We start from the raw sequence: 111,525 nt of genomic DNA on the forward strand, positions 1-111,525 counted from the left end.
TAGCATGGGACATTGAAGACCTCCTTGTGGATCGGACTCTTAGACAAGCCCCACTCCACTTGGAGGTCTTCTTTTTGTCACCTAACCACGCCGCATGTTCCTAACCTCCGTGGTCAATACACCTAGCCCATCCCGGCCCTCAGGACCGTCGTTGACTCGGAGTGTGACCTGCGCCATACTCGTGCCCGGCCGGAGTGTTGAGGTGTGGCTACTGGGGGAGCATGTGGCCACCGGGGTGGTGGACCAGGCCGCGGAGGACGGATCGGTCCTCTGGATAGCCGCCGAAGGCATCAGCACGCGGCGCATTTTCGACAAGTCATCGGGCTATCAGATCTGGGCGTAATCGCCCTGCCGCCCGCAGCGCTGCCAGTTTTTAGCGCAGCCCGCAGCTGTGCCTGGACGTAACCCGCAGTTCCGGCCCCCTGGCTGGTCTGCCCAGTCGTAAACAACGATGGCCCCGACGCGGGCGCCGGGGCCATCGCAGTGCCGGAGCTCCTACAAGCGGTGGGCTGCCTTCTGCGTGTCCGTACTTGCCCCTGGGCACGGACTGCCCTTTGCACATGCTTCTGAGCACTCGTGCTTGGTCACAAGTTCAAATTGGAGACCGCGGTGCTGCTCGACCCCCGTGCGGATGGCCCGCTCCACCACCGAGTCCGCCAGCCGGCGGTGCAGGGAGAGCGGGTCCCGCCGCAGATCCTTGGTGATGGCAAAGCAGAGCAGCAGCATAACGATGATGAAGGGCAGGGCCGCCACGATGGTGATCCGCTGAAGGCCGGACAGTGCTTCCGAGGGCTGGTCGCCGCCGGCCAGGAGCATGACGGCTGCCACGGCACCGGTCAGGGCGCCCCAGAAGATGACCAGGGCACGCTTAGGTTCAGAGCTGCCGTTGGAGCTCAGTGAAGCCATGATCAGGGATGCGGAATCCGCGCCGGTGATGAAGAAGATTGCCACCAGAACCATGGCGAGGACGATCACGGCCGCGGTCAGCCAGGCGGGCAGCGGGAGGTTCTTGACCAGGTTGAACAGGGCGCCATCGAAATCGATGGTGGCCTTGCCGTCGACCATGGTCATGAGCCCCGGCGAACCGGCTTTGTCCGCTTCCTGCTGGATACGGAAAGCGGTGCCGCCGAAGATGCCAAACCAGACCACGCTCACAATGCTGGGGACGAGCAGGACGCCGGTGACAAACTGCCGGATGGTGCGGCCACGGCTGATGCGGGCGATGAACATTCCCACAAAGGGCGTCCAGGAAATCCACCAGGCCCAGTAGAAGATGGTCCAGCCCGACATCCAGGTGCGCAATGCTTCGTCGCCGACGGCCTCAGTGCGGGAAGACATTGCGGCCAGGTCCCGGATGTAGTCACCCAGAGCGGAGGGAATGAGGTTGAGGATGAAAAGGGTCGGCCCTGCCACAAAGACGATCATGGCCAGCACGACGGCGAGGACCATGTTGATATTGGACAGCCACTGGATGCCCCGGCTGATGCCGGAAACTGCGGAGGCAACGAAGCATGCCGTCAGGATGGCGACGATCCCGACCAGCACGGGGGTTCCGATTTCGCCGGCCCAGCCGTTGGAAGTGAAGCCGCTGCCGATCTGCAGGGCGCCCAAGCCCAGGGAAGCTGCGGTGCCGAAGAGCGTGGCGAAGATGGCCAGGATGTTGATGACCTTGCCCACCGGTCCTTCAACGGTCCTGATCCCGAACAGGGAGGTGAAGGCGGCGGAGATCAACTGCTTGCGGCCCAGTCGGTACGTGCCGTAGGCCATTGCTATTCCCACGACGGCGTACATGGCCCAGGGGTGAAGCGTCCAGTGGAAGATCGAGGTGGCCATGGCCGTTTGGATGGCGGCCGGAGTGCGGCCATCGACGGTTCCCGGCGGCGGAGAGATGAAGTGGTACAGCGGCTCGGCGACGCCGTAGAACATCAGGCCGATGCCCATGCCGGCGGCGAACATCATCGCGATCCAGGAGACCGTGCGGAATTCAGGCTTTTCACCGTCCTTGCCCAGTGGAATGTTGCCGAACTTGCTCATTGCCAGCCACAGCACGAAGACGACGAAGAGTGAGGCGAGGACCATGAACAGCCAGCCCGTGTACTCCATTACCCAGTCAAGGGCGTCTTTTGACGTGGTGGCGAGACTGTCCTTGTCGAGGAATCCCCAGGCAATGAAGGCCAAGGCTATGGCGCCCGTGATCCCGAACGTCGCCTTGTCCAGCGTCAACTTCCGGTTGCGGCGCTGGGAGACTTCCTGCTCCCGCCTGCCCAGCCGCAGCTCTTCGAGGATCTGTTCATGATCGTTAGGGGCAGCCGGGGCCGCTTCTTCCCGTGGATCGTCAAGGCTTGCAGGGGCGGCGTCCCCTGACGGAGGCACTTTGGGCTTGGGGGTAGTCAAATCACTATTGATGGCCATGAAAGCGGGTCCTTTGGCTAGTCCATGGGCTTGCGAGTGTGCTTGGCCTGTAGTTGCAGGAGCCCTAACGGCAACCGGAAACCGCGGCCATGCGGGGGAAGGGTCATTAGCCCTGTGGGGGAGGTGTTCCGCAAAGATCAACAGAGTTCGCGCTAAGCAACAAGAGTGCTGTACGTCACTTTGAAAGTCAAGGGAGGCTGCACAGGCCGTGTCCCCGCTTAAAGCAAATGACCCCCGGCCAGCCGGGGGTCATTTTGTTGTTATCGGACCGTGTAGCCCATGTTGGCGCTGACCTTGAGTCCGGCTTCCTTGAGTGTTTCCAGCAGCCCCGGGATCTGCTCAGGGTCGAAACGGAATGCGGGTCCCGAGATGCTGAGGGCGCCAATCACGGTGCCCTGGTGGTTGTAGACGGGCACCGCCACCGCGTTCAGGCCGATTTCGAACTCCTCGCGGACCACGGCGTACCCCTTGGCGGCCACCTCGAGCAGCTCCGCGTCCAGTTTCTTCCGGTTTGTGACGGTCCGGGCCGTTCGGGCTTCCAATCCCGTCTCCTTGAGGATCCGGTCCCGTTCATCGGCCCCCAGTGCTGCCAGGAGCACCTTTCCGCTGGAGGTCGCATGCAAGGGCGTGAGGCTTCCCACCCAGTCGTAGGTGGCCAGCGTGGAAGGGCCCATGGCTTGGTCCACGTTGACTGCATAGTTGGAACGCAGGACGGCGAGGTTGACGGTTTCCTTGAACTCCTCCGCCAGGCTTTCCAGCACAGGCCGTGCCTCGTGCACCAGGCTCAGCCTGCCGGGAATGGAACTGGCCAGGCGCAGGATGCCGAAGCCGAGCTGGTACTTTCCGCGCTCGCTGTTTTGGTGGACCATTTCGCGGGTTACCAGGGAACCCATCAGCCGGGAGACGGTGGACTTGTGGATCCCCATCTCCTCGGCGATCTCGCTCACGCCGGCGTGCCCTTCCCTGGCCAGGATCTCCAGGACGGTCAGAGCACGCTCCACGGACTGCACTCCGCCTGACTGGCCGCCTTCGGTGTCGGTATCTGATTCCGGTTCATTTTTAGGAGCCATACTTCCTGATCCTATGCGGGAACCGTGACGGCCGTGACATTGGATCAACCTGGGCGGCGTCCGGCCGCCCTGGATGTCCGCTAGCTCCCGCGGTAGGTGGAGTATGCGAACGGGCTCAGGAGCAGCGGCACGTGGTAGTGCTCGGGGCCGGTGACCTCGAACACCAGGTCCACTTCCGGGAAGAAGGTCTGTGTCTGCAGGCCTGCGTAGTACTTGCCCGTGGCGAAGTTCAGCTTGTAGTGTCCCGGTTCCAGCTGCTCCGGCCCCAGGTCCTTCGCCCGGCCGTCCGCGTCGGTGCTGGACGCTGCCAGCTCGCGCCAGGTGCCGCCGTCGTTCTTTGAAAGGACGACGGCGACCCCCGCCGCCGGGCGCCCCGCGCCGGTGTCGAGGATGTGGGTAGTGACGTGGGAAACGCTCATTCGCTGATCAGTCCTTCGAGCCGCAGTACGGCGATTTCGCGCAGCTGCTGCGCCACGATGCTGTCTTCTTCTTCCGGAGAGTTGGAGAGCCGCTGGTTCAGGGCCGCCAGGATTTCCGGGGCGGTGCGTCCGGCTGCCCGGATCAGGAAGACCCGGCCGAACTTCTCCTCGTACTCACGGTTCCCGCGCGCCAGGGACCCGGCGGCTTCAGCGTCCGCAGGGTCCACCCCGGCTTGCTCGGAACGGGACATTGACGCCTCGGTGCTGGCCGCCGTCGGGCGTTCCCCGATCCTGGGATGGTGGGCCATGGCGGCTTCAACCTCGGCGGGAGTGAACGGGTTGGCAGCCTGGGCGGCGAACTCCAGGAGCTCGTTACGGGCGGGGAACGGGCGTGCCCCGGCCACCGCCTCCACCCAGCGGCTGATGTCGATGCAGGGCCGGAGGATGGCCTGGGCCGCGGCAGGATCCGCGCTGTTGAATTCGGCAAGCTTCATGCTGGTCGTATTCCTTGGTGTCATGCTGGCATCCACGGTGACGGCTATGCGGACGCCGGAGTGCCCGGCACCTACGCACAATGGCAGGCTTCCGCATCATGGAACTGTTATTTCAGCATACGCAATATTCAAGAGCAGGCGAGGGTCACTGTCAAGCGGCGCGCCAGATCCCTAGTCCCGTGAGGACGTCCTGGAAAGCACCCACGTGTTGGTTCCGTCCTGGCGCTCGAATGTCACCGTGGTGACCAGCGCCTCGATCAAGGCCAGGCCGCGCCCCGACTCGGCGTCGTCGTCCGGGGTGGAGGCCTCCATGGGACCGAACGGCGCCTTGGCGTAATAGGCGCTGACCCGCGCCTGCAGCAGCGCGGGCTGCACCGTGGTCTCCACGCCCAGCTCCACCTCGCGGTCCCCGGCCGGCTGCGCATGCTGGACGATGTTGGACGCGGATTCGATGACGGCGGTGGTGAACGTCATCTGGTCCATGTCGTTCACGAACGGGACGTCCAGCCACAGGCTGTCGAGGTCGTTGTGGATCTCTTCTATGGCCTCTTCGGCGGCCGGTCCGCGGAAGCTGCGCGATGCCAGTACCTCAGTCATTGCTGAACGCCTCCTCGGCCGTGGGGTAGGCGGTGAGGACCTTGTCCATGCTGGTCAACTTCAGGACCATGTTCACCTGCGGCTGCACGGCAGCGATGCGCAGGTCGCCGCCGGCCTGGCGGGCGGCCTTGAGGCAGCCGATCAGCGCGCCAAGGCCGGAGGAATCCATGAACGCGGTGTTTTCCAGGTTGACCACGATCCGGTTCGATCCGCCGGCGATGACGTCCGTGACGAACTCGCGCAGTTTGGGCGCGGAGACCATGTTGAGCCGGCCGTCCGCCTTGACCTCCGCGTACGAATCTTTGACCTCGTAACTGAACTCCATCAGGATTCCTCTCTGTTTGCAGGTTCTGCGGCCGGTTCGTACCCCTTGTAGAGCACGGCGCGGACCAGGATGCTCATGACCACCAGGTCAAAGACCACCCAGACAACGTTGACCAGGGTGCCCAGCGGCTCGGCCAGGCCGGTGGCCAGGCGGATGATGCCGACGACAGCGGCGACGGCCAGCAGGATGGACACCACGATCTGGGGCCGGATGAGGCTCCAGCTGGGTCCGCCGCTTTGGCGCGCCTTCGGGGTGACGGCAAACCCAAGGGGACGGCCGAACCAGACGTTGCGGGCCGCCGTCGTGCATGCCCTGATCCAGGTGGGGAACAGCGCAAGGCTGTACTGCTGGCCGCGCCAGGTGGGAATGCCCCGGCCTGCCACGGCGAACAGCAGCTGGTTGACCACCATGAACGGGATGAACCGGATGAAGAAGTCCCAGCTCAGGCTGCTGACCGGCAGGATGCCCAGCAGCAGGTAGATGATGGGGGCGGCGAAGTAGATGACCGCGGCGAACCCGCTCAGGTACGTCCACATGGTGGCGAAATACATCAGGCGCTGGCCGAGCTTGAGGCCCTTCTGCACCAAAGGGTTCTCGCGGAGCAACACCTGGATGGTGCCCTGGGCCCACCGGAGGCGCTGGGTGAGCATGGTCTTGAGGTCTTCCGGCGCCAGGCCGTAGGCCAGGATCTCGTGGTGGTAGACGCTCTCCCAGCCCATGGCGTGCATGCGCATGGCGGTGGCCATGTCCTCGGTCACCGAGATGGTGGCCAGAGGCATCACCGGCTGGGCCTCGTTGCTGCGCTCCACGGTGAGGGCATCCAGGACGGCCTGGACGGACTCCAGAGCGCCCAGCGGGGACCAGTCGCGGGCGGACATGCGCTGGACGGCGTCATCAGCCACCACTGGGACACCGGACTCGCCCACGTGGGCCAGCTCCATGGCGGCGATTTCCTCGAGGTCTGCCTGCAGTGCTGCGACGTCGGCCTGGACCAGGGTCTGGACGGCGGCGTCCACGCGGCGGCGGACCCGGTAGGTCACTTCGCTGAGGGGGCGGCCGGTGTCCACTTCCGCCTGGGCTTCGCGGGTGGCGGCCTCCACCTCGTCCAGGACCTCCGACACCAGGGGTGACTCGACATCGGCAGATTTCCGGGCCTGCTTGATGGCTGCCCGGGACGCGGCCAGGGCGCGGCGGATGCTCTTCTCGGTTTCCTTGACGTAGCCCACCAGGCCCAGCTGCATCAGGGCCTCCCGGCGCAGGATGGCGTTGGAGCCGCAGAAGAAGGCCGCGTTCCAGCCGTCCTTGCCCTGCTGGATGGGGCCGTAGAACAGCGGTGCCTGGCTGCCGAGCGGATCGTCAGCGGGAACGTTGCTGAAGTACTGGGGCGTCTGGACCAGGGCCACGCGCCGGTTGTTGAAGTAGCCCAGGGTCTTTTCCAGGATGTCCGGCTCGGGGATCTGGTCCGCGTCCAGGATCAGCAGGAACTCGCCATGGGTGACCATGAGGGCGTTGTTGAGGTTGCCGGCCTTGGCGTGCCGCGGCAGGTCCTTGGTCCAGTCCCCGCTGCGGGTGACGTAGCCCAGGCCATGCTCTTCCGCCAAGGCCTTGAGCTCGGGGCGGGCACCGTCGTCCAGGATCCAAGTGCTGTGCGGGTGCCGGATCTTCTGCGCCGCCAGCGCGGTGGTGAGGACCATGTCCAGGTCCTCGTTGTAGGTGGTGATGAAGACGTCCACGGTGGCGTCTTGCGGCGGCGGCGGGGCGCCTTTGCGGATCTTCAGCTTCCACACGGTCATGCCGAAGAGCATGACGTCGATCAGGCTGTAGGTTTCGGCGACCACCAGGGGGAGGGCAATCCACCAGGCATCCCAGTTGAGGGACGCCGCCCAGCGCCAGGCGATGTAGTTCAGGCCGGTCAGGACGGTGAGCACCACCACCAGCCGGGTCCAGAAACGGGTCATGCGGCCACCTCCCCGGGGAGCCGGCGGACCACAACCACCGTGACGTCGTCTTCGGCGGTCTCTGCCGGGGCGAGGGCCATGATGGAGCTGCTGGCTTCATGGGCCGAACCTGCAGCCTGCGTTGCCTGCTGCACGGCGTCCGTGAAATCCTCCACGGACTCGAACACGTCCAGCACACCATCGCTGACCACAACCAGGGAATCGCCCGGGGCCAGCTCCAGCTCTGCCTGCGGCCACTGCGTCCCGGGCCAGGCCCCCACTGGAGGCCCTCCCGTGGGGAGGCGGTCCGCCGGACCTGCAGGCTGGACGTGCAGCGCAAGTCCGTGGCCGGCGTCGACGTAGCTGACCTTGCCGGACGCCGCGTCCAGCCGGGCATGGAAGAGGGTGACGAAGGAGTTGGAGGAGTCAAGGTCGCTGGCGATCGCCTTGCTGGCAGAGGCGAACCCCGCGTCCAGGTCCTGCCGCAGGCCGGTGGAGCGCATCACTGCACGGACCGTTGCCGCGATCAGCGCCGCGCCCATGCCCTTGCCCATGGCATCGGCGAAGGTCAGGTGGAGCCCGTCGGGCGTCTGGTACCAGTCGTAGAAGTCGCCGCCCACGCTGCGGGAGGGGCGGAAAAGGCCCGAAACGTCGTAGCCGTCCACCCGGATGTCCTCCTTGGGCAGCAGGCTTTGCTGCACCTCCGTGGCGCGTTCCAGTTCACTCCGGGCCGCGGACGCCGCCGCTTGGGAGGGGCGGCGGCGGAACAAGGCGTTGATCCGTGACTGGAGTTCCCGGGGGCTGAACGGCTTGCTGATGTATTCATCGGCGCCGTTGTCCAGCCCGGTGAGCTTGTCCAGTTCGTCCGCGCGGGCAGTGAGCATCACGATGAACGCGTCCGAGAATTCGCGCAGGAGCTTGCATACCTCCAGCCCGTCAAGGTCCGGCAGGTTCAGGTCCAGCGTCACCAGGTCCGGTTTGGTCCGCCGGACTTCCTCCACTCCGGGGAGGCCGGCGCCCGCGTGGGTGACGTCAAAGCCCTGCTTCACCAGGACGCGGACCAGCAGGCCGCGGATGTCCGGGTCATCTTCGATGACTACCGCACGGCGGGTTTCGGAGGGAGAGACCATTCTCTACTTCTACCGTATTAAGCCGCACACGGCATGTCTTAGGCTTCACAGTTTCCGGTGACTTGCCTGACAGGAGGCGATACCCACCCTTTTCGGTCCTGCGCAGGGGCACCGCTCAGCAGATCTTGTGGAAATTTTGGCATCTGCTTGCCGGGACGTTGAGGTGCGGCGCTCACACTCGAAGGAACGCAGCAGCTTCCAGGAAACAGCGTACGACGACGACACCGCGCGGAGGCTGTACGGCTTGCGGAAGGCGGGGAAGCCATATGGAACAAGTTAAGAGGAAGGGCGCGGACAAGGCCAAAGCATGGCTTCGCGTCTACTTCCACTCACGCAAAGTACGGGCGGCATCGCGGGAACTGGAGCACGCGCTCGCCGAATCGCGGGAAGTGTCCAGCTGGCCGGGGGACCGGCTTCCGGTGGGGGAGGAGATGTCCCGGCACGTAGAGAAGCTGACCCGGCGGCTGAAGCTGGAGACCGAGGCGCACCGCAGGCTAGAAGTCCTTTTCAAGACTGCGGGTGGAGGGCATTCCGTAGCGGCGCTTTAGGTGCCACACTTAGCAGCAATCGATTGGCTGGGGGATAGTCAGGAGATTGCTGTGAGTTTGTTGCTTGGCTGGTCGTACCTGATGGCAGGACTCATGACCATGGACGCGCTGCTCCTGGCGCTATGGGCCATGGAGGTTGACTGGGGCAGATACTGGCGCCGGAAGTAGCTCTGGGGGAGCCGCCGAAGCCCGTGCTTATGTGAGTTCCAGCCGCATCAGCACGCGCGGAAAACCGTTCAGGACCGACGTCGTGTCCGCCGCCTTGGTGAAGCCTGCGTCCTCGAACAGCTTGCGGGTTCCCACATAGGCCATGGTGAGGTCCACTTTGCTGCCGCCGTTGTCCACCGGATAGCCCTCCACGACGGGCGCTCCATAGGACCGTGCCATCCCGACGGCACCTGCCAGCAGGTGGTGCGAGATCCCCTTTCCGCGGTGCCCGGGGCGTACCCGGAGGCACCAGACCGACCAGGCGTCCCGGTCGTCAACGTGCGGGATCTTCCTGTTGCGGGCGAAGCTGGTGTCCGCGCGCGGGTGGACCGCTGCCCACCCAACGGGTTCGCCGCCGTCGTACGCTATGACTCCGGGTGGCGGATCCTGGGTGACCAGCTGCCTGACCAGTTCCCCCCGTTCCTCGCCCCGCAGCGAAACGTTTTGCTTGGAGGGGATCCGGTAGCTCAGGCACCAGCAGACCGTGGCGTCCGGCCGCTTGGGCCCTACCAGTGCTTTGACGTCCTCGAAGTTTGTTGCCGGACGCACCTCGATCACCATGCGATGATCCTAGCCACCGGGAATCCGGCCAATACTCCACGCCGCCACCCTGCGGACGTCAACCCGGGTTGCCTGCAGCGGCACCCTGGCTCCTCCATGGTGGCGTCCTGACTTGACCCGAAGACCGAGGCGAGCACCAGTGCCAGGCGCGGGTCCTTCCCGTTCGCAGGCGCTTCCTTATCCGTCCCGTTGTGCATGGCGTCCCCTTCCTGAATTTGGGGTAGAGCTGAATCCCCTTCAGGCCAGTTTCCACCCTGTTGGCGGTCCTTGCGCGTCACTACACTGGGACGCATGACCCAGCAGGAACCGGGCAACGCCGCTGCGGATCCAGAAACAATCCACCGCTCCCTGCGTACCCCGGCCCAGCGCTCCCGAACCTTTGCCGGCATCCTGGTCAACACCGCCCTGGCGAATATCACCACCAGCTACCTGTGGTTCGCGCTGACTTTCTGGCTGTACCTGGAGACGCGCAACGTGATTGCCACCGGCGTGGTGGGCGGCGCCTACATGCTGCTGATCGCCCTGTCCAGCATCAGCTTTGGCACTTTCGTGGACCGTTACCGCAAGCTGGCCGTCATGCGCTTCGCCGCCGGCTTCAGCCTGGTCATGTTCGTGCTGTCCGGGTTGATGTTCCTGCTGACGCCCGCGGCATCGCTGCTGGACCTGGGGCAGCCGTGGTTCTGGATCTTCACTGTCATCATCCTGGTCGGCGCCGTGGTGGAGAACCTGCGGAACATCGCCCTGTCCACAACCGTCACCATCCTCATCGAGCCTGAACGCCGCGCCAATGCCAACGGGCTGGTGGGTATGGTGCAGGGGCTAATGTTCATCGTCACCTCCCTGCTGTCCGGACTCTCCGTCGGGTTGCTCGGCATGGGCTGGACCATCGCGGTCGCACTGGTGCTTACGGCGCTCGCCGCCGCGCACCTGCTGACCCTGCGGATGCCCGAGGAAGTGCGCGCGGCGGCAACGGACGCCCAAGGCGGCTTTGATCTTCGGGGTTCTTTGGCCGCGGTGCTGGCCATCTCCGGGCTGTTTGCGCTGGTCCTGTTTTCCACGTTCAACAACTTCATCGGGGGCGTCTACATGGCGCTGATGGACCCCTACGGGCTGGAGATGTTCTCGGTGGAGATGTGGGGCGCCGTGTTCGCAGTTGGATCCACGGGGTTCATTATCGGCGGTGCCCTGATCGGCAAATTCGGGCTGGGAGCCAACCCGTTGCGCACCCTGCTGATGGCAGTGGCAGTCATGGGGGTTCTCGGCGCGGTCTTCACCCTGCGGGAGTGGGCGTGGCTCTACATCCTGGGAATCTGGCTCTACCTGCTGCTGGTCCCGTTCGTGGAGGCGGCCGAACAAACCGTCATCCAGCGGGTGGTGCCGTTGGAGCGGCAAGGCCGCGTCTTCGGCTTCGCCATGGCGTTTGAGTCCGCCGCGGCCCCTGTCACCGCTTTCCTCATCGCACCCATCGCCCAGTTCTGGATCATCCCCTATGCGCGGTCGGCGGACGGCGCCACCGCCCTGGCGCCGCTGCTGGGTGAGGGCACGTCCCGCGGGATCGCCTTGGTGTTCCTGGTGGCCGGCATCATCATGATCGCGGCGGCGCTGCTGGCTTTCCTCACGCCGGTCTACCGCAGGGTTTCGGCGTCCTATGCGCAGGTTGCAGCAGAGGTGAAGGCAGAAGGTTAAACGCCGGACGCCCCAGCAGCATGTGCTGGGGCGTCCGGAGATGCAGAGAGAGCTTAGACTCCCAGGGCTTCCTTGAGGCGGGTGACGTGGCCGTCGGCCTGGACCTGGTACTGGGCCAGGGTGACGTTTCCTTGGGGATCCACTACAACCGTGGAGCGGACGATCCCTTCGTGGATTTCGCCGTTGACCAGCTTTTCGCCCCAGGCGCCGTAGGCCAGGGCAACCGCGTGGTCGGGGTCGGAGAGCAGCGGGAAGGTCAGGGAGAAGTCGCCGCTGAAACCGGCAAGCGCTTCCGGGGCGTCGGGGGAGACACCGACAACTTCATAGCCCTTGCCCTGGAGGGAGGCAAGGCTGTCGCGGAAGTCGCAGGCCTCGGTGGTGCAGCCGGGGGTTGCGGCCTTGGGGTAGAAGTACACGATGACGTTCTTGCCACGGTAATCGGCCAAGGAGGTTTCCCGGCCCTGGGCGTCCCGGAGGGTGAAATTAGGAGCCGGGGTGCCGGGCTGAAGCTTGGTGGTCAGGGTGGGGCTCATGGCGTTCCTTTGTAAGACTCGGTCAGTGATGGCCAAACATCCAGTGAAGCGGGTTGCCGCTTACTGATACAAACCCGCGCGTCATATGCAGTATTCCGCAGGACCCCGAACCGCGGCGTGCGGGCCGGGAACAAACTGGTAGCCGCCGCCGCGCACCGTGGCCACGGCGTGGCGGGCGTTGCCCAGTTTCTTGCGGATCCTGCCCACGTATACGTCGATGGAGCGGGCGGTGGCGCCGGGGAAATCCAGCGATTCCAGGAACTCCTGCAGCTCCTCGCGGCCCACTGTGCGGGACAGGTGGGTTACCAGATACCGGAGCACCTTGTACTCGACGCCGGTCAGCGCCACCGGACGGCCGTCCAGCAGGACGGTGTCGGCGGCAAGGTCCACGGCGACGCGGCTGACGGGGCCGGCCGACGGCGGCAGGCGGGTGCCGCCGTCGGCCCTTGAAAGTGCCGGGCTGGGTGCCTCCGCCGCGGAGGAAGCGCGGGAGGAGTCATCTTTTGCTTCCTCCGCGGCGGACGTGGGGGCTCCGGCGGCAGGCCAATGGACTTCCGCCTCCGGAGCAGTTTCGAGGGCCCTCGCGAGGACCATTTGGGCGGCGTGGCGCAGGAGTTCCGGGCTGGTTCCTTCAGCGGGGACAACCCACACGGCCAGTCCGTGGGCCGTGGCCCGCCGGGCTGGAACCGGATACGGCACCTGTCGCGGGGCCGCCGTCCGTGGATGATGGGCTTCCACTGCCATGGCGCGCCCCTATACGCCGCCGCGGCGGATCAGCTTGCCCGTAGGGGTCTGGCCGTCCACTACGGCGCCGCGGAGGTAGGTTTTGCGTACGACGCCGGACAGGGCTTTGCCGTCGTACGGGGTGATGGGGTTCTTGTGCTTGAGCTTGGAGACGTCCACAACGAAGGCTTCGTCCGGGGCGAAGACGGAGAAGTCGGCGTCGTAGCCCAGGGCCAGCTGTCCCTTGTTGGTCAGCCGGGCCAGGTTGGCGGGCTTCTCTGCCATCCAGGACACCACCTGCTCCAGCGGGATGCCGCGGTGCCGCGCTTCGGTCCAGATCAGGGACAGGCCCAGCTGCAGCGACGAGACGCCGCCCCAGGCCACGGCGAAGTCGCCATTTTCCAGGTCCTTGAGGTCCAGGGTGGAAGGGGAGTGGTCCGAGACGATGCAGTCGATGGTGCCGTCCTGCAGGCCCTGCCACAGCAGCTCCCGGTTGGAGGCCTCGCGGATGGGCGGGCAGCACTTGTAGGCGGTGGCGCCGTCCGGGATTTCCTCCGCCATCAGCGTGAGGTAGTGCGGGCAGGTCTCCACGGTGAGCCTGACGCCGTCGCGCTTGGCGCTGGCGATCATGGGCAGCGCGTCCGACGACGACAGGTGCAGGATGTGCGCACGCGCACCGGTCCAGCGGGCCCGTTCGATGACCTCGGCGATGGCCTTGTTCTCGGCGCCGCGGGGTCGGGAAGCCAGGAAGGTTTGGTAGTGGTCGCCGCCCGGGTGGGGTGCGCGGTCGATGGCGTGCGAGTCTTCGGCGTGGACGATCATGAGCGAGTCAAAGGACTTCAGCTCGGCCATGTCCTCTTCCATCTCGTCCGCGTCCAGGTGCGGGAACTCGTCCACACCGGAGTGCAGGAGGAAGCACTTGAAGCCGAAGACGCCCTCGTCGTGCAGGGGGCGCAGGTCCGCCTTGTTGCCGGGGATGGCCCCGCCCCAGAACCCGACGTCGATGAACGCCTGGTCCTCGGCCACCTCGCGCTTGAGCTTGAGGTTCTCCACCGTGGTGGTGGGCGGGACGGAGTTCAGCGGCATGTCGATAATGGTGGTGACGCCGCCCGCTGCCGCAGCGCGGGTGGCGGAGGCGAAGCCCTCCCACTCGGTGCGGCCAGGCTCGTTGACGTGGACGTGGGTGTCCACCAGGCCGGGGAGCAGGGTTTCGTCGTCGGCCAGTTCGATGACTTCGGCGCCCGCCAGGCCGTTGCCCAGCGGTTCGATGGCCACGATCTTGCCGTTGCGGACACCTACCTCGCGCGGCGCGATGCCGGCGGTGGTCAGGATGCGCTGGCCCCGGATGACGAGGTCAAAACGTTCTTCAGACACGGAGGTCCTCCTTGGTACTTGCGGCGGCGGGCCTGTTGGCCGCCAGCCCCGCACTGATTTGGGTGCCCAGCTGCTCCAGCAGCGGCCCAGCCTCTGCTATGCACCTGTTTACATCGGTTTCGAGCGCCGTCAAAGCGTAGACGTCCTCGAATCCGGCCGCTGCCGCCTGGCCCTGGTCCAGGGTGGTCCGGCCGCAGACGGCGATGACCGGAACGCCCTGGGCCGCGGCGGCCCGCGCAACGCCCATGGGGGTTTTGCCCAGCAGGCTTTGCTCGTCCAGGCTGCCTTCGCCGGTGATCACCAGGTCTGCACCCGCCAGGCGGTCCGCCAGCCCGGTGAATTCCAGGACGACGTCGATGCCCGGCCGCCGCGACGCGGCCAGGACGGCGATGGCGGCGTAGCCCACGCCGCCGGCTGCCCCGGCTCCGGGAGCCTCAGCAGCCTTGACGGCGCGGAATCCGATTTCCCTGGCCAGGACTTCGACAAACCTGGCCAGGGCGGCGTCGAGCATGCCGACGTCTTGGGGCGTGGCGCCCTTCTGCGGACCGAACACCGCTGCGGCGCCTTGGGCGCCCAGCAGCGGGTTGTCCACATCGGAGGCCAGCACAAACCGTGTGTCCACCAGTCGGGGCTCGAAATCGGTGAAGTCGATGCTGTGCAGGTTTGCCAGCGCAGCCCCGCCCGGTGGAAGTTCGTTGTTCCTGTTGTCCAGGAACCTGGCGCCGAGCCCCTGCAGGAGCCCCGCGCCGCCGTCGGTGTTGGCACTGCCGCCCACGCCGAGCACGATCCGCCGGCAGCCGGCGTCGAGCGCTGCCCGGATGAGCTGGCCGGTGCCCAGGCTGCTGGCCGTGGCGGCCTCAACCGGGGTGGGCCGTCCGCCCTTCTGGACGCTTGGCACCAGGGCGAGCCCCGAAGCCGCCGCCATCTCAATGACGGCCTCGTGCCCGCGGACCGCGTAGTCCGCCTCCACCGGCTGCCCCGTGGGACCGCTGACCGTGGCCGTGCGACGGGTGAAACCGGAGCCGACGGCGGCGTCGAGGGTGCCCTCGCCGCCGTCGGCTACCGGAATCCGGACCACGTCAAGGTTCCCGCCGGCACCGCGCTGCAGGCCCTTTTCCAGGTGGCTGCACACCTCCGGGGCGGACAGCGATCCCTTGAACTTGTCCGGGGCAATAACCACGCGCATGGTTATGCCTGCAGGGCCAGGATGGCGGTGGGGGCGTCGGCGGCGGTCTCGGCCAGTTCCTCGAACTCGTTCACGGCGTTGATTTCCACGCCCATGGAGATGTTGGTGACCTTTTCCAGGATTACTTCCACCACCACGGGTACCCGGAACTCGCCTATCAGGGCCTTGGCCTTGTCGAACGCGGCGGCGAGGTCGCTGGGGTCCTCTACGCGGACGGCCTTGCAGCCCAGGCCTTCGGCCACCTTCAGGTGGTCAACGCCGTAGCCGCGGGTGTCCTCGGACAGGTGGGAGCTGTTGATGTTCTCGAACGCCAGGGACACGTTCTGCTCCATGTTGAAGCCGCGCTGGGACTGGCGGATCAGGCCCAGGTAGGAGTTGTTCACCACCACGTGGATGTACGGCAGGTTGAACTGCGCACCCACTGCCAGTTCCTCGATCATGAACTGGAAGTCGTAGTCGCCGGAGAGGGCAACCACGGTCTGGTCCGGGTTGGAACGTGCGACGCCGAGCGCGGCCGGGGCGGTCCAGCCCAGCGGGCCTGCCTGGCCGGCGTTGATCCACTTGCGCGGGCCGAAGACGTGCAGCATCTGCGCGCCGGCGATCTGGGACAGGCCGATGGTGGACACGTAGGTGGTGTCGCGGCCGAAGGACTTGTTCATCTCCTCGTACACGCGCTGCGGCTTGATGGGGATGTTTTCGAAGTGCGTCTTGCGGTGCAGTGAGGCCTTGCGGTCCTGGCATTCGGCCACCCAAGCGCTGTAGTCCGGCAGGGACCCGGCAGCAGCCCGTTCCCTGGCGAGTTCAACCAGCCCTTCCAGCGCCGCTCCGGCGTCGGACGCGATGCCCAGGTCCGGGGAGAACACGCGGCCGATCTGCGTGGGCTCGATGTCGATGTGCACGAACTTGCGGCCGGCCGTGTAGGTCTCCAGGCCGCCGGTGTGGCGGTTGGCCCAGCGGTTGCCGATGCCGATGACGAAGTCGCTCTGCAGGTAGTTCTCGTTGCCGTAGCGGTGCGAGGTCTGCAGGCCCACCATGCCGGCCATCAGCTGGTGGTCGTCCGGGATGGTGCCCCAGCCCATGAGGGTGGGGATGACCGGAACGTTCAGGGTCTCTGCCAGTTCCACCAGCTGTGCGGAGGCGCCGGCGTTGATGATGCCGCCGCCGGCCACGATCAGCGGGTGCTTGGCCGCCAGGAGCATGTCCAGGGCCTTCTCCAGTTGCTTGCGGGAGGCCTTGGGCTTCTCGACGGGCAGGGGCTCATAGGTGTCGATGTCGAATTCGATCTCGGCCATCTGCACGTCGATCGGCAGGTCCAGCAGCACGGGGCCGGGGCGGCCGGAGCGCATCAGCTGGAAGGCCTTCTGGAAGGCGCCGGGAACCTGGCCCGGTTCCAGGATGGTCATGGCCATCTTGGTGACGGGCTTGGCGATGGACTCGATGTCCACGGCCTGGAAGTCTTCCTTGTGCAGCTTGGCCACGGGGGCCTGGCCGGTGATGCAGAGCATGGGGATGGAGTCTGCCCAGGCAGCGTAGAGGCCGGTGATCATGTCGGTGCCGGCGGGGCCGGAGGTGCCGATGCAGATGCCGATGTTGCCGTCCTTGGCGCGGCTGAAGCCGTCGGCCATGTGGCTGGCGCCTTCAACGTGGCGGGCCAGGGTGTGGCGGATGCCGCCGTGGGCGCGCATGGCGGAATAGAAGGGGTTGATGGCGGCGCCTGGCAGGCCGAACGCCTCGATGGCGCCTTCCTTTTCCAGGATGGCCACCGCTGCATCAACGGTACGCATCTTGCTCATGGGGTGCTCCTTGTTGTGCCCCTTTGGGGCGAAGTCTGGGTGTTTTTGGGTGTGGTGAGGGAACCGCCGTCGTTTTATGTCCGACGGCGGGTGCCCTGCTGGTGTTTCTTAGGCGCCTGTAGCGCTGGTGCTTATTTCCTGCCGCTGAGCTGGAGGACCTGCTTGAAGAGTCCGGAGTGGTCCAGTGCGCCGTCGCCCTGGTTGACGGTGGCGGCGACGAGCTGGGCGACGATAGCGCCGAGCGGGATGGTGACGTTGGCTTCGCGGGCGGCCGAGGTGACGATGCCCAAATCCTTGTGGTGGAGGGCCAGGCGGAAGCCGGGGTCGAAGTTGCGGTCCAGCATCTTCTGGCCCTTCTGGTCCAGGACCTTGGAGCCGGCCAAGCCGCCGCCGAGGACCTTGAGGGCGGCGTCCGTGTCCACGTTGTAGGCCTCAAGGAAAGCGATGGCCTCGCCGAGGACCTCGATGTTGACGGCGACGATCAGCTGGTTTGCAGCCTTGACGGTCTGGCCTGAGCCGGAGGGGCCCACATGGACGATGGTCTTGCCGACGGCGTTCAGGACATCCTGGGCGTCCTCGAAGTCGGCCTTCTCGCCGCCGACCATGATGGAGAGGACGGCGTCGATGGCGCCCTGTTCGCCGCCGGAGACCGGGGCGTCGAGGGGGCGGATGCCTGCTTCGCGGGCCTCGTCGGACAGGCGCTTGGCGACGTCGGGGCGGATGCTGGAGGCGTCGATCCACAGGGTGCCCTGCTTGGCGTTGGCGAAGACGCCATCCTTGCCGCTGACTACGCCCTTAACGTCGGGGGAGTCCGGCACCATGGTGATGACGACGTCGGCATCCTTGACGGCCTCAGCGATGCTCGAGGCACCCTTGCCGCCTTCGGAGACCAGCTTGTCGATCTTGTCCTGGCTGCGGTTGAAGCCGGTGACGGTGTGGCCGGCCTTGACCAGGTTGATTGCCATGGGCAGGCCCATGATTCCGAGTCCGATGACTGCAACGTTGCTCATGATGGTTCTCTTTCTGAAGTCTGTATGTGTTCCCAACTGACTCGCATTTGTTGTCGTTTTGAGGGCTCATAACGACAACTACTGCGAGTCAGTTGGGCGGGAGGGGTCAGCGGGAGACGTGCTCGCGGATGGCCCAGCTGAAGGCCGTTTCCTGCGGTTCCTTGTACTCGAGGCCGATGTAGCCTTCGTAGCCGAGTTCGCGGCTGCGGGCGATCCACTCGCCGAGCGGGAGTGTTCCGGTACCGGGTGCGCCGCGTCCCGGGTTGTCGGCGATCTGGATGTGGCCGAAGTCCTTGGCGTAGTTTTCGATGACGGCCGGGACGTCATCGCCATTGACTGCCAGGTGGTAGAAGTCAGCGAGGAGCTTGATGTTGTCGACGCCGGCCTCCTCCTTCACGCGGGCGATGACCTTGAGTGCGTCGTCGGCGGTGAGGAGCGGGTACTTGGGTGCGCCGCTGACGGGTTCCAGGAGGACGGTGCCGCCGATGCGGGCCACGCCCTGGGCTGCTGCCGCCAGGTTCTTGACGGCGAGTTCGTCCTGCTCTTCGGCGGTGAATTCGTCCTGCCGGTTGCCGTAGAGGGCGTTGAAAGCCTTGCAGCCCAGGCGCTCACCGATGCCGGCCACCACGTCGATGTTGTCCTTGAACTCGGAGCAGCGTCCCTTCCAGGAGACCAGGCCGCGGTCGCCGCCGGGCATGTTGCCGGCGTTGAAGTTCAGGCCCGTGAGCTGGACGCCGGCGTCCGTGATGGCGTTCTCGAACTTGGTGACCTCGCTGTCCGCCGGGACGGAGGTTTCGAAGGGCCACCAGAATTCGACGGCGTCGAAGCCTGCTGCCTTGGCGGCGGCGGGGCGCTCGAGCAGGGGCAGCTCCGTGAGGAGGATGGAGCAGTTCACTGTGTACGTCATCGTAGGTCCTTCCAAGGAGGGCTTTGATCTATTTTCCCTTGCGTCCGGCTCCCTTACCGTTTCCGCTTTGTGGAATTTAGATTCTGCTTTATGAAAAGTGTAGGGAAGGTGGGGTGGGGTAGTCAAGACCGGCCCCGGGCAGCAGACTGGGATGACGTAAGTCCGTTCTGCGGAAACGAATTGGAGCGATCATGACCGGCGCCCGCCTCCGTCTTCTGGCCTGGCTCGTTGCCGTGGCCGGATTCCTTTCCGGCTGCACGACGGTGGCGGATCTCCGGGAGGCGTCCAGTGCTCCCGCCTCACCGGCTGCTGCATCTGCGGATGCTACTACGGAGTCCTCTGCCGGTCCCGATGCATCCGCAGCCAGTACCGCCCTGGCACCTCCGCCGGCCCCCATCCCGGCAGCGCCTGCAGAACCGGCTCCGAGTCCGGCAGCCCCTCCAGCTCCAGCTCCAGCCCCGGCCCCAGCTCCAGCCCCGGCCCCAGCTCCAGCCGCGGCGCCGCAGCCGTTCGCCCTCAACCTGTACCGGGAGGGGGATTTCGTGCCGCAGTACACCTTCGACTGGTGTGTGGCCGCGAGCATCCAGATGGCGCACAACCTCATCGACGACACTGGCGGCGGAACCTGGGCTGACCGGGCACAGCAGAACGAGCTGTGGGAAATGGCGCGTGCCCGCTCGTCCGATTCGTTCAACGGTGCCAACCCGTTCGGCTGGGCGCAGGTGCTGACGTTGTCAGGAATGGGGCCGTATGGCGTCGTAAGCATTCCCGACTACCAGGAAGCACTGCGGACAGCGGCTCGTGCCATCACCGAAACGGGGCGGCCTGTTGGGCTGGTGATGTGGAGCGGCCGGCATGCCTGGGTAATGAGCGGTTTCGAGTCGGTGGGAGATCCCCGGCAGTTCGCGGACTTCTCGGTAACCGGCGTCCACGTCCTTGATCCGCTGTACCCCTACGGGAGCGGTCAGTGGGGACCGTCGCCCGCGCCCAATGCACTGCTGAGCCCCGAACAACTTGCTACCCAGTTTGTGGTCCGTGAGCCCCGGCGGTGGAGCAGCGCCCTGCCCGCCGGCTACCTGCTGGTGCTGCCGCAGGCCTGACCTTTGTGCTTGCCTTCCCGGGCATCAGGGACGTCAGGGCCGATAACCTAGAGCCCAAAAGGTGGGTGGGACACAGGTGAGCAGCAGGACAATCGGCATCAGGGACGTGGCAGTGGCCGCAGGCGTGTCCGTCACCACGGTTTCCCATGTCCTGAACGATGTGCCGTACGCCAGGGTCAGTCCGGAAACCCGCAAGAAGGTGCGGTCCGCGGCGGAGCAGTTGGGGTATGGGCCAAACCGGCTGGCCCAGGCCCTGCGTACCCAGTGGACCGGCATGCTGGGACTGGTCTGCGAGGACATGGCCAGCACGCCCCACGCAGGCAGGATCATCGTGGGGGCGGAGGAGGCCGCCAAGGCCCGGGGGTACAACCTTCTGATCATCAACGCGTCCGGTGCGGCCAACCTTGAATCCCGACAGGCCGACGTCGGGGCGCTCCTGAACCGCCGCGTGGATGGCATCCTTTACGCCACTGCTGATTACCGAAAGGTGGAGTTCCCGGCGAACTTGGGCAGCGTGCCCGCCGTCCTGGTCGGCTGCGAGACGGGGGAACCAAAAGTCCCCGCGGTGGTGCCGGATGCGGAAGGTGGTGTACGCCGCGCCCTGCACGCTCTTGCTGGCGCGGGTCACACGCGCGTGGCCTTCATCCACAACGCCGGTGATGTTCCCTCAACCCGCCGACTGGTGCAGTCCTTCCGGGCCGCGCTTGACGAAGCAGGGCTCGACGGCGGCACGGCACCTGTGGAGTCAGGGGTCCCCAACGTGCAGGGCGGCTACTTCGCGGCCCGGCGCATCCTGTCAGGTGAAGACCGCGCCGATATGCCAACGGCACTGTTTTGCCACAACGACCTGATGGCGATGGGCGCCTACCGTGCGGCCGCCGAGTTGGGACTTTCCATTCCCGGTGACCTTTCCGTCATTGGCTTCGCTGACCAGGGGTTGGTCGCGGACAGTCTCTATCCGGCCCTGACCACTGTGGAAACGCCACATTACGGAATGGCTGCCTTGGCAGCCAGGCTCCTGATTGACGCCGTTGAGGCGAAGAGCGACCTTTCCTTGCTTGCAGCGCAACCGGCCATGGTGGACTGCACACTGATGGCCCGGGATTCCGTCGCAGCCCCTCCAGGTCAAACAACCTAGCTCCTCCCGTCCAGGACCGCGAAGGCGTCCCGGACTACTCCGGCACCGGTTCCCATGCCCTCGCAGCGTTAGGTGGACTGTTCCTGGGTACTTTCCTTCCATGCTTATCCCCAACGTCGCAGACGGTGTCCACCTGATAACCCACGCCAACGTCAACTGCTATGTGATTGAGGACGACCACGGCGTGACCCTGGTGGATGCCGGGCTGCCCAGCATGTGGCCCATGCTCACCCAGCTCCTGGAGGAACGGAACCGACGCCCGCAGGACGTCAAGGCGCTGGTCCTCACCCACGGGCACTTCGACCACGTTGGCTTTGCTCTGCGGGCACACAAGCAATGGGGGATCCCGGTCCTGGTCCACACGGAGGACGCCCGCCTGGCGGCGCACCCCTACCGCTATAAGCCGCAGCGCAACCGCTTCCTCTACCCCTTCACCCATCCCAAGTCGCTGCCGGCACTTAGCCGGATGGCGGCAGCCGGAGCCCTGGCCGTCAGAGGCATCTCCGATACCAAGCCGCTGGGCACCGGGGTGGCTGACGCTGTCACCGGCCGTCCTGACGTCGTCCATACTCCCGGGCACACCGACGGACACTGCATCCTGCACCTGCCGGACCGGGGCGTCCTGCTGACCGGCGACGCCCTGGTGACGCTGGACCCGTACACCGGCCAGGCCGGCCCGCAGATTGTGGCATCGGCCGCCACCAAGGACACGGGGCAGGCGCTGGCATCGTTGGCGGCCATTGCGGCAACGGGAGCAACCACGCTGCTGCCCGGCCACGGTATGCCCTGGAAAGAGGGAGCGGAAGCGGCGGTCCGTGAGGCACGGCGGATCGGCGCGCACTGACCGGAGCCGGGTCCCAGGCGGGAACGAAAAGGTCCCCGGTGCAGCCGCACGCGCCGGGGACCGTTAAACTGGCCAAACCTAGTGCGTCAGGTCCTTGCCCTTGGTCTCGGGGATGGTGAAGACGAACGCCGCGCTGACCACGAGCAGCAGCACTGCGTACACGTTGAACACCTGCGGCGCGCCCAGCGAGGAGCCGAGCCACTGCTGCAGGTACGGGGCCGTCCCGCCGAACAGCGCCACGCAGATGGAGTAGGGAACGCCCACACCCACGGTACGGATCGACGTCGGGAACAGCTCGGCGTAAACGGCCGGGACGATGGCTGCGCACGCGGCGATGAACACCAGCATCACGGACATGCTCACGGCCAGCTGCCAGGCTGAGTCCTTCAGCAGCCAGGTCATGGGGAAGTGCAGTACCGCCGAGCCGATGGCGCCGGCCCAGAGGACTTTCTTGCGGCCGATCCGGTCAGACAGCTTGCCCCAGACCGGCAGGGCGGCGATGAACACGATGTTGGCCACGACGCCGGCCCACAATGCTTCGCCCCGGTCGATCTTCAGTGCGGTGGTGGCGTAGCTCGGTGCCACCACGCCCCAGATGTAGTAGATCACCGTGAGGCCCACCGTCAGCCCGATCACCTGCAGGGCCTGCTTGCGGTAGCGGACAACCTGCGGCCAGATCGCGGCGCGCTTCTCGGTGGCAGCCTCACCCTGGAAGGCCTCGGTTTCGTGCAGCCGCGACCGCATGATCAGCGCGTACAAGCCCATCGCGGCGCCGATCAGGAACGGAATGCGCCAGCCCCAGGCGTTCATCGCCTCGGTGCTCAGTGCCATGTTGAGCACGGCCCCCAGCAGCGTGCCGAACAGGATGCCCACCGTCCCTGAGGTGTAAATAAGGGTGGCCCAAAAGCCGCGGTGCTCCCTGGGTGCCATCTCCGACAGGTACGTCTGCGACGACGGCAGCTCACCACCGTGCGCCAGGCCCTGGACCAGCCGGGCTGCCAGCAGCATCAGGGAGGCGAACGCGCCGACGCTGGCGAAGGTGGGTGCGATGCCGATCATCAGGCTGCCCAGCGAGGCGAGGCCCACGGCGAGGGTCATTGAGGACTTGCGGCCGATCCGGTCGCCGATCCAGCCAAAGAGGAAGCCGCCAAACGGCCGGGCCACAAAGCCGACGGCGAAGATCGCCAAGGTGGACAGCACCGCCGACGCCGGGTCTTCCTTGCTGAAGAGTTGGCTGGCGATGAACGGGGTGAAGGTGGCGTAGATGGCCCAGTCGTACCACTCGACGGCGTTGCCGATGCCGGTGCCGACGACGGTCTTGGCGGTGGACATGCGGCCGGTCCTGGACTTGGTTGCTGCAACTGACATGGTGTTCTTCCTGGTCGGTTGGTCTGGAGGGGCAGCGGCGCTGCTGCCGATTTCTTGGGGTGCTGGGTTCTTTAGGGGGCGCTGAGCTCTTTAAGAGGCGTTGGCGAGGGCGGCCAGGCGTGAGATGGCGAGTTCCGCATAGAGTGCGGCCCCGTCAGCCAGCACGCCGTCGTCGAACGTTGCGTACGGTGAGTGGTTGAACGGCGAGGCGTCGTGGTCATCGCCGGGTGCGACGGCGCTGAGCCCCACGAAGGTGCCGGGCACCTCGGCCAGTACCCGGGAGAAGTCCTCCGAGCCGCTGAGCGGGGTGGCCCAGCGGGAGAGGCGGCGCTCGCCGAAGAGTTCGGTGATCACCTTCTCTGCGGTGTGGGTTTCGTCCTCGCTGGTGATGGTGAGGGGGTACTCCTGCAGGTAGTCGACGGCGACCTCCACCCCGTGCGCGGCGGCGATCCCCTTGAGCAGGCGCGGGACCGCGTCCATCATCTTCAAGCGCGAGGCCTCTGAGAACGTCCGGATAGTGGCCTCGATGCGGGCCGACTCCGGGATGACGTTCCGCTTGGTGCCGGCGTGCAGTACGCCCACGGACAGGACCACGGGATCGAACATGTTGAACTGCCGGGTGACCATCACCTGCAGGGCCGTCACCATCTCCGCGGCAACGGTGACCGGGTCCTTCGCGGAGTGCGGGGCGGAGCCGTGGCCGCCGGCGCCGAGCACCGTGACTTCCAGGCCGTCGGAGGCGCTGAGCATGACGCCGGGCTTTGTGCAGAACGTGCCGTGCGGCTCGAGTGAGGAGAACACGTGCATGCCGTAGGCCGCGCTGACCCGGGTGCCGGCGGCATCCAAAACGCCTTCGCGGAGCATGTAGCTGGCGCCGTCGAAGCCTTCCTCGCCGGGCTGGAACATCAGGACGACGTCGCCGTTGAGTTGGTGCCTCTTCTCGGCCAGGAGGGTGGCGGCCCCGGCGAGCATTGAGGTGTGCAGGTCGTGGCCGCAGGCATGCATGGCGCCGTCAGCCTGTGAAGTGAAGTCCACTCCGCTTTTCTCCTGGACGGGCAACCCGTCCATGTCGGCGCGGAGGAGGACGGCAGGGCGGGGCTTTGCGTCCTCGCCCGAAGTGGAACCGGCGCCTCCGCGCAGCACTGCCGTGACCGACGTCGTCTCCTTGCCCAGGGTGATCTCGAAGGGCAGGCCATCCAGGGCCTGCAGGACGCGTTCCTGCGTCCGGGGAAGGTGCAAGCCGATTTCCGGCTGCCGGTGGAGTTCATGGCGCAGGCGGACCAGGTCTTCCTGGAGGTCAAGGGCATCGGCGGTAATCGTCATGAACACTCCTGTGCGTCGGCGGTGGGCTTGTCCACTATTCTGAAGTGGTCTGGTTCACATTTTTCGAAAGCGCAGGAAATCTACTTTCAGTCCTGCTCCTGCGCAGAAAGCGTGCAAGAGAGGAGCGGGGCGCGTGGAACTTAGTGAGGAAGACCTGGCCCTGATCCAGGTCCTGCAGAGCTCGCCGAGGCTTGGCTGGGCGGACGCCGCCAAGGTGCTCGGTGTGCACGCAACCACTCTGGCCGCCCGCTGGGAACGACTGAAGTCCAGCGGGGCAGCGTGGGTGACTGCGCACCTGGCCGGAGACCCGAAGCAGATGCTCCTGGCGTTTGTCGCCGTGGATTGCGACATGAACCTCAGGGGCAGTGTTACCGAGCAGATTGCCGGCATTCCGGAGATTGTCACCGTGGAGGAAGCTGCGAGCAACCGGGACCTGATGCTCACAGTCATCACCGGTTCTTTGGCTGATTACAGCAGCCGTGTGGCGTCCCGCCTCAAGACCATCGAGGGGTTGACGAAGTACCAGACCTCCCTGTGCACCAGGCTTCATGCCAGTGCGGATGAGTGGCGGCTGAACATCCTCGATAAGACCCAACTGGCCACACTGCGGACACTCGCCCAGCAACGCGCCAACGAGGCAAAACAAGCGGCCGCTGCGGCCGCCCGGCTACCTGAAAGCCACCTGGACCTGCTGCCGTTCCTGGCCCGTGACGGCCGGGCAACCGCGGCTGATATAGCCCGTGAACTGGGGCGGCATCCGGCCACGGTGCAACGGCAGCTCAACCGGGTACTGGCCAGCGGAATTCTCCTGTTCCGGTGCGAAATCGCGCAGGGCTACTCGGCCTACCCGGTCACCTGCCAGTGGTTCGCGAAGGTCCCGGCCGGCCAGCACGAGGAGGCGGCGGCCGCGATCCGCACCATCAGCAATGTCAGGCTCAGCGCTTCCACCACAGGTCCCACCAACTTTGTGATCATCATGTGGCTGCAGTCCCTGGCGGATGTGATGACGGCGGAGCTCGCCCTGCAGCAGAAGGTGCCGGGCCTTGACCTGGTGGAGAGCGTGGTCATGCTCCGGACCGTGAAGCGCGTGGGCTGGATGCTGAAGGAAGACACGACGGCGAGTGGCGCCGTCGTGCATGCCGGAAACCTGGGTGCCGCGGACTGAAACGGGGCGACAAAGTGGGGAACCAGGCGCCTAACCCCTGGTTCCCCACTGTGGACCTGGAAGGTCTATTTGCCGCCGTGCACTTCCACTACGGCGCTCTTCTCCCATGGGGTCCAGTCCGACCAATGGCCGCCGTGGTTTTCCACCCGGAATGAGACGAGTTGGTAGACCTTTTCGCCCTTGCGGTCATGGTTGCGAACATCGACAAAGTAGTGAACGGTCCTCGCGTCGTCATGGCGGCCAAATTCCTCTGTGAACTGTCGTTTGACGAGGAGGTCATCGTGGTGGCGCTCGTCTTCATAGATCCGCTGGCGGATCTCGACGGTCTTTTGGCCGTTGCAATCCACTGTGATCCTGAAGTCGACGTCGTCCCCGCGGAGATCCTTTGGATCCAGGGGGTTGACGGTACAGCCGTTACGGCTTGTCTCCGCGTTGGCGGGGGCGGCCATTGCCAGGGAAACCCCGAGCAGGCCCAGTGAAACCAACGGAACCAGGGCCGTCCGTGCCTTGGTTGGGCGGTTTGTTCCAGTGTTGGACATTTTTCGTTGCTCCTCAAAGGGGTGTGATTCACCTTTGCGGGCAGCCTTCAGAACCGTCGCGACTGATGAGTATGTTGTAAAACCGGTGTGGCGGCCCCGTGCCTGCCCGTCCCATTTCAGACAGCTCGCCCGCCGAAGCGGGTGGCTTCGACTCCGGATCCTTCCGCTTGATGTTTCACGCGGTTATCCGGTCGTTTAATCTTCCGCCCGCGCTTTGGGGGCGTACTAGGGGAGCACCTACCCTGCTTGTGCGGGGTTTTCCCGTGGATAGGCGGAACGGGCCGCCGCTTGTCGCGGCCGTGCCGCACACTGTTTCCATGACATTTGCGAATGTGGGAACCCTTGGTACCAAGCCGGGGCAGCGCGATGCCCTCGTTGCCATCCTGCTTCGGCCCAAGCCGGAGATGCGGGAAGCCGGTTGCTTGCTCTATGAAGTGGGCATCAACGATGACGTGCCGGACACGGTGTTCGTTTCCGAACTCTGGGAGTCCGCAGAGGCGCACCAGGCCTCACTGCAACTCGACAGCACCCGCGCGGCGATAGCGGAGGCCATGCCGCTTCTGTCCGGGGAGATGGGCGGCCATCGGTTCACTGTCCTGGGATCGCCACTGCGGTGAGTTTTGCCTCGAGCAGCGACCCTTCGGCTTTGCCAAAACAGGATGTTCCGTGATGAGTGGACGGGCCTGATCGGGGTAAGGGACGTCACATGAAACCGTTGCCTGCACTTGAGCTTGTCACCCGCCTTGAGGACGCCGAATGGCTTGACCCGCTGGCCAAGAGCGTCAGGAAGGCCGTCAAAAAGGTCATCAAACCCCAGTGGGCCCGCGACATCCTGCATGGCGTTCCCATCGGACACCCCGTGCATCCCCTTGCCGTCCAGGTCCCGCTCGGCGCCTGGGTGTCAGCCGGTGTCCTCGACGCGGTTCCAGGGGCTGAAAAAGCGGCAAGCCTGTTGATCGGAGTGGGAACTGTCAGCGTGCTTCCGTCTGCGCTCGCCGGGTTCACGGACTGGTCCCAGCTGCACCCGCAACAGCAACGGGTTGGCCTGGTGCATGCAGCGGCCAATGTGACGGCAACGAGCCTTTACATGGCATCACTCATCCAACGGGCCAGAGGCAGCCAGGGCAGCGGCAAGGTTCTTGCCTATCTTGGGCTTGCCACTGTGGGCGCTGGCGGTTTCCTTGGCGGCCACCTTTCCTACCGCCAGGCCGCCGGCGTGAACCACAGTGAGGACGTCCCGCACCGTTTCCCCTCCGGCTGGCACCCGTTGGCGCCGTTGGCGGAGCTGCCTGAGGGTGGCCTGCACAAGCGCGAGGTGGCCGGCATCCCGCTGTTGGTACACCGCGAGGGCGACACCGTCAACGTATTGTCCGACGTCTGCAGCCATCTTTCCGGACCGCTTCACGAAGGAAAGATCAAGGACGACGACGGCGACCCGTGCGTCGTCTGCCCATGGCACCGGAGCACTTTCTCGCTGCGCACCGGAGAGGTGAAGGCGGGGCCGGCAACTTCCCGGCAGCCTCTTTTCGAGACGCGCGTCAGTGGAGAGCTTGTGGAGGTGTGCCTGCCCGGGGCGGACGGCTAGAAAGGCCGTTCGGCCCTACTGGGCAAGATAGGGCGGCGGAAAACTGGGTGCATGCGAGGTCCAGTGGTGCAACTGTCCGACCGGTCACCGCTGCGGTGCAAGGGCGAACCTTGTGCATGTCGATCTTTCGCACGCCTGTGCTCCACCCGTCCCCTTATTTCCAGCGGTGTGATGCCACGGTGATGCGGGTTTCGGAACCGCGGGAGATTGCCTCCGGCGTGGTGCTCATGACCGCCGGTACGGGGCCTAGGGCCGCAAACCTCTACCTTGTCCGTTCGGGTTCCGGCTGGGTAATGGTTGACTGCGGGTGGGCCGGCAGTGCAAGAGCCGTTCTCGGTGCTGTGGAGAAGATGCTCGGAGCCGGGAACGCGCCGGCTGCCATTTTCCTGACGCATATCCACCCGGACCACTCAGGTGCCGCCGGTGCACTGGCGCGCTCTTGGAACATCCCTGTGTACGTCCATCAGGCTGAGCTGCCAATGGCTGCCGGACGCTACATTCCCGAATTCTCGATGCCGCTGGACCGCTGGCTGGTTGCCCCGTTCCTGTGGTCATTGCCGACTCGTGCCCGCCGACGCATGGAAGCGGCAAACGACATCTCCGACGTGGTGCAAGGACTTCCGCGCAGTGGGAAAGTTCCCGGTCTGCCAGATTGGGCTGCCGTTCCGACCCCTGGTCACACACCCGGACATGTCGCCTACTGGCGCTCCAGGGACGGCCTCCTGATGACTGGAGATGCGGTGGTGACGGTGAATTTGAACTCGCTGCGCGGAGTCCTGCTGGCATCACCTGATTTGTCCGGCCCGCCCTGGTACACCACCTGGAACTGGAAGATGTCCTTGGAATCAGTCTCGCGATTGGCGGAGTTGGGCCCCCGCTTGCTGGCGCCCGGTCACGGGCAGCCCCTTGCCATGGGGGTCGTTCCCCGGCTCCGCGCCATGGCCACGAAGGAGCAGGCACAACGGCTGGTACGCCGACGCCGCACCGGCGGAGCGCCCAAAGCTGCATGAACCGGAGCTCAAAGCTGACTAAACCGTAGCGCCCCAAAGCTGCCTAGACCGGAGCGCCCCAAGGCTGCCTAATGGGAAGTCCCGTGGGGATTGCCGCGGTTCAATTTGGCTTGGAGGCATTAGGACTTCCGCTGAGGGGTATGCCGGCTTCATGCTGTGCAGGGCAGCATCATTTGAGCAGGGCTGCATCACGTGGACAGAGCGAAGGGCGATGCAAGGAGTTCGGCCCACAGCGGATCATCCGGTGCGAGATCATCGGGGTCTATGAGTGAGTCGTCGTCGGGTTCCCACGGGGGGAGGTCTTCCGGGCTGGCATCCACACACCTGGCATTTGCACACCCGGCATCGAGACGCTGGTATTCGGTGGGCATTAGCCATTGCGGCCAGTACGGGGGTTCTGGGTGGGGGTGTTCGGGTTTGTAGTGGTGGCCGGTGGGTGAGGTCCAGCCGGGTGATTCGTTGTTGGTGGCCGGGTCCGGTGTCCACTGGCTGCGGTGTTTGAGCCGGTGGTGTTTCGGGCAGAGCTGTGCCAGGTTGCTGGTGCCGGTGGTTCCGCCACATTCACAGGCCTGAAGGTGGTCGGTGTCGTTGTCCGGGGTGCCGTTGGTGCAGCCGGGGAAGGTGCATTTGCCGTCGCGCATCCTGATCCAGCGTTTGATGGTTTCGGTGAGCCGGTAGTTCCTCCGGCCGATCTCCAAGGGTGCCCCGTCCCTCGGGTCGACCAGGACGCGGTAGAAGGAGTCCGCGCCGTCGGCGACGAGTTTGCGGGCCATGGATGCCGGGATCGGTCCCAGCCCGTCCAGTACCGCTGGCTCGTCCGTGAGTCCGAGCAGGGAGAACACCGGCACCGTGACCAGGACGTCGGCCCGCGGGGTGGGGACCTTGTCGATCTCCGTGCCGGGCCGGGAACCCGCGCTCGTGGAGGCGCCGTTGCTGAGGAGCAGGGATGCTGCGATGTCGGGGCGGAGTTGGGTGATGGTGCGTGGTTCGTTGGGGCCTTGGAGGCCGCGGGCGGTGGCGGTGGTGCGGTTCCAGATGGCGCAGGCGGTGTCGCCGGGGAGGTAGAGCGAGACCCAGGCCATCCCGTCCCGGTCCGGGGTGTATTCCATCCGCCGGTCCGCCACCCCTTTGGCGTGGCGTTTCTGAAGTGTCTCGGGGTGGTGGCGTTCGCGCCAGGCACGGACTTTGGCCCGGAAGCGGGAGGGGACGAGTTCGCCAGGGGTTGCGCCGCGGGCGGGGTGGGGTGCGTCGGGGTCGAAGAAGTGCGCCACCAGCGCGGCAGCGCCGGCCGGATCGAGGCCCTCGGTTTCGTCCGCGACGATGCGGGCGTGCTGCCAGGACATGGCCCCGGTGGACAGGGCCTGGAAGACGGGCGGGAGGGAGCAGATTTTCCGGGACTGTTCCACCAGAGCACCGGCGGCGGCGGAGCTGACGGTCAGGACCCCTGCGATCTCTTCCACCACGGACATCTCGGCGTAGGTGCGGTCCTGGATGGACGCGTCGGGCGGGGTCATGGCCTGCTGGAACCCGATCGCCTCGGCTGCATCCCGCGCCTTCATGGCGGCAAGCTGCGCTTCCAGGCGGGCTGCGAGTTCGAGCCGTTCCAGCCGGATCTCGTACCGCCGCCGCAACACATCAACACCGGAACCAACACCAACGCCGGAACCGAGAGCAGCGCCCGAACCAACAGCAACCCCGGAAGCCAGGAACGCATCCTCCCGGTCCAGCACACTTATGGCGTCCAGCGCATCAAGGGCAGCCACAGAGGCATGAACACCCTGCACACCTGCTCCGACACCGCTGCTGCTTGCCATAGAAGAATCATCCAACAGGGGTCCGACAATTTGGGTTGCGAGGCAATGAGGGAGGACAGCTACGAGGAAGCTCACTCAGTTCACCCGATCGGATGCACCCACTCACCCCCACGCAGCACCCCGGCCACCTGCAGATCCTGGCCAAGCATCACGATGTCCGCGGGCATCCCGGGGCGGAGGTCCCCTGCTTTTGCCGAAAGGCCCAGCACGGATGCCGGGACAGCGGAAGCGGACGTCACGGCATCCTGAAGGGGGACACCTGCGGCGACGGTAGCCCGGACTACGTCCATTAGGGTGGCGGTACCGCCGGCGATGGCACCCGTACCATCCACGCGCGCCACCCCGCCGCTCACGGTTACTTGGAGCGACCCCAACCGATACTGCCCATCCTCCAAGCCGGTTGCGGCCATGGCATCGGTCACCAGGGCAATATTGCCCGCTCCAACAAGGTCGAACACCAGCTTCACCGTCTCTGGTGCCAGGTGCACGCCGTCGGCGATAAGCTCCAAAACTGCTTTGCCGGCCCGTGCCAAGCTGAGGCTGGCCGAGACGGGGCCGGGGGCGCGGTGGTGCAGCGGGGGCATCGCATTGAAAAGGTGTGTCACGGTGGGCCGGATCCTGCCGTGACTGTCAGCCGCAGAACGCAACCCGGCGCCCGCGCGCTCAAGGAAAGCAGCCGCCGTCGTATGGTCAGCAGCGGTGTGGCCCAGGGACGGGACAACGCCGCGGGCACTGAGCTGGTCGACCAAGCCGGAGGCACCCGGGAGTTCTGCTGCCAGCGTCATGGATGTGAGTGAGGACCCTGCCGCTGCCAGCAGTTGGATCAGCAAAGCAGGATCCGGGTCCGTCAACAGGTCAGGGTCGTGGGCGCCGCACTGCTGGGTAGAGAGGAAAGGACCTTCCAGATGGGAGCCTGCAACCAGGCCCTGCTCGCTCAGCTCCCTCAGAACGCGCAGGTTGCGGATCAGGTCCTGGGGTTTCCCGGTAACAAGACTGGCGAGCAGGGTGGTGGTGCCGCGGCTGTGCAGGTAGCGGGCTGCCCGGGATGCACCGTCCAGGTCGCCCTCTGAGAAGTCCGAACCATAGGCCCCGTGGCAGTGCAGGTCCACCAGGCCCGGCACGAGAACCCGGCCGCCAGGCCCGTTTTCTGGAAGAACCCCGGAAAATTCCGATGCTGGCCCCGCGAAGGCAACCAGGCCGCCGTCGACCGCTACAACCCCGTCCGGTATGTCCAAGGTGGCGGTGACAATCCGCCCGCGGAGGGTCAATTCGCTGCTCATGGTGCACCCGCCTCCCGCCACGGATTATGTCACAGGGCCCGAACGTGCACTCGGGCAAGAATCGCGCCCCGTTATTTCGCCCTCCCAATGGGAACATCTACAGTGGAAGTACTAAGCATGCTGTCTATTTCGGAGGTTGAACCTAATGCGAAAAGTTTCTGCACTTGGAGTGGTTGCTGCTGCGATGCTGGCGTTGGCCGGCTGCTCGGGAGGAGGCGGCGGTACCGCCAGCCCCTCGGGCACGGCAAGCACGTCGGCTTCGGCGTCGGCGTCTGCCAGCAAGACGGCCGAGGCCAAGGTCTATTCGGAAGATCAGCTCCGTGACCTCATCTCCGGCATGAAGGACGCGGACGGCAACGAGCTCAAGCTGTACTCCAAGGAACAGGTGAACCAGGGTGGCAATATCGCCAATCTGCTCATGAGCGCGGCGACCATTGATCCCAAGGAGTGCAAGGATATTGCCACCGCGGGCCTGCTGGACAAGGTGGAAAACGGTGACGTAGCCGTGGCGCTTTCCGAAGGCAACCAGCCGCGAACGCTGTCCGCCCAGTCCGGCAGCAACGGCCCGGATGCTGTCAAGACACTGACTGACATCAGAGACAAGATGGACCAGTGCGCCAAGTTCTCGGTCTCCGCGTTGGGACAGAAGTACGACGTTTCCAGCGAGAAACTGCAGGCGGATACGGACGCGGAGAAGACCTTCGCCACTGTCAGCACCCGCAGCGGTGACAACCAGCAGAAGCTGATGCAGGTGTCCGCTGCCCAGGGCCGGCTGTTGGTGGTTGCCACCAAGAGCGGCTCTGACCTGGGTGACAAGGACCAGAAGGAACTTGAGGGCCTCATCAACGACGTGCTGAAGAAGGCCGAGAGCGGCGGCGCAACATCCAGCGCCACCTCCACCTCCACCAGCTCGTCCGGTTCGGGAAGCATGTCCTCGCCGAGCAGCTCAGCCTCGTCGACGGCCTCGCCGACCTCTTCGTCGACGATGTCATCCGGCAGCGGCGCCTCGTCGTCGGCCTCCCCGACTGCTTCGCGGTAGTAGCACCTTCTCAGTACCAGCGTGTGCGGGTCGGGCCCTTGGTCCCGGCCCGCACGTTCTGTATCCGCATTTTTTCTAGGCTGGCCAACGGCCAAACAGCCGTAAGAAGACCAGCCGCGCGTCCAAGTCGGCCGCAACCTCGTCCGCCGTACGTGACGCGTCGATCTGCACAAAGCCCGCGAACTCCGGCAGTTCGCGGTACCCGCTGCGGAAAGCTGCGAGGTCATCAAGGGTCTCGGAATCCGTTCCGCGGGCAGTGATCCGGCGGTGTGCTTCGGCATGGTCAAGATCCAAGTGAAGAATGGCGTTTGGCTGCGGCAGCCGGGCCAACAGCCAGGGAAGGAACCGTCCCCGGGGCAACCCTTTCGCGCGGCGCAGTGCCAGTTGGCAGTGAAGGTGGCGGTCCATGACCACCAATCCATCGAACCGGCTGGCGCGCAGGTGCGAGAGCAGCACGTTGCCCACCCGGAGTACGGTTTCGACGGCGTCAACCAGCTGATCGGGCAGCCGCACTCCCAGCTTGGCCGCGGCCAAAGACATGACGCGGCGTCCAGCATGGTTGCTCACCAGCATGGCCCGGCCGCCACCGGCGCGCACGGCTGCAACCAAGGCGCGTGCCGCCGTCGACTTCCCCGACCCGTCGATGCCCGTCAGCACAATGATCATCCGGCCTCCTCCCGCTGTTCCGTTCAACGCTGGAGGCGGCCGGAGAGTCCCCCACGGGATGCATCTCACAGCCGGGGGACGCGGGCGCTCAATAGGACTGGGGCGGACGAAGGAATACCTTCAGCCCGTAGGCTGGAGTCCGGACAGGGGTCCTCCCCGGTCCGGAACAGCAGTTCCACAACAGGCAGTTCCACAGCAGGCAGTTCCCAGGTGAAAGGCAGGACCATGACCGTTTCCAGCGACGATCCCCAGAACACCGCAGACCTCCGCGGCCCAGGCGACCCGGACGAGGCCAAGGACCAGGCCACAAAGGCACCCGTGTCGGGCCAGCACCTGGAACAGGCGGGTGCGGAAAACATCCGGGAGGAACAGCAGACCCATGCCGCCGGAACCGTTCCGGCATCCTATGTTGGCGGCGAAGAAGCGGCGCGGGAACCCGAGCCGGAGGACGCCCTCAAGGACCAGGGAACCTGGGACGACGAAGTCTAGGCATGATCAGCCACGCCGATATAGAGCAGGCGGCACGCCGGACAGCGGGCCTGATCCGCAGGACACCCGTGCTGCAGGCAGACCCCGGAGTGTTCAAGGGCGAGGTCTGGTTCAAGTGCGAGTTCATGCAGCACACCGGCACGTTCAAGGCCCGCGGTGCGATCAACCGCATCCTGGCCAGCAAGGAGCGCGGGGAACTGCGCGCGGATGTGGGAATTGTGGTGGCCTCCGGCGGAAACGCCGGACTGGCCAACGCCTATGCGGCGAAACAACTCGGGGTGCCGGCCACCGTGTTCGTTCCCGAAGCCGCGCCGGCCGTCAAGGTGGCCAAGCTGAGGGCCATCGGAGCCAGCGTGGTCCAGGGCGGCGCCGAGTACGCCGCCGCCTACCAGGCCGCCGTGGCCCATGCAGAGGAAACCGGCGCCGTCTACTGCCACGCGTATGACCAGCCCGAAATAGCTGCCGGCGCCGGAACCGTCGGCTCCGAGCTGCTGGAACAGTTGCCGGACATCGATACAGTCCTGGTGGCCGCGGGCGGCGGCGGGCTGATGGCGGGAGTGGCGGCCGCCGTCGAAGGGTCCGCCAAAGTGGTGGCGGTGGAACCGGAAAGTGCGCCCACCCTGCACGCCGCCCTCGCGGCCGGCCAACCGGTGGACGTGGCTGTTTCGGGCATTGCCGCGGACTCTCTGGGAGCCCGGCGGGTAGGCGACATCGGATTCTCCGTCGCGGTCCGCTGCGGCGTCGTAAGCGTCCTGGTAACGGACGAACAAATTGTCGCCGCACGTTCAGCGCTGTGGAACGACTACCGTATTGTGGTGGAACATGGAGCGGCGGCCGCCTTCGCGGCGCTGGCCTCCGGAGCGTACGTGCCGGCGGAGGATGAACGCGTCGCCGTCATCCTGTGCGGCGCCAACACGGACCCCGCCACGCTCTAGGGCCATCAACAAAAAGGGCCGGCCACCTGGACAGGTGGCCGGCCCTTTCGTCCAAGCTCTTAGCCGCCCGCCTGGCCGCAGAACTTGCTGTAGGTTGCGCCGGCTTCCTGGTAGCCGGACTGGAGATCGGCCAGCTTGTCCTTGTCCGGGTTCTCCTTGGCCTGTTCGTCCGTGTACGCCAGGATCGAGGCGAGGGCGGGCTTGAGGTCGTCAGAGGCCACCGCGTGGATGGGGCGGATCTGGTTGGCGAGGTTGTTCATGCCCGTCTTGCCTGCGTTGTTGGCGGGGTTCGACACAACGGCCTGGATCCGCTCGCAGGTTTCAGCGGTGGTCAGTTGGTGGGTGGCGGTGCAGGCCGTGGCAGAAGCAACGAGGCCGGCGGCAAACAGGGCTGTGGCGAATTTCTTCATGGGTCCCTCGGTAGTGGTCAGAGGGTTCGATTGTAAGCAGATTGGGTACCCCGATGCCTTCGCGGGCCCAATACCCGAGCTTAAAATAGCAGCACCAATCGTGCGGAGCTCGCCGCAGATGGGCCCCGTGCGCATCAGCCGAGACTAAGGAACCAGCATGCGCCGAACAGTACGCCGACGCGCCGCAGCCGGCCTCATTGCAACTGTTTCATTGCTCCTTCCCACGGCCCTTCCGGGCTTGGCGGCGCCGCCTTCAGGGGAGATAGTGCTCGACGGCGCCACCTCCGCCGAGGGTATCGCGGCAGGGGAGGGCAAGACTTTTTACGCGGGGGAACTCACTACCGGTGACATTTTCCGCGGCGATATCCGCGACAGCACCGCCACCCGCTTCATCGACGCACCCGCGGGGCGCGCCGCAGCCGGGATGAAGGCTGATCCCTGCCACAACCTGCTGTTCGTGGCGGGCGCCGATACCGGGAAGGCCTTCGTCTACAACACCGACACCGGGAGGTCCGTTGCCGATATCGACCTGGCCAAGGGATTCATCAACGACGTCACGCTGACCGATGAAGGCGCCTGGTTTACCAACTCGGCCGCAGCGGAACTCTACTTCCTGCCCGTCGGAGAGGACGGCAAACTGGGCAAGGTTAAGACCCTCAAGCTGAGCGGCCCGGCCGCGGACCTCAAGCAGGGGTTCAACCTTAACGGCATTGCCGCAGCCCGGGAGGGCCGAGTGCTGATCGTGGCGCACACTGTTGACGGCGCCCTTTACACAGTCAACCCAAAGACGGGCGCGAGTGCGGCCATCAAAGGGGTCAACGTTCCGTTCGTGGACGGCATCCTGGTACGAGGCCATACCCTCTGGGCGGTCCAGAACCAGCTCAACCAGATAGTGCGCGTGGACCTTTCCGGTGACCTGTCATCCGGCGTTGTTGAGGACACCATCAAGAGCGATGCGTTCAATGTCCCCACCACCGTGGCGCTGTTCGGAAGCACGCTTGCCGCTGTCAACGCGCAGTTCAATAAGCCGCCCAGCCCGTTCGAGGTGGTGCTGGTTCCGGCCCGGAGGTAGCAGGTGAAAGAAAAACTGGCTGGCAGTGGGAACTGTCAGCCAGTTTTTGTATGCGACAAATCAGATGGTTCGAGGGGCCTTGGCCAGGTTGTCCTTCAGTTGCGTGGCGTTCTGCCGTGCCACATAGGCCGGGCGGTCGCGCTCCACGCGCCAGCTCTCGGAAAGCGGGCCGACGTTGACGGTGTCGAAACCGAATTCGTCGTAGAGGCGGGTCACCAGTTCAGCGGCTTCCGGGTAATCGCTGGCGGTGGCAAGGGCGCGGCGGTTCTCCGTGCCGGCCGGAGTCCCGTCGGTGGTGATGTCCTTGGCCATGATGTGGTTGAAGCCCTTGGCCACCTTGGACTGGGGGAGGTGTTCCTGCAGCATCCCGGAGGTGGTGGCCTCGCCGTTGTCCAGGGCGGGAATGCGGCCGTCCCGCTCCCAGTAGTAGTTGTTCGTGTCGATCACAATCTTGCCGGCCAGCGGTTCCACCGGGACGTCCTTGTAGTTCTTCAGCGGCACCGTGACCACGGCGAAGTCGCCGGCCGCTGCCGCTTCAGCTGAGGTGGCTGCCCGGGCCTTCGGGCCAAGCTCAGCCACCAGGTCCTGGAGGGTTTCCGGCCCCCGTGAGTTGCTGATGACCACGTCGTAGCCCAGTTCTACGGCCTTCCGTGCAACCTGGCTTCCAATATGTCCTGCACCGATGATTCCGATTGTTGTCATATGGGCGGCAACACCGCCCCCGGCCAAGATATTTCAGCTAGTCCAGGGGAATAAAAGGGCTGATTTGTGCCTACTTTCCCAGGTAGCGCCCCGGCCGGTGGTTCAGCGCGAGAATGAGGTTCAGGAGGGTGGCGCCTGCAGCGGACAGCAGCACCATCAGCGGTGGAACGAGCACGAGCGACGCAACCACGATGGCCACGTCCAGCACCATCTGCACATACCCGGCCCGCCATTTCAGCTTCTCCTGCAGCAGCAGGGCCAGGATGTTGAAGCCGCCCAGGCTTGACTGGTGCCGGAACAGGATCAGCAGACCTACTCCGGCCAGCAGGTTTCCGCCCAGCACGCCATACAGGGGGTCGATGTGCAGCGACCCCAGGGCCGCCGGGTGCAGGCTGGCCATCAGGGACACCAAGGCAATTGCCGCGCCGGTGCGGAGGGCGAAGTTCCAGCCTTTCTTCCACACCGCCAGCACGAAGAACGGCAGGTTGACCGAGAAGAAGATGACGCCGAACGGCAGCGCCACCGAGTAGCTCAGCAGCAGCGCCAGCCCGGCGGTGCCGCCGGTGACGGCACCGCTGGACTTGAGCAGGAACAGCCCCAGCGATGCGGCGAACGTGCCCGTCAGGATGCCCAGGACATCCTCAACCACGGAGTGGCGGGCGGCCGACGGCGGCGCGGAACCTGCCGTCGTCGGCTCTTCCACCTGCCGGACCGGGGCAGCGACGGTTGCGTCAGCGGGAAGTCTGGTGGAGGTGCTCACCGGGACACGAACCTCTCGCGGTCGGCCAGGACCGCCAGCACGCGGTCATTGGTGGCCGCGTCGGCCAGAGTGATCCGCACGCCGTCGACGGTATAACCGCGGGCAAGGATGTCGGCCCCGGACAGTGCATCCAGGAGCCGTTCCCGCAGTTCGTCGGAGGCGCGGATCCAGTAGAAGTTGGCCTGGCTGTCCGGCACGTCCCAGCCGTAGCCGCGGAGGGCCTGGATGACCCGGGTTCGTTCCTGCGCCACGGCCTCGGTCCGCTCCAGGATCTGGTCCGCGGCGGCGAGTGAGGCAACCGCGGCGGCCTGCGCCATCCGGTTCACGCCGAACGGAACGGCCGTGCGGCGGAGGCCTTCGGCGATATCGGGACGGGCAATGGCGTAGCCGATCCGCAGCCCCGCCAGCCCATACGCTTTGGAGAAGGTCCGCAGGATGCAGAGGTTTGGGTAGCGGCGGTAGAAGTCCAGTGAGTCCACGCCGGGGCCGCGCTGAAACTCGACGTACGCCTCGTCCAGCACCACCAGCACCCGCGGGGGCACGGATTGCAGGAACTCTTCCAGTGCCTCCGGACTGATGGACACGCCGGTGGGATTGTTCGGCGAGCACAGGATCACCAGGCGGGTGCGATCGGTGATGGCAGCCGCCATGGCCGGAAGGTCGTGGTGTTCGCTTGCCAGCAGCGGTACGGGCACCGAAACGGCTCCGGCCACCGCCACCAGGATGGGATACGCCTCGAAGGACCGCCAGGCGTAGACCACCTCGTCACCGTGCCCGCAGACGGCCGAGATGATCTGCTGCAGCACACCTGAGCTTCCCGGGCCGGCCGCAATTTCCTCAGGGCTGACGCCAAAGTGCCCGGCAATGGCTTCACGTGCCTCCACCGCACCCATGCTGGGGTACCGGTGGATACGGTCTGCCTCGGCGGAAATCGCAGTGACGACGGACGGCAGGGGAGGAAAGTGGCTTTCATTCGAGGCAAGGGCGGCGGTCAGGTCGGACTGCGCGCTCTTGCCGGCCACGTAGGCGGGGAGTTGGGCGACGGCGGCGCGGACCTCGGGTGCCGCGGCTTCGGAAAGGGTGCTGGTCATGGACAGCATGGTGCGGGAGTTCGGGACGTTTGCGCAACAGGGGTGGATTGGGCAGGACAGATCCAGTAGTTGAGCTGCGCTTGAGTGGCAAAATGCTCAGTATGCACCTCATTGACGCGCTGGACGCAGAGATCCTCCTCACACTGGACAGTGACCCGCACGCGACGGTCCTGTCCCTCTCCAGAACACTGGGCGTGGCACGCAATACTGTCCACGCCAGGCTCCGCCGCCTGGCCAGCGACGGCAGCTTGGCCCCCTTCAGCCAACGGGTCCGGACAGCAGCGTTGGGCCTGCCGCTCATCGCGTTCATCTCCATTTCCATCAGCCAGTCCTCAAGTGACATCGCCGTCGCGGCGCTGCAGACCATCCCGGAAATCATCGAGATGCATGCCACCACCGGGGATGCAGACCTGCTCGCCAAGGTGGCCGCGAGGGACCCGGCCGACCTGCATCGGATCACCAACGCGATGCTGGCGATTGACGGCGTCGTACGCACCAGTACCGCCATGTCCCTGGTCGAAGTAATGCCCACCCGGACTGTGCCGCTGCTGCAGGCTGCCGCGGAGAAGGGGCATGTGCAGAAGCAACCGTAAAAGAACATATTCTCCCAATCACTTTCGGTCAAACCCTTGACCGCGTTTGTCGGACGCTGATAGACCTAGAGGGCAGAAAGCGCTTCCTCGTAGTCCGCACCCCTCGAAACCACTCGCGATGGGTCAATAACGCTCTACGAATGAAACGTTCCAAAAAGACGGTGGCGGACTCAGCCGCCGCTGCATCAAAGGAGATGTTCTTTTGGCAAACCCCTCAATTCATTCCCCAAAAACTCTGGCGGGCGGGGCTTGGAAGGCGGCGCCGGCAGCAGCGGCTACCCTTACCGCGGCTGTTCTGGCCTTCACCGGTGTCCCCCTTGCCGCCGCTGATCCAGGCGCAGGAAACCCTGCCTCTCCCGCTGCCCCCGCAGGTCCAGGCCTCACCCGGCAGGTGGAAAACCTCGACCGTGCCCCGGTTGCCGTCCTGACCGGTGAGGGTGTTTCGCTGGGCTGGCGCATGCTGGGCCTGGACAAGGACAGCGTTGGCTTCCAAGTGATCCGTGACGGTGCCATCATTACCGACGAGCCGATCCGGGACACCACCACGTACCTGGACCCGGACGGCAAGGCCGACTCCAAGTACGTCATCAAGACCGTGGGCAACGGCAACGGGCAGGACAAACTCAGCGCCGAATTCACCCCGCTGGCCCAGAACTACCTGCCCATCAAGCTGGATAAGCCGGCCGATGGCGTCAGCAAGGATGGAAAGCCGTACACCTACAGCGCTAACGACTCCAGCGTGGCGGATCTGGACGGCGACGGTGCCTACGAAATCATCCAGCTCTGGAACCCTTCCAACGCGCAGGACAACTCCAAGTCCGGCTACACGGGCAACGTCTACGTGGACGCGTACAAGATGGACGGCACCAGGCTGTGGCGGATCGACCTGGGCCGCAACATCCGCGCCGGCGCGCACTACACCCAGATGCTCGCCTACGACTTTGACGGGGACGGCAAGGCCGAAGTCGCCTTCAAGACTGCGGACGGCACCACTGACAACGACGGTACGGTCATCGGCGACCCCGCGGCCGATTACCGCAACAGCGCCGGCTACGTCCTGTCCGGGCCCGAGTTCCTCACGGTATTCAACGGCGCCGCCGGCACCATCATGGACACCGTTCCGTACGACCCGCCGCGCGGCAGCGTTGCGGCCTGGGGGGACAACTACGGCAACCGCGTGGACCGTTTCCTCGCTGGAGTGGCATACCTGGACGGCGAACACCCGTCCATGATGTTCAGCCGCGGCTACTACACCCGCACCGTGCTGGTTACCTATGACCTGGTGAACGGCAAGCTGGTCAAGCGCTGGAAGTTCGACTCCGACGTGGCGGGTGCCGAGTACAAGGGCCAGGGCAACCACAACCTGTCCGTGGCGGACGTGGACCAGGACGGCAAGGACGAGTTCGTCTTCGGCTCCATGACCATCGACGACGACGGGTCGCCGCTGTACAACACCAAGCTCGGGCATGGCGACGCCATCCATACCGGCGACCTGGACCCCTCGCGGCCCGGCCTGGAAACCTTTGCTGTGCACGAGAGCATGAGCGCCAGCGGCAACCGGGGCGCCACTTTCCGCGACGCCGCCACTGGTGAAGTCCTCTGGAGCATCCCCGCTGTCAAGGACACGGGCCGCGGCGCCACCGGAGATATTGACCCCCGGTTCCCCGGCTCTGAAAGCTGGGCAGTGGGCGGCGACGCCGCCTGGAACTCACCCGTCGGATTCCTGATGTCGGCCAAGGGGGAGCGGATTTCGGACAAGATCCCCGCCGCCAACTTCATGGCGTGGTGGGACGGCGACCTGCTGCGCGAGATCGTTGACCATGACTTCGACGCCAACGCGGGCATGGGCGTACCCACCATCTCCAAGTGGAACTGGGAAACTGAAACCAGCGAACGGCTGCTGACCGCCGCCGGCGCCCGCACCAACAACCACACCAAGGGCAACCCGTCGCTGCAGGCGGACCTGCTGGGGGATTGGCGCGAGGAGCTGGTGTACCCATCGGAGGACAGCAGCGAACTGCGGATTTACACCACAACTTCGCTTACCGAGGTCCGGCTCCGCACCCTGATGCATGACCCCATGTACCGCACCGGCGTGGCGCGCGAAACGGTCGGCTACAACCAGCCGCCGCACCCGAGCTTCTTCATCGGCGAGGGAATGCAGGCCCCGGCCGCACCGGCTGTCTTCCACGCAGGCAAGACGAAGTAAACCTTCCCGGACGCAAGAGCGCCGCCCGCCTTGGGGGAAGGCGGGCGGCGCTTGCTTTTGGGCTGGATCAGCGACCGGGCGGGTCGGAGATCCGGCGGGGTCAGTGACCGCCGAGGTTGCCGCCGACAGGCGGCAAGCCGCCTTCGGTGCCGCGATCACCCTCGCGCCGTTCGCCGGCGCTCAGGTTCTCGCCTTCGAGTGTCTCGTCCGACTCGCCGGTAGTATCCACCAGGCCGTTGGTCTGGTCGAACGTATGCCCGATCCGGCTGTCATCCAGATCGGCGACGGAACCGGAGGAACCGGCAGCCGCCGTCGTGCCCGCCGCGGGAACTCCGGTGCCCGCGTCCGCTGCGCCGGCCGTGGCGCCGGTGGTGAGCGGCTCAGCCGGAACAACCGGTTCCGCCGGAACCACGGGGGTGGTCTCGGTAACGGTCACGTCGGCAGTCTCGGTCTTGTCCTTGTTGCCGCTGGCCGCCATGGCTGCCGCTGCTCCCGCGGCCGCCGCCAGGCCTACGCCGGCCGCAACCTTGCCGGAGACGCCCGCCTTGCCGGAATCACCGCGGGAGGCGCCGGCGTGTTCAACACCGGGGGTGCCCACAGCGGAACCGGCGTTGACGGATCCACGCCAGGCACCGCTCGCGTAGCCCTCGTCCTCGATGAATTCCTTGAACTTCTGCAGGTCCGATTCGGCCTGGCGGTCGACGACGTTGAGCTTGTCGCCCACCTTCTCGATCACGCCTTCGGGCTCGTATTCGAGGGTCAGCTGGATGGAGGTCTGGCCGCCTCCCACGTCCTCGAAGTCCACTGCGCCGGCGTTCGTGGCGCCTTCGGTGGCGGCCCAGGCAACCCTGCGGTCCGGGACCTGCTCAAGGATCCTGGCTTCCCACTGCCGGCGGACGCCGCCGATCTCGGCCACCCACTCCAGCCTCTCGTCGCTGAGCTGCGTAACGCTCTTGACGCCGCCCATGAAGTGGGGGAACTCCTCGAACTGGGTCCACTGGTTATAAGCCGTGCTCACCGGTACGTTCACCAGAATGCGTTTTTCCACCTTCGTGCTCATAACGTCTCCTTCGCTTTGTTACCGGGAACCGATGATTTGGTAAAAATCATCAGCATGCTTACCAACATACCTTTTGGTTGCTTCGGTTTCCAGAGCGGGTGCTGCAAAAGGTGAAACCCCGGCGGGGCTTGCCCTACCTAGGGCGCCACCACGACGCCATACGAGCCCTCGTTGAGGTTGCTGGGTGTGGAGGAAGGGGCCACCACGCCGAAGTCGTAGCCCTTGGCCCGGATTGCGTCAATGGTTCTGGCCAGGTAGTCCCATTGCGAGGCGGGGCAGGACAGGACGTCGTTGCCGTCGTGGAGCAGGATGATCGCACCGGGGGCAACCTCATCCATCACGTACTTCTGGACTCCGGCTGCGCCGGGGCACTCGTAATCGCCCGGTTCGCCGACCTCCCAGTGCCATTGGATTCCGCCGCTCATGCCAATGCTCCTGATGTAGTTCAGGGAATATGGGGTGCTGTTGCCGAACGGGAAGCGCATGAGTTTGGGTGTCGTACCGGTGATGGACTTGATGGCGGCGTTGGTGCGGTCAACCTCCTGCTTTTGGCTGGGTTGGTTCAGGTCGGGGAAGTTTGGGTGGTTCCACGAGTGGTTGCCGATCACATGTCCCTCGGCTTTGATCCGCCGGACGAGGTCGGGATACTGCTGGACGTGGGAGCCCTGGAGGAAAAATGTTGCCTTGACGCCCTTTTGTTTGAGGACATCGAGGACAAAGGCGGTGCGTTGGGGCGAAGGACCGTCGTCAAAGGTCAGGCCAATCAGTGGCTTGTCGGCGGCTTGGGCTGATGCGGCTGGACCCCCGGCCAGCAAGGCCAGGATCAAGCTCAGGGCGGCCAAGGCCATGACCGCAATCTTGCTCTTCATGGTGCTCTTTCCCTTCCCAAGGTCGCTTTCAACCTTGTTTAGGTGCAGCACCCTATGGCGGGCTTAAAGCGGGTGTAAACAGGTGGCAGGCGTCGAGTGCGTAACTTCTGTGGGCGCCCCAAAAGGGCGTTATGCGGCCGTTATCTTCCTCCGCGCGAGGCGGGTAAAACGGACGACGGCGGCACCTGGCCTTCCTTGGAATCAAAGCCGGGTGCCGCCGTCGTTGGTTTCTGGCTGGGAACGTTGCGTCAGTCCAGGTGGTCGCCCACCAGGGCCAGGTTCTGGATGACCGCAAGCCCGAACTGCGCGGTGTCATTGGTGGAAACGGTGGCCGCCTCATCCGCAGGCAACAGCACGTGCGGCGGCTCGATCTTCCGCAGCGTGAACGCGGATTCGTGGTTCAGGTGCTCCCCGCCCTCGGCGAAGCTCTCCCAGGCCCTGGCCGCAAGGTCACGGTCCTGCAACCGCGCGGCGGCATAAGCCGTGAGCCGGCTGTGCGCCTGCGTGAGGTAGATGCCCTCAAGCGGCTGGCCCACGGCTTCCACCTGCTCCTCCTTGGTGGCCAGGAACAGGCGGCAGTACTGCAGCCAGGCCCGCTCGAACTCCGGATCGTCCACCAGGTCCACCAGTTCGCTGCAGATCTCCACCAGCCCGAACACGGCACTGAGGTGCGACACTGACATCTGCTCGCGGCCGGTATCGAACCGGCCCTTGTCCAGGTCGTACAGTGCTTCGCCTGTGAGGAAGCCGTACTTGAGCGCGCCGATGTCCGCCATGGTGCCCAGCAACCGGTCGCGGGAGCGCGGATTGCCGGTGCGTTCCCAGTCCGTCAGCCAGGTGGCCGCAAGTGAGCCCCAGTCCGTGCCGAGCCCCACGCCCAATGCCCCGCGGTCGGGCCGGTAGGTGGCGGCGTCCGGGCGGACCTTGCGGACCGGGTCCAGGCCCAGGAAGTTCTGGTCGCTGTCCACCAGTTCCGTCAGCAGGTCCCCGGTGCGCTCGTCGGCAGTCAGGTAGTAGTAGAAACGGCGGTAGGCGGGGGTGCTGATCCGCAGCTGCTTGGCGCTGCAGCCCCAGTGCTGGACGTTGTGCCGCGACCCCAGGCCCTTCCAGGGGCCGAGATGGTAGACGTCCACCTCGCCCGTATGCCGGGTCATGGCCTCGGCGAAGCGGAAGATGTCCGCCCGGCCCGAGCGCAGGTAGGAGTACCAGAGCCAGAGATCGGGGGAGAGTTCGGAATTGTCCCAGGCGTAGCCGCCGATGTCGTAGCGCCATACGTGACGGTCGAAGTCGTAGGTGTGCATCACGTCGCCGTAGTTCCAGAAGCCGTACCACCGCCGCTGCTCTACCTGACCGGCGTAGAAGTTGAACAGGAAGTCCAGGCGGTCCTCCAGGCGGGCCCGGGCCGGGGTGCTCCGGTCCACTGGCATCCAGTCGCCGAACACCCCCACCGAGTGCAGGTATTCCGGGGTGGCCTGCAGGAGAGCGGGGGTGGAAGCGGAGGCAGCATCTGCAGCCAGGCCTTCGGTGGACGGGGTGGCTTCATAGGCGAACAGGGTTAACTCATGCGTGCGGGCAATGCCCCTGGGGTTGCCGAAGCCCGGTTCGTAGTCCTCATACGTAATCTCGAGGCCCTCCAGCTGTTCGGCGAACGTGTCCTGGCCCAGGCCGTCGTGGTAGAACCGCAGGTCCATCGGCTGCGCTTCGGGCGAGTAGAGCCAGGCCGTAAGCGTTGCTTCGCCGGTGGCGGCGCCGCGGATGTCCAGCTGCCCTGGATGGGACTGCCAGAAGTCCTTGATCCCCACGCCCAGGCCACCCTGGGAGTCGCTCAGGGAGCAGAATCCCGCCGAGCGGGTTCCGCCGGAGATGCCCACCCAGCCGTGGCCGGCGGCAGTGCGCTTGCGCAGTTCGAAGCCGTCCGCACTGAGTTGGCTGAGGGTGTAGTCGCCCCAGGTGGGGATCAGGTGCAGGCGGGCCGAGACTTCCGGGTTCCAGGTGTCCAACGGGGGAGTGGGGCGGCCGGCGACCTGCGCCTCCCGCACCTCCGTGCCGGGGTCACGGCGGAGTCCGGTGAGGCCGCGGACCGCTTCGGTGAGGAACCCGCCGTCGGCGCCCGCAATGCGGATATGGCGGTTGTGCGGGTCGTCCTCCAGCGGCACCGTAAAGCGCACGCCGAGTCCGGCCAGGAAGTCCCGATCCGCGTCCCCGTCCCAAACAAAGGAGTGCACCATCCGAACGCTGCGGGCGCCGGCATAGAAGTAGAACCGCACCACGAACGGCAGCCACTCCCGTCGGCCGCTTTCCGGTTCGTCCGGGCGATGGGTGCCTTCCAGCCGGACCACGGCGCGGACGGGGCCGCTTTGTTCGAGGACGACGGCGGTGACCTCACCGGTGAAGGCATGGCGGCCCAACGTACCCGCACCTTCCGGAACGCCGTCCTGCAGGAGGCTGACGAGCTTGGCGTCCCCGGCAACTTCCCGGCCGTCCCGGACCAGGCTGCTGAAGAGAGTGGAGCCGCTGCGGTTGAGCACCATCGTCAGGAGGCCTGTGTGCACGGTCAAAGTGCCGGCACCTTCGGTGACCGTGACTGAAGCGGCGTCCGACGGCGGCTGGCCGGCCGCGGTGGTTGTGCCGCCGTCGGCCGTCACGTGGTAAGTCTTCGACGGCGCGTCTGTTGCCGCCAATGCGATGCCTGCCCACTTCAAGGATCCGTCCGGCCAGGTGGCCAGCGGCCACGCCTGGCTGGGAATGGGCGTGCCGGTGGCGTCGGATACTGTCAGCGCCTCCGTGCCCGGCACGAGGCCACGTACGAACGGCATGCCCCATGTGGTTCCGCCGCTGATTTCTGTTGGGCCCTGCCCGTCGATCCACCTGATGAGGGTGCTGTCCGTCATGTCATCCAATTCCGCTGCTGATTGCCGCGCGTCTACGTCCCAACCAAGTGGGAAAGCGCTTTCTGGGGGTGGATTACAACGTAGTAGACAAGTGCCAGGCAGGCAAGGGGTTTTTGCCAGGCGGGACAGTCCCGCGGAGTTGAAGCGGGCAGCCCTGGGGCTGGTAGACCGGAGAGGTACTACTTCTTGGCCGCGTCCCCTTCGTCGTCTGCGCCTTCGGCGGGATCCTGGGGGTGGACGCGCAGGTCGCTGGGGTCGGCGTTTGGGTCGCCTTCGGAGGGGGCCTGGTTGTGGACCCGGTCGTCGTCATCCTTGGCTCGGTTCTCAGTCATGGCTGCTCCTGTCATGGGTAGAGCTGGGGATCGTGGATTGGGCCATCCCTCATTCAGCGCTTCGCTTCCGGACCTGTCAAGGACCATCCACGCACTCTGGCCGGGCCTTGCCTTGCGTGCTGGACTGGGGGAGCAGTTGGCACCACCGCCGTCCCCTTGGTCTTCCCCGGGGAGAACGGCACCATTTCCAGCCAAACTCAGCCAGCCGGCGTGGACCGGCTGTTGGAAAGGATCACTCATGGCGACATACAAGATCGGATATTTCGTGGGCAGCCTGGCGAGCGGCTCCATCAACCGGACCCTGGCAAAGGCCTTGATCAAACTGGCCCCCGAAGAACTCGAATTCACCGAGATCCCCATCAAGGACCTCCCGCTGTACAGCTACGACTACGATGCCGATTTCCCGCCCGAAGGCCGCGCCCTCAAGGAAGCCATCGAGGCTGCCGACGGCATCCTGTTCGTGTCTCCCGAATACAACCGGTCCATCCCCGGCGCGCTCAAGAACGCCATTGACTGGGGCTCGCGTCCTTGGGGGACCAACTCATTTGCCCGCAAGCCCACGGGCATCATCGGCGCCTCTCCCGGCAGCATCGGCACCGCCGTGATGCAGTCGTCCATGCGCAGCGTCCTGAGCTTCCTTGATGCGCCCCAGCTGAACGCACCGGAAGCGTACATCACGTACAAGGCAGAAGTTTTTGGCGACGACGGGGAGGTCAAGGACGAGTCCACAGCCAAGTTCCTGGGGCACTACATGGACGAGTACGCCGCTTTCGTTGCGCGGGTCCTGGCAGCCAACGCGCCCGGCCACATCGGCGACCTGGAGCCTGACTCCGCCAAGCTCTCCCGGTAGTTCCGGTAGTTCCGGTAGTTCATGGGCCGGGGCATTCCTGGGACGTACGGATGCCCGCCGTCCCAGCGACGGCGGCCACCCGTTTCTGCGAGTCCTTGACGGTCCGCGAGTCCGGTTAGTCCAGCGGCAGCGTGACCGTGACGCTGGTGCCCCGGCCGGGGCTGGAGGTAATTTCCACCGTTCCGCCCGCTTCCTGGACGGCCACCGACATGAGCCGGAGCCCGTAGCCGTGGTGCCGCCCGGTGGTGGCGAGGTTGCTGTCAAAGCCTGTGCCGTCGTCGGACACTGCCAGGCGGATGCCGTGGTCAACCGCGGCAAGCTGGATGGCGAGCGTGTGCGCCGAGGAGTATTTGAAAGCGTTGCTCAGTAACTCGCGGGCGGACTGGTACAGCAGGGATGCGGAGTCCGCAGGGATCTCGAGGCCCCAGTGGGGAGTGTCCCATTGGACCACCGTCCCCTGCTGCCGCAGGGGTGCCGTGAGCCGGTCGATGCACCCGGCCACCCCCAGGGTGTGGAAGTCCAGCGGCTGCCGGTCTGTTAGTACGCCGCCCACGGTTGTGACTTTGTTGTCCAACGTTGTTTTGCTTCCCATGACTTCCTGCTCCCCAAAAAGCTGGCTTTGCCTATGCCTCCAGCGTGGACCCGCAATGTCTAGGGATGGCAAGCTTTGCCTCAAGATCCCATCAATTTTGCGCGCCGGGGGAGGATGGCAGCCGCCTTTTTGCAGTGGCTGTGACATGGCGCGCTGCCAGCCCCATTGTTTTATCCCCGTTGGACTGGGGACGGAGGGCATATGCCTACTTGGTTGACTTCGATCGTATGGGGCACCGGCGCCGGAGCTGCGCTGGTCCTGGGAGCCGCTGTGTCCTGGCGGTGGGCGATACCACCGAAAGTTGTCTCCACGGTCATGGCCTTCGGCGCGGGGGTGCTGATCTCCGCCCTTGCCTTTGACCTGGTGGACGAGGCCGTCCAAGGCGGCGGTCTGTGGCCGACAGCGGGCGGCTTCCTGGCTGGTGCGGTAGTGTACGTCGGCGCGAACATGCTCCTGGCCCGGGTTGGCGCCAAGCACCGCAAGAGGTCCGGCGGCCAGCAACCCTCAGAGCAGGACGCGCCCGGCAGCGGCACAGCCATTGCTGTCGGAGCGTTGCTGGACGGGCTGCCGGAATCGGTGGTCCTGGGCGTCGGCCTGCTGGCTGGGGGAGGGATGAGCCCTGCCATGCTGGTGGCGGTCTTCATCTCCAATTTTCCTGAAGGGCTATCGGGTACCGCGGGCATGAAGAAGGCCGGCCGGAGCAAGGCTTACGTCTTTGGGCTCTGGGGCGGCATCGCAATCCTGAGTGGGCTGGCCGCACTGCTGGGATACGTGGCCCTGGAGGATGCCACCGAGGAACTGGTGGCGTTCATAACGGCTGTAGCGGCCGGCGGCATCCTGGCCATGCTGGCCGACACAATGATCCCGGAGGCGTTCGAGGAGCACCACAACCTGACCGGGCTGACCGCCTCCGTCGGTTTCGTGACTGCCTTCACAGTGCACCAGTTGGGGTGACAGGGCCTGGCGTGCCACCCAACTGCTGCCTCTGACCCAATAATTAGGACTTACGCCCTAGTGCTGGCAGGTTTGCCCCTGCTGGACAATGAGTCAGGGATTGGCGTAACCGCCAGAACCCGACTCGCAGCCAGACCCTGGAGGTGGTTCCAGTGAAACCATCCAGCAGTCAATTCCCTGTCCAGTCCACGGCAGTGGTGTCGGCCTGTCCCAGAGTTCCGGGCTTCCGCATACCGCCCCCAGGGTGTGAAGCCTGCTAGGGGCCTCCCACCATGGCAATACATCGGGACGCCGGCGACGATGGCGCGGCAACGAGCGCCCAGGTTCCGACGAAGAATGGGATGCGGCGGTCCCGCACCGAAGCCACGCAACACCCGTCTGGTCACGAGGATGAGCGGCAGGCAGGACTCGAGGCCGGAAACCGTGGGACGGGACGAACGCGCAGCATCGCCGCATTTGTCCTGGGAATCTTGACGGCGGCCTTGTCCTTCGCCGCGGTGCCGGGCCTCTACCTGCACAATGACGTTCTCGACACGAACCGCTATTCCGCCATCGTTGGACCACTCGCTTCTGACCCTGCCGTCCAAGCGGCGATCTCCGACAGGGTGACCGTCCAGATAACCGAGGCCATGGACATCGGGGGCATCACCCGTGACGCCTTGACGGAGCTGGGCCGGTCAGCACCCCGCGTCGCTTCGGTGATCGCAGGCTTTGCGCCCGCCATCGCCGAGGAGATGAAGTCCCTGGTCCACACCACCGTGTCCAATTTTGTCGCCAGCCCGCAGTTCCAGGACCTGTGGGTGCAGGCCAACAGGGTGGCTCACGAGGCGATCGTCAGCTCGGCCAACGGAAACACCAGTGGTGCCGTAAGCATAGACAAAAGCGGCGCTGTCACGATCTCCACCAAGGAAATTATCGTGCGGGTCAAGACCCTTCTCACAGAGGAAGGGATAACGGTAGCGGCCAGGATCCCCGAAATTGACGGTCAGATTACCCTGTTCCAGTCCCCCGCACTGGCCGGAGCCACGGAGGCCGTCCGGGCTGTGGATCGGGTTGCCCCGATTCTGGGGTGGTTGACGGTGATCAGCGCCATCGGGGCCGTCACGGTGGCACCGCGGGGTGGGCGGCTCCGCGCGATTAACCGCGTCGGGCTGGCAGCCGCGGTAGCCATGGCAGGGCTCGCCCTCACACTTGCCGTCGGACTGGACATGGTCCTTGGATCCATCCCAACGTCCACGGTTTCCCTGGCGGCAGCTCAGAGTACTGCCGATGTGTTCCTGGCACCGTTGCGCACCGACATGCGGTTTGTTGCCGTCGCGGGTCTGATGGTCGCCGCTGCCGCCTTCCTGGCCGGCCACTTCCAGCCGGGCGAATCCGTTCGGCGGGAAGTGGGAGGGGATTCGGGCGATTGGGCTGGAAAGCCGGTTCCTGGGCAGCCCAGGCGGTGGCAGCACGAATTGGCCCAGGTCCGCCGGCCCCTGGAAGCCGCCATCACAGGGGCGGCCGCCCTCGTCCTCGTCCTGTGGCAGGACCCCGGCCCAGCCGCCGCCATTTGGACCGCAGTCCTCGCCGGACTCTCGGTCCTCCTGATCGAGTTCTTGTCCATCCGTGCCATTGCTTCCGGGCACAAGGGGGATCCGAATTGGCCCATGCTGCAGAAGAACCTGCCAAGGGACGACCCCCGAGGCGGGCACCCTTCCACCGAACCACCCGCCCAAACGAGGCGTACCGCGGATCGGCGCGTCCTCATTCCTTCCCTGCTAACCGTCCAGGCCATTACCCACTGAAAGGGGCCTTCCATGTCGCAGACCAATCGACTCAGCGCACAGTTGCTGGCACTTGGCGCAGCGCTGATGCTGCTGGCAGGCTGCAGCAGCACCTCGAATCCGCCCACGAGCGCATCCAGCGGTACGGCGGCAACCACGTCCAGCGCTTCGGCGACCGTCACGTCCACCGCTACGGGGACAGCCACGTCCAGCCCCAAGACGAGCGCGACCACTACGCAGACCAGTTCCAGCAAGCCCAGCGGGACAACGTCCGGTCCCACCACCTCGAGCACGGCTACTGCGGTTGACGCGGCCGTCTGCACTGCTGCGTCCTCCCTCGGCCGCGCGCTGACAAGCCTCAAGGACAGCCTGCGGAACGGGGCGACGGTGGACCAGGTCCGCGCAGCGCGGGACCAGGTGTTGAACAGCTATAACGACCTGGCCGCCGCCATCGGCAATGTGGCCAAGGCCCGTCTGGAAGCCGTTAAGTCTGCTGCGGACCGTTTTGCTGCAGCTGTTAACGATATTCCCGACGACGCAACCCTGAACCAAGCCCTTGACTCCCTAAGCCAGGAGGCCAAAGACGTTCAGGCTGCGCTGGCTGACCTTCTCACAGAGATCCGGTGCTAGCCGATGAGTGCCGGCCAGATCACAACGGCCAAGGCAGGCTCCGGCCTGGTCCTGTCCGTACTTGCATCCGGCCAGTTCCTGATGACCCTGGACAGCTCGGTGATGAACGTTTCGATGGCCGCGGTCGCATCGGACGTGCACACGACGATCACTGGCATCCAGACGGCCATCACACTTTATACGCTCGTCATGGCGTCGCTCATGCTCAGCGGCGGCAAGATTGGCACCATCATTGGCCGACGGAGGGCCTTCGGTATCGGCCTGGCCATCTACGGGGCCGGTTCGCTGACCACGGCACTGGCCCCCAGCCTGGGGGTCCTGCTCCTGGGCTGGTCCCTTTTCGAGGGAATCGGCGCGGCGCTGATCATGCCGGCGATCGTCTCCCTGGTCGCCTCCAACTTCCCGCCGGACCGACGCTCTGCGGCTTACGGCCTGTTGGCGGCAGCCGGGGCAACGGCGGTTGCCGCGGGCCCGCTCATCGGCGGCAGCGTTACCACCTTCGCATCCTGGCGCTACGTCTTCGCTGGCGAGGTGGTCCTCGTCCTGGTGATCCTCTTGGTCCTGCGCAGGGTGGAAGATGTTCCCCCGGCCAGGGCCCGGCTCGATCTGGCCGGGTCTGCGCTGTCCATAGTGGGGCTTGGAATGGTTGTGTACGGTGTGCTGCGCTCGGGGGATTGGGGCTGGGTGCAGCCCAAGACCAGCGGCCCGACCGTTCTGGGACTATCCCCGGTGGTCTGGCTCCTCATCGGCGGCCTGCTGGTCCTGTATGTGTTCGTGCGCCGGGCATCCCACCTGGCTGCAGTGGGAGGCGACTCCCTCATTAGTCCGGAACTGTTCCAAAACCAGCGGCTGATCGGCGGGCTCACCGTGTTCTTTGCCCAATTCCTCGTACAGGCCGGCGTGTTCTTCGCCGTACCCCTGTTCCTGTCGGTGGTGTTGGAGTTGAGCGCCCTGGAAACGGGGATCAGAATCTTCCCGCTGTCCGTGGCCCTGGTCCTGGCAGCAGCCGGCATCCCAAAGCTCCGGCCGCAGGCCAGCCCTCAACGTGTGGTCCGGATGGGGCTCATGCTGATGATCGTTGGCATCCTCATTCTCACTGCTGGATTGGACCCGGGCGCGAATGCAGGCATTGTCGCCGTCCCGATGCTGCTAATGGGCTTGGGGCTGGGGGCGATGGCGTCCCAACTGGGCGCGGTCACGGTTTCAGCGGTGCCGGACTCGCAAAGCGCGGAGGTCGGCGGACTGCAGAACACCGCCACCAACCTCGGAGCGTCGCTGGGTACGGCCCTGATCGGATCGGTACTGATCGCAACGCTCGGCTCTTCGTTCATTACCGGCATCCGGGACAACCCTGCCGTCCCACAGCCGGTGAAAGAGCAAACATCGGTACAGCTTGCCGACGGAGTGCCCTTCATCTCTGACACACAGCTCCAAAATGGTCTCGATGACGCCAAGGTCGACAGGGGTACCGCCGACGCGATCATGTCCGTCAACGCAAGTTCCCGCCTGGAGGCCCTTCGGGCGGCGCTGGCACTGACCGCCCTGCTTGCAATCGGCGCACTCTTCATCACCGGACGACTCCCCCGTGAGGCCGTGGGCAAGCCGAACCAATCCGCGGAAAATTCACAGCCCAGCCAAATGCCAGGCAACCGAATCAAAGGAACCACAACATGAACAGCGTGAATCAAGAGACCGAACCGCGTCGACTTCACTCTGCACTCGGCGCCGAGGAAGCCGCCGCCATCGCCGTAGACGCCTATTTCTACTTCTACCCCCTGCTGACGATGGACATCACCCGCCGGCAGTCCACGAACATCGAACCCGACAGGGAAATAGGCAGAGGCCCGATGAACATGTTCGCTCACAGGGTGAAGTACCCGGAGGCCGATTTCAAGGGGGTCGTCCGGACGAACTTCGACACGCTCTATTCCACCGCATGGCTGGACCTGACACGCGAACCGATGGTCGTCTCAGCCCCGGACACCGGCGGACGGTACTATCTGATGCCCATGCTGGACATGTGGACCGACGTGTTCGCATCCCCCGGCTGGCGCACGACAGGAACCCAGGCCCAAAACTTCCTGCTCACAACACCCGGTTGGCGGGGGACCGCTCCGGAGGGCATGGAACACATCCCTGCGCCAACCCCCTATGTCTGGATCATCAACCGCATCAAGACCGACGGTCCGCAGGACTACGGGGCCGTAAACAAGATCCAGGTCGGCTTCAAGGTCACCCCACTCTCACATTGGGGCAAGATGCCCGCGCCTGCTGCGGCGATCATCGACCCGAACGTGGACATGAAGACCCCGCCGAAGACCCAGGTCGAAAGCATGACGGGGCAGGAGTACTTCAGCTATGCGGCCGAACTGCTCAAGCTGCACTCGCCCCACATCACCGACCAACCGATCATCGCCCAGCTGAGGAAGATCGGCTTCGAACCGGGCAAGAGCTTCGATGCCAGAACACTCAACCCCGTAGTGAAGACGGCAGTCTCCGAGGCGCCCAAGGCAGCACAGGACATTATGCGGTGGAAGATGCCGACTCTCGCCCGGATCGAGAATGGATGGACGATGAACACTGACACGATGGGGGTCTACGGCAACCACTACCTCAAACGTGCCATCATTGCCCAAGTTGGCTTGGGCGCGAACCCTCCAGAAGACGCCATCTACCCCCTCAACCTCGTCGATGAGGCAGGCAGACCCCTGAACGGGACCAACAACTCCACTTCGAGAAGGGCCTCACCCCGCCGGTCCGCGCCTTCTGGTCCATCACGCTCTACGACAATGACGGCTTCCAGGTCGCCAACGGACTTAACCGCTTCGCCCTCAGCAGCTGGATGCCCTTCAAAACCAACCCGGACGGCTCACTTGACCTGTACTTCCAACACGGGAACCCCGGCCCGGACCGGGAGGCCAACTGGCTCCCCGCCCCGGCGGGGCCGTTCAACCTGACCATGCGGCTCTACGCGCCCCGGCCCGAGGCCCTCACAGGCAAGTGGAACCCGCCGCCGGTGAAGCAAGCCCCCTGAAAGAGTAGACAGGCCTGGAGAAGGAATCGGGCGGCTATTGGCCGCCAAGGCGTCGTGCTGCCGTGAAAAAGGCCACCTTGACGATCACCAGCAGCGCACCCAAATCGGCAATCATCTGCACAGAGACCAACGCCCGGGCCAGTTCGCTGACGGGCGTGATGTCCCCGAAACCTACGGTGGCAAACGTTGAAGTGGTGAAGTACAGCGCGTCCGTCCGGCTCAACGCCTCGTTGAACGATGAATTGTCCGTGACAGACAAGGAAACGTACAGCAATGCGAAGAGGCACAGGAACATGAGAATTGCCTCCACGACCGTTTCGGCAGCCCGGATCTGGGGAACGCGCGCCGCGAGTATTGTCCGCATTTGATACGCAAGGACGCCGAAGAAGACGAGCACAACGCCGGCGAGCCTGATCCACGCCGCCATGGGGTTTTGGTCGTTGAAGCCGCCCACCGGGATGACGAAGTACAAGGAGAGAAGTATCGCCGAATATGCGGCCACCCGAATGATTGCGAGACCCAAGGCGCGGCGGCGGGCGGCCCGGTCAAGGTCGCGGAGAAAGACCGGACCGGTCTGGCTGCTGGGGTTGGGAGCCATGACTGATGATAACGCCGCTTGAAGGTGGCGAACCATGTCTTCCCAAGCACCTGGAGGGTGTCTTTGGAAGGAGTACAAGGATTTTTCAATCCCCCACCGGGACGTCTGAATTTCCCCCTTTCTGACCGCGGGCATCCCCTTTTTGACCCGTTGAAATTGGGGGCGAAGAAAGGTCTTTCGGCACAGTTCCGGAGGCGGCGGCAACCCAATAATCGTTCGCGTAAGCACCGTTTGCTGGCTGCTCATGGCCGTGCGGAGTTTCAATAAACTGAGAGTGAGTCATCATGAGCTTCTTCGATAACTTCTGGAACATCTTCTGGACGTTCTTCTGGATTTTCGCCTGGTCTGCCTATCTCATCGTGCTGTTCTACGTGGTGGCGGATCTCTTCCAGGACTCGAACCTGTCGGGTTGGTGGAAGGCTCTTTGGGTTGTTTGCATCTTCTTCCTGCCGTTCCTGACAGTGCTGGTCTACCTACTGGCCCGCGGGCCCGGCATGGCTGCCCGCCAGGCCGTCAGGGCGGAAAATGCCCGCGCGTCGACGGAAAGCTACATACGAAGCGTGTCCAGCGGGTCCAGCCCTGCGGAGGAGATCGCGAGGGCAAAGGCGCTCCTGGATTCGGGCACGATCAACGAGACGGAGTTCAACTTCCTCAAGGAGCGTGCCTTCGCAAACAATGGAGCCTCTGCCAGCAGCACACGCTAGGGCAATCCACCCTGCTGGCTGGCACGGGGCGCTAAACCCCAGTGCCAGCCACTCAGCGGTAAGCACCCGCAACCGATCTGTGCTCGATGCAGATAAAGGAGGAACAAACGTGGCATCCACTCACGAGCCAGAGGTCCATGGTCCCGTCGACTTTGTACTGCTCGAGTTTCCTATGGAAGGGCTGACGGGACGGGCCAGCCAGGAAGTGGCGCGGCTGGTCAAGGAAGGTGTGATCCGGCTACTAGATCTGCTCGTCATCGCAAAAAACGAGGAGGGCTTGGTCGAGGTGGTCGAGCTGACCGACCCGGGTGGTCAGGCGAAAGAGTTTTCATACTTGGAGGGGGTGCAGTCAGGCCTTCTCGGTGAAGAAGACATTGGGGAGGCGGCTGGCGCTGTTCTCCCGGGAAGCCTGGCGGTGCTGATCGTATACGAGAACATTTGGGCGGCGCCTTTCGTAGCGGCCGTGCGCGACGCCGGGGGCGAGCTCGTCGCGAGTACGCGGATCCCCGCGCCCGATGTGATGGCAGCATTTGAAGCCCTCGGCGCAGCACCGCCCGTCTCCTGACCGATACGACCGGACTGAAGAGGAGAAGAGAGACGATGGGACTGCTTCGAGGCGTGGTGCGTACCGCTGTCGTTGCCGGGACAGCTTCGGCAGTCAGCGGCAGGGTCCAGCGCTGGCAGGCTGAGAAATTCGCGGACAAGGATGCCGGGATCGCTGCCAAACAGCAGGCGATGTATGAGGCCCAGATGGCATCGGCCCAGCCCACCGCCGCTGCTGCAACCGGAATTTCCACTGAAGCCCTCGAGCGACTCAAGGAACTCGGGGCACTGAAGGAGCAGGGCATCCTCAGCGAACAGGAGTTCGAGGCGCAGAAGGCAAAGATCCTGGGGAGCTGACGCTGCGTCACATCAGGTGGCGGTATCTCGTGTAGCGTGCAGGGAGATCACCAGCCTGAGGGGCAGCGCTTGACCATCCTGACCGTTCAAAGACCAGCACCACCGTTGACTTTGTTCTGGAAGCTCACCATCACCCTTGCCGCGATTGTCGGCACAGGCACCTGCGTGGTCCTGGGGTTCATCTACGTACACTTCTTCGTCGGAGTCCCCGGGACCGTCGAAGTCCTTGAGCGGCAATTGACCAAGCAGGATGCGGTCCACGCCATCCAGGACGACGAAGGGGATGCCGAAATTAGGGAGAGCAGGTTCCTTGCCTCTTACGAGTCGACGTCCTACTACGCAGCGCCTGGCATCGATCCTGGCGTAGCGTGCTTGGTGGTGAAGTCTCCCTGGGACGACGAAAGGTCCTACTGGGAAATGTGCCATGAGGTCCGTGACGGCCGGGACGTCCTGGTGGGGATCCAGGATCCCGACAGGAGGGACGTCCTCTTCGTGCCTGACCAGTTCGACCACGCACCGCTGGAACGGGACGGGTGGGTGACGCTGCACCGCAACCTTTTGATCCGGCCCCTGACTGAAGCACCGCAACCAGAGGAACCATCGACCAGCAGCGCTCTACAGCAGGGGACCCGGCAGGGACAGGCAATCCTTATCTGAACCGGAAGCCTTCTGGTGGCTGGCACCCAGCCCACGTGGAGTCTCCCCCTTCGGGCAAAATCACGCTCCCGCCGGGACCGGCACCGTGAGCCTGCCGTCCCGCATGGTGGCCACAACGTCGGTCAGCGGCACGAACTCGGTGTCATGGGTGACCATTACCGTCGCCACCGAAAACTCCGTGGTCACGTCCCGCAGGAGGGCGATGATCGAAGCACTGCGCTCATGGTCCAGCGCGGCCGTCGGCTCATCCACCAGCAGCACCTTCGGACTGCCCATGAGTGCCCGGGCGATGTTCACGCGCTGGCGCTGGCCGCCGGAGAGCTGGTGCGGCAGCTTCCGGGCGCTGGCGGATAGCCCGACGACGTCCAGCAGTTGGCCCGCCCGGACCCTGGCCGCTTTGGCGGGCCTTCCGCGAAGGTGGTCGCTGATGATGAGCTGTTCGACGGCGGTGAGCGAGGGCAGCAGGTTGGGTTGCTGGAAGATGATGCCCACCTTTCCCCGCCGCAGGGCCGTGAGCTCCTTGTCCTTGAGCACGGAAGTATCGGTGCCGTCGATGATGACCTGGCCGCTGGTGGGGCGCACCAGGGTGGCGGCTGTGGCCAGGAGGCTGGACTTCCCGGACCCCGAGGGGCCCACGAGCGCAACGAACTGCCCGGCTTCCGCGGTGAGACCCACCCGGTCCAGGGCGGTGGTGGTGCCGCCGCCATCGGGATATTCGAGGGTGACGTTGGCCAGGGTGAGGGGAACAGGAGTGGTCATGACGGGTTTCCTTTCGGGGAGTGATGGGGTTAGTTGCCGCCGAGCGCCAGGAGCGCATCGACCTTGGTGACGCTGCGGACGGCCAGTGCTGCGGCGGCCAGGCCCAGGGCAACGATCCCGACGACGGGAAGCACCGTGGTGCCCGCGTTCAGTTGGAACGGGGCGGCCTGCGCGGCAAAGAAGCCGCCGGCAACGCCAACAGCTCCGCCGACGGCTGCCCCCGCCACCAGGATGATGGCGGCCTGGGTCATGGCGTCCCGGAGGATGTAGGAGCTGGGCGCGCCCATGGCTTTCAGGACGGCGATGTCACGGGTCCGCTGGATGGTCCAGACGGTCAGGAAGGCCACGATCACCAGAGCGGAGATTCCATAAAGGAAGGCCTGCATCAGGGTGAGGGAACCGTTTTCGCTCTTGAAGGAGCCCAGTGCCTGGAAGGATCCGGTGCGGGACTGACTCACCGTGTGAGCCGCGGCGTTCCCGGCGGCCTCATCCACTCTGGCTCCGTCCGCATAGGTGATGGCGACAACGGTAGCCGGCTGGCCGCCGTCGGACACGTGCGCCGCCTTGGCCCACGCCGGCAGCGCCGTCCATACGACGCTGGTGTGCGCGTACCACTGGTCCGGCACCACGGCGGCCACGGAAAGCTCCACGCCGCCCAGGGACACCTTGTCCCCCTGGCCCACCGACAGCGCCTCCGCTACCGAGGCACCCACAGCGGCCGTCCCGGCGGACACCTCCACGGGCGCCAGCGGACTGCCGGGCGATACGCCGAACACCGCCACGTTCGCAGTGCCTGACGCGTCCGCCGACTGCGCCCGGGTCTGGGTGATGCCCAGCGGCTCGGCGGACTTGACGCCGGGCTGGTCCTTCCAGCTGTCCACCTGGGCAGCCGTCACGGAGCTTTCCGTATAGGACGCGGTCGGTGAGCCGGAACCCGGGGCGCCAAAGGCGATGGCGTCCACCGGCTTGGCGGCTGATGCGCCAAGCTGCCCGATGGCGGACGTCGACTGCTCGGCGAGCCCCGCGGTCAGCCCGGACAGCATGACCAGCAGGAGGGTGATCAGGGCTACGACGCCGCCCATCATGGCGAACCGGCCTTTGGCGAAGCGGATATCGCGGATTGCCAGGAACACGTTGTTTCTTCTCTCAGCAGGGGTGGTTTGTTCTGTCCTTCCACTCTCCCGGGGGCACCCCGCGCGGGCATCGCGGGGATGGTTGATTGGCGGGAATGGAAGGGTTGAGCTGCGAGTCAACCTTTCGGTTGATTCCCGCTTGGACCTCCCGGCATAAGCTGGTGAGATGCCTGCCACGCCCCCGCCGCCAACATCGGAGACGGCCCGGTCCGGCGGATTCCTGGGCGCACTGGAGAACGCATCGTCGGCGGCCATCCTTCGGGTCCTGCGGGTCACCCTGCACACCGGGTTCGCCGTCCTGCTGGCCGTGGGTTTGGTGCGGATGCTGATGGCCGGAGGTTCGCTGCGCTGGGTGTGGGCGGGCGCTGCCGTCGTCCTCGCTGCCGTCTACCTGACCGGCACGGTCCTGGAAAAGCGGCACGCGGAAGACCGGATCACGTTCAACCCCGGCCGCTACGGCCTGCTGTGGCTGGGGTTGGTAACGGCACTCTGGGCGTTCCTGCTCGCCGGAAGTGCTGACTTCGCCTGGCTCGCCTTTCCCATCTTTTTCCTGCACCTGCACCTGCTGCCGCGGCGGCCCGCGCTGCTGACTATTGGGTTGATGACGGTGGCGGTGATCGCTTCCCAGTGGGCCGTCAGCGGTGCCCCGGTGCCGCATGCCGCGGCTGTTGTGGGGCCCGTGCTGGGGGCCATCTTCTCGGTGATCACCGGCCTGGCCTACGCGGCTTTGTACCGCGAAGCCGAGAACCAGCGGCGCGCGGCGGACGAATTGCGCCGCACGCGGGAGGAGCTGGCGCGTTCCCAGCATGAAGCGGGCGTGCTGGCGGAGCGGGCGCGGCTGGCCCGGGAAATCCACGACACCCTGGCGCAGGGCCTGTCCAGCATCGTGCTGCTGGGGCGGGCGGCGGAACAGTCGCTCGCGGACGGTGATGCCGCCACGGCCTCTGGCCGGCTGGCGCTGGTGCAGCAGACCGCGGCGGACAACCTGGACGAGGCGCGCAGCTTTGTCCGCGGCCTGTCCTCGCCCCAGCTTGAAGGCAGCTCGCTGTTGGGGGCCCTGCGCCGGCTCTGTGACAAGACCGAGGCTGCCGCGTCAGCTTCCGGGGCGGCGCTGCACTGCCGGCTGGAGGTGGACGGCGAGCCGCAGGAGCTGCCCCAGTCCGTCCGCGTCACCTTGCTGCGCGCGGCGCAGGCGAGCCTGGCGAACGTCCGCCAACACGCCCGGGCCGCCACCGCCGTCGTCAGCGTCGCCTTCCTGGGCAGCGAGGTGACCATGGACATTTACGACGACGGCGCGGGCTTTGACCCGTCAGCTCCGGCAAGTGCCTCGGGCGCAGCCGACGGCAGCGGATACGGACTGCGCTCGCTGAGGGAGCGCATCGCGGCGCTGAACGGCTCGCTGGCCGTGGAATCGGCGCCGGGCGAGGGCACGGTGGTGGCCATCCGGCTGCCCTTGGCGGAACTGCCTGTGGAGGAACAGTGAGCGACGTGCGCGTCCTGCTGGTGGACGACCATCCCGTGGTCCGCGCCGGACTGCGCGCTGTGCTCACGGGCTTTGACGGCATCTCGATTGCCGCGGAAGCAGCTGACGGCAAGGCGGCCCTGAAGGAGCTGGCACGGCTCACGGCCCTGGGCGAGGCGCCCGACGTTGTCCTCATGGACCTGCAAATGGGGGAGGGGATGGACGGTGTCACAGCCACTGCCGAGATCCGGAAGCTCGCCGTGCCGCCGCCGGTGCTCATCCTCACCACCTATGACACCGATGCGGACATCCTCGCGGCCGTTGAGGCCGGGGCGAGCGGCTACATGCTGAAGGATGCCCTGCCGGAACAGCTGCGGCAGGCAGTCCTGCAGGCCGCTGCCGGTGGCACCGTGCTGGCCCCCCGCGCTGCCGCGTTGCTGATGGACCGGATCAGCAACCCGGGCACCTCCCTGACCCCGCGCGAAGTGCAGCTGCTGGAGCTGCTGGCCACCGGCCTGTCCAACCGGGCCATCGCCAAGCAGGTCTTCATCTCGGAGGCCACCGTGAAAACGCACCTGGTGCACATTTACGGGAAGCTCGGCGTGGACAACCGGACCGCTGCCATCGCCGCGGCCACCCAGCGGCGGATCATCCGGCCGCCCGGCGCCAAGGGCTGACTGTCGATAGGTCGCGACGGCGGGGCCTGGCACCCTGCCGCGTCCCGCCGTCGTCCATCACCTGGGTGGCGCGCACGGCTCTACCCTGCAGTAGGTTTATGTCACTGCCCTTCAGGTGCCATTGCCCGTCAGGTCTCACTGTTCAAAGGAGAACGAATGTCCCGTCCGGTTCCACCCGTTGATGCCCTTCTTGCCACCTATGGTGCGGCAGACGCCTGCGGGGCCGACCTCCTGTGCGACAGCCATGACCCCAGCGCCGTCGCCTTCACCGTGGTTGCAGCCGATCTCACCGCGGAGGACATTACTTACGGCGAGCTCCGGGAGCGCTCGGAGCGGGGGGCCGCCGCCCTGGCGGAGCTGGGGATAGGTCCGGGCGACGCGGTGGCCACCCTGATGGGAAAGTCCGCGGACCTTGTGGTCATGCTCCTTGCCATTTGGCGGCGCGGAGCCGTCCACGTCCCACTGTTCACGGCATTCGCGTGGCCGGCCATCGAACTCCGCCTCACAGCTTCCGGCGCAAAGGCCGTAATCACCGACGCCGACCAGCGGGTGAAGATCCAGGAGACCGCGGCCGCAGTCGTGGTTGTAGGTGCAGAAGCAGGCCAGCCGGACCTGGCACTCACGCCGCTCCTGGCCAGGCAGCAGCCGGGTATCGCCTCCGAGGCTGTGGGTGGTGACGGTGCACTGGTGCTGATCTTTACGTCCGGAACCACGGGCGCCCCCAAGGGGGTACCGGTGCCGGTCAGGGCGTTGGCGGCGTTCCGCCAGTACGTCGAACTGGGCCTGGACGTCAGTGAAGAGGATGTTTTCTGGAACGCCGCAGACCCCGGTTGGGCGTACGGCCTGTACTACGGCATCCTCGGGCCCATGGCGGCGGGGCGGCGCAACCTCCTGCTGCATGCCGGATTCTCCCCGGAACTCAGCTTCAAAGTGTTGGAGGCATTTTCCGTCACCAACTTCGCGGCGGCTCCCACGGTGTACCGCACCATGCGCGCGAAAACCGAGCCCGGAACGGGCCCTTTCGGCCTTCGGCGTGCCTCGTCCGCCGGCGAACCGCTGACCCCGGAGGTGATCAGCTGGGCGCGGGAGGTACTGGGTGTTCCGGTGCGGGACCACTACGGACAGACCGAACACGGGATGATGATCATCAACGCCTGGCATGACGACGTACGGACAGAGCTGAGGCCGGGTTCCATGGGCCGGCCCCTCCCTGGATGGAGCTGCGCGGTGCTCAAGGACAACGCGGATGAACCGGCTGCGCCGGGTGAACTGGGCCGGGTTGCCGTCAACGTGGCCGAAAGTCCCATGATGTGGTTTAAGGGGTACCAGGACGCGCCGAAGAAGACCGCCGAAAGGTTCAGTCCGGACGGCAGGTGTTACCTGACCGGCGACGCGGGCATGGTGGACCAGGACGGCTTCTATTTCTTCTCCTCCCGGGATGACGACGTGATCATCATGGCCGGCTACCGGATCGGCCCGTTCGATGTGGAGAGTGTCCTGGCCACCCATCCGGCGGTCCTGGAAACTGCCGTGGTAGGTGCCCCGGACGAACTGCGCGGCGAAGTACTGGAGGCCTACGTGGTCCTGGCGGAGGGAACCACGGGCAGTGATGCCCTGGTGGCCGAGCTCCAGACAATGGTCAAGACGCAGTTCGCCGCGCATGCCTATCCGCGCCGCATTCACTTTGTAAAGGACCTGCCAAAGACGCCGTCGGGCAAGCTGCAACGCTACATCCTGAGGCAGCAGCGGGCCTCGGAGCTCGGCAAGTAGCAGGACAGGAAGGAACGACGGCGGGCAGAAACTTCCGGCCCGTCCGGAGCCTTTTGCTTTGGGGCCTGTTAGCGTGGAGGCCCAGCCACAGAAGGAGGAGCGATGACCATCAATTCACCTGATTCACTGCCCGAAGACGAGCCGCAGGAGGGCGCGGCAGCGGGCAAAGGCAATGCCGACGGCGGGATCCCCGGTGGGAAGGACGGCATCGGGATTTCCGATGGCGCCGCGCCGAACACTTTTGAACCTGAAGAGGACCCGGACGCTGCGGCCGATCCCGCCGACTAGCGGCGCGAAAATGACGGCTCAAGGTTGGATCAAGATTCGCCCAAGGTGTGGGGTTTTGGTCCAGGCCCAACCTACTGGCCGGTAATTTTTAATTGCTTCCACGTCAGTTCCCCGGCAGGAAGCATTAGGAGCCCCCGCGCTGGAGCTAGACTCGCGCGGGGGCTCCCCCCAAAACTGTTGCTTTGGTTTTAGTTGGCGAATTTCACCGGATTGAAGTGCTCAACCACCGGAAACGGCTCGTAGAAGCGGTGCAGCAGCGTGCGCCACTGCTGGTATTCGGGAGAATCGCGGAAACCTACCGTGTGGTCCTCCAACGACTCCCATTCGACGAGGAGCAAATAGGTGTTGGGGGTTTCGACTGATCGGGACAGGGACAGCGAGACGAAGCCCGGCATGGAAGCAATGATGGGGCGGGCCTGCTTAAAAGCGGCTTCAAATTCCTCTTCCCGGCCCGCAACGACAGGCAGAAGCGCATGTTCAGTGATCACCGGCCAAGTCTGGCAGATGGGCGCGCCCACGCCCCGCTAATCGGTGCTGATCCAGTACCGGCGCTTGCCGTTGCGGGTGTCCTCGTACTGGCCGCCGTTCTTCTCGATGGTTGCCCGGGAGCCGGCGTTGTCCTCATCGCAGGTCAGCAGGACTCGCTCGATCCCCAGCGCCCGTGCCAGGGGAAGTGCGTCAGCCAGCGCCTTTGCGGCGTGGCCGCGGCGTCTCGCCGAGGGCCTGACGCTGTAGCCGATGTGCCCGCCTTCGTTGAGGAGGTAATGGTTCAACTCATGCCTGATGGCGAGGGATCCAACGAAAGTGCCGCCGTCGACCATCCAAAGGTAGGTGCAGGGCACGTAACCCGGCTTCCGCTCAGTCTCCGGCAGGGCATCTTTGACCAGGGCGTCGACGAAGCGGGCAAACACGCGCGGATCCTTGAGTTCTTCCAGCGACCAATCTTCGGCGCCTGCTCCGTCCAGGTGGGCTCCTTGAAACTCCGCCGTTCCCTCCAGCCAGGAGGAGTGGAGGGCAGGGTCCGGGACGATGAGTTGAGCCATCCCAGAATCCTATGCCGCCGCTGGGGAACACTTGTTGCCGGGAGACGATGCCCCGGCGCCACCTGCTCGCGGACGTTGCCCATGGCCGGTACTATCGGCCCGGGACCCATTTCGCGGTCAGGAAGGGGGGACGATTAGTGGGCGGCACTCACTCAACAACGGCGGCTCTGATGGAACCGGTTGGGCGGGACGGGTTACTGCGGGACTACGGCTTGGCCACCCGGATCGACGAGGCCCCGCTGGTCAACGCTCCTGAACTGTCCGGCGAGCCCCTTGAGAATCTCGTCGAGCTCGCCACCAGACTCTGCGGCATGCCGTACGGGGTGATCAACGTTGTCACGTCCGACGAGCAGCGCCAGGTGGCCGCCGTCGGAATTGATGCCGGTATTTGTTCCCGGCAGGACTCCATGTGCTCCAAGGTCTTCCTTTCGGGGGAGGCCACCGTGGTTCCGGATGCCTCCATTGATCCGCGCTTCGCGGCTAACCCGTTTGTGACCGGGGAGATCGCCGCCGTCCGGTTCTATGCGTCCGTGCCGCTGGAGACGGCGTCTGGGTTCGTCATCGGGTCCTTGTGCGTCTTCTCCAATTCGAGTGCCTCGCTCAGCGATGAACAGCAGGAAATGCTGGAAATCCTGGCCCGCCAGGCGGTGCAGCTGCTCGAACTCCAGCGGCGCACCCTGCAGTTGAACAGCGCCCTTGAAGAACTGCGGGAAAGCAACGCCAAGCTGGCGGAATTTGCCGGGCGCGTCAGCCATGACCTGCGCAGCCCCCTCACCACCATTCTGGGTTACGTGGAGTTGGGCGAAGACGATGTGGAAAGCGACCACCCCGCTGCAGAATACCTTCAACTCATCGGCGCCAGCGGCAACAGGATGCTGGCCATGCTGGAGGACGTACTGCACTACTCACGCATGGGCGGAGGCCTTCAGCGCCAGCGTGTTTCCCTGCAGGAAGTAGCGTCCGAAGTGGCCGGCGATCTGGGCCTGTCCTATGGGGCCGACGGTGTCCTGGACAGCGAGGACTTGAAGCTCCATGTGGACCATGGCCAGCTGCGCATCCTGCTGCAGAACCTGGTAGCCAATGCCGTGAATTACCAGAGCCCCGACCGGGACCTCAAGGTGCGGATCAGCGGGATCTCGAACTATCACGGAGCCACTGTCCTGGTGGCGGACAACGGCAAGGGCATAGCGCCGGCGGACAGGCAGCGGGTACTGGAACCTTTGGTCCGGCTGCACCGGGAAGGGGATGGGCAGGGATCCGGCCTTGGCCTGGCCATCTGCCGCCGCATAGTCGAAGCACACGGCGGTGAGCTGACGCTTAAGGAGACCCCGGGCGGGGGAACCACCGCGGTGATCAGCTTCCCCGGCTGACCAGTTTGGGATTTTAACTAGTCCGGGCCGGCCGCAGAGTGCGGCCGGCCCGGAGCTGCGTCAAACGGATTAGTCCAGGTCGAAGCGGTCCAGCTCCATGACCTTGGTCCAGGCAGCCACAAAGTCGTTCACGAACTTCTCCCGGGCGTCCTCGCTCGCGTACACCTCAGCCAGTGCGCGCAACTGCGAGTTGGAACCGAAGACCAGGTCCACGGGGGTGGCGGTCCACTTCAGCTCACCGGTGGCAACGTCGGTGATGTCGTAGACGTTTTCCTCCGACTCGGAGGCTTTCCACTTGGTGCCCGGCGAGAGCAGGTTGACGAAGAAGTCGTTCGTCAGGACCTGCGGCTGGTCCGTGAGCACGCCATGGTTGGAGCCGCCCACGTTGGTGCCCAGCGCACGCATGCCGCCCAGCAGTACCGTCATCTCCGGTGCCGAGAGGTCCAGCATGTACGCCTTGTCCAGCAGGAGGGTTTCCGGCGGAAGCTTCAGCCCGGGGCGCAGGTAGTTGCGGAACCCGTCGGCGCGCGGCTGAAGGTACTGGAAGGATTCGACGTCGGTCTGCTCCTGTGCTGCGTCCGTGCGGCCCGGACGGAACGGCACCGTGACGGGGAACCCGGCGTCGGCTGCTGCCTTTTCCACGGCGGCGGCGCCGCCCAGCACGATCAGGTCCGCGAGGGAAACCTTCTTGCCGCCGGACTGTGCCGCGTTGAATTCCTCCTGCACCCGCTCGAGCACCGGAAGTACAGCAGCCAGCTGCTCCGGCTCGTGTGCCTCCCAGCTGCGCTGCGGCTCCAGACGGATCCGCGCCCCGTTGGCACCGCCGCGCCGGTCCGTCTTGCGGTAGGTCGCCGCGGATGCCCAGGCCGTGCCGGCCAGCTGCGGGACGGTCAGGCCGGAGTCGAGGAGTTTCGCCTTCAGCTGGGCGATGTCCTGCTCGTCGATCAGGTCATGGTCGACGGCGGGAACGGGGTCCTGCCACAGCTGCGGTTCCGGAACCCACGGGCCCAGCATGTGCGGGCCAACGGGGCCCATGTCGCGGTGCAGCAGCTTGTACCAGGCCTTGGCGAAGGCCAGTGCGAATTCGTCCGGGTTTTCCAGGAAGCGCCGGCCGATCTTCTCGTAGGTGGGGTCGAAGCGCAGCGACAGGTCTGTGGTCAGCATCGTGGGGCGGTGCTTTTTGTTGGGGTCGTGCGCGTCCGGGATGATTTCGGGGCCGTCCTTGGCAACCCACTGGTGGGCGCCGCCGGGGCTCTTGACCAGTTCCCACTCGTACTCGAACAGGATCTCCAGGAAGCGGTTGCTCCACTGAGTAGGAACGTCCGTCCAGGTGACCTCCAGGCCGGAGGTGATGGTGTCGCCGCCCTTGCCGCTGCCGTAGGTGCTGAGCCAGCCAAGGCCCTGCGCCTCAAGGTTGGCGCCCTCAGGCTCGGGGCCCACGTGCGCATCGGCGGGGCCGGCGCCGTGGGTCTTGCCGAAGGTGTGGCCGCCGGCGATCAGCGCAAAGGTCTCCTCGTCATTCATCGCCATTCGCTTGAAGGTCTCGCGGATGAAGGCCGCGGCGGCCACTGGGTCCGGGTTGCCCATGGGGCCTTCGGGGTTGACGTAGATGAGGCCCATCTCGGTGGAACCCACCTCTTCGGACATCTGGCCTTCGCCGACGTACCGCTCATCGCCGAGCCACGCGTCCTCAGGTCCCCAGAAGATCTGCTCCGGCTCCCAGACGTCCTCGCGGCCAAAGGCGAAGCCGAACGTCTTGAAGCCCATTGACTCCAGGGCAACGTTGCCCGCGAGGACCAGCAGGTCGGCCCAGGAGAGCTTCTGGCCGTACTTCTGCTTGACCGGCCACAGCAGCCGCCGGGCCTTGTCCAGGTTGGCGTTGTCCGGCCAGCTGTTCAGCGGCGCGAACCGCTGGCTGCCGTCCCCTGCGCCGCCGCGGCCGTCATGGACACGGTAGGTGCCGGCGGCATGCCAGCTCATGCGGATCATCAGGCCGCCGTAATGGCCGAAGTCCGCCGGCCACCAGTCCTGGGAGGTGGTGAGGACCTCAGTGATGTCCCGCTTCAGTGCGTCAACGTCGAGCTTCTGGAATTCCTCGCGGTAGCTGAACGAGGGGCCCAGCGGGTTGCTTGCCTGGCCGTGGGTGTGCAGGACGGAGAGGTCCAGCTGGTTGGGCCACCAGTCCTGGTTGGTCCGCGGGCGGTGCCCCTTGGGCTGCGGGGAATCGATCGCCGGGTTTTCACTCTCACTGCCCTGGGCGGTGGCACTGCCATGGGCCACCGGGCACCCGCCCTCAACCTTCTGGTCCAGGCCCTGGGCGCTCCCGGGAGTGGGGACCGGAGGATGGTCTTGGGGTTCGGTCATGTGCTTTTTCCTTCCGTTGGGCCGAGGCCGCGGTTGGACTCGGGCAGCCGGTGCAACCCTCCTATTTGAACATGGACCTGTGACAGCGCAAGTCACGCCTACGCCATGGGTGAAACCGCTGGTCATCGTCCCCGCGGAACCCACCTGGCAAAGACACTTGTGAAGCTGTTGGCGGGCAGGGAAGGAATATCCGTCGGACGCTGCGGCTTGTCGCCAGTGGGCTGTCTTTGCCCCATGTCCCGGCGTGACGCAGCGCGCGGGCCTCCGCCAGAGCGTGAGGCCGTGCTGACGCGCGGACACACCAGCACCTAAACCAAGAGGAGCACTATGACCATCGGATCAGGAACAGCAGCGGGCAGCGGCCGGACAGCCCTGGTAGTAGGGGCCACCGGTATTGCAGGCTCCGCCCTGGTGGACACCTTGGTTGGTGAAGGCTGGGAGGTCCTCGCTTTGTCCCGCAGGCCCGGGCCGGAGCGCTCCGGTGTCAGGTGGCTTTCCGCGGACCTGACCTCAGCTGACTCCCTGGCAGCTGTGCTTGGCCCGGAGAACCCCTCCCACGTCTTCTTCACCGCCTGGTCTCGGCGCGCCACTGAGGAGGAGAACATCGCCGTCAACGCCGGCATGCTGCGGGATCTACTCGCGGCACTGCGGGGCAAGAAGGTGGCGCACGTTGCCTTGATGACCGGCCTCAAGCACTACCTCGGACCCTTCGAGGCGTACGCCGCCGGTGAAATGCCGGACACGCCGTTCCACGAGGAGGAGCCACGGCTTCCGGTGCGGAACTTCTACTACGCGCAGGAAGATGAGTTGTGGGCCGCGGCGGAGGAACAGGAATTCACCTGGTCCGTGCACCGCGCCCACACCGTTATTGGGCACGCCGTGGGCAATGCGATGAACATGGGCCTGACGCTCGCCGCGCAGGCCACCCTGTGCCGGGACAGCGGGCAGCCGTTCGTCTTCCCGGGATCCGAAACCCAGTGGAACGGGCTCACCGACATGACGGACGCGGGCCTGCTTGCCGAGCACATGCTCTGGGCCGCCACCACTCCCGCGGCCGCCAATGAGGCCTTCAACATCGTCAACGGAGATGTGTTCCGCTGGCGCTGGATGTGGCCCCAGCTCGCCGCCTACTTCGGAGTGGAGTGGGAGGGATACCAGGGGGAGCCCCGTCCGCTCGAAGGGTCCATGGCGGGGCGGGAGGACCAGTGGCGGCGGATTGCCGCGGAGAACAACCTTCGTGAACCTGACCTGGACCGGGTGGCGTCCTGGTGGCACACCGATGGCGACCTGGGGCGGAACATCGAGGTGGTGACGGACATGGGCAAGAGCAGGGATGCAGGCTTTACGGGCTACCGGCGGACGCTGGACGCCTTTACCTCACTGTTTGACCGCTACCGCGCCGAGAATCTGATTCCTTGATCACCCGGTCGCGGCCGGCCAGCAGGCCCATCAATGCCAGCACCGCCATGGCGCCGGCGGTGGCGAGCAGTGGAAGCGTCCACTCCGCAGTGGCGTCGTGGAGTGCGCCGAACACCACAGGCCCCGCGGCGCCAAGCGCGTAGCCCACGGATTGGGCCATGCCGGACAGCGATGCTGCCTGCGGGTGGTTCACGGTCCGAAGGCTGAAGAGCGACAGGGCAATGACGATGAGGCTCCCGCACCCCAAAGCACCCAGGACAACCCACAGCAGGATGAGTTCCGGCGCCAGGGCCAGCCCGAGGAAGGTCACGAACACCAACATCCCGCTGGCAAAGGAAACTAGCCGTTGGTCTGATCCCCGGTGCAGGACACCGCCCGTCCCCAGGCTGGCGAACACGCTGATCAGCAGGAAAACGGATAGGTGCAGGCCGGCAGTGGTGGCGGGGATCCCACGGCTTTGCTCGATGGTGGGCAACCAGGCCATGAGGACGTAGAAGGCAATGGACTGCAGCCCCATGAAGGCGGTCACCTGCCAGCCCAGGGCTGAACCCCAGGGCGACCGGTAGGCGGCGTCGGGCTTTCCCGATTGCCGCGTGCCTGCCGTGTGCCGGCGAAGCCAGGGCAGGAGCACCGCCATGGCAATGAGGGCCAGCCCCGCCCAGACCCCCAGGGCGAGCCGCCATCCTGCCGGGGAGGTCTGTGCCACGGGTACGACGACGGCGGCCCCCACCGCTGCGAAGGCGGCCTGGGCAGCGGTGTAGCTTCCGGTGACCTGGCTGACCCGCAACGGAAAGTCGCGTTTAACGAGGGAGGGCACCAGGACATTGAGGAAGGCAATGGCCACGCCGATCAGGATTGTGCCGGCCCAAATAAAGCCGGGCACGGGCAAAGAGCGAAGCACGATGCCCGAAGCGAGGATCAGCAAGGACACCCACATTGCCCGGTCCAGTCCCAGGCGTGAAGCGAATCCGGGGGCCCATGGCGAGAAGACCGCGAAGGCGATAAGCGGGAGCCCGGTGAGGAAACCTGCTGCGGCACTGGACAGGCCAAGATCGCTGCTGATATTGACCAGGACCGGCCCCACGCTGACAAAGGACACCCGAAGGTTGACGGCGATGAGCAGGACGCCGATGAAGGCCATTCCGAATCTCGCAGTGCGGTGTGGGGCGTTTTGTGTGGCGGCAGGCATCGTTGGTTCTTCCATCATTCGGTGAGGTGGCGCGTTCTTGGCGCCCTTTCAGTTCTCTCCCACTGACGTACCCACCGGCGGCCCTGAATCTCCCCGGGCCGATGAATACGCCGTGGGAGAACTGCCGTTTTTCCCAGTCAACTGGGAGGATCAGCGGCCCTTTCCGGACGTACACTGACCTTCGCACCACGTTTGTGGACACTCCGTCAGGGGAGGGCTCTGCCTATGCTCTGGAAGTTGCTTGTCGAATACCTCCGGCCGCACCGGCCGCTGCTGGCAGCCGTCGTGGTTTTCCAGCTGGCGCAATCCATCGCGTCGCTGTACCTGCCCACGCTGAATGCGGACATCATCGACCAGGGCGTGGCCCGGGGCGATACCGGCTACATCCTGTCCACGGGCAGCATCATGCTGCTGGTCACGCTGGCGCAGATCGCCTGCGCCGTCGTGGCCGTGTACTTCGGCGCCAAGGCTGCCATGGGCTTGGGGCGGGACCTGCGGGGCGCCATCTTTGAACGGGTGGGGCAGTTCTCCGAGCAGGAAGTCACCCGTTTCGGCGCGCCCAGCCTCATCACCCGCTCCACCAACGACGTCCAGCAGGTGCAGCAACTGGTGCTGGTGTCCGCCACGCTCATGGTTGCCGCGCCCATGCTCAGCATCGGCGGCGTGATCATGGCCATCCGGCAGGACGCCCAACTCTCGTGGCTCATTGCCGTATGCGTCCCGGTGCTGCTGATCGCCGTCGGCCTTATCGTCACGCGGATGGTGCCGCTGTTCCGCAAGATGCAGGCACGGATCGACACCGTGAACCGTGTGCTGCGCGAGCAGCTCACCGGCATCCGCGTGGTGCGGGCGTTCGTGCGCGAGGACGTGGAGACGGAGCGGTTCGCCGGCGCCAACACCGACGTCACCGACGTTGCCCTCCGCGCCGGCCGGCTGATGGCCCTGATGTTCCCCACGGTGATGCTGGTCCTGAACGTTTCCAGCGTGGCGGTGATCTGGTTCGGGTCGTTCCGGATCGAGGACGGGTCCATGCAGGTGGGCACCCTGATCGCGTTCCTGAGCTACCTGATGCAGATCCTGATGTCCGTCATGATGGCTACCTTCATGGCGGTGATGATCCCGCGCGCATCCGTGTCCGCTGACCGGATCGGGGAGGTGCTGGGCACCAGTTCAAGCGTCCTGCCACCGGAGAAGCCGGTCACCAGCGCGGTCCGGCGGGGTGAGCTTGAAATGCGCGACGTCGGATTCGCCTACCCGGGTGCCGAGCATCCGGTGCTGCAGGGCATCAGTTTCACGGCCCGTGCGGGGGAGACAACGGCGATCATCGGCAGCACCGGTTCGGGCAAGACCACCTTGGTGAACCTGATGCCGCGGCTCTTCGACGTCACCTCCGGGGCGGTGCTGATGGACGGCGTGGATGTCCGGGACCTGGACCCTGACCTGCTGTGGGGGCACATCGGCCTGGTGCCGCAGAAGCCCTACCTGTTCACCGGAACCGTCCGCAGCAACCTACTGTATGGCAATCCGGATGCCACGGAGGAGGAGCTGTGGTCCGCGCTTGAGATCGCGCAGGCCCGGGACTTCGTGGAGCGGATGGAGGAGGGGCTGGACGCGCCTATTTCGCAGGGCGGCACGAACGTTTCGGGTGGCCAGCGGCAGCGGCTGGCAATCGCACGTGCCCTGGTGAAGCGGCCCGAGCTGTACATCTTTGACGATTCCTTCTCATCCCTGGACACCGGCACGGACGCCCGGCTGCGCCAGGCGCTCAAGCGCAACATCGCGGGGGCCACCATGGTGGTCATCGCCCAGCGCGTGTCCAGCATCGTTGATGCGGACCAGATACTAGTGCTCGACGACGGCAGGATCGTCGCGCACGGAACGCACCACGAGCTGCTGGAAAGTTCCGATACGTACCGCGAAATTGTTTCGTCCCAGCTGGCAGCGGAGGAGACGGTATGAGCCACGGACCCGCTCCCGAGCGCGGCACCAAAGCCGGGCCCGCCGCCGGACCCGGCCAGGCCGCCGTCGTACGCATCCCAAGGCCGCGCGGCGGGCCCGGCCACGGCGGACCTTTTGCCGGGATGAACGTACCGGCGGAGAAGGCGATGAACTTCAGCGGTTCCGCCAAGCGGCTGTTGGGTACGCTGCGGCCGGAACGGTTCTGGCTGATGCTGGTGCTGCTCATGGCCGTTGCGGGCGTGGTGCTGCAGGTGATCGGGCCGAGGCTGCTGGGCGAGGGCACCAACCTGATTTTCGCCGGCGTGGTGTCCAAGCAGCTGCCGCCGGGGATGACGCAGGCGCAGCTGATTGCCATGCTGCGGGCGTCGGGGGAGAACCAGAAGGCGGACATGCTCAGCGCTATGACGCTGACGCCCGGTGCGGGGATCGACTTTGGCGCGCTGGCCGGCGTGCTGACATGGGCGCTGGTGCTGTATGTGCTGGGATCGGCGTTCATGTGGGGGACGGCGTATGTGCTGAACGGCGTAGTGCAGCGGACGGTCTTTGGGCTGCGCGAGCAGATTGAGGCGAAGATAAACCGGCTGCCGCTGCGGTACTTCGACTCGATCCAGCGCGGCGAGCTGCTCAGCCGGGTGACCAACGATGTGGACAACATTTCGCAGAGCCTGCAGCAGTCCATCAGCCAGGCGGTGACGTCGGTACTGACGGTCCTGGGCGTGCTGGTCATGATGTTCATCCTGTCGCCCACGCTGGCGCTGATCGCGCTGGTGACCATTCCGCTGACGCTCGGGATCACCACGCTGATTGCGAAGCGCTCACAGAAGCTGTTTGTGCAGCAGTGGACCAACACGGGCGAACTCAACGGGCAGATCGAGGAGACCTACACCGGGCATGCGCTGGTGAAGGTGTTCGGCCGGCAGCGCGAGGTGGGGGAGCGGTTCCGGCAGAAGAACGCGGAGCTGTATGAGGCGAGCTTCGGGGCGCAGTTCATTTCCGGGCTGATCATGCCGGCCATGACGTTCATCGGGAACCTGGTGTACGTGGGGATCGCGGTGGTGGGCGGGCTGCAAGTGGCGTCCGGGGCGATGCAGCTGGGAGATGTGCAGGCGTTCATCCAGTACTCGCGGCAGTTCACGCAGCCGCTGGCGCAGCTGGGGTCGATGGCCAACCTGCTGCAGTCCGGGGTGGCGTCTGCAGAGCGGGTGTTTGAGCTGCTGGATACGGAGGAGCAGTCGGCGGACCCTGCCGGGGCTTCGTTGCAGAGCCCGGACGGTGCTTCGCGGGGGCGCCTGGTTTTTGAGGACGTGTCCTTCTCGTATTCGCAGGACAAGCCGCTGATTAGTGGGCTTTCCTTGGTGGCGGAGCCCGGGCAGACGGTAGCCATTGTGGGGCCCACTGGGGCGGGCAAGACCACGCTGGTGAACCTGATGATGCGGTTCTACGAGCTGGACGGCGGCCGGATCACTTTGGACGGCGTAGACATCACCACCATGACCCGGCACGACCTGCGCTCGCGGATGGGGATGGTGCTGCAGGATACGTGGCTGTTCGGCGGGACCATCCGGGACAACATCGCGTACGGCCGGCCTACGGCTTCTGCCTCCGAGGTTCTGGAGGCAGCGCGGGCGACGTACGTGGACCGGTTCGTGAAGTCCCTGCCCGACGGGTACGACACCGTGCTGGACGACGAAGGTTCCAACGTGTCCGCCGGTGAGAAGCAGTTGCTGACGATTGCGCGGGCGTTCCTGGCACAGCCTTCTGTGCTGATACTGGACGAGGCGACGTCCTCCGTCGACACCCGGACCGAGGTGCTGGTACAGAAGGCCATGAGTGCGCTGCGGTCTGACCGGACGTCCTTTGTGATCGCGCACCGCCTGTCCACGATCCGCGACGCGGACCTCATCCTGGTGATGGAGGCCGGCCAGATCGTGGAGCAGGGGACGCACGCTTCACTGCTCGCCGCCGGCGGGGCTTACGCGCGGCTCTACGAGGCCCAGTTCGTGGCGCCGGTGGCGGAGGTCTGAGGCCTGACCATTCAGAGGCGGAGGACGGCGGACGACGGCGGGAATCTCCCGCCGTCGCCCGCTTCGTCGGCTTAGAACGCGTCGGCCTCCGAATTGAGGTCCCGGCCCCTGGTTTCGGGGGCGAAGAACCCTGCTGCAATACCGATCGCGGCATAAGCCATGAGGATTCCGGCTACCGGGATCCACCCCGGCCCGGTCGCAGCAACGACGCTGGCTGCGATGATGGGGCCGAGACCGCCAGACAGGACGGCGCCGATTTCCTTGACAGTTGTCATGAAAGAGAAGCGGCGCTTGGACCCGAACATTTCAACCAGCCAGGTCGACTCCACGCCGTACAGGTTCGGCAGCGGACCGCCAACGAAGATAACAAAGACCAAGGCCACCAATATGGGGTTACGCGTTTCGATCATCAGCATGGCGGGAATCGTAAAGGCGAACTGGAACCCCGAGAGCCAGAGCCAAACTTTACGCCGGCCAAACCGGTCCGTGAGCTTCCCGGTCAGCAAGACTGTTACGACGCCCAGCACGGAGCCGAGTGTTACACCGGTAGTGACCAGGTTTGCATCCATCTTCACTACCGAAACCGTCCAGCCGATAAGGAAGCCCTTGACGAGGTAGACCGAACCGTTTTCGCCGAGCTTGATGCCCAGTGAGACGAGGAAGGCCTTCTTGGAATCTGCAGCGTCACGCCAAATGCTTTGCTGCCGGGCCTCAAGACGGGCCGCCGCACGCCGCGCCTTGACGGCCTCGAAGACCGGTGACTCGCTCACGCTCCGCCGCAAATACAGCGCCACAAGGGTGGTACCGACGCTCAGCAGGAAGGGGATACGCCATCCCCAGGCGAGGAAGTCGTCCTTGGGCATCTGCGAGAGCAGCAGCCACAGTCCGCTGGCCAACAGCACTCCGGTCGCCGTCCCGAGTGCCACCACTGCGCCATAAAAGCCGCGCTTACTGGAAGGAGCGGATTCCACCAGCAGCAGCGAGGCCCCCGAGAGCTCCGCGCCCGCGCCGAATCCCTGGATAAGCCGCAGGAGCACGAGGAGGATCGGGGCCATGATGCCGATCTGGGCGAATGTGGGCAGCAGGCCCATTCCCAGGGTGGCGATACCCATCATCCCTACGGTGATGACCAGGACGGATTTCCGCCCATACTTGTCGCCAAGGTAGCCGAAGTAGATTCCGCCCAGGGGCCGGACGAGAAATCCGGAACCGAACGCGGCAAAGCTCGCCATCAATGCCATCGCCGGGTCCGTATTGGGGAAGAAGAGCGGCCCGAAGACCAGCGCTGCGGCGAGGGTGTAGAGCGTAAAGTCCATGTATTCAAGGGCGGAACCAAGGAAGGACGAGATAGAGGTGCGGCGCAGTTCAGCCGGCGTCACCTGCAGTTCCGACGCCAGGCCCTGCGGGTCAGCGTCGGCATATGTGAGATTGGGGTTTTCTGTGCTCATGGAGTTTCTCCCTCGGGAAGAGCCTGTAGGCAGGCCGGGACGCAAACGTCGTTGTTCGGATGGTGGTGCAAGGTCTTCAAGGGCAGTTCAGTTAGGGAGCAGGGAGACAGTCTCCGCTATGCAGGCAGGCTTCTGCGAGCCTTCCAGTTCGATCAGGTGATGGAACTGCAGCTGGCGACCACTGGCTGTCTCGCTCACCGAGGCCAGCGTCAGCCGGTCCCTGATGCGCGAGTTGACCCTGGCCGGCGCCGGGAACCTTACCTTGTTCAGGCCGTAGTTGATGATCATCGCGGCCCCATCGACCCGGTACACCTGGCCCGCCAGGTATGGCAGCAGCGACAAGCTGAGGTAGCCGTGGGCAACCGTGGCGCCGAAGGGCCCGTGTGCTGCCCGCTCCGGGTCGGTGTGTATCCACTGTTGGTCCAGGGTGGCGTCGGCGAAAGCCTGGATCTGGGATTGGTCCAGGGTGTGCCATTCACTCACTCCGATTTCCTGGCCGGCCATGCCGGCAAGCTCGGCGGCGTCCTTGAACAGTCTCATCTAAACCCTCTCCAACAGCATGGCGACGCCCTGGCCCAGGCCCACGCACATCGTTGCAAGGCCGCGGTTGGCGTTTTCGCGTTCCATCCGGCCCAGCAGCGTGACGACGATCCGTGATCCGGAGGAGCCCAAAGGATGGCCCAGGGCGATCGCACCGCCGTCGTTGTTGACAGTTCCCGCATCCATTCCAAGCAGCCGCATGCAGGCCAGCGCCTGCGCTGCGAACGCCTCGTTGAGTTCGACGGCGCCCACCTCAGCGAGATCCCAGCCCGCCTTGGCCAGTGCCTTTTGTGTCGCCGGCACCGGACCGACGCCCATCACTTCCGGCGCGACACCGGCCGCTTGGCTGCTGACGATGCGGGCCCGGGGGGTAAGCCCGTAGCGCTCCACGGCAGCGCCGCTGGCGACCAATACAGCGGATGCGCCGTCGTTGAGGGAGCTGGAGTTGCCGGCGGTAACCACTCCACCGGGCGCCACGATCGGTCGGAGGGCGGCCAGGGCATCGGCGGTTGAACCGCGCCTGGGTCCTTCATCGGTGTCCACCAGCGAGACTTCCCCCCGTCTGCCACTGATCGGAACAGGGACTATCTCGTCGCTGAAGCGGCCGGCGTCAATCGCCGCCACAGCCAGATTGTGCGAGCGCAGTGCAAAGCTGTCCGCGTCGGCGCGGGAAATGTTCTCCCGCCTGGCTACCTCTTCTGCCGTTTCGGGCATCGAAAACCGCGCCCCCGACTCCATCCGCGGGTTAACAAACCGCGCACCGATTGAGGTGTCCGCGAGTTCGCCCGGTTTGGAGTAGGGCTTCTCAGGCTTGGCCATCACCCACGGCGCGCGGGTCATTGACTCTACGCCGCCAGCCACAACAAGGTCTGCGTCACCGTTGCGAACCGATTGCGCCGCCATGCTGATCGCGGTTAGCCCGGAGGCGCAGAGCCTGTTGACGGTCACGGCCGGTACGGCGTGCGGGAACCCGGCCAGCAGTGCGGCCATCCGGGCAACGTTACGGTTGTCCTCACCTGCCTGGTTAACACAGCCAAAGATGATCTCGTCGACGGTGGCAGGATCGACGCCGGCCCTGTCCACTGCGGCCTGCAGCACAAGCGCGGCCAAGTCGTCGGGGCGCACGGTGGCAAGCACGCCACCGTGACGGCCTACCGGGGTGCGGACGCCCCCAACGAGGAATGCCTCGGGCATCAGCGGGCCCCGCCGTTGATGTAGAGGGTTTGACCGGAGATGTACGAGGAGTCATCACCGGCGAAGAACGCCACGGCCGCGGCCACTTCCTCTGGCTGGCCAACCCGCCCCAGCGGGGTACGTTCCGCCACCGCCCGCTGGTGTTCAGCCGGGCTTGCGCCCACCCGCTCTGCCGTTGCGGCAGTCATCGAGGTGGCGATGTAACCCGGTGCCACGGCGTTGACCGTGATGTTGAACGGACCCAGCTCGATGGCGAGCGTCGCGGTCAGGCCCTGGATACCGGCCTTTGCAGCCGCGTAGTTGGCCTGGCCACGGTTGCCCAGTGCGCTGCGGCTGCTGAGCGAGACGATCTTGCCGTACTTGGCCGGAACCATGTAGCGCTGGGCGGCGCGCGTGCAGAGGTAGGCGCTGGTGAGGTTGGTGGCCAGGACGGAGTCCCAGTCCGGCCGCTCCATCTTGAAGAACATGTTGTCGCGGGTGATGCCGGCGTTGTTTACCAGGATGTCGAGGCGGCTGAACTCACGGTGAATGTCATCGAATACCCGGTCCACGGCTGCCTCATCCGTGACGTCGCAGCAGGAGGCCACGGCCTTTCCGGCTGCCGCCAGGACGTCCGGGTGGTCCGAGATCCGCTGTGCTGTGTCCTTGGCGCCATCCTCATTGAGGTCCAGGACGACGACGGTGGCGCCCCCGGCGGCCAGTTTCAGCGCGGTGGCCGCGCCGATTCCTTGCGCCCCGCCGGTGACCACGGCCACCCGGTTGGTGAAATTGCTCATGACTTTTCCTTTGCATGGATGATTCTGGTTGGTGTCGTGCCTGTGGAAGCCGGGGCAGCCCGGCGGGGCGCTAACTGAAAGCGGAGAGGCCGGTGATCTCCCGGCCAACGAGAAGCGACTGGATGGAGTCTGTGCCCTCGTAGGTGGAGACGACCTCCATATCGGTCATGTGCCTCGCCACATGGTTCTCCAGCAGCACGCCGTTGCCGCCGAGCATGTCCCGCGCTTCTGAACAGATCCAGCGGGCTTTCCGGGCGGTCTGCATCTTGGCCAGCGAAGCCATGGGACCGGTCATCCGGCCATCCTCGGCGAGCACGGCCAGCCGGAAGCACATGAGTTGCATGGCCGTCAGTTCGGCAAGCATATTGGCCAGCTTGTTCTGCACCAGTTGGAAACTGCCGATCGGTTTGCCGAACTGCTGGCGGGTCTTGGCGTAGTCCACGGCGATCTCGTATGCGGCCAATGCGTGGCCGTAAGACTCCCAGGATGCGCCGCTTCGCGTGGAGGTCAGCACCCGGCTGACATCCTTGAACGAGTGGCATTCAGTGAGCCGGTTGGCCGCCGGGACCCGGAGGTTGTCGAACGTGATGTCCGGCTGGAGGATCGCCCGCTTGCCGATCTTGCCGGTAATGACTTTGGTGGAATACCCGTCCGGAAAGCTGCCGTCCTCGTTACGCTCCATCACGAACGCCTTGACCTTCGCATCCGCTTCGTCGCGGGCAAAGATGATGACGACGTCGGCCATGCTGGCATTGCCGATCCAGCGCTTGCGCCCGTTGATGATGTAGCTGTCCCCATCCCGGCGCGCGCTGGTTTCGAGTGCCACCGAATCAGAGCCGTGCTCGGGTTCGGTCAGGGCGAAGGCGCCGATCTTGGCGAGGGTGGCCATTTCAGGGAGCCAGCGTTGCTTTTGCTCCTCGCTGCCGAGCATGTTGATGGTTCCCATCGCCAGTCCGGACTGGACGCCGAGGAAAGTGTTGACGGAACCATCGCCGCGGGAGATCTCTGCAGCAACAATCCCGGCGGCAAGCCGGCTTAGCCCGGGACATCCGTAGCCCTGAATGGTTGTTCCGGCGATGCCGAGCCCGGCAAGTTTGGGAACAAGTTCGAAGGGAAACTCGGCACGTTCCCAATAGCCATTGATAACGGGCAGCAGGTCTTTATCGACAAAGGCGCGGACTTTGAGCCGGAGCGCCCGGTCCTCAGCGCTGAGGAAATCGTCCATAAGGTAAAAATCGGTGCCGTTCGCGGCGGTTTCCGGTGTCATCGAGTGTGCTCCAGTGGTGTGTGATTGCGGACCCGCTTACGCTGCGGGTCGGTGTTTCCCTGCGAAGGCTGGAAAAGAGCGAGCCAGCGGCGCTCGTTTTCCACCAAGGGCCGGGACGTGCCGGTGTCCGGATGGACTGAAACCAGCACGGTCCGGCCGTCTACGGCGACTGCCCCGTGTTGGCTGCCCCTGAATTCCAGGCTGAATGAACTCGTGCCGATCCTGGTCACGGTCAGTTCAACCTCCAGGTCTTCGCCGTGGTGGACTGGCCGCCGATAGTTCACTTCGAGGCTGGCTACCACCGTGGGGGTCGCCTCGGCTTGACGTATGCCCGGCATCGAAGACCGCCACTTGATTCTTGACTCCTCCAGAAGCGTGACGACGGCGGCGTGGTTGACGTGCCCGTTGAGGTCCTGATCGGACCACCGTGGGCAGACGCGGGTCCGGTAGGTTTCAGGCATCGACCAGGGCTTTCCGGTGCAGCAGCCAGTCCCGCACCAGCCCGGAGCTTTCGTTCAAGCCAGGCGGAGCGAGTGAGTAGTCCACTGGGGTAAGGGAATAGTCGACCGGATGGCGGACTGTGGGTATTTTGCGGGACCCTTCACCCGCCATCACTACCGGGTTCAGCCCCAGCTGTTCGGCCAACTCAACACCACCGCGGACATCCTGGATCGGAGCGCAGGGCAGCCCTGCCGAGGACAGCTCGTGGAACCACTCGTCGGCTGATTGAGCAGCCAACTGGGCGTGGAGGATGTCCCGCAGCTCGTTGCGGTTGGCATTGCGCTGCAGCGTCGTGGTGAACTTCGGGTCCCGGGCGACGGCGGGAATCCCCAGTGCCCCGCAGAGCCGGACGAACTGCGCGTCATTTCCCGTCGCGATGATGATAGTGCCGTCCCCGGTCTGCATCGGAGCGTATGGATACATGCTGGGGTGTTCGTTGCCCATCCTGGTGGGTACTACACCGCCCGTTACGTAGGCCGCGGACTGGTTCACCATGCCGGACAGGGCCGAGGTCAGCAGGTTCAGTTCCACCAGCTGGCCCTCGCCGGTCCGGTCCTTGTGGTGTAGCGCCCCCAGGATTCCAATGGCAGCGTGCAGGCCTGTGATGACATCGAAGAGCGCGATGCCTGCCCGGTACGGTTGGGTGTCCTGGTCCCCGGTCAGGCTCATCATTCCCGAGGCGGCCTGCACCAACAGGTCATATCCCGGAATGTGTGCGCCGGCTCCGGTACCGAATCCGGTGATGGAAGCATAGATAATGTCCGGGTTCAATTCGGCCGCGGACGCATAATCCAAGCCCAGCCGCGCCATGTTGCCGGGCTTGAAATTCTCGATCATGACGTCCGCGGTGCTGATCAGGGAACGCGCTACGTCGAGGTCCTCCGGATCCTTCAGATCCAAGGCAATGGAATGTTTGTTTCGGTTGACCGCGAGGAAGAACGTGGCTTCGCCGTCCCGGACGGGGGGCATATATGTGCGGGTGTCGTCACCCTCAGGTCCCTCAACCTTGATCACTGTGGCGCCCATGTCAGCCAGGAGCATGGTGGCGTACGGGCCGGCCAGCACTCTGCTGAAATCTGCGACCACAATGCCTGCGAGGGGCCCGGCGCTTGCCCGGCCCAAGGCATCAAGGCCGTGGTTGTCGTTGCCTCCAGTGGCATGGTCCTGCTTTCTGGAGACCGATTCGTCGATCGGTTGTTTCATCTGAATCCTCCGCAATGTGTTCTGCATCACCAACCCTTGCAAGCGGACTGATTCACGTCCAATACGTATTTGGTGCTGGACTGATACCTGTCTGTTATCAGTGTCGGCGCATTCCTTTGGGTATCTTGGGCGTATGGACAATGACGTTTACCCGGGCAGAAGCTGAGCGCGGGAGTGGAAATACATCAGATCAGGGCCTTCCTTGCCGTGGCCGAGGAACTACATTTCGGCAGGGCCGCGCGCCGGCTCCATATGGCCCAGCCGCCGCTGAGCCGTTCCATCCAGCGGCTCGAGCATGAACTGAAGGCGCCCCTGTTTATCCGCAGCACGCGGACGGTGCAGTTGACTGCCGAGGGCCAGGCACTTGTCGGCCCGGCGCGGGACATACTCGAAGGTTGCCGGCGGGGCCGCCTGGCAGTCGCTTCGGTGGGCCGGGGCGAAACCGGGCGCGTAAGAGTCGCCTTTGCCGGGGTTTCCTCGCATGTGATGGTCGGCAGGCTCGCCAAGCGTGTCCGGGAAGTGCACCCTGGTATCGACTTCGAGCTGTCCAGCTCCAATTTCGCCCTTCCGGCCATGGACAAGGTCATGGGCGGGGCCATGGAAGTCGGCCTGGGCCGCTGGAATTTCATCCCGGCTGTCCTCGATTCGCGGATCGTGGCCAACGAGCGGCTCGTCGTGGCCCTGTATGAGAGCCACCCCCTGAGCGGTCAGGCTTCGCTGCGCATGGCAGACCTTGCCGGACAGCCCTTCGTCACGTTGCCGGAGCACCCGGGCGCCATCCTCCATGACCACCTTCGAAGGCTCTCCAGTGCCGCGGGATATGTCGTGGAGATCGCCCAGGTTGCGCCGGATTCCCAGACGCTCATGGCACTGGTGGCGGCAGAAATTGGTGTCGCGCTGACAGTGTCGTCCGTGCCGGAAAACTTCAGCCATCCGGGTGTCGTGTTCCTTCCCCTTGACGACCAGGCCGACCCCATCCAGCTGCGGCTGGTTTGGCGGAAGGACAATGCCAGCCCGGCTCTGCGCGAGGTTCTTCGGCTCTCCGAAGAGGTCCTCCCGTCGCCGGATTGAACGGTTCATTGATGCACCTGGGGCATAAGCGGAATCCTTATTAGGTATTGGATTTGACGGCAATCAGACTGGCACAGTGGTTCAGGTCACCGGGTGGTGCAAATCACGCCCGTGCCGACACCGACCCACCCTTGACCTGCCAGGAGAACCCCGTGACCGTAACCGCACCCGCACCCGCCCTGGTCTTCGACGACGTGCTCAACCTCGACAGCCTCCTGACCCCCGCGGAGCTGGAGCTGCGCAGCACGGTCCGTAACTTTGTGGATGAACGGATCCGGCCCAACATTGCTGGCTGGTACGAGGACGCCCGTTTCCCGCTCGAGCTTGTTCCCGAGCTCGGGAAGTTGGGGGTCCTCGGGATGCATCTGAAGGGCTACGGATGCCCGGGCCGCAGCGCGGTCGAGTACGGAATCGCCGCCATGGAGTTGGAAGCCGGCGACTCAGGACTTCGGACCTTCGTCAGCGTCCAGGGTTCCCTGGCCATGAGTGCCATCCACAAGTGGGGGTCCGAGGAGCAACGGAACGAAAACCTGCCGGCGATGGCGCGGGGCGAGAAGATCGGCTGCTTCGGGCTCACCGAGCCGACGGCCGGCTCCGACCCATCCAGCATGGCGACTTTTGCGGCACCCGATGGAGACGGCGGGTGGGTCATTAACGGGGCCAAACGCTGGATCGGCCTTGCCTCCGTGGCCCAGATTGCGATCATCTGGGCGAATACCGCCGAAGGTATCCGCGGGTTCATCGTCCCGACGGACGCCCCCGGCTTCACTGCTACGCCCATCAGCTCGAAGCTGTCCATGCGGGCGTCAATCCAATGTGACATCAGCCTCGATGACGTACGGCTGCCCTCCACTGCGCTGCTGCCCGGCGCCCTTGGACTCAGCGGCCCGTTCTCGTGCCTGAATGAGGCCCGCTACGGGATCATCTGGGGCGCAATGGGTGCTGCCCGGGACTCCTATGAAGCCGCGCTCGCCTACGCCGGAGACCGGCTCCAGTTCGGCAAGCCCCTCGCCGGGTACCAGCTCACACAGGAAAAGCTGGTGAATATGCTGCTGGAAATTCAGAAGGGAACGCTGCTGGCGCTCCATACCGGCCGCCTGAAGGACGCCGGGACGCTCGAGCCGGTCCAGATCTCCGTAGGAAAGCTCAACAACGTCAGGGAGGCCATTGCCATCTGCCGCGAAGCGCGCACCATCCTTGGAGGAAACGGAATTACCTTGGACTACTCGCCACTGCGGCACGCCAACAACCTTGAATCAGTGCGGACGTATGAGGGTACGGACGAGGTCCATACCCTGATTCTGGGCCAGCGAATTACGGGGATTTCGGCGTTCCGCCAGGAGTGACGTCATGACTGGGCGCTCGTGCCCTGGCGTCACATACCGGTAGAACCAGTCCGCCCGCTGAGCTGACTGACCGGGCCCTGGGAGCCAAACGTGGAATGTCGGACCCTGGTGGCAGGCTTTGGTTATGGAAACCAAAGCGGTTCTGGACAGTGGAGGCAAGGCCCGGGTGGCCGACGCCGCCACGTTCCTGGGCGGGCTGGCGGACGAGTTGGCCGGAGTCCTGGGCGGATCTCCGGAGACTGCGGATCGCGCTCATGACACCGACGGTTATGATCCGCTTCGCGAACTTGCAGATTCCTACCTGGACGGCTTAGGCATTGTGGCCCGGATCGAAGCGGCCACTGCGGCCGTCAAAGTGCGCTTGCTGACGGAGTATGCAGAAGCAACCTCTGCCATGGAGGGACCGGCGGAAAGCGCATATGAGTCATCAGCTCGCGAAATGAGCCTGGTGGCGGAGGTCGCCTGCGTTCTTACCATCGGTGAGCGTGCAGCGTCGGGGCTGCTGGGTGAGGCGCACGCGTTGACCACAACGTTGCCTGCGGCGTTGGATGCCTTGGCGGCGGGGAAAATCTCGTGGCAGCACGCGCGGATCATGGTCGACGAAACCACTGGGCTGAACGATGCCGCTGCTGCTGCACTTGAGGCGCACTTCCTGGACCCGGAAGCGCCCAACGCAGCAAGGGGTGCCGCGGTGGGGGAACTGGCGCCGGCGCGCTTCCGGCGCAAGGTACGTGCTTGGCGGGAACGCCACCATCCGGAGTCCCTTGAGGCCAGGCACGCGAAGTCGGTTGAGGACCGGCGGATGGAGTACTCCCCGGACCGCAACGGGATGGCTTGGGTTTCGCTGTATATGGCCGCGGATAAGGCCTGTGCCATCTGGAACAAGACGTCCGCCGCAGCGCGTGGGCTGCAGGGCCCAAATGAGCCGCGGACCCTCACCCAGATCAAGGCGGACGTAGCGGCAGAGCGGCTGTTAGGGGATTCCGGCCACTCCTCCGGGTCCGGGCCGTCCATCAAGGCGGACGTGTTGGTCACGGTCCCGGTCTTTTCCGTCCTCGGCACAACCGACGAACCCGCCGAGCTTGACGGATACGGGCCCATCCCGGCATCCATGGCACGCAAACTTGTCGCGGAGGGTGCAGGTTCGTTCTACCGGGTCTTGGTGGACCCTCGTGATGGAGCGCCGCTGGAAATTGGCCGGACTAGCTACCGCCTCCCGGAGTCATTGAAGAGGTGGTTGAAGATGCGCGATGGAAAATGCACTTTTCCTGGCTGCAGCAACCACAGCCAGGACAACGAGGCGGACCACCTCACAGCCTGGGAGCACGGAGGCCCCACCGGAATCAGCAATCTGGGACAGTTGTGCCCCAAGCACCACCGGCTCAAGCATCGAACCGGCTGGAGTCCGGGTCCAGCTGCCCGGAACGAGCCAGCGGGCTGGGTCTCGCCCACCGGTCGCAAGTACAACGCTGAACAAGCGGACCGGGAACCGACGGTCTGGCCCCCGGGGTGCCTGCCCGAAGAATCGAGCCCACTGGAAGCAATGCTCGTTGATTACCTCATTGCCTCTTAGGGTGCCGCCCGCGGCTGGCCGATGCCCACGACAGGTCGACATCACTTAGCTCCCAGTTCTGTTGTTCCCTCTCGTTCACCACCCAGCAACCAAGGGGCCTCACCCCGTTTCAGCAGTTCAACCAGTCTTTTCACGCACCCTTCGCCCGGCGCGCTAACCGCTGGGCAAAAAATCCCCGAGGTACCAGGAGTACTGCGTGTTCGTAAAAACCACCCTCGCCGCCGTCGCCCTTCTCGCCACCCTGGCCGGGGCGGCACCAGCTCCTGCCCACGTCCGGGCCGAGGCACCCGAGCCCGCGCCCGTCGTCGTCGGCCAACCGCTTGCCGGGACGCATGCGCATAACGACTATGAGCATGGCCGTCCCTTGTTCGACGCACTGGAGCACGGCTTCACCAGCGTCGAGGCGGACGTCTGGCTGGTGGACGGCGAACTGCGCGTGGCCCACGACCTCGCCGACGCCAAGCAGGGCGTCACCCTCGAGAGCCTTTACCTCGACCCGCTCCAGGCACTGGTCCGCAGCCAGCCCGGCCACAGTGTCTACCCGAAGTGGGACGGCAGCCTGCAGCTCCTGATCGACATCAAGAGCGAGGGTGAGGCCACCTACGCCGCCGTTGAGAAGGAACTGGCCGAGCACCGCGACATCATGAGCCGCTACACCAATGGCAACGTCAAGACCGGTCCCGTCACCGCAGTCATCAGCGGCAATCGCCCGCTGGCCACCATGCAGGCGCAGACCCAGCGCTTCAGCTTCTACGACGGCCGCGCAGCCGAGCTCACCTCCGGCCTGCCAGCCACCCTGATGCCGCTGGTCAGCGACAACTGGACCAAGCTCTTCACCTGGCAGGGCGTCGGCCCCATGCCCGAAGCCGAACGCACCAAACTACGGGCCTTCGTGGCCAACGCGCATGCCACCGGCTACCGCGTCCGCTTCTGGGCCACCCCGGACCAGCCCGGCGCAGCCCGCGACGCCGTCTGGACCGAACTGGCCGGCGCCGGCGTGGACCACATTAACACCGACGACCTCGCCGGCCTCCAGCAGTTCCTCGCCGCCCGCGGCGCGTAAGCCCGTCCAGACACCACAAAAGGACCATCCCCATGCCTTCAAAGACAGTCAAAATCACGACGGCGGCACTGACCCTGACGTTCGGCCTCCTTGCGTCGCAGCCCGCCTTCGCCGAAAGCAGCCAAGACAACAACAGCGACAACCAGGCCTTCACCTTCGCCGCGATCGGCGACATCCCCTACGGCGCCGCCGAGATCGCAAAGTTCCCCTCCCGCATCCAGGACCTCAATGCGGACAAGGGCCTGAAGTTTGTAGCCCATGTGGGCGATATAAAGAATGGCTCCTCCGTCTGCTCGGACGAGTACTTCTCCTACATCCGGGCCCAGTTCGACACCTTCACCCACCCGCTGGTCTACACACCCGGTGACAACGAGTGGGTGGACTGCCACCGCACCAACAACGGCGCATACAACCCACTGGAGCGCTTGGACAAGATCCGGGAGGTTTTCTTCAACCAGCCCGGCAAGACGCTGGGCGCCACCATGCCGCTGAAGTCGCAGGAAAACCTGGGGCTTCCCGAGGACGTCCGCTTCGACAAGGACCGGGTGGCCTTCTCTGTGCTGAACGTCCAGGGCAGCAATAATTCCCTCCTGCCGTGGACTGGCCTGGGCAAGACCGAGCCCACCCCGGAGCAGCTGGCCGAGGTGGATCACCGCACGAGTGCCGTGATCGCGCAGATCCACCAGACCTTCACCGACGCAAGGCGCAGTAACGACCGGGCCGTGGTGCTCATGCAGCAGGCCGACATGTTCGACCCGTCGCTCCTGGCCGACGCCACCGTCAACCCGGACACCGTGTCCGGCTTCCGCGACATCGTGCAGGCCATCGCCCAGGAGACCAACAACTTCGACGCCCCGGTCTACCTGGTCAACGGCGACAGCCACGTCTTCGCCGAAAACCAGCCCCTCGGCGCCGGTTCGCCCTGGCTGGGCATTTACGGCTCGCCGGCCGCCGACGATCTGCAGCACATCACCGTTGACGGCGCCAACAACGCCGTGGACTACGTCCGTTTCACGGTGTCCGGTAACAGCGCCCAGGGCGCAGATGTCCTGAGCTGGGAAAAGGTCCCCTTCAGCCGCTAGGCGCTTAATGGAAAGTAGATGACGGCGGGGCCACCCGCCGTTGTCCACTTCGGCATTAAGGCTCTGGACACGGGTAGGCGCCGGATCTATCGTGACGGGGTGGCGGCTGCCTGGCTGGCAGGAAGGCCGAATCTGCCGGTCCGCCGTTGCGGCCGTCCGTCATGAGGAGGAAGCAGATGGAACACTTTCAAGAGGTCGAAGAGGCCGTCGAGGTCGCGGTTCCGGTGCGGACCGCGTACAACCAGTGGACCCAATTCGAATCCTTTCCGCAGTTCATGTCCGGAGTGGAATCGGTGACGCAGCTGACCGACAGAACCAACCACTGGGTCACCAAGGTGGGCGGTGTCCAGCGGGAGTTCGACACCGAAATAGTCGACCAGGAGCCAGATGACCGGATCGCCTGGCGCAGCACCGATGGCAAGTCTCATGCCGGCATCGTCCGGTTCACGCCGCTGGATGCCAACCACACCAAGGTCAAAGTTCATTTCGAGTGGGCACCGGAAACCGTCACGGAAAAGGCTGGCGCGGCGCTGAAGATCGACGAGGTGCAGGTCAAAGCTGACATGCGGAAGTTCAAGGACTTCATTGAATCGCGCGGCACTGAAACCGGCGGCTGGCGCGGTGACGTCAAGGACAGCGGCCCGGGCGGGCAACTCTAGCAAGCCGGGACACAGGAAAGCGGACGACGGCGGGTGGCCCACCCGCCGTCGTCCGTTTCTGTTTGCTGTTTCGGCTTGACGGTCAGGGCGACAGTTCTTCGAGGACGCGGCCCTTGGTTTCGATGGCGAAGAAGATGGTGATCAGGCCACCGATGAGAGCGACTGCTGCGAAGACCGTGAAGACTACGCTTACGCCGTAGTTGTCGACGATGTAGCCGACCAGGATGGGGCCGATCGCCGAGCCGGCCCGAAGCCAGGCGCTGCCGAAGCCGGTGCCGATGGCACGAAGCCGGGTGGGGTAGAGCTCGGCGGAGTAGAGGTAGAGGGAGAAAGAGATGGTCTGGAGGATGGCGTAGGCGATGCTGGCGAACACCACCACTTGAGTGGCGGAGACGGCACCGAAGGCGGTGAGCACGACGAGCGGCACCGTGGCGGCGAGGAAGGCCCATGAGTACCAGCGCTTGCGGCCTACGCGGTCGATCAGCAGTGCGCAGATGATCGACGCGACGACGCCTACGGCCGAGGTGACCCAACCGTAGGCGAGGCTGGTCTGCAGCGGCAGGTTGAACGTCTGTTTGTAAAGCGTGGGGAGCCAGGTGATAAGGCCGTTGTTGACCATGTAGACGCAGATCCAGAGCATCCAGATCATCAGTGTGCGTTTGCGGTAAATGCCTGAGAAAAGTTCGCGCCAGCTGGTGCGGGCTGTTGCTTTCGGGTCCACAGGGCGCACAACGGGCTCGGTGAGTATGTGTCCGGCTTTGAGTGCTTCTTTTTCGAGCATGGCGACGACTGTCTCGGCCTTGTTGATGTGGCCGCGTGCGGCTAGCCAGCGGGGGGATTCGGGCATGAGCCAGCGCATGGGGATGGTAAGGAGGGCCGGGATGATGCCGACGATGAACATGGCCTTCCATCCAACGACCGGGACGAGGAAGTAGCCTGCGATGCCGGCGAACATGAGTCCGACGGGGAAGATGACCTCGTAGAGGAGGAAGAAGCGGCCGCGCTTCTTGGCTCCGACGAATTCGTTGATGTAGGCGCTGGCGACCGGTACTTCGCCGCCGGTGCCGATGCCTTGGAGGAACCGGAAGATGATCATTGACGTGGCGCCCCATGCGAAGAGGCAGGCAACGTCCATGGAGACGAAGAGAAGAATGGTGATGAGCAGGACTGGAAGGCGTCCGATGCGTTCGGCGAGTTGGCCGAAGAAGAGTGATCCGAAGATTTGGCCGACGTATCCGGCGGAGAGGATCATTCCGATTTCCCCGGCGGTGAGGTGCCATTCGGTGGACAGCTGGGGCATCGCGAAGGCGATGGCCAGGACGGTGTACGCGTCAAAAAACGTGGCTGACCCGATAACCACGCGGATCAGGGTCAGGCGCCGGGTGAGCGGGAGCCTCTCGAGGCGGGCTACGAGCTCTGCATTGATCCTGGCGGCATTGGGGCCGCCCGCCATGGTTGTGGTGTTGTTCGGCTCGCGCATTGCGAGTCCTCCTTCTCCAGCGGTGATGCTGGGGTCCTCATTGACCAAGAGTGGAGATGGCTAAAGCCTAGGGGAGGATGGCGGGAGTTGCTCCCGCCATCCTCAGGATCCGTGGATCAGACAGTGGCGGTGACCTTGCCGATGTTTGCGGCGGCGAAGGCTTCCGCAATTTCGGTTTCGGCGCCATCCGGCAGGGGCAGGAGCGGGGTGCGCACCGTGGCGTGGTCGAGGATGCCGCGGTTCACGAGGCCCCACTTCAAGGCGACGGTGCCCTCCATGTGGGACCCGCGGTGGTACACGTTCTGGGTCACCGGCAGCAGCCGCTCGTGAATTGCGTGTGCACGCTTGTAGTCCTGCGCCTTGCCGGCCTCGATCAGTTCGACGAGCAGTTCGGGGGCGATATTGCCGTAGCCGACGAGCAAACCGTCGACATCGAACATGGTCGGCAGCAGGTACTCATCATGGCAGGACAGCACCTGAAGCTCGGGGTACGCGGCGCGCAGCGCGGGGATCTCGGTGTACCACCGGCGCATGTTCCGGACACCGTTCTTCGTAGCAAACACGCCCTCCTGGCCGGCGATCTCCAGCTGGGTGTCGAGGTCGTACGTCGCCTTGGTGTTGTCGGGGTACTGGAAGAGGATCAGCGGCAGACCGGACTCTTCATAGATCTCCTGGTAGCGCGACTGCGGGGCGCCCTTTTGGTAACCGAAGCGCAGCCACCCGTGCGAGGGGTAGACGAGACCAGCTGATGCGCCAGCTTCGACGGCCTTCTTGGCCTCGAGGGCTGCAGTCTTGTTGCCTTCCTTGGTGATGCCCGCCACGACCGGTACACGGCCGTCGGTCGACGCCACGAACGCGCGGATAACGTCCAGCTGCTCTTCTTCGGTGAGGAACGTGCCTTCGCCGGCGTGTCCCAGGACGACGAGGCTCTTCACGCCTTCAATCGATCCGAGCCACGAACCCAGACGCTGGATCGCAGCGAAGTCGACAGCGCCATCTTCGGTGAACGGGGTGACAGGTGCGGGGCTGAGCCCGCGGAGATCGAGTGCCATTGCAGCTACCTTCTTGTCTTCTTTGATGGTCGGTAGTCCCGCTATGATGAGAACGTTTGCGGGAACGTTTTCAATCATGGGCGTGGTCCAGCTCACTGTCAAGGGCAATATTTCCGGAAGGAGGAAATAGAGTGTTTTCCAACCCCAAGTCGAACAGGAGTACTCAGATGGAACCGGTGGCAACAGGCGTGCCTGTCACTCTCAAGGACGTGGCCAAAGCCAGCGGGGTCAGTATCTCCACGGCAAGCCGCGCCCTTGACGAGCGGGGCACCGGATCCCGCTCAGCCGCTGCAGCGCACGTGCGCAAGGTGGCCGAAGAACTGGGTTACCGCCGGAACTCTTTCGCCTCAAGCCTTCGGCGGGGTGAAACCCGGACACTTGGCGTGCTGGTGCCAAGACTTAGCGACACCGTCATGGCACTGATGTTTGAGCACCTGGAACGCGCCGCTTCGGGGCGGGGTTACTTTGCCATGGTGGCTACCAGTGGTGATGATCCCGATGACGAGCGCCGGGCGGCTGAAACGCTCCTGGATCGGAACGTGGACGGGCTTATCCTCGCTACAGCTCGACTCGACGACGACCTTCCGCGGCGCCTGCGGCAGCGGGGCGTTGCCCACGCCCTGGTGCTGCGGACAGACGGCGAGAGTCCGTCGGCGATCGGTGACGACGAGGTCGGGGGTTACCTTGCCGTCCGGCACCTCGTTGACTTGGGGCACAGGGACATTGCAGTAGTTACCGGACCGGATTTCACGTCCACCGGCATCGGGCGGTTGGCCGGCGCCCGCAAGGCATTCGCGGAGGCGAATATCGAGATCCGCGACGAGTGGCTTATCGCGGCGGGCTACGGCATCGAGAACGGTTACTCGGCAGGTGAGGCGCTGCTTGGAAATGCTCCAGGCGGCCGGCCCACGGCGATATTTGCAGCCAATGACAACATTGCCATGGGCGTCATTGCGGCTGCTCACCACTACAGAATCGAGATCGGCGAAGATCTGGCCCTCGTGGGATATAACGACATACCCCTGTCAGCCCGGCTCTCGACGCCCCTGACGTCGGTGCGGGTACCCCTGGACCAGATCGCCGCTACCGCGATCGACCTCATTGTGAACCCCGGCAAAGAACCCCACATCCGGAAATCGCTGCCGACACTCATTCCCCGGGAATCCAGCGGAGCGCCCAAGCACTTTCCGCGGTAAGTCTGTCTCCTCGGCTAGAGACGAAGCTCCATGAAGACGCTGTTGGGATCCAGCACGTAGTCCGCAAAGGGCGGGCATTCCGTGAAACCGTGCTTGGCGTAGAGTCGCCGCGCGGGGGCAAAGTAGTCCTCGGTGCCGGTCTCCAGGTAGACCCGCTCAATGTTCCGGGTCCGGGCGTCCTCGAGGATGTGCCCGAGCATGAGCGTGGCCACGCCCCGGCCCCGGGCGGATGCCGTGGTGCGCATGGACTTGATCTCGCCCTGCCTTACGGGACCCGTGGGGGAGCCCAGCAGTTTGAGTGCGCCGCACCCCAGCAGGTTGCCGTCCTCGCGGGCGGTCCAGAACGTGATGGAGGGGGCGGCCAGCGCGGAGTGGTCCAGGGCGTGAACGCTTTCGGCGGGCGAGGTGGCGTACATATCGGCCAAGTGTTCGCTCAGGAGCAGGTGGACGTCGTGGCGCGTGGGGCTGTCCCGGTCAATCGAAATCATCGCCTCAAATTTACCCGTTGCGGGTGGCACTGCTGGTGTGCCAAGATTCCCCTGATCGTGACGCGACCTCAGGAGGTGAGACCCATGAAAGCTGTATCCGCAATGGGTGCTCCCTCCCAGCCCACGATCCACGGCTGACCTGGCCGCGCCACAGGGAGCGCCGAACAGGCACTTCGCGAAAGGCGACTCCCATGAACACAACACCTTCTTTCATGCCGGGTGCCAGTGGCGCTGCGGCATCCGGCCGCGCACTGGTCCTCGGCGGCGGGGGATCCACCGGCAATGCCTGGCTGATCGGCGTCCTCGCTGGCCTGGCCGACGCAGGCCTGGACGTGACCAACGCCGACAGGGTCATCGGAACATCGGCAGGAGCCACAGCCGCTGCCCAGATCGCCGGCGCCATTCCCGCAGAACTCTATGCCGCCGTCCTGGCCGCTCCGCTCCCGCAGCGGCCGCGCCTGGGAGGACCTCCGGCTTTGGGCGGGTCTGTACCCGACCACCTGGAGCGGACCGGCCGGATCATCGCCGCCGCCGGGAACGCCGCGGAGATGCGGCGCCGAATGGGGGCGGCTGCACTCGACCTGGCTTCGGACTACGACGGCTCGGTGCGGTGGCGGGCCATTGTGGCGGGGCGGCTGCCCCGGCAGGAGTGGCCGGACCATGAGCTGCTGATCACTGGAGTCGACGCGAGGACCGGGGACCCCGCGGTGTTCCACAGAGACAGCGGTGTCAGCTTGGTGGACGCCGTGGCGGCCAGCTGTTCCAGCGCCTCCGCGTACCGGATCGGGGATAGCAACTATATCGACGGCGGCTACCGGCGCAACGAGAACGCCGACCTGGCCGCCGGATGCAGCCGCGTCGTGGTTCTCTCGCCCTTTGGCGGCAGGACCCGCATGCCGCTGGAGTGGGGCATGCAACTTGGGGCGCAGGTCGAGGAGCTGCGGGCGGGCGGCAGCCTGGTCGAAACGATCTTTCCGGACAGCGACGCCGAGCACATGTTCGGCCCCAACGCGATGGACCTGTCACTCCGCCCGGGAGCCGCGCTAGCCGGGTACAACCAAGGCAAGTCCCTTGTGAGGAGGCTCGGTGAATTTTGGCGGTAAGCAGCATCCGGCCCGCGATTGGCGATGACCTGGGATGGGTGGTTTGTGCGGCTCTGGGCTGCGGGAAAACGGGGGCTGGCTAAACAGACAAAAGTGGGTATGGTAGCGGTTATCACGGGAAAGGAAGGCGTGATTCCGATGTCAGGAAAATCCTCCAAGGGTGGTGCCGCCAAGAAGGTCGGTAAGTCGATTCTCGAAAAGCGGGCCGAAAAACGGGCGAAAACCGAAGCCAGCGAACTGCATGTCGTAAAGCACCGCAAGAACCACCGCTGAACGCCGGCGGCGTACCGCTAAAGCTAAGCGGACGACGCCGGGTTAGCACCCGCCGTCGTCCGCTTCTTCTGTCCGCTAAACCTCGATGGTGACGCCGCGCCAGAAAGCGATCCGGTCCTCAATGTGCTTGGCGCGCGGCTTGGCCTCGGGGTAGTACCAGGCCGCGGCCTCGTTCAGTTCGCCGTCCACTTCTAGGGTGTGGTAACTGGCCGTGCCCTTCCACGGGCAAAATGTATTCTTGCTGCTGTCCCGCAAATAGGCGGGATTGACGGCGTCGCGCGGGAAGTAATGGTTGCCCTCCACCACCACGGTGTCCGCGGATTCGGCGATGACTTTTCCGTTCCAGATAGCCCTGACCATGAGTTCCCTTCCGTCGCTGCCGCCCCTTAAGAGGTGACGGTTGTACGGATGCCAACGGGCTGGGCGGCGGGCTTGTTCCCGGGCTTTGCTAGCGCGGGCTCTTGTCGATGACGCAGAACCTGTTCCCGTCCGGATCCTCCAGGACCACGAAGTCGGGATCGTCCGGGTACGAGTCCCAATCCACGCGCTGGGCGCCGAGCGACACCAGCCGCTCCACCTCCGCGGACTGGTCGTCCGCATACAGGTCCAGGTGGATCCGCGGGTGGTGCTGGACGGGGGTTTCGCTGAGCATGAGGGACAGTTCCGCGCCCGGGCCCGACGACGGCACCAGGGTCACCCAGGTTTCGTCACCCGGTTCCCGGGGGACATAGCCCAGGGCGTCATGCCAGAACTTTGTGGCGGCTGCGACGTCGTTGACGCCGAGGACGATAGTGCCGATGGTCAACATCCGCCCAGCCTAGACCCGTCTTGTGCGTCCGGCTAGGGATGACGGACAGGGAAGGCCCGGCTCCATAGTGAACCGGACCTTCCCTGCAGTTACGCTGCCGTTTCCTCCGCCGGCACCACACTGCAGTCCGCCGTCGAACCTGCCAGTTGCGGGGCCCAGCCATCGGTTCCCTGCAGGTAGTTCCGGACCGTGTAGTTGCCCGCCTCCGGCCCGGGCAACTGCGGACGGTCAGGCGTTACCTGGGACCCTGGGCCGCGGTTGTTGTACTCGACGAACCGCGCCTCCTGCCAGGAGAAGCCGCTCATGTCCGTCCACGGCGTCCCAGAAATGTGCGGGCCCAGCCAGGAATCCCTGACCAGCACCTGCGCAACCGCCTTCGGATCACCGCTCGGGTGCCACGGCCTGCCAAGGTGGACGGAACCCGGGGCCGCGTCCGAGACAAGGCGGCACCGGTCGAAGAGGTACCCGTACTTAATGGACAGGTCCTGGCTGCCGGCGGTGACGTACCCGTTGTTCGTCGTCGAGCCGCGGTCCAGGCTCTTGATCTCACAACCGCTGAATACAGCGGTGCCGCGGCCGAAGATGAAATCCACGTCCCCGTCCACATAACAGTTGTCAAAGTAGAAGCGGGCTTGGACACCTGCGCCCGGGGAGTTGACCAGCAACGTGTCCTGGTTGCCCAGCAACCTGACGTTGGACTGTACCGACCGGTCTCCGGTGATGTGCAGGGCGACTGCCTGGCGGTCCTTCATGCCCGGGTTGGCGGCCTCATCGAAATCGTTGCTGATGGTCAGGTTCCGTGCCACGAAATCCGGCCCGTCGACGCGGACCGATGCGCTTCCCGAAGTGCCATAGTTCCCGCTTCCGTCCGGCTTGGGAGTGCCCGACGCGTTGTTGTAGACCAGCACCACGTCCTCTGGCCGGCCGCCCTGTCCAATGAACGAAATTCGGGGCTTGGTGGCCGGGATCCGTATAGCTTCGCGGTAGATGCCGGGCTGGATCCTGATGACCGTCCGCTGGAGGCTGCCCTCAGGGACGGAATCCACTGCCGACTGCACCGTCGTGAACGTCCTGCCAGGGCCGACGTCGAGCGTTACCGGCAGGTCCACCGGACGCTCACTCGGCCAGTACATCTCAAGCAGGGGTTCGGTGCCGGCGTCGATATTCAGGAAGTAGCCGGGCGGGACGATCTGCTTGGATTGCAGCTCGCGGGCCACCAGGCGGGCCACCTCCACTGCACCGAGGGCCTGGAAGTGCGTGTTGTCCTCGGATCCTTGGGGATACTGCGGGTACTGGCCCGGGGCGAGGAACAGGAAGCGGGACTTGGTTCCTTCCGGCCCCAGGTCCTGCCACCACTGCTTCGAGGACGCCGTCAGGTCCACCAGCGGAGTGCCGGACGCCGCAGCAAGTTCCCGGACAGCCTGCGGATACTCACCATGGGAATCCTTGGCGTTGCCGAAGGAATCGAAGCGGCGGCGTTCCACTGGAGTGACCAGCACAGGCGTGCCACCCCGAGCTCGGGCGCCGTCAAGGTAGCGGCCCAGATACTCCTTGAAGGTGGAGCCTGGAAGCGTGCCGCGGGCCGGGTCTGCAACCTTCTCGTCGTTATGGCCGAAGCTGATGAGCAGGTAGTCACCCGGCTGCATCAGGGCCAGCACCCGGTCGAGCAGGCCGGCGTCGGCAAAGCTCTTGGAGGAGGCGCCTGACCAGGCATAATCAAAGACCGTCGCCTGCGGCCCCAGCAGGAGGGGCAGTGCCTGCCCCCACCCGGCGCGCGGCCTTTCCGACTGCTGATAGGCCGACGACGTCGAGTCCCCGACGACAAAAATGACGGGCTTGGTGCGGGGTTTCGTGGGGTCGGGGCTGGCTCGCGTGAAGGCGTTTGCCGCGTTCGTCCCCGAGAATGCCGTGGTGCCGGCAGCAAGGGCCAAGGTGGCCAGGATGGAGCGGCGGCTGGGGAGAATGGCCGGCATCAGGAGTTTCCTCCGGCGGTGAAGATGGGTCCGGTGGAGTCCTTCAGCAGGGCCGGTACGGCCTGGGCCGGGTGGACCTGGGTACGGAAGGCGGGCGTCCATGAGGTGTCCTCGGCCAACTGGTCGGCAGGCGCAGCAGCGGCGTTGTACTCGGCGCGTATATCCGTAATTTTGCCGTTGACGGCGTTGCCGACGGTGGTGATCTGCGTTCCCTTATAGCGCCCGATGATGTCCGCGGCCGTTATTCCATCCGGCAGCGTGAAGGCGTTGGCCTCCGCGTACAGGTGGGAGCTGAAGCCGGCCCCCAGGCTGTACTCATAGGGGATGGGGCTGTCCGCCGCCACCTTGTAGTGGTTGTTGTACACGTCCACCTGGCCGAATCGTACCCGTGGGGCGCGCTGGCCAACGTTCTCGAACACGTTGTGGTGGATGGTGACGCGGAGCTTGCCGGGGTCGCCACGGGTGGCAGAGTCTGTGGAGCCGATCAGGAGCAGCTTGTCATGGTCGGAGAAACGGTTGTAAGACATGGTCACCAGGTCCGAGCCGTTCGTGACGTCCACTGCGCCGTCGTGCACCTGGTAGGGGCGGTTGAAGTAGAGCGGCTGCGAGCTGTCCAGGTTGGGGGCGTCCGTGAAGGCGGCGTGGTCGATCCACACGTGGGTTGCCTTGTTGATGACCTGCAGCAGGTCGTATTCGCTGTTCCAGTTGCCCTCGGCCCCGTCAGTCGGATCCCATGCGGGGAAGCAGTCGGCCGAATCCTGCAGCGTCAGGTTGCGGACGATCACGTTGGTGGCGCCGTTGATGCGCATTGCCGCGCCCGTGATGCTGCTGTCCGGGGTCGCTCCGACGATGGTGGTGTTGCTGGGGATGTCCCAGCGGATGGTCTTTGCCTGCTTTGCCGCGGCCAGGCGGCGGGCGTCCTCCTGCGGGCCGGCCGGCTCCTGGCTGCGGCCGTAGGTAGCGGGATCGAAGTCCTGGAGGTACTGCTCCAAGCTGTAGCCCGTTCCTGCGGCATAGTCTGCGCAGGTCAGCGGGGTTTCGTCCGGGGCCGTGTTCGCGTTGATGGTTCCGTAAACCCGGACGATCTTCGGCTGCGTGCCGGCATCCGCGAAGGCCGCCAGCATTTCGGCCTTGCTGTGGACGTCGTAGACGTGGGCATCGGTTGCTGCCGAGCCGCCGGTGGTTCCCGTCCCTTCGGACGCCCAGCCGTTGTTTTCACCGAGTACCTGGCGCTCCAGCGGTGTCTGGACGGTTTGCGCGATTGGGCCGGCGGCAGGGTTTGGTGCTGCCTCTGCCTGGGTTGGAATGATGAGCGCTCCGGCTACTGCCAGTGCTGCGGATAAAGACATGTAGGCACTGCGTTTTCGCATTTTTCTCTTCCGTCATTGGAATGAACTGCGCCCCCGGTCCGCGGTCCACAATGACGCCGATCACTGGAGGGCGCTGACAAGGACCCTATCGAGAAAGCGGTTTCTCAGCAATAGGAGAGGCGAATGTTTTTGGAGTGGCTGAAGTGCTGCACGACCGGCGTTTGCGCACAGGAGAGCGCCCGCGGCTACACTCGCGTGCATGGGGGAGAACAACACGCCTGACGAACGCCCGCCGTCCAGACGCGACAGGGTTCCTGTCGCCGTAGTGCCTTTATTGGGCGTTTCCGCCGTATTGGTTGGCTGCCTGGTCGCGTACCTGAACCGGGACTTCACCGGCTGGTTCGCCTACGCGCCGCTGAGCAACAAACCGTTCAGCGTGCCCGGCGCAGCCTTCATCACCCAAGGCACACAGATTGGCTTGGCCATCATGGTGGCCGGGCTGCTGGTGCTCGCCTTCTGGGCTGGTTACGCGGTGGGCCGGCGGGTCAGTTCCGGCCGCCAGTAAAAGCCTGGAGGGTCGGGCCCCACCCGGACGGGGAGCGGGCGGACGTCAGTTGCCGGGTTTATTGATGGGCTTGTCCAGCGCCACGCTGATGGTCTGGCCCGGCGCCAGTTCGCCGGTGGGCAGGTCGGTGAAGTCATACCAAACCCCGGCCGTGCCCGTGCTCGGACGGTTGGCCGAGCGCAGGTCAGTGACGCCGAAGCGGAAAGAAACTTGCCGCTCGGTGTCCCCGGGAGCCGTGGTGTACGTCAGCGGAATCCCTTGGTCGTCGGCGGTGAACGTTCCCTGAGCGCCCTCGATCTTCAGTTCACCGGGTATCAGTCGAACCTTAATGCCTCCAGGGATGGGTTGATCCGCCGACAGTCCAGGGTTGTACAGCAGGATCTGTGCCGTGGTGGACCGGAACTTGTAGCCAAGACTGTCGAACGAGTCGCCGTCCACGGTCGTGTAGAAGACGGTCTGGCCGAATGAGTTGTTGATCGAGGGGCCTGAGCCGGACCTGCTGTCCACCGGCTTCTTCTGCAGCTGGATGACCTTGCCGGCCTGGATGAAGTAGGCGTTCCCCTTTTCGTAGGTGAACGGGACTTTGTTCGCTTCCGCCAACTGCTTCTCGGTCAGGTTGAACCGGTAGGTGATGCCGGCCAGGCTCTCGTCGGGTTCTATTGTGTAACCCGTTGGAATGCCGTTTGCGTCAACCGTCGCTGCGCCCTTCGCGCCTGGCATGGGGTCGGCCGGAATCAGCCGGAGCTTCGTGCCCGGAGCGAGGGGAGTTCCGGGCTGGAGTCCGTTGAACCCGGCGACCTTCGCCTCGGATAGCTTGTATGCCGCCGCCACTGCCGGAAGCGTGTCGCCGGCAACTGTAGTGTAGAAGTCCACGTTGCCAAACGAGTCCCGCACGGTTTCTCCACTCACGGGAGGCCTCGCGGCGACGGGCGAAGGGGGGACGTTGGCACGGCTGCGGCGGCGTGTTCCGCCTGGGGTGGGGCGCCCGAGTAAGCGCATCCCGCCAGTCCCAGGGACAGCAGGACGGCGAACCCGGCTATCGATCGAACCAGGGGTGGACGCATGCCGATTGTTGAAGTGCCGCCAGTTCCCACCATGAATTAGCCCCAAAGGTTCGGCGTCGCCGAGTAAAGGTCCAAATTGGACCAAAAGTGAGCCTAATGGATGAGTCTCTTCCTGCTGACACAGGAGCGCAGATAGTATATGTCGGAAATTCCCGACATATACTGTTGCTGTGCTTCCCGATGTCTTCGCCGCAGTGTCCAACCCGGGACGGCGCGTCATCCTGGACGAGCTGAGGCAGGGTCCCCGGACAGCCGGCGAGCTTACCGGCCTGCTGGATCTCAGCCGCCCGGCCGCGTCCGAGCATCTTGCCGTGCTCCGCGAGGCGGGGCTGGTCCGGGAGGAGCGGCAGGGCAGGAACAGGGTGTACCACCTGCAGCCCGCCGGGCTCGCCGAGATCGGCGGCTGGGTGCAGCACTTCGAGCATTACTGGAACGGGCGGCTGGATGCCCTGGCCGACCTTTTGGACGAGGAGGAACCGTCATGACCGAGAGCGCCATCCGGCTGGAACGCCGCTACCCGCACCAGGCTGCCGTAGTTTGGGCCGCGCTGACCACCCCTGAACTGCTGGCCCGCTGGTGGGCGCCGGGCAACATCGCGCCAGTGGTGGGCCACCGCTTCACCATGGACATGGACGCGTGGGGCCAGCAGCAGTGCGAAGTCCTTACCGTAGACCCCGGCAGATCCATCAGCTTCCTCTTCTCTGAAGGCCAGCTGGACACCACCATCACCTGGCGCCTGGAACCCGTCGAGGGTGGCACCATCCTCCACTTCGAGCACGCCGGCTTCCAGCTCGACACCCCCATGGGCCGCCACGCCATCGAGGGCATGGGCAACGGCTGGCCCGGGCTGCTGACCCGGATCGACGGGGTTCTTGCGGGGGTGTCCTGACCTCTCTGCCTGCTGCTACGCTCCACGTAGTTGGCCCGTCGTTGCGCCTTCGGGTTGACCATCAGCTTCGGTTGTAAGCGAAGGAACCACAGATGACGGTTGCCCAGATCCAAGTGGACCAGCGCGTGATCGGGATCGATTCCCGGCGCTTCGCCTCGGTTGAGAAGGCTCTGGTGGAGCTCATCACCAACAGCGATGACAGTTACTCGCGGCTGGAAAGAGCCGGCGGCACCTTGACGGGTCCCATCGTCGTCGGTTACCAGCGGCACCACTCTGGGGCGGTGCTGATGGTCACTGACCAGGCGGAGGGCATGTCCTTCGAGCAGGCGGGCAGGATCCTCAGCTACGGCGGCGCCCACAGTCCGCTGGCCCGCGGGGAGGGAGCAGGCCGGGGCTACTTTGGGCGCGGGCTCAAACAGGCGATCTTCGGGCTGGGTCACGGCTGGATCGAGACCATTCAAAGTGGCCGGTTCACCCGGATCGACATCTTCCGGGGTGAGAACGGCGGCTACCTTTATGACGACGACGGCGCGGACCGCCGGGCGTTCCCCGAGGACCACGTCCGGCTCGGGATTCCCGACGGCGGCAACGGCACCAGGGTCACCATCGTGGTAGACAACCCGCACGCCACCATCACCCAGCAGGCAACACTGCTACAGCTCCTTGCGGACAACATCTACCTGCGGGACGTGCTGCACAGGCGAAGGGTGGAACTGGTCCACGGACACCCCGGTGACGGCGATCACGGCAGTGACCGCATCCGTTTCCGGGAACCTCCTGCCATCACGCTGGTGGGCCCTGAAGAACCGGGCAGCTTCAGCGTCGACGGTACGGAGTACGCGTTCACCGTCACGCTGAAACGGGCCCAGGACGTTGAACTGACACTGAAGGGTGACGAACGAACCGCCGGCCTGGTGGTGGAGTCCGGCAGGGCTGTGCTCGACTGCCAGCTGTTCGAATACGAGAACCAGGTGGGCACCGAGTATCTTTTCGGGACGGTGCGTTGCCCCGCGCTGACCGAAATGCTCGGCAAAGGTAGGGCCATCATCAGCGACGAGCGTGAAGGCCTGAACCCCAAGGACCCGTTCGTTGCGGCGTTCTCGCGGGCCGTGAGCCGGATGATCGCGGCCCCTGTCCAGGCCGAGAAAGAAAAACTCACCCACCTGGAACGGGCCACCACATCCGGGCGAACCGCCGAGATGATCGTGCACCTGCTTCAGCACATGAGCGAGGCCGCCATCCTGGACCTGGGCCTGGAGACAGCACCTGGTGTCCGCAACGGGGACGGCGGGCAGGCGCCGGAGTCACCGTTGCCTGCGGCACTGCGGTTCACAACGCCCTTCTACTACCGGCCGCCGGTGCATCCGTTCCACGTTGCCCTGCTGCTGGATCCATCCCAGCTGCCCGTTGGCGAAACCCTGGCGTTCGAACTGGACCTTCCGCCCTCGATCCGCCTTGACCCGCTGCCAGCACCGGTTCCGGTCAGCACCCTGGCGGAAACCCCTCGGCTCGAATGGAGGGCAACGGGGGACAAAGCTGGAGACCACGGGGAAATCACTGCCCGAGCCGGGGACTACTGGGCGCTGTGCGAAGTGGTCATCGCCGAGCACGCCTCACACCGCAGCGCAAACCAACCGCCGCACCAGGCCGTCGCCGCCCCCGGACAGCTGCCGGGCCCTCACCGCCGGGTCCACCACCCGAGCAGGGACCACGGCGTCGACCTCTTCACCGGCTACGACTTCCGCAGCCTGCACAACAGCACGGACCGTGCCGTGTACAGCGAAGTGGAGCGAAAAGTCATCATCAACACCGCAGCCCCCACCGTCCAGCTCTATGTCGACGGACGGGGCCGATTCCGCGACTCCGCCCGGCTGCTCCTCGCAGAACTCTTTCTTGACGTGATTTCGGACGAGCTGGCAAGGCGGCGCGTTGAGCAGCATGGCCATGCCGGGGACCTCGAAGCCTTCAGGAACGCCAAACGCGCAATCATTGGCCGCTACGGCAGCGAAATACACCGCACCTTCCTGGGTTGAAGCCGGCTGGATCGGCGCAACGGGGACGCGGCGTTTACTGCCGGGCGGCAAAGGGTAACGATGGAGTATGACTGATAGCGGAGACGGCGGCGCCAACGACCCCTTTGACGGCAACGATGAGCTCGTGGCGGGCACCGATCCCGACGCCACGCCCGAAGCCATCGCGGAGGATGTCCGCCACGACATCCAGCTGGGCCATGTCCAGGACGATGTAAGCCACGTCCTTGAAGAGCGCTTCGAGGAAGCCGGGATCAAAGCCCGTCCCGAAGAAGTGGATGACCTGGCCGAGGAAATCGAGCGGGAAGCCTCCAGCTGACCTTCCGTCACTGGTAGCGGCGTTAAAGGCCGGGCGGGCCTGAAACGGCGGGTAACGACCTGGACCAGTGCGCTGGCCGTGTTGGGCGCATGGCTCTATGAGTCATACCGGTGGTCCAGGTGGCCCGCCCCTTCGCCTATCCGGGCAACAACCGGCCGACCTGCAGTGGGGAGAATAACCGTATGTGCGGCAGATATGTCATGTCCAAGGCCACCGGCGACCTCCTGAGCCACTTTGACGCCAAAGAGGTTGAAGGCAGCCTGCCCCCACCAAGCTGGAACGTGGCCCCCACTGAGCCGGTGCCGATCGTGGCCGAGCGGTTGGATGAGGGCAGCATTGAGCGGCACCTGCTGGTGGCGCACTGGGGCCTGGTTCCGTCCTGGGCCAAGGACATCAAGATCGGAAACAAGCTGATCAATGCCCGCAGCGAGAGCATCCTGGAGAAGCCGTCATTCCGCAAGGCAGCGGTGAAACGACGCGCGATTCTTCCTGCCGACGGCTACTACGAGTGGCAGAAGACGGAAGACGGCAAAAAGATCCCCAACTACCTGTACTCCGAGAAGGAACCGATACTCGGCTTTGCCGGCCTGTACGAGTGGTGGGCCGACCCTTCAGTGCCGGAGGATGACCCGGGGCGGTGGCTCCTGAGCTGCACGGTCCTAACCACCACAGCCCAGGACGCCTTGGGCCATGTCCACGACAGGTCCCCGGTGATCATTCCCCGCGACCGCTTCGCCGAGTGGCTGGACCCGGACCTGACCGATAAGAACGATATCCGGCACTTTCTGGACACTCTTCCCGAGCCCGTCCTGACCCCACGGATAGTGTCCACCAGGGTAAACAGCGTGCGGAACGACGGACCGGAACTGATCGAGCCGGCTGATTGACGAGGCTGTCCCGGAGCCGGTGCCGGAAGTTCGAGCGGCCTAGGGCCAGTCGGCCCGGGTGAAGCGGATTGGGCTGCGCATGGTGAGCAGGCAGTCGGATGTCCACTCCGCCAGCTTGTGCTGTACGTCCAGTGAATCCGTGACGGCAGCCTGCTGCCCGTCCTGGTTTGCGGCGTCTGTAAGACTCTCAGCTGTGCTTTTCATTTGTCCCCCTTGGCAAAGCGTGTGTGCCAACACTAGGCAGCGCAGAATGCCAGGGGAAGAGGGTTAATCCACCAGCGGGATAAACTGAGCAAATCTTGAGGAACGCCGCATTCCCGGGGCAGATGGTCCTACTTTCCCGCTCGTGAGAAAACGGCGTTGAAGAAGGACGCAAGCGCGTCCGCCTTGGCCTGTGTCTCGGATTGCGACCCAGTCCGGGTGCTCGCCTCAATCGACAGCGTCCCCCTGCGCGCTCCGCACCGGACGTGCCATTCGCCGGTCCCGTCGGAGAGTTGATAGGCGACGGCGTAGGTCGCGTCGGCGGTGATTGTCGTGGTGAGTGCGGCGACAGGGGACCAGGGCCGGCTGCTGCCTCCGAAGGACTTCTCCTGGATGCTTGTGCAGCCCCGGAGATGCTCTGCCCGGGTGTCGAACGGATAGGGCGGAGCCATTGATGACGGCATGTTGACCACGCTGAAGTCGGTGTAGTCGATCTTGGTGGCACCCTGGATCTGGCCCTGGCCATGGACCGCGCCGGCCAAGGCCGAGGCGTAGGACTCATCGTCAAAGGTGCACGGGGAATCGGACGGCGGAGCTGACGCGCCTGGGGAAGAGCCGGGAGGCGGGCCGATTATTGCCGCCTGCGGCAGGCTCACCGGTTCCCCGCCGGGGCCGGTCATGCCCTTGAACAGCGCCACCATCTGGTCAGGCGGCATTGCGTTTGGCGCCGGCGGAGGCGCGGACGTGGAGCCTTTTGCGGCCTGGTCAATGAGCTCCCTGGCAAGGACTGCCATGGCGTCCAGTGCAGGCTTGGCGTCGGCCTCCGAGTTGAGGTTTTCCACTGCGAGGCTGAGCGTGATGGACAAGGTGCCCTTGAGGACACGCAATCCCACGGAACCGAAGTCCCCGGGACCCTTCGGCTTGGTCACCTGCATGAAGGCGTGCTGCTTTTCCCCAAGCGGGGGAGCGGTGAGCAGCTGGACGCCGTAAGTGGAGGTGCGGCCGGATTCGGTGTAGGCCAAATCGAACTGGCCGCAGCGGGACACCAGATCGTCCGTGTAGCCGAAGTCGGCCTTGGCGATGGCTTCCCTTTCCGCGCTTCTTAGAACGACCATGACTGTGGTCGCGGGTCCGGACTGGCCGCCCACTGGGGGCATGGCACCTTCGGCGAAGTTGATGTCCTTGTCTGCCCAGCGGGCGAAGGGGTCCTGGGGCACGAAGGCAACGCACTCCCCGGGCGTGGTTTCGGTTTTGGTTGAGGGGAAGGACCCTCCGGCCGCCCCGCTGCGCAGGCGGTGGAATCGTGGGCTGCAGGAAACGGCAGGTTCCGGCTCGTGCCTACCCCATTGATGATCGCCGCCAGTTCCGCATCCGTGAGTGGCTTGGCGGGCATGCCCGCAGTCTGGGTGCTGGGCGGCGCTGATGATTGGGGCGCAGTTGCCTGGTTGGATGAAGGGCTGGCCGCCGGCGCGTTGTCCCCGGATGAGCATCCTGCCAAGACGAGCAGGACAAGGGCCATGCAGCCCAGCCAGCTCCTGCTGTTCATTCCCTTTGCAGCACCGGGAAGTTTTGCGGCTCGATGAGCAGCCATGGCCGGCCTCCTTTGCCAGCACCAACGCTAGGCTTCAGCTTCCCGAACAAGCTAGGGCCGTAGGGCCCGGCCGGTCGCAGCACCGCCAGCGACGGCAGCGCCCCCGGCAGCAGCCACCGGGATGACCTCCAGCCGGGCTCCCGGCCCGGCGATCACCAGCACCTGCTGCGCGGCAGTGGCCTCCAGCGCCACCGCGATCTGCCGCATGACGTCCGCAACCACGGGCGAAGGAACGGACGACGCCGGAAGTCCCGCGCCGCCGTCGTCCGCCCTGAGCCAGGTGGTCACCTTCGCCCCGGTGGCGTCAGCGATTCCCCGCGCTACAGCCTCGGCATCAACGACAGCGGGTGGATAACCGCTGACCAGGGTGACCCGCTCTATCACCCGCCGCCGGGCAGGGGCCGCCGCGGCGAGTAGTGCACGGTCGTGCCGCCACAGCGCAAAGTGGTAGCCCGCCACCAGCCCGGCGGCCACCAGGAGTCCCAGGGGCGCCCGGATCCGGTCAAGGACGCTGCCGCCGGTGACTTCGCCCAGCAGGAATTCGAAGAGCCGGTATCCGATCACCAGCAGCGTAATGAGCGCCACCACCGCACTGACGCCGAAAAATGCAACCAGGTACAGGCGCCGGCCGGGCGGAATGTCGTCCGCACGGCGTGGTTGGTGCAGGGGCTTCCACGCGAGCCACCACACCGGTGCTCCCACCACCAGGGAACTGATGCCGCCCAGAAGCAGGGTATGGGTTGTCCCGCCCGCCAAAGGAGATACGGCTGCAGCCAGCAGTGCATTCACCACCACGCCGATGCCGGAGGCCGCCGCGGCAAGCGCCACCGCGGACGTCACCAGGAGGCTGGCCCGGCGGGTCCGGGTGGAACGGTGCACGGACGCACTGCGGTGGTACCGCCACACCAGCGCCCCGATGGCGGCAGAAGCGATGGCCGGGGCCAGCGGCTCAAGCAGATCGTTCAGGGGATCGCTCCGGTCGAAGGCCAACCGCAGGAGGACGAACAGGATGACGCCCAGCCCGCCCACGGCAGCGATGCCGGCCAGGAAGATGCCCACGCCAACGATGGTGACGTCCACCAGCCCTGTTTGGAAGCGCTGCCCGCCCTCCCGGAACCAGTGCCACCACCACACCACCGCCCCGCCCGCGGCCCAGATCAGGGACCGGAGGACCTCAAACCACCAGGGCTCGAAGGCGGTGGTTGCCGTGAAACCGCGGATCGCGACATCCAGCAGCACACTGAGCGCGGCGATCAAGCCGCCGGCACCCAGCAGCAGCCCAAAGACGGAGCCGACGACGGCGCGCACGTCCTCAAGGTGGTGCGACGCTTTGCGGGGGTGCTTCCACATCCACCGGTGCCACCACCAGATAGCCGCCCACACAATGGCGTTCGCCAGGGGGGACGGCCACTGGCTGACCTGTCCGCCGATGAAGGACGTGGCCAGATCCAGCAGCGACGTGGTGGCGATGATCAGCGAGACGGCGTAGATCCCGGTGAGGTAGAGGCCCCACCCGGGGGCCCTCCGCTCGGCTTCATCGTCGAGCCGCCGCCACACGAACCACCACAGCAGCAGCGCCAGCGGGCCGCCGATCAGGGTGAAGGCCAGGGACAGGGCCAACCCGGTGACGTCGCCGGAAACCAAGGTGGTTGCCGTACGGAAGAGGCGCTCAAGCAACCCGCTTACACCTGACGCGGCGATGACCACCAGCGCGAACAGCAGGACGTACAGGATCAGCCGGCGGAGGGTGGCCAGGCCACCTGTGGGCGCGGGAGACGTTGGGGCCGCGGGGGAGCTCATGGCTTTACCGGCATCCCGGTGCAGGCCATCAGCGGGTAAGGCGGCTGGTCAATCATCCATTTCCCATTCACTTTGAGGAGCGAGAAGGCGTCCTCCGTCTCGTACTCGGACGGCCCAAAGGGGCCGCCCTGGGCCGACCGCACAATCGAAACCTTCACGGTGGCTGAGTCGGTGCGCTCCGTCGTCGAGATGAGGACAACGCGGGCGGGCGACGGCTCGCCGGTGTACGTGCCGCGGCACCTGCTCCTGGCACCCTCCGTGAGATAGGACTGGGCGGTGGGAACGTCGCCGTCGATCACTGCCTTGCTGTACCGCTGGACCACCCCGGCGGGACTGCCTTCATCCAGCGGCGCCGGCTCGCCGCGGGTGAAGACCACGGCCAGCGCCACCACCACCAGCAGTACCACCACGCCCACCAGCGCGAGCAGGACCCGGTCCGGTTTTCGCGCGTTCTGATGTTCCTGCACAGTCCGGTCCCCGGCGGCGGTGTCGTCCATGGCGCAAGTATGGGGCAGGAGAAGCGGTTCCGCTCGTGTCTTTGGGCCCGTTTTTCCTGCACGACAGCAGAATCTTCAAGATAATTAGGAAAAGGGGTTGTTTGAGTAAAAATCTTCACTATAGTTGTGTGAGTAAGCTCACCCAGTGAAAGACAACCGATGACCACCGAGAGTAGCACCACCGCACCGCCGGCCACCAGCGAACTGCTGGCCACGGTTGGCAACAAAGTGCGGGCCATGCGCAAGGAAAAGGGCATGACCCTGGCCAAGCTCTCGGACGTCACAGGGCTCAGCCAGGCGATCGTCAGCCAGATCGAACGCGGAATGGCCAACCCGTCCTTCACGACCCTCGCCCAACTGGCCCATGGACTGGACATCCCCGTGGGAAGGTTCTTCATTGGCCAGGACCAAACCAAGTCACCCGTCGTCCGCAGATCCGCACGGCGGAACCTGAAAAACGTCACCCGCGAATCCGTGGGGGAGGCAGTTCACGAACTGCTCACCCCGGACCGTGACGGCACCATCGAAGCGCAATGGATCATGACGCCCCCAGGGCATGACACCAGCGCAACACCCTTTACCCACAGCGGGGAAGAGTTCTGCTACATCATCTCGGGCCGGAAGGACGTCTACTTGGACGGCGTCTGCTACAGCCTGGAAGAGGGCGACTCGATCACCTACCCGGCAGAAACCCCGCACTGGTACAAGAACAGCTACGAAGAGGTATGCGTAGCCATCTGGGTAAACGCACCACACAAGTGGTAGGCCTGCCGGTCCCCGCCGGCGCCTGCGTTTCCCCATAACTGTCCGGACCCAATCTGTGGCCCCGGGCAATCCTTGCCACCTTCGCATCCTGCGCCTCCTCCAACAGGCGTCGCTGCGTCATACCCTCCTGCGCCCTTCCCGGCGCCAGCGTAAGGACACTCCCATGCTCGACATCCAAGCGACGGACAATGCCGTACCGTCACCACGTGCCACCACCTCATCCCCCCGCAACCGCGATAAATTCACCCCAGAAGTCCGCAAGGGCCTCCTCGGCCTTGGCCTGGGCAACGCCCTGGAATGGTACGACTGGATGGTCTTCGGCCTCCTGTCCGCCTTCATCGGCCCCAACTTCTTCCCCAGCACCGAGCCCCTCTCCGCCACCCTGAACGCGCTGGCCGTGTTCGCCGTCGGATTCGCCTTCCGTCCCCTCGGCGGCATCCTGCTGGGCACTCTGGCCGACCGCATCGGCCGCCGCCGCGTGATGCTGCTGTCAATCATGCTGATGGCAGGCACCACCCTGCTCATCGCCGTCACCCCCAGCTACGCCACCATCGGCGCCTGGTCCGGCATCATCCTGGTGGCCTGCCGTATCCTGCAGGGCATCTCCACCGGCATCGAAGCCCCGCTCTCCACCTCCCACGCCGTTGAACTGGCGCCGGAAGGCCGCGAAGGCTACGTGGCCGGCATCATGTCCTTCTACGTCAACATCGGCATCCTGCTCGCCTCCCTTGTCAGCTTCGTCTGCAGCCTGGTGATCGGCGGCGCGGCCATGGGGGAGTGGGGCTGGCGCGTTCCGTTCATCATCGGCGCCCTGTTCGGCTTCGTGGTGCTCTACCTGCGCCGCTCACTGCCCGAAACCCTCAAGGAAGAAGAGCGCGCCACCAACACCGCCAAGACCGTATGGTCCGGCGTGGGCAAGCATTGGCTCTCCGTCCTGGCGATCATCTTCGTGGTGGGGGCCGCCCAGGCCTACAACTACGCCTGGAACGTGGGCCTGCCCAGCGCCGCCCGCAGCGGCTTCAAGGAAGACCCCACCGCAGTCTTCGCCCTCACCACCGTCCTGGGCGTCGTCCTGGTGATCGGCAGCTGGATCATCGGCAAGCTGGCCGACGGCCGGTCCATGTCCCGCTGGTTCCTGGTGACCCGCGTCCTGGCCATCCCCTCCGTGTTCCTCATGCTCCTGTACGTCCAGCCCGGCATCGGCGGTTTCGCAGCAGTCCTGCTGGGTGGCTCGATCGTCCTGGTCCTGAACATGACCCTCTACAACGTGGTCAGCTCCTCCCTGATGCCCAAGAACATCCGCGGAACCGGTGTGGCCCTTGGCTACGGCATCGGCGTGGCCCTCTTCGGCGGCACCGCCTCCTACCTCCTGGTCTGGCTGCAGTCCCTGAACCTCACGTGGGTCTTCCCGGTCTACGTCGCAGTCCTCTCCATCCTCAGCATCGTTTTCTACCTCGCCGCACGCCGCTCCAACGGCATCTTCGTCGGAAAGTAAGGACTTCCCCATGAACACGCTCGAACTCAGCACCACCACTGCGGACCTCACCGCCCCGGTGATCTCCCGGTCCAACGTCCTGGTGGTTGGCGGTGGTCCCGCAGGTGTGGCCGCCGCCGTCACCGCCGCCCGTTCCGGCGCCAAGGTGACCCTCCTGGAACGCTACTCCTCCCTGGGCGGCCTGGCCTCCGGCGGCATGGTGCTGGTCCTGGACGACATGATCAACGGCCAGGACATCACCGTCACCGGCATCGTCTCCGAATACGTCGAACGCCTGCAGAAACTGGGCCTGGCCATCGTCCCGCCGGCCGAGGACCGCCGTACCTCCGAGGAACTCTGGAACAAGTGGGGCCGCTACGGCACCTTCGACTTCCACTCCCACACCAACCCCAAGCCCATCTGCTACGCCGCCGCTTTCGACCCGGACGGCTGGAAGCGAATCTCCAACGACCTGGTCCGCGAGGCCGGCGTGGACCTGCGGCTGCACTCCTGGTTCTCCCGCCCCATCGTGGACAACGGCGTGATCAAGGGCGTCATCTGCGAAACCAAGCTGGGCCCGCAGGCCTTCATGGCGGACGTGGTCATCGACACCACCGGCGACATCGACGTGGCCTCCCGCGCCGGCGCCAGCTACGCCAAGGACAACTACCTCACCACCCTCGTCTTCCGGCTGGGCAA

General features: G+C 65.2%; 110 protein-coding genes and 1 pseudogene (1 of these 111 only partly in view). 54 read left to right on the top strand and 57 right to left on the bottom strand.

All coding sequences use genetic code 11. The features are described from left to right. Positions 1-163: 163 nt before the first annotated feature. A complete protein-coding gene (locus ACETK3_RS11300; RefSeq protein ID WP_236820582.1) occupies positions 164-343 on the top strand; it encodes a hypothetical protein in 180 nt (59 codons plus the stop codon). A gap of 152 nt (positions 344-495) precedes the next feature. Here the strand turns inward: ACETK3_RS11300 and ACETK3_RS11305 are convergent, their stop codons facing one another. The 8 genes from ACETK3_RS11305 to ACETK3_RS11340 all read right to left on the bottom strand — a co-directional run bounded on the left by ACETK3_RS11305 (position 496) and on the right by ACETK3_RS11340 (position 8,384). Next, the gene (locus ACETK3_RS11305; protein WP_373992891.1) at positions 496-2,412 is read right to left on the bottom strand and encodes a BCCT family transporter; all 1,917 of its coding nucleotides are present in this window, start codon (positions 2,410-2,412) and stop codon (positions 496-498) included. Between the two features lie 260 nt (positions 2,413-2,672). Further along, a complete protein-coding gene (locus ACETK3_RS11310) occupies positions 2,673-3,482 on the bottom strand; it encodes an IclR family transcriptional regulator (protein ID WP_236820580.1) in 810 nt (269 codons plus the stop codon). An 80-nt stretch (positions 3,483-3,562) separates the two neighbouring features. Further along, positions 3,563-3,901 (bottom strand): hydroxyisourate hydrolase, encoded by a 339-nt coding sequence (gene uraH / locus ACETK3_RS11315; RefSeq protein ID WP_236799805.1) that lies wholly within the window; start codon positions 3,899-3,901, stop codon positions 3,563-3,565. After that, a complete protein-coding gene (gene uraD, locus ACETK3_RS11320) occupies positions 3,898-4,395 on the bottom strand; it encodes a 2-oxo-4-hydroxy-4-carboxy-5-ureidoimidazoline decarboxylase (RefSeq protein WP_373992892.1) in 498 nt (165 codons plus the stop codon). The genes uraH and uraD overlap by 4 nt, the downstream gene beginning before the upstream one ends. A gap of 171 nt (positions 4,396-4,566) precedes the next feature. Further along, positions 4,567-4,992: an ATP-binding protein gene (locus ACETK3_RS11325; protein WP_373992893.1), complete on the bottom strand. Its 426-nt coding sequence runs from the start codon at positions 4,990-4,992 to the stop codon at positions 4,567-4,569. Then, on the bottom strand, positions 4,985-5,317 hold the full coding sequence (locus ACETK3_RS11330; protein ID WP_141945622.1) for an STAS domain-containing protein: 333 nt from the start codon (positions 5,315-5,317) through the stop codon (positions 4,985-4,987). The genes ACETK3_RS11325 and ACETK3_RS11330 overlap by 8 nt, the downstream gene beginning before the upstream one ends. Next, on the bottom strand, positions 5,317-7,275 hold the full coding sequence (locus tag ACETK3_RS11335) for a glycosyltransferase family 2 protein (RefSeq protein WP_373992894.1): 1,959 nt from the start codon (positions 7,273-7,275) through the stop codon (positions 5,317-5,319). The genes ACETK3_RS11330 and ACETK3_RS11335 overlap by 1 nt, the downstream gene beginning before the upstream one ends. Beyond that, positions 7,272-8,384, bottom strand: a complete 1,113-nt coding sequence (locus ACETK3_RS11340) for a PP2C family protein-serine/threonine phosphatase (protein WP_373992895.1) — start codon at positions 8,382-8,384, stop codon at positions 7,272-7,274. The genes ACETK3_RS11335 and ACETK3_RS11340 overlap by 4 nt, the downstream gene beginning before the upstream one ends. 266 nt (positions 8,385-8,650) lie before the next feature. Between ACETK3_RS11340 and ACETK3_RS11345 the strand changes: the two genes are divergently transcribed. Next, entirely contained in the window at positions 8,651-8,932 is a 282-nt protein-coding gene (locus tag ACETK3_RS11345; protein ID WP_236799800.1) for a hypothetical protein, read from the top strand. 195 nt (positions 8,933-9,127) lie between these two features. Here ACETK3_RS11345 and ACETK3_RS11350 read toward each other — a convergent pair whose 3' ends face one another. After that, positions 9,128-9,700 (bottom strand): GNAT family N-acetyltransferase, encoded by a 573-nt coding sequence (locus ACETK3_RS11350; RefSeq protein WP_236799798.1) that lies wholly within the window; start codon positions 9,698-9,700, stop codon positions 9,128-9,130. Positions 9,701-9,991: 291 nt separating this feature from the next. On the opposite strand from ACETK3_RS11350, the gene ACETK3_RS11355 reads away from it, so the two are divergent. Next, positions 9,992-11,386: an MFS transporter gene (locus ACETK3_RS11355; RefSeq protein ID WP_306971545.1), complete on the top strand. Its 1,395-nt coding sequence runs from the start codon at positions 9,992-9,994 to the stop codon at positions 11,384-11,386. A gap of 53 nt (positions 11,387-11,439) precedes the next feature. Here ACETK3_RS11355 and bcp read toward each other — a convergent pair whose 3' ends face one another. The 7 genes from bcp to ACETK3_RS11390 all read right to left on the bottom strand — a co-directional run bounded on the left by bcp (position 11,440) and on the right by ACETK3_RS11390 (position 18,912). Next, positions 11,440-11,919, bottom strand: coding sequence for a thioredoxin-dependent thiol peroxidase (gene bcp, locus ACETK3_RS11360; protein ID WP_306971543.1), 480 nt, complete (start codon positions 11,917-11,919; stop codon positions 11,440-11,442). Positions 11,920-12,000: 81 nt separating this feature from the next. Continuing rightward, a complete protein-coding gene (locus tag ACETK3_RS11365) occupies positions 12,001-12,663 on the bottom strand; it encodes a winged helix-turn-helix domain-containing protein (protein WP_237429032.1) in 663 nt (220 codons plus the stop codon). Between the two features lie 9 nt (positions 12,664-12,672). Continuing rightward, on the bottom strand, positions 12,673-14,016 hold the full coding sequence (gene allB / locus ACETK3_RS11370) for an allantoinase AllB (protein WP_237429031.1): 1,344 nt from the start codon (positions 14,014-14,016) through the stop codon (positions 12,673-12,675). Continuing rightward, positions 14,009-15,202 carry a glycerate kinase gene (locus ACETK3_RS11375; RefSeq protein ID WP_237429030.1) on the bottom strand — a complete coding sequence of 398 codons (1,194 nt, stop codon included), beginning with the start codon at positions 15,200-15,202 and terminating at the stop codon, positions 14,009-14,011. Before ACETK3_RS11375 ends, allB begins: the two co-directional genes overlap by 8 nt. Positions 15,203-15,204: 2 nt before the next feature. Beyond that, entirely contained in the window at positions 15,205-16,995 is a 1,791-nt protein-coding gene (gene gcl, locus ACETK3_RS11380; RefSeq protein WP_373992896.1) for a glyoxylate carboligase, read from the bottom strand. A 131-nt stretch (positions 16,996-17,126) separates the two neighbouring features. Further along, complete coding sequence (locus tag ACETK3_RS11385; protein WP_373992897.1) at positions 17,127-18,005, bottom strand: 2-hydroxy-3-oxopropionate reductase; 879 nt, start codon at positions 18,003-18,005, stop codon at positions 17,127-17,129. A gap of 106 nt (positions 18,006-18,111) precedes the next feature. Continuing rightward, positions 18,112-18,912, bottom strand: a complete 801-nt coding sequence (locus ACETK3_RS11390) for a hydroxypyruvate isomerase family protein (protein ID WP_373992898.1) — start codon at positions 18,910-18,912, stop codon at positions 18,112-18,114. A gap of 542 nt (positions 18,913-19,454) precedes the next feature. Here ACETK3_RS11390 and ACETK3_RS11395 point away from each other — a divergent pair. From ACETK3_RS11395 to ACETK3_RS11405, 3 genes are all read left to right on the top strand, one after another. Further along, positions 19,455-20,012, top strand: coding sequence for a hypothetical protein (locus ACETK3_RS11395; protein WP_373992899.1), 558 nt, complete (start codon positions 19,455-19,457; stop codon positions 20,010-20,012). Positions 20,013-20,088: 76 nt separating this feature from the next. Next, entirely contained in the window at positions 20,089-21,150 is a 1,062-nt protein-coding gene (locus tag ACETK3_RS11400) for a LacI family DNA-binding transcriptional regulator (protein ID WP_373992900.1), read from the top strand. A gap of 100 nt (positions 21,151-21,250) precedes the next feature. Next, positions 21,251-21,994, top strand: a complete 744-nt coding sequence (locus tag ACETK3_RS11405; RefSeq protein WP_373992901.1) for an MBL fold metallo-hydrolase — start codon at positions 21,251-21,253, stop codon at positions 21,992-21,994. A 78-nt stretch (positions 21,995-22,072) separates the two neighbouring features. Here the strand turns inward: ACETK3_RS11405 and ACETK3_RS11410 are convergent, their stop codons facing one another. Both ACETK3_RS11410 and ACETK3_RS11415 read right to left on the bottom strand, forming a co-directional pair. Next, positions 22,073-23,362, bottom strand: a complete 1,290-nt coding sequence (locus tag ACETK3_RS11410; protein ID WP_237429028.1) for an MFS transporter — start codon at positions 23,360-23,362, stop codon at positions 22,073-22,075. A gap of 90 nt (positions 23,363-23,452) precedes the next feature. Further along, the gene (locus ACETK3_RS11415) at positions 23,453-24,685 is read right to left on the bottom strand and encodes a M20 family metallopeptidase (protein WP_237429027.1); all 1,233 of its coding nucleotides are present in this window, start codon (positions 24,683-24,685) and stop codon (positions 23,453-23,455) included. 133 nt (positions 24,686-24,818) lie between these two features. On the opposite strand from ACETK3_RS11415, the gene ACETK3_RS11420 reads away from it, so the two are divergent. After that, the gene (locus tag ACETK3_RS11420; RefSeq protein WP_237429026.1) at positions 24,819-25,850 is read left to right on the top strand and encodes an Lrp/AsnC family transcriptional regulator; all 1,032 of its coding nucleotides are present in this window, start codon (positions 24,819-24,821) and stop codon (positions 25,848-25,850) included. Between the two features lie 65 nt (positions 25,851-25,915). On the opposite strand, the gene ACETK3_RS11425 is transcribed toward ACETK3_RS11420, so the two are convergent. Beyond that, complete coding sequence (locus ACETK3_RS11425; RefSeq protein ID WP_373992902.1) at positions 25,916-26,389, bottom strand: hypothetical protein; 474 nt, start codon at positions 26,387-26,389, stop codon at positions 25,916-25,918. Between the two features lie 317 nt (positions 26,390-26,706). Between ACETK3_RS11425 and ACETK3_RS11430 the strand changes: the two genes are divergently transcribed. The 3 genes from ACETK3_RS11430 to ACETK3_RS11440 all read left to right on the top strand — a co-directional run bounded on the left by ACETK3_RS11430 (position 26,707) and on the right by ACETK3_RS11440 (position 28,984). Next, positions 26,707-27,006: a putative quinol monooxygenase gene (locus tag ACETK3_RS11430; protein ID WP_373992903.1), complete on the top strand. Its 300-nt coding sequence runs from the start codon at positions 26,707-26,709 to the stop codon at positions 27,004-27,006. A gap of 89 nt (positions 27,007-27,095) precedes the next feature. Then, positions 27,096-27,974 carry a Rieske 2Fe-2S domain-containing protein gene (locus ACETK3_RS11435; protein ID WP_373992904.1) on the top strand — a complete coding sequence of 293 codons (879 nt, stop codon included), beginning with the start codon at positions 27,096-27,098 and terminating at the stop codon, positions 27,972-27,974. A gap of 116 nt (positions 27,975-28,090) precedes the next feature. Continuing rightward, complete coding sequence (locus ACETK3_RS11440) at positions 28,091-28,984, top strand: MBL fold metallo-hydrolase (protein ID WP_373992905.1); 894 nt, start codon at positions 28,091-28,093, stop codon at positions 28,982-28,984. 188 nt (positions 28,985-29,172) lie between these two features. On the opposite strand, the gene ACETK3_RS11445 is transcribed toward ACETK3_RS11440, so the two are convergent. Both ACETK3_RS11445 and ACETK3_RS11450 read right to left on the bottom strand, forming a co-directional pair. Continuing rightward, positions 29,173-30,798 (bottom strand): HNH endonuclease, encoded by a 1,626-nt coding sequence (locus ACETK3_RS11445; protein WP_373992906.1) that lies wholly within the window; start codon positions 30,796-30,798, stop codon positions 29,173-29,175. 80 nt (positions 30,799-30,878) lie between these two features. After that, on the bottom strand, positions 30,879-32,078 hold the full coding sequence (locus tag ACETK3_RS11450) for an N-acetylglucosamine-6-phosphate deacetylase (RefSeq protein WP_373992907.1): 1,200 nt from the start codon (positions 32,076-32,078) through the stop codon (positions 30,879-30,881). 145 nt (positions 32,079-32,223) lie between these two features. On the opposite strand from ACETK3_RS11450, the gene ACETK3_RS11455 reads away from it, so the two are divergent. Next, positions 32,224-33,117, top strand: coding sequence for a hypothetical protein (locus ACETK3_RS11455; protein WP_373992908.1), 894 nt, complete (start codon positions 32,224-32,226; stop codon positions 33,115-33,117). Between the two features lie 75 nt (positions 33,118-33,192). Here the strand turns inward: ACETK3_RS11455 and ACETK3_RS11460 are convergent, their stop codons facing one another. Beyond that, positions 33,193-33,783 (bottom strand): AAA family ATPase, encoded by a 591-nt coding sequence (locus ACETK3_RS11460; protein ID WP_237429018.1) that lies wholly within the window; start codon positions 33,781-33,783, stop codon positions 33,193-33,195. 225 nt (positions 33,784-34,008) lie between these two features. Here ACETK3_RS11460 and ACETK3_RS11465 point away from each other — a divergent pair, with 225 nt between their 5' ends. Beyond that, a complete protein-coding gene (locus ACETK3_RS11465) occupies positions 34,009-34,272 on the top strand; it encodes a hypothetical protein (RefSeq protein WP_237429017.1) in 264 nt (87 codons plus the stop codon). Between the two features lie 2 nt (positions 34,273-34,274). Then, positions 34,275-35,207, top strand: coding sequence for a threonine/serine dehydratase (locus ACETK3_RS11470; RefSeq protein WP_236799767.1), 933 nt, complete (start codon positions 34,275-34,277; stop codon positions 35,205-35,207). Between the two features lie 59 nt (positions 35,208-35,266). Here ACETK3_RS11470 and ACETK3_RS11475 read toward each other — a convergent pair whose 3' ends face one another. After that, positions 35,267-35,617, bottom strand: a complete 351-nt coding sequence (locus tag ACETK3_RS11475) for a hypothetical protein (RefSeq protein ID WP_236799766.1) — start codon at positions 35,615-35,617, stop codon at positions 35,267-35,269. Between the two features lie 157 nt (positions 35,618-35,774). Here ACETK3_RS11475 and ACETK3_RS11480 point away from each other — a divergent pair, with 157 nt between their 5' ends. Beyond that, on the top strand, positions 35,775-36,689 hold the full coding sequence (locus tag ACETK3_RS11480) for a hypothetical protein (protein ID WP_373992909.1): 915 nt from the start codon (positions 35,775-35,777) through the stop codon (positions 36,687-36,689). Between the two features lie 60 nt (positions 36,690-36,749). Here the strand turns inward: ACETK3_RS11480 and ACETK3_RS11485 are convergent, their stop codons facing one another. The 3 genes from ACETK3_RS11485 to hisC form a co-directional block, all read right to left on the bottom strand. After that, entirely contained in the window at positions 36,750-37,391 is a 642-nt protein-coding gene (locus ACETK3_RS11485; protein ID WP_373992910.1) for an NADPH-dependent F420 reductase, read from the bottom strand. Between the two features lie 70 nt (positions 37,392-37,461). After that, complete coding sequence (locus ACETK3_RS11490) at positions 37,462-38,094, bottom strand: YitT family protein (RefSeq protein WP_236802948.1); 633 nt, start codon at positions 38,092-38,094, stop codon at positions 37,462-37,464. 53 nt (positions 38,095-38,147) lie between these two features. Then, positions 38,148-39,251: a histidinol-phosphate transaminase gene (hisC, locus tag ACETK3_RS11495; protein ID WP_373992911.1), complete on the bottom strand. Its 1,104-nt coding sequence runs from the start codon at positions 39,249-39,251 to the stop codon at positions 38,148-38,150. A gap of 83 nt (positions 39,252-39,334) precedes the next feature. On the opposite strand from hisC, the gene ACETK3_RS11500 reads away from it, so the two are divergent. Together ACETK3_RS11500 and ACETK3_RS11505 are read left to right on the top strand one after the other, a co-directional pair. After that, positions 39,335-39,835, top strand: a complete 501-nt coding sequence (locus ACETK3_RS11500) for an Lrp/AsnC family transcriptional regulator (RefSeq protein WP_236799762.1) — start codon at positions 39,335-39,337, stop codon at positions 39,833-39,835. 202 nt (positions 39,836-40,037) lie between these two features. Continuing rightward, positions 40,038-42,044, top strand: a complete 2,007-nt coding sequence (locus tag ACETK3_RS11505; protein ID WP_373992912.1) for a rhamnogalacturonan lyase — start codon at positions 40,038-40,040, stop codon at positions 42,042-42,044. 100 nt (positions 42,045-42,144) lie between these two features. Here ACETK3_RS11505 and ACETK3_RS11510 read toward each other — a convergent pair whose 3' ends face one another. The 4 genes from ACETK3_RS11510 to ACETK3_RS11525 form a co-directional block, all read right to left on the bottom strand. Next, positions 42,145-43,104: an SRPBCC family protein gene (locus ACETK3_RS11510; RefSeq protein ID WP_236799761.1), complete on the bottom strand. Its 960-nt coding sequence runs from the start codon at positions 43,102-43,104 to the stop codon at positions 42,145-42,147. Between the two features lie 137 nt (positions 43,105-43,241). Continuing rightward, entirely contained in the window at positions 43,242-43,973 is a 732-nt protein-coding gene (locus tag ACETK3_RS11515; RefSeq protein WP_373992913.1) for a polysaccharide deacetylase family protein, read from the bottom strand. A gap of 248 nt (positions 43,974-44,221) precedes the next feature. After that, positions 44,222-46,864, bottom strand: coding sequence for a Tat pathway signal sequence domain protein (locus ACETK3_RS11520; protein ID WP_373992914.1), 2,643 nt, complete (start codon positions 46,862-46,864; stop codon positions 44,222-44,224). 179 nt (positions 46,865-47,043) lie between these two features. Next, positions 47,044-47,196: a hypothetical protein gene (locus tag ACETK3_RS11525; RefSeq protein ID WP_236799758.1), complete on the bottom strand. Its 153-nt coding sequence runs from the start codon at positions 47,194-47,196 to the stop codon at positions 47,044-47,046. 238 nt (positions 47,197-47,434) lie between these two features. Between ACETK3_RS11525 and ACETK3_RS11530 the strand changes: the two genes are divergently transcribed. Continuing rightward, positions 47,435-48,046: an NADPH-dependent FMN reductase gene (locus tag ACETK3_RS11530; protein ID WP_236799757.1), complete on the top strand. Its 612-nt coding sequence runs from the start codon at positions 47,435-47,437 to the stop codon at positions 48,044-48,046. A gap of 115 nt (positions 48,047-48,161) precedes the next feature. Here ACETK3_RS11530 and ACETK3_RS11535 read toward each other — a convergent pair whose 3' ends face one another. Continuing rightward, positions 48,162-48,638, bottom strand: a complete 477-nt coding sequence (locus ACETK3_RS11535) for a sensor histidine kinase (RefSeq protein WP_373992915.1) — start codon at positions 48,636-48,638, stop codon at positions 48,162-48,164. A gap of 201 nt (positions 48,639-48,839) precedes the next feature. Here ACETK3_RS11535 and ACETK3_RS11540 point away from each other — a divergent pair, with 201 nt between their 5' ends. From ACETK3_RS11540 to ACETK3_RS11565, 6 genes and pseudogenes are all read left to right on the top strand, one after another. After that, a complete protein-coding gene (locus ACETK3_RS11540) occupies positions 48,840-49,592 on the top strand; it encodes a ZIP family metal transporter (RefSeq protein WP_373992916.1) in 753 nt (250 codons plus the stop codon). Between the two features lie 272 nt (positions 49,593-49,864). Beyond that, entirely contained in the window at positions 49,865-51,379 is a 1,515-nt protein-coding gene (locus ACETK3_RS11545) for a hypothetical protein (protein ID WP_373992917.1), read from the top strand. A 12-nt stretch (positions 51,380-51,391) separates the two neighbouring features. Then, positions 51,392-51,988, top strand: coding sequence for a hypothetical protein (locus ACETK3_RS11550; protein WP_373992918.1), 597 nt, complete (start codon positions 51,392-51,394; stop codon positions 51,986-51,988). A gap of 3 nt (positions 51,989-51,991) precedes the next feature. Further along, complete coding sequence (locus ACETK3_RS11555; protein WP_373992919.1) at positions 51,992-53,662, top strand: MFS transporter; 1,671 nt, start codon at positions 51,992-51,994, stop codon at positions 53,660-53,662. A gap of 179 nt (positions 53,663-53,841) precedes the next feature. Then, positions 53,842-54,216: pseudogene (locus ACETK3_RS11560) on the top strand (DUF1254 domain-containing protein); the annotation flags it as partial. A gap of 545 nt (positions 54,217-54,761) precedes the next feature. Beyond that, a complete protein-coding gene (locus ACETK3_RS11565; RefSeq protein WP_373992977.1) occupies positions 54,762-55,022 on the top strand; it encodes a DUF1214 domain-containing protein in 261 nt (86 codons plus the stop codon). A gap of 34 nt (positions 55,023-55,056) precedes the next feature. Here the strand turns inward: ACETK3_RS11565 and ACETK3_RS11570 are convergent, their stop codons facing one another. After that, on the bottom strand, positions 55,057-55,620 hold the full coding sequence (locus ACETK3_RS11570) for a potassium channel family protein (protein WP_373992920.1): 564 nt from the start codon (positions 55,618-55,620) through the stop codon (positions 55,057-55,059). Positions 55,621-55,904: 284 nt separating this feature from the next. Here ACETK3_RS11570 and ACETK3_RS11575 point away from each other — a divergent pair, with 284 nt between their 5' ends. From ACETK3_RS11575 to ACETK3_RS11590, 4 genes are all read left to right on the top strand, one after another. Then, the gene (locus ACETK3_RS11575; RefSeq protein WP_373992921.1) at positions 55,905-56,324 is read left to right on the top strand and encodes a PLDc N-terminal domain-containing protein; all 420 of its coding nucleotides are present in this window, start codon (positions 55,905-55,907) and stop codon (positions 56,322-56,324) included. Positions 56,325-56,433: 109 nt separating this feature from the next. Continuing rightward, positions 56,434-56,889, top strand: coding sequence for a DUF6325 family protein (locus ACETK3_RS11580; RefSeq protein ID WP_373992922.1), 456 nt, complete (start codon positions 56,434-56,436; stop codon positions 56,887-56,889). 35 nt (positions 56,890-56,924) lie between these two features. Next, positions 56,925-57,224, top strand: coding sequence for an SHOCT domain-containing protein (locus ACETK3_RS11585; RefSeq protein ID WP_373992923.1), 300 nt, complete (start codon positions 56,925-56,927; stop codon positions 57,222-57,224). Positions 57,225-57,293: 69 nt separating this feature from the next. Beyond that, positions 57,294-57,881: a hypothetical protein gene (locus ACETK3_RS11590; protein ID WP_373992924.1), complete on the top strand. Its 588-nt coding sequence runs from the start codon at positions 57,294-57,296 to the stop codon at positions 57,879-57,881. Positions 57,882-57,941: 60 nt separating this feature from the next. Here ACETK3_RS11590 and ACETK3_RS11595 read toward each other — a convergent pair whose 3' ends face one another. Together ACETK3_RS11595 and ACETK3_RS11600 are read right to left on the bottom strand one after the other, a co-directional pair. Continuing rightward, on the bottom strand, positions 57,942-58,640 hold the full coding sequence (locus ACETK3_RS11595) for an ABC transporter ATP-binding protein (protein ID WP_373992925.1): 699 nt from the start codon (positions 58,638-58,640) through the stop codon (positions 57,942-57,944). Between the two features lie 29 nt (positions 58,641-58,669). Continuing rightward, complete coding sequence (locus ACETK3_RS11600) at positions 58,670-59,773, bottom strand: ABC transporter permease (protein WP_373992926.1); 1,104 nt, start codon at positions 59,771-59,773, stop codon at positions 58,670-58,672. Positions 59,774-59,939: 166 nt separating this feature from the next. Here ACETK3_RS11600 and ACETK3_RS11605 point away from each other — a divergent pair, with 166 nt between their 5' ends. From ACETK3_RS11605 to ACETK3_RS11620, 4 genes are all read left to right on the top strand, one after another. Continuing rightward, on the top strand, positions 59,940-61,256 hold the full coding sequence (locus tag ACETK3_RS11605; RefSeq protein ID WP_373992927.1) for a sensor histidine kinase: 1,317 nt from the start codon (positions 59,940-59,942) through the stop codon (positions 61,254-61,256). Next, a complete protein-coding gene (locus ACETK3_RS11610; RefSeq protein WP_236820548.1) occupies positions 61,253-61,912 on the top strand; it encodes a response regulator transcription factor in 660 nt (219 codons plus the stop codon). The genes ACETK3_RS11605 and ACETK3_RS11610 overlap by 4 nt, the downstream gene beginning before the upstream one ends. Before the next feature lie 156 nt (positions 61,913-62,068). After that, positions 62,069-63,682 carry an AMP-binding protein gene (locus tag ACETK3_RS11615; protein WP_373992928.1) on the top strand — a complete coding sequence of 538 codons (1,614 nt, stop codon included), beginning with the start codon at positions 62,069-62,071 and terminating at the stop codon, positions 63,680-63,682. Positions 63,683-63,784: 102 nt separating this feature from the next. After that, positions 63,785-63,970, top strand: a complete 186-nt coding sequence (locus ACETK3_RS11620) for a hypothetical protein (protein ID WP_236799748.1) — start codon at positions 63,785-63,787, stop codon at positions 63,968-63,970. 188 nt (positions 63,971-64,158) lie between these two features. On the opposite strand, the gene ACETK3_RS11625 is transcribed toward ACETK3_RS11620, so the two are convergent. Beyond that, positions 64,159-64,458, bottom strand: a complete 300-nt coding sequence (locus ACETK3_RS11625) for an antibiotic biosynthesis monooxygenase (RefSeq protein WP_373992929.1) — start codon at positions 64,456-64,458, stop codon at positions 64,159-64,161. Positions 64,459-64,494: 36 nt separating this feature from the next. Next, positions 64,495-65,013 (bottom strand): GNAT family N-acetyltransferase, encoded by a 519-nt coding sequence (locus ACETK3_RS11630; RefSeq protein WP_236799746.1) that lies wholly within the window; start codon positions 65,011-65,013, stop codon positions 64,495-64,497. Positions 65,014-65,183: 170 nt separating this feature from the next. On the opposite strand from ACETK3_RS11630, the gene ACETK3_RS11635 reads away from it, so the two are divergent. Further along, positions 65,184-66,383, top strand: a complete 1,200-nt coding sequence (locus ACETK3_RS11635) for an ATP-binding protein (protein ID WP_373992930.1) — start codon at positions 65,184-65,186, stop codon at positions 66,381-66,383. 69 nt (positions 66,384-66,452) lie between these two features. On the opposite strand, the gene katG is transcribed toward ACETK3_RS11635, so the two are convergent. After that, positions 66,453-68,747, bottom strand: a complete 2,295-nt coding sequence (gene katG / locus ACETK3_RS11640) for a catalase/peroxidase HPI (RefSeq protein ID WP_373992931.1) — start codon at positions 68,745-68,747, stop codon at positions 66,453-66,455. A gap of 327 nt (positions 68,748-69,074) precedes the next feature. On the opposite strand from katG, the gene ACETK3_RS11645 reads away from it, so the two are divergent. Continuing rightward, positions 69,075-70,166 (top strand): SDR family oxidoreductase, encoded by a 1,092-nt coding sequence (locus ACETK3_RS11645; RefSeq protein WP_237429002.1) that lies wholly within the window; start codon positions 69,075-69,077, stop codon positions 70,164-70,166. Here ACETK3_RS11645 and ACETK3_RS11650 read toward each other — a convergent pair. Further along, positions 70,120-71,355 carry an MFS transporter gene (locus ACETK3_RS11650; protein ID WP_236799742.1) on the bottom strand — a complete coding sequence of 412 codons (1,236 nt, stop codon included), beginning with the start codon at positions 71,353-71,355 and terminating at the stop codon, positions 70,120-70,122. The genes ACETK3_RS11645 and ACETK3_RS11650 overlap by 47 nt on opposite strands. A 225-nt stretch (positions 71,356-71,580) precedes the next feature. Between ACETK3_RS11650 and ACETK3_RS11655 the strand changes: the two genes are divergently transcribed. Next, complete coding sequence (locus ACETK3_RS11655) at positions 71,581-73,314, top strand: ABC transporter ATP-binding protein (protein WP_236822073.1); 1,734 nt, start codon at positions 71,581-71,583, stop codon at positions 73,312-73,314. Next, positions 73,311-75,338, top strand: a complete 2,028-nt coding sequence (locus tag ACETK3_RS11660) for an ABC transporter ATP-binding protein (protein ID WP_373992932.1) — start codon at positions 73,311-73,313, stop codon at positions 75,336-75,338. Before ACETK3_RS11655 ends, ACETK3_RS11660 begins: the two co-directional genes overlap by 4 nt. 71 nt (positions 75,339-75,409) lie before the next feature. Here the strand turns inward: ACETK3_RS11660 and ACETK3_RS11665 are convergent, their stop codons facing one another. The 7 genes from ACETK3_RS11665 to ACETK3_RS11695 all read right to left on the bottom strand — a co-directional run bounded on the left by ACETK3_RS11665 (position 75,410) and on the right by ACETK3_RS11695 (position 82,267). Continuing rightward, entirely contained in the window at positions 75,410-76,786 is a 1,377-nt protein-coding gene (locus ACETK3_RS11665) for an MFS transporter (RefSeq protein ID WP_236799739.1), read from the bottom strand. Between the two features lie 87 nt (positions 76,787-76,873). Then, the gene (locus tag ACETK3_RS11670) at positions 76,874-77,326 is read right to left on the bottom strand and encodes a MaoC family dehydratase (protein WP_373992933.1); all 453 of its coding nucleotides are present in this window, start codon (positions 77,324-77,326) and stop codon (positions 76,874-76,876) included. After that, complete coding sequence (locus tag ACETK3_RS11675) at positions 77,327-78,520, bottom strand: acetyl-CoA C-acyltransferase (RefSeq protein ID WP_373992934.1); 1,194 nt, start codon at positions 78,518-78,520, stop codon at positions 77,327-77,329. Then, positions 78,520-79,296, bottom strand: a complete 777-nt coding sequence (fabG, locus tag ACETK3_RS11680; RefSeq protein WP_373992935.1) for a 3-oxoacyl-ACP reductase FabG — start codon at positions 79,294-79,296, stop codon at positions 78,520-78,522. The genes ACETK3_RS11675 and fabG overlap by 1 nt, the downstream gene beginning before the upstream one ends. A gap of 70 nt (positions 79,297-79,366) precedes the next feature. Then, a complete protein-coding gene (locus ACETK3_RS11685) occupies positions 79,367-80,563 on the bottom strand; it encodes an acyl-CoA dehydrogenase family protein (protein WP_373992936.1) in 1,197 nt (398 codons plus the stop codon). After that, positions 80,560-81,024 carry a thioesterase family protein gene (locus ACETK3_RS11690; protein ID WP_306967841.1) on the bottom strand — a complete coding sequence of 155 codons (465 nt, stop codon included), beginning with the start codon at positions 81,022-81,024 and terminating at the stop codon, positions 80,560-80,562. Before ACETK3_RS11690 ends, ACETK3_RS11685 begins: the two co-directional genes overlap by 4 nt. Then, a complete protein-coding gene (locus ACETK3_RS11695) occupies positions 81,017-82,267 on the bottom strand; it encodes a CaiB/BaiF CoA transferase family protein (RefSeq protein ID WP_373992937.1) in 1,251 nt (416 codons plus the stop codon). Before ACETK3_RS11695 ends, ACETK3_RS11690 begins: the two co-directional genes overlap by 8 nt. Before the next feature lie 174 nt (positions 82,268-82,441). On the opposite strand from ACETK3_RS11695, the gene ACETK3_RS11700 reads away from it, so the two are divergent. The 6 genes from ACETK3_RS11700 to ACETK3_RS11725 all read left to right on the top strand — a co-directional run bounded on the left by ACETK3_RS11700 (position 82,442) and on the right by ACETK3_RS11725 (position 89,061). Further along, complete coding sequence (locus ACETK3_RS11700) at positions 82,442-83,338, top strand: LysR substrate-binding domain-containing protein (RefSeq protein WP_373992938.1); 897 nt, start codon at positions 82,442-82,444, stop codon at positions 83,336-83,338. Between the two features lie 152 nt (positions 83,339-83,490). After that, on the top strand, positions 83,491-84,684 hold the full coding sequence (locus tag ACETK3_RS11705) for an acyl-CoA dehydrogenase family protein (RefSeq protein WP_373992939.1): 1,194 nt from the start codon (positions 83,491-83,493) through the stop codon (positions 84,682-84,684). A gap of 124 nt (positions 84,685-84,808) precedes the next feature. Continuing rightward, positions 84,809-86,257: a DUF222 domain-containing protein gene (locus tag ACETK3_RS11710; protein WP_373992940.1), complete on the top strand. Its 1,449-nt coding sequence runs from the start codon at positions 84,809-84,811 to the stop codon at positions 86,255-86,257. A 196-nt stretch (positions 86,258-86,453) separates the two neighbouring features. Continuing rightward, positions 86,454-87,320, top strand: coding sequence for a phosphatidylinositol-specific phospholipase C/glycerophosphodiester phosphodiesterase family protein (locus ACETK3_RS11715; protein WP_236799729.1), 867 nt, complete (start codon positions 86,454-86,456; stop codon positions 87,318-87,320). Positions 87,321-87,352: 32 nt separating this feature from the next. Continuing rightward, positions 87,353-88,402 carry a hypothetical protein gene (locus tag ACETK3_RS11720; RefSeq protein WP_373992941.1) on the top strand — a complete coding sequence of 350 codons (1,050 nt, stop codon included), beginning with the start codon at positions 87,353-87,355 and terminating at the stop codon, positions 88,400-88,402. 176 nt (positions 88,403-88,578) lie between these two features. Further along, positions 88,579-89,061 carry an SRPBCC family protein gene (locus ACETK3_RS11725; protein WP_236820533.1) on the top strand — a complete coding sequence of 161 codons (483 nt, stop codon included), beginning with the start codon at positions 88,579-88,581 and terminating at the stop codon, positions 89,059-89,061. A gap of 82 nt (positions 89,062-89,143) precedes the next feature. Here ACETK3_RS11725 and ACETK3_RS11730 read toward each other — a convergent pair whose 3' ends face one another. After that, positions 89,144-90,541, bottom strand: a complete 1,398-nt coding sequence (locus ACETK3_RS11730) for an MFS transporter (RefSeq protein ID WP_373992942.1) — start codon at positions 90,539-90,541, stop codon at positions 89,144-89,146. Between the two features lie 116 nt (positions 90,542-90,657). After that, entirely contained in the window at positions 90,658-91,593 is a 936-nt protein-coding gene (locus ACETK3_RS11735; RefSeq protein ID WP_373992943.1) for a dihydrodipicolinate synthase family protein, read from the bottom strand. A gap of 167 nt (positions 91,594-91,760) precedes the next feature. On the opposite strand from ACETK3_RS11735, the gene ACETK3_RS11740 reads away from it, so the two are divergent. Continuing rightward, a complete protein-coding gene (locus ACETK3_RS11740; RefSeq protein ID WP_373992944.1) occupies positions 91,761-92,789 on the top strand; it encodes a LacI family DNA-binding transcriptional regulator in 1,029 nt (342 codons plus the stop codon). 14 nt (positions 92,790-92,803) lie between these two features. Here the strand turns inward: ACETK3_RS11740 and ACETK3_RS11745 are convergent, their stop codons facing one another. Continuing rightward, positions 92,804-93,277, bottom strand: coding sequence for a GNAT family N-acetyltransferase (locus ACETK3_RS11745; RefSeq protein ID WP_373992945.1), 474 nt, complete (start codon positions 93,275-93,277; stop codon positions 92,804-92,806). 191 nt (positions 93,278-93,468) lie between these two features. On the opposite strand from ACETK3_RS11745, the gene ACETK3_RS11750 reads away from it, so the two are divergent. Together ACETK3_RS11750 and ACETK3_RS11755 are read left to right on the top strand one after the other, a co-directional pair. Further along, positions 93,469-94,380 carry a patatin-like phospholipase family protein gene (locus ACETK3_RS11750; protein ID WP_373992946.1) on the top strand — a complete coding sequence of 304 codons (912 nt, stop codon included), beginning with the start codon at positions 93,469-93,471 and terminating at the stop codon, positions 94,378-94,380. Between the two features lie 93 nt (positions 94,381-94,473). After that, entirely contained in the window at positions 94,474-94,653 is a 180-nt protein-coding gene (locus ACETK3_RS11755; protein ID WP_373992947.1) for a hypothetical protein, read from the top strand. Between the two features lie 75 nt (positions 94,654-94,728). On the opposite strand, the gene ACETK3_RS11760 is transcribed toward ACETK3_RS11755, so the two are convergent. The 4 genes from ACETK3_RS11760 to ACETK3_RS11775 all read right to left on the bottom strand — a co-directional run bounded on the left by ACETK3_RS11760 (position 94,729) and on the right by ACETK3_RS11775 (position 98,783). Next, entirely contained in the window at positions 94,729-95,013 is a 285-nt protein-coding gene (locus tag ACETK3_RS11760) for a DUF427 domain-containing protein (protein WP_373992948.1), read from the bottom strand. An 88-nt stretch (positions 95,014-95,101) separates the two neighbouring features. After that, positions 95,102-95,461: a VOC family protein gene (locus ACETK3_RS11765; protein ID WP_236799722.1), complete on the bottom strand. Its 360-nt coding sequence runs from the start codon at positions 95,459-95,461 to the stop codon at positions 95,102-95,104. 89 nt (positions 95,462-95,550) lie between these two features. Next, a complete protein-coding gene (locus tag ACETK3_RS11770; RefSeq protein WP_373992949.1) occupies positions 95,551-97,434 on the bottom strand; it encodes a pectinesterase family protein in 1,884 nt (627 codons plus the stop codon). After that, on the bottom strand, positions 97,434-98,783 hold the full coding sequence (locus tag ACETK3_RS11775; protein WP_373992950.1) for a polysaccharide lyase family 1 protein: 1,350 nt from the start codon (positions 98,781-98,783) through the stop codon (positions 97,434-97,436). The genes ACETK3_RS11770 and ACETK3_RS11775 overlap by 1 nt, the downstream gene beginning before the upstream one ends. 220 nt (positions 98,784-99,003) lie before the next feature. Here ACETK3_RS11775 and ACETK3_RS11780 point away from each other — a divergent pair, with 220 nt between their 5' ends. Next, positions 99,004-99,309, top strand: coding sequence for a hypothetical protein (locus tag ACETK3_RS11780; RefSeq protein ID WP_373992951.1), 306 nt, complete (start codon positions 99,004-99,006; stop codon positions 99,307-99,309). A 45-nt stretch (positions 99,310-99,354) separates the two neighbouring features. Here the strand turns inward: ACETK3_RS11780 and ACETK3_RS11785 are convergent, their stop codons facing one another. After that, on the bottom strand, positions 99,355-100,203 hold the full coding sequence (locus ACETK3_RS11785; protein ID WP_373992952.1) for a LysM peptidoglycan-binding domain-containing protein: 849 nt from the start codon (positions 100,201-100,203) through the stop codon (positions 99,355-99,357). 340 nt (positions 100,204-100,543) lie between these two features. Between ACETK3_RS11785 and ACETK3_RS11790 the strand changes: the two genes are divergently transcribed. From ACETK3_RS11790 to ACETK3_RS11810, 5 genes are all read left to right on the top strand, one after another. After that, a complete protein-coding gene (locus ACETK3_RS11790; protein WP_236820525.1) occupies positions 100,544-100,858 on the top strand; it encodes a helix-turn-helix transcriptional regulator in 315 nt (104 codons plus the stop codon). Further along, positions 100,855-101,262: an SRPBCC domain-containing protein gene (locus tag ACETK3_RS11795; protein ID WP_373992953.1), complete on the top strand. Its 408-nt coding sequence runs from the start codon at positions 100,855-100,857 to the stop codon at positions 101,260-101,262. The genes ACETK3_RS11790 and ACETK3_RS11795 overlap by 4 nt, the downstream gene beginning before the upstream one ends. Before the next feature lie 92 nt (positions 101,263-101,354). After that, a complete protein-coding gene (locus ACETK3_RS11800; RefSeq protein ID WP_373992954.1) occupies positions 101,355-103,295 on the top strand; it encodes an ATP-binding protein in 1,941 nt (646 codons plus the stop codon). 67 nt (positions 103,296-103,362) lie between these two features. Continuing rightward, the gene (locus ACETK3_RS11805) at positions 103,363-103,611 is read left to right on the top strand and encodes a hypothetical protein (protein WP_236820522.1); all 249 of its coding nucleotides are present in this window, start codon (positions 103,363-103,365) and stop codon (positions 103,609-103,611) included. A 182-nt stretch (positions 103,612-103,793) separates the two neighbouring features. Further along, a complete protein-coding gene (locus ACETK3_RS11810; RefSeq protein WP_373992955.1) occupies positions 103,794-104,498 on the top strand; it encodes an SOS response-associated peptidase in 705 nt (234 codons plus the stop codon). 39 nt (positions 104,499-104,537) lie between these two features. On the opposite strand, the gene ACETK3_RS11815 is transcribed toward ACETK3_RS11810, so the two are convergent. Together ACETK3_RS11815 and ACETK3_RS11820 are read right to left on the bottom strand one after the other, a co-directional pair. After that, entirely contained in the window at positions 104,538-104,702 is a 165-nt protein-coding gene (locus ACETK3_RS11815; RefSeq protein ID WP_236820521.1) for a hypothetical protein, read from the bottom strand. Between the two features lie 128 nt (positions 104,703-104,830). Then, the gene (locus ACETK3_RS11820; protein ID WP_236820520.1) at positions 104,831-105,916 is read right to left on the bottom strand and encodes a hypothetical protein; all 1,086 of its coding nucleotides are present in this window, start codon (positions 105,914-105,916) and stop codon (positions 104,831-104,833) included. Positions 105,917-106,033: 117 nt separating this feature from the next. Between ACETK3_RS11820 and ACETK3_RS11825 the strand changes: the two genes are divergently transcribed. Further along, positions 106,034-106,282, top strand: coding sequence for a hypothetical protein (locus ACETK3_RS11825; RefSeq protein WP_236820519.1), 249 nt, complete (start codon positions 106,034-106,036; stop codon positions 106,280-106,282). Between the two features lie 59 nt (positions 106,283-106,341). Here the strand turns inward: ACETK3_RS11825 and ACETK3_RS11830 are convergent, their stop codons facing one another. Further along, on the bottom strand, positions 106,342-108,090 hold the full coding sequence (locus ACETK3_RS11830; RefSeq protein ID WP_373992956.1) for a DUF5671 domain-containing protein: 1,749 nt from the start codon (positions 108,088-108,090) through the stop codon (positions 106,342-106,344). Next, positions 108,087-108,587 carry a hypothetical protein gene (locus ACETK3_RS11835; protein ID WP_236820517.1) on the bottom strand — a complete coding sequence of 167 codons (501 nt, stop codon included), beginning with the start codon at positions 108,585-108,587 and terminating at the stop codon, positions 108,087-108,089. The genes ACETK3_RS11830 and ACETK3_RS11835 overlap by 4 nt, the downstream gene beginning before the upstream one ends. 159 nt (positions 108,588-108,746) lie before the next feature. Here ACETK3_RS11835 and ACETK3_RS11840 point away from each other — a divergent pair, with 159 nt between their 5' ends. The 3 genes from ACETK3_RS11840 to ACETK3_RS11850 all read left to right on the top strand — a co-directional run. After that, complete coding sequence (locus tag ACETK3_RS11840) at positions 108,747-109,352, top strand: helix-turn-helix domain-containing protein (RefSeq protein ID WP_236799710.1); 606 nt, start codon at positions 108,747-108,749, stop codon at positions 109,350-109,352. Between the two features lie 163 nt (positions 109,353-109,515). Beyond that, positions 109,516-110,847, top strand: a complete 1,332-nt coding sequence (locus ACETK3_RS11845) for an MFS transporter (protein ID WP_236799709.1) — start codon at positions 109,516-109,518, stop codon at positions 110,845-110,847. 10 nt (positions 110,848-110,857) lie between these two features. Then, positions 110,858-111,525, top strand: partial view of an FAD-dependent oxidoreductase gene (locus ACETK3_RS11850; protein ID WP_236820516.1) — the beginning only. Its footprint extends 697 nt past the window's final position; the window shows 668 of its 1,365 coding nt (coding positions 1-668); it begins with the start codon at positions 110,858-110,860; the stop codon falls past the right edge of the window.

Source organism: Arthrobacter sp. E44, assembly GCF_041877125.1.
Classification (GTDB): Bacteria; Actinomycetota; Actinomycetes; order Actinomycetales; family Micrococcaceae; genus Arthrobacter.

Coding starts and splice junctions, on each gene's coding strand:
- ACETK3_RS11730 (WP_373992942.1), bottom strand. CDS start 90,541: ATGCGCGAGCCGAACAACACCACAACCATGGCGGGCGGCCCCAATGCC.
- ACETK3_RS11745 (WP_373992945.1), bottom strand. CDS start 93,277: ATGATTTCGATTGACCGGGACAGCCCCACGCGCCACGACGTCCACCTG.
- ACETK3_RS11740 (WP_373992944.1), top strand. CDS start 91,761: ATGGAACCGGTGGCAACAGGCGTGCCTGTCACTCTCAAGGACGTGGCC.
- ACETK3_RS11430 (WP_373992903.1), top strand. CDS start 26,707: ATGACATTTGCGAATGTGGGAACCCTTGGTACCAAGCCGGGGCAGCGC.
- ACETK3_RS11530 (WP_236799757.1), top strand. CDS start 47,435: ATGGCGACATACAAGATCGGATATTTCGTGGGCAGCCTGGCGAGCGGC.
- ACETK3_RS11470 (WP_236799767.1), top strand. CDS start 34,275: ATGATCAGCCACGCCGATATAGAGCAGGCGGCACGCCGGACAGCGGGC.
- ACETK3_RS11685 (WP_373992936.1), bottom strand. CDS start 80,563: ATGACACCGGAAACCGCCGCGAACGGCACCGATTTTTACCTTATGGAC.
- ACETK3_RS11520 (WP_373992914.1), bottom strand. CDS start 46,864: ATGACGGACAGCACCCTCATCAGGTGGATCGACGGGCAGGGCCCAACA.
- ACETK3_RS11570 (WP_373992920.1), bottom strand. CDS start 55,620: ATGGCTCCCAACCCCAGCAGCCAGACCGGTCCGGTCTTTCTCCGCGAC.
- ACETK3_RS11555 (WP_373992919.1), top strand. CDS start 51,992: ATGAGTGCCGGCCAGATCACAACGGCCAAGGCAGGCTCCGGCCTGGTC.
- ACETK3_RS11750 (WP_373992946.1), top strand. CDS start 93,469: ATGAACACAACACCTTCTTTCATGCCGGGTGCCAGTGGCGCTGCGGCA.
- fabG (WP_373992935.1), bottom strand. CDS start 79,296: ATGAGCAATTTCACCAACCGGGTGGCCGTGGTCACCGGCGGGGCGCAA.
- ACETK3_RS11645 (WP_237429002.1), top strand. CDS start 69,075: ATGACCATCGGATCAGGAACAGCAGCGGGCAGCGGCCGGACAGCCCTG.
- ACETK3_RS11330 (WP_141945622.1), bottom strand. CDS start 5,317: ATGGAGTTCAGTTACGAGGTCAAAGATTCGTACGCGGAGGTCAAGGCG.
- ACETK3_RS11805 (WP_236820522.1), top strand. CDS start 103,363: ATGACTGATAGCGGAGACGGCGGCGCCAACGACCCCTTTGACGGCAAC.
- ACETK3_RS11775 (WP_373992950.1), bottom strand. CDS start 98,783: ATGTCTTTATCCGCAGCACTGGCAGTAGCCGGAGCGCTCATCATTCCA.
- ACETK3_RS11815 (WP_236820521.1), bottom strand. CDS start 104,702: ATGAAAAGCACAGCTGAGAGTCTTACAGACGCCGCAAACCAGGACGGG.
- ACETK3_RS11385 (WP_373992897.1), bottom strand. CDS start 18,005: ATGAGCAACGTTGCAGTCATCGGACTCGGAATCATGGGCCTGCCCATG.
- ACETK3_RS11665 (WP_236799739.1), bottom strand. CDS start 76,786: ATGAGCACAGAAAACCCCAATCTCACATATGCCGACGCTGACCCGCAG.
- ACETK3_RS11675 (WP_373992934.1), bottom strand. CDS start 78,520: ATGCCCGAGGCATTCCTCGTTGGGGGCGTCCGCACCCCGGTAGGCCGT.
- ACETK3_RS11425 (WP_373992902.1), bottom strand. CDS start 26,389: ATGTCCAACACTGGAACAAACCGCCCAACCAAGGCACGGACGGCCCTG.
- ACETK3_RS11500 (WP_236799762.1), top strand. CDS start 39,335: ATGCTCAGTATGCACCTCATTGACGCGCTGGACGCAGAGATCCTCCTC.
- ACETK3_RS11810 (WP_373992955.1), top strand. CDS start 103,794: ATGTGCGGCAGATATGTCATGTCCAAGGCCACCGGCGACCTCCTGAGC.
- ACETK3_RS11340 (WP_373992895.1), bottom strand. CDS start 8,384: ATGGTCTCTCCCTCCGAAACCCGCCGTGCGGTAGTCATCGAAGATGAC.
- ACETK3_RS11415 (WP_237429027.1), bottom strand. CDS start 24,685: ATGACGATTACCGCCGATGCCCTTGACCTCCAGGAAGACCTGGTCCGC.
- ACETK3_RS11355 (WP_306971545.1), top strand. CDS start 9,992: ATGACCCAGCAGGAACCGGGCAACGCCGCTGCGGATCCAGAAACAATC.
- ACETK3_RS11670 (WP_373992933.1), bottom strand. CDS start 77,326: ATGAGACTGTTCAAGGACGCCGCCGAGCTTGCCGGCATGGCCGGCCAG.
- ACETK3_RS11845 (WP_236799709.1), top strand. CDS start 109,516: ATGCTCGACATCCAAGCGACGGACAATGCCGTACCGTCACCACGTGCC.
- ACETK3_RS11605 (WP_373992927.1), top strand. CDS start 59,940: ATGCCTGCCACGCCCCCGCCGCCAACATCGGAGACGGCCCGGTCCGGC.
- ACETK3_RS11690 (WP_306967841.1), bottom strand. CDS start 81,024: ATGCCTGAAACCTACCGGACCCGCGTCTGCCCACGGTGGTCCGATCAG.
- ACETK3_RS11585 (WP_373992923.1), top strand. CDS start 56,925: ATGGGACTGCTTCGAGGCGTGGTGCGTACCGCTGTCGTTGCCGGGACA.
- ACETK3_RS11375 (WP_237429030.1), bottom strand. CDS start 15,202: ATGCGCGTGGTTATTGCCCCGGACAAGTTCAAGGGATCGCTGTCCGCC.
- ACETK3_RS11335 (WP_373992894.1), bottom strand. CDS start 7,275: ATGACCCGTTTCTGGACCCGGCTGGTGGTGGTGCTCACCGTCCTGACC.
- ACETK3_RS11545 (WP_373992917.1), top strand. CDS start 49,865: ATGGCAATACATCGGGACGCCGGCGACGATGGCGCGGCAACGAGCGCC.
- ACETK3_RS11725 (WP_236820533.1), top strand. CDS start 88,579: ATGGAACACTTTCAAGAGGTCGAAGAGGCCGTCGAGGTCGCGGTTCCG.
- ACETK3_RS11630 (WP_236799746.1), bottom strand. CDS start 65,013: ATGGCTCAACTCATCGTCCCGGACCCTGCCCTCCACTCCTCCTGGCTG.
- hisC (WP_373992911.1), bottom strand. CDS start 39,251: ATGCTGTCCATGACCAGCACCCTTTCCGAAGCCGCGGCACCCGAGGTC.
- ACETK3_RS11720 (WP_373992941.1), top strand. CDS start 87,353: ATGCCTTCAAAGACAGTCAAAATCACGACGGCGGCACTGACCCTGACG.
- ACETK3_RS11405 (WP_373992901.1), top strand. CDS start 21,251: ATGCTTATCCCCAACGTCGCAGACGGTGTCCACCTGATAACCCACGCC.
- ACETK3_RS11595 (WP_373992925.1), bottom strand. CDS start 58,640: ATGACCACTCCTGTTCCCCTCACCCTGGCCAACGTCACCCTCGAATAT.
- ACETK3_RS11345 (WP_236799800.1), top strand. CDS start 8,651: ATGGAACAAGTTAAGAGGAAGGGCGCGGACAAGGCCAAAGCATGGCTT.
- uraD (WP_373992892.1), bottom strand. CDS start 4,395: ATGAAGCTTGCCGAATTCAACAGCGCGGATCCTGCCGCGGCCCAGGCC.
- ACETK3_RS11840 (WP_236799710.1), top strand. CDS start 108,747: ATGACCACCGAGAGTAGCACCACCGCACCGCCGGCCACCAGCGAACTG.
- bcp (WP_306971543.1), bottom strand. CDS start 11,919: ATGAGCCCCACCCTGACCACCAAGCTTCAGCCCGGCACCCCGGCTCCT.
- ACETK3_RS11535 (WP_373992915.1), bottom strand. CDS start 48,638: ATGGGAAGCAAAACAACGTTGGACAACAAAGTCACAACCGTGGGCGGC.
- ACETK3_RS11765 (WP_236799722.1), bottom strand. CDS start 95,461: ATGTTGACCATCGGCACTATCGTCCTCGGCGTCAACGACGTCGCAGCC.
- ACETK3_RS11655 (WP_236822073.1), top strand. CDS start 71,581: ATGCTCTGGAAGTTGCTTGTCGAATACCTCCGGCCGCACCGGCCGCTG.
- ACETK3_RS11455 (WP_373992908.1), top strand. CDS start 32,224: ATGCGAAAAGTTTCTGCACTTGGAGTGGTTGCTGCTGCGATGCTGGCG.
- ACETK3_RS11310 (WP_236820580.1), bottom strand. CDS start 3,482: ATGGCTCCTAAAAATGAACCGGAATCAGATACCGACACCGAAGGCGGC.
- ACETK3_RS11650 (WP_236799742.1), bottom strand. CDS start 71,355: ATGCCTGCCGCCACACAAAACGCCCCACACCGCACTGCGAGATTCGGA.
- ACETK3_RS11450 (WP_373992907.1), bottom strand. CDS start 32,078: ATGAGCAGCGAATTGACCCTCCGCGGGCGGATTGTCACCGCCACCTTG.
- ACETK3_RS11515 (WP_373992913.1), bottom strand. CDS start 43,973: ATGAAGAGCAAGATTGCGGTCATGGCCTTGGCCGCCCTGAGCTTGATC.
- ACETK3_RS11760 (WP_373992948.1), bottom strand. CDS start 95,013: ATGGTCAGGGCTATCTGGAACGGAAAAGTCATCGCCGAATCCGCGGAC.
- gcl (WP_373992896.1), bottom strand. CDS start 16,995: ATGAGCAAGATGCGTACCGTTGATGCAGCGGTGGCCATCCTGGAAAAG.
- ACETK3_RS11325 (WP_373992893.1), bottom strand. CDS start 4,992: ATGACTGAGGTACTGGCATCGCGCAGCTTCCGCGGACCGGCCGCCGAA.
- ACETK3_RS11780 (WP_373992951.1), top strand. CDS start 99,004: ATGGGGGAGAACAACACGCCTGACGAACGCCCGCCGTCCAGACGCGAC.
- ACETK3_RS11510 (WP_236799761.1), bottom strand. CDS start 43,104: ATGAGCACGAAGGTGGAAAAACGCATTCTGGTGAACGTACCGGTGAGC.
- ACETK3_RS11710 (WP_373992940.1), top strand. CDS start 84,809: ATGGAAACCAAAGCGGTTCTGGACAGTGGAGGCAAGGCCCGGGTGGCC.
- ACETK3_RS11620 (WP_236799748.1), top strand. CDS start 63,785: ATGACCATCAATTCACCTGATTCACTGCCCGAAGACGAGCCGCAGGAG.
- ACETK3_RS11480 (WP_373992909.1), top strand. CDS start 35,775: ATGCGCCGAACAGTACGCCGACGCGCCGCAGCCGGCCTCATTGCAACT.
- ACETK3_RS11350 (WP_236799798.1), bottom strand. CDS start 9,700: ATGGTGATCGAGGTGCGTCCGGCAACAAACTTCGAGGACGTCAAAGCA.
- ACETK3_RS11435 (WP_373992904.1), top strand. CDS start 27,096: ATGAAACCGTTGCCTGCACTTGAGCTTGTCACCCGCCTTGAGGACGCC.
- ACETK3_RS11540 (WP_373992916.1), top strand. CDS start 48,840: ATGCCTACTTGGTTGACTTCGATCGTATGGGGCACCGGCGCCGGAGCT.
- ACETK3_RS11525 (WP_236799758.1), bottom strand. CDS start 47,196: ATGACTGAGAACCGAGCCAAGGATGACGACGACCGGGTCCACAACCAG.
- ACETK3_RS11800 (WP_373992954.1), top strand. CDS start 101,355: ATGACGGTTGCCCAGATCCAAGTGGACCAGCGCGTGATCGGGATCGAT.
- ACETK3_RS11305 (WP_373992891.1), bottom strand. CDS start 2,412: ATGGCCATCAATAGTGATTTGACTACCCCCAAGCCCAAAGTGCCTCCG.
- ACETK3_RS11485 (WP_373992910.1), bottom strand. CDS start 37,391: ATGACAACAATCGGAATCATCGGTGCAGGACATATTGGAAGCCAGGTT.
- ACETK3_RS11660 (WP_373992932.1), top strand. CDS start 73,311: ATGAGCCACGGACCCGCTCCCGAGCGCGGCACCAAAGCCGGGCCCGCC.
- katG (WP_373992931.1), bottom strand. CDS start 68,747: ATGACCGAACCCCAAGACCATCCTCCGGTCCCCACTCCCGGGAGCGCC.
- ACETK3_RS11460 (WP_237429018.1), bottom strand. CDS start 33,783: ATGATCATTGTGCTGACGGGCATCGACGGGTCGGGGAAGTCGACGGCG.
- ACETK3_RS11475 (WP_236799766.1), bottom strand. CDS start 35,617: ATGAAGAAATTCGCCACAGCCCTGTTTGCCGCCGGCCTCGTTGCTTCT.
- ACETK3_RS11830 (WP_373992956.1), bottom strand. CDS start 108,090: ATGAGCTCCCCCGCGGCCCCAACGTCTCCCGCGCCCACAGGTGGCCTG.
- ACETK3_RS11465 (WP_237429017.1), top strand. CDS start 34,009: ATGACCGTTTCCAGCGACGATCCCCAGAACACCGCAGACCTCCGCGGC.
- ACETK3_RS11795 (WP_373992953.1), top strand. CDS start 100,855: ATGACCGAGAGCGCCATCCGGCTGGAACGCCGCTACCCGCACCAGGCT.
- ACETK3_RS11390 (WP_373992898.1), bottom strand. CDS start 18,912: ATGACGTACACAGTGAACTGCTCCATCCTCCTCACGGAGCTGCCCCTG.
- ACETK3_RS11835 (WP_236820517.1), bottom strand. CDS start 108,587: ATGGACGACACCGCCGCCGGGGACCGGACTGTGCAGGAACATCAGAAC.
- ACETK3_RS11550 (WP_373992918.1), top strand. CDS start 51,392: ATGTCGCAGACCAATCGACTCAGCGCACAGTTGCTGGCACTTGGCGCA.
- ACETK3_RS11695 (WP_373992937.1), bottom strand. CDS start 82,267: ATGAAACAACCGATCGACGAATCGGTCTCCAGAAAGCAGGACCATGCC.
- ACETK3_RS11445 (WP_373992906.1), bottom strand. CDS start 30,798: ATGGCAAGCAGCAGCGGTGTCGGAGCAGGTGTGCAGGGTGTTCATGCC.
- ACETK3_RS11770 (WP_373992949.1), bottom strand. CDS start 97,434: ATGCCGGCCATTCTCCCCAGCCGCCGCTCCATCCTGGCCACCTTGGCC.
- ACETK3_RS11635 (WP_373992930.1), top strand. CDS start 65,184: ATGGAACCGGTTGGGCGGGACGGGTTACTGCGGGACTACGGCTTGGCC.
- ACETK3_RS11440 (WP_373992905.1), top strand. CDS start 28,091: ATGTCGATCTTTCGCACGCCTGTGCTCCACCCGTCCCCTTATTTCCAG.
- ACETK3_RS11615 (WP_373992928.1), top strand. CDS start 62,069: ATGTCCCGTCCGGTTCCACCCGTTGATGCCCTTCTTGCCACCTATGGT.
- ACETK3_RS11365 (WP_237429032.1), bottom strand. CDS start 12,663: ATGGCAGTGGAAGCCCATCATCCACGGACGGCGGCCCCGCGACAGGTG.
- uraH (WP_236799805.1), bottom strand. CDS start 3,901: ATGAGCGTTTCCCACGTCACTACCCACATCCTCGACACCGGCGCGGGG.
- ACETK3_RS11735 (WP_373992943.1), bottom strand. CDS start 91,593: ATGGCACTCGATCTCCGCGGGCTCAGCCCCGCACCTGTCACCCCGTTC.
- ACETK3_RS11410 (WP_237429028.1), bottom strand. CDS start 23,362: ATGTCAGTTGCAGCAACCAAGTCCAGGACCGGCCGCATGTCCACCGCC.
- ACETK3_RS11575 (WP_373992921.1), top strand. CDS start 55,905: ATGAGCTTCTTCGATAACTTCTGGAACATCTTCTGGACGTTCTTCTGG.